The sequence below is a fragment of the Burkholderia sp. BCC0405 genome (assembly GCF_902833075.1).
Taxonomy (GTDB): Bacteria; Pseudomonadota; Gammaproteobacteria; order Burkholderiales; family Burkholderiaceae; genus Burkholderia.
In genome coordinates this window covers 53,598-167,655 of the sequence record NZ_CADFEO010000008.1, presented here as the reverse complement: position 1 = coordinate 167,655, position 114,058 = coordinate 53,598, and the positions used below count along the sequence as shown (strand labels likewise).

103 protein-coding genes, 6 tRNA genes and 4 pseudogenes (2 of these 113 only partly in view) are annotated in these 114,058 nt (G+C 64.9%); 73 read left to right on the top strand and 40 right to left on the bottom strand.

From position 1 onward, the window contains the following. Positions 1-1,553, bottom strand: the 5' portion of a protein-coding gene (locus HWX36_RS15760) for an electron transfer flavoprotein-ubiquinone oxidoreductase (RefSeq protein WP_175952971.1). 121 nt of this gene lie to the left of the window's left edge; 1,553 of the gene's 1,674 nt are visible here — the first part of the coding sequence; it begins with the start codon at positions 1,551-1,553; the stop codon falls past the left edge of the window. 178 nt (positions 1,554-1,731) lie between these two features. Here HWX36_RS15760 and HWX36_RS15755 point away from each other — a divergent pair, with 178 nt between their 5' ends. Then, positions 1,732-2,514 (top strand): SDR family oxidoreductase, encoded by a 783-nt coding sequence (locus HWX36_RS15755; protein ID WP_011351770.1) that lies wholly within the window; start codon positions 1,732-1,734, stop codon positions 2,512-2,514. 32 nt (positions 2,515-2,546) lie between these two features. Continuing rightward, positions 2,547-2,978: a thioesterase family protein gene (locus HWX36_RS15750; RefSeq protein WP_011351771.1), complete on the top strand. Its 432-nt coding sequence runs from the start codon at positions 2,547-2,549 to the stop codon at positions 2,976-2,978. Positions 2,979-3,088: 110 nt separating this feature from the next. Here HWX36_RS15750 and HWX36_RS15745 read toward each other — a convergent pair whose 3' ends face one another. Beyond that, positions 3,089-3,634 (bottom strand): LuxR C-terminal-related transcriptional regulator, encoded by a 546-nt coding sequence (locus HWX36_RS15745; RefSeq protein ID WP_175952970.1) that lies wholly within the window; start codon positions 3,632-3,634, stop codon positions 3,089-3,091. 223 nt (positions 3,635-3,857) lie between these two features. Here HWX36_RS15745 and HWX36_RS15740 point away from each other — a divergent pair, with 223 nt between their 5' ends. Next, positions 3,858-4,562 carry a CoA transferase subunit A gene (locus HWX36_RS15740; RefSeq protein ID WP_175952969.1) on the top strand — a complete coding sequence of 235 codons (705 nt, stop codon included), beginning with the start codon at positions 3,858-3,860 and terminating at the stop codon, positions 4,560-4,562. Position 4,563: 1 nt separating this feature from the next. After that, the gene (locus tag HWX36_RS15735) at positions 4,564-5,205 is read left to right on the top strand and encodes a CoA transferase subunit B (RefSeq protein WP_047900502.1); all 642 of its coding nucleotides are present in this window, start codon (positions 4,564-4,566) and stop codon (positions 5,203-5,205) included. A gap of 82 nt (positions 5,206-5,287) precedes the next feature. On the opposite strand, the gene HWX36_RS37775 is transcribed toward HWX36_RS15735, so the two are convergent. Beyond that, complete coding sequence (locus tag HWX36_RS37775) at positions 5,288-6,193, bottom strand: SDR family oxidoreductase (protein WP_347879217.1); 906 nt, start codon at positions 6,191-6,193, stop codon at positions 5,288-5,290. Positions 6,194-6,308: 115 nt separating this feature from the next. Here HWX36_RS37775 and HWX36_RS15720 point away from each other — a divergent pair, with 115 nt between their 5' ends. The 12 genes from HWX36_RS15720 (at position 6,309) to HWX36_RS15665 (ending at position 18,226) form a co-directional block, all read left to right on the top strand. Then, positions 6,309-7,205, top strand: coding sequence for an alpha/beta hydrolase (locus tag HWX36_RS15720; RefSeq protein WP_175952968.1), 897 nt, complete (start codon positions 6,309-6,311; stop codon positions 7,203-7,205). Positions 7,206-7,284: 79 nt separating this feature from the next. Next, positions 7,285-7,638: a RidA family protein gene (locus tag HWX36_RS15715; RefSeq protein WP_175952967.1), complete on the top strand. Its 354-nt coding sequence runs from the start codon at positions 7,285-7,287 to the stop codon at positions 7,636-7,638. A gap of 39 nt (positions 7,639-7,677) precedes the next feature. Next, the gene (locus tag HWX36_RS15710) at positions 7,678-9,912 is read left to right on the top strand and encodes a bifunctional (p)ppGpp synthetase/guanosine-3',5'-bis(diphosphate) 3'-pyrophosphohydrolase (protein WP_175952966.1); all 2,235 of its coding nucleotides are present in this window, start codon (positions 7,678-7,680) and stop codon (positions 9,910-9,912) included. 87 nt (positions 9,913-9,999) lie between these two features. Further along, positions 10,000-10,076 (top strand) — tRNA-Val (locus HWX36_RS15705). A gap of 272 nt (positions 10,077-10,348) precedes the next feature. Further along, positions 10,349-12,256, top strand: a complete 1,908-nt coding sequence (thrS, locus tag HWX36_RS15700; RefSeq protein WP_175952965.1) for a threonine--tRNA ligase — start codon at positions 10,349-10,351, stop codon at positions 12,254-12,256. A 49-nt stretch (positions 12,257-12,305) separates the two neighbouring features. Next, positions 12,306-12,830 carry a translation initiation factor IF-3 gene (gene infC, locus HWX36_RS15695; RefSeq protein WP_071734130.1) on the top strand — a complete coding sequence of 175 codons (525 nt, stop codon included), beginning with the start codon at positions 12,306-12,308 and terminating at the stop codon, positions 12,828-12,830. A gap of 188 nt (positions 12,831-13,018) precedes the next feature. After that, the gene (gene rpmI, locus HWX36_RS15690) at positions 13,019-13,216 is read left to right on the top strand and encodes a 50S ribosomal protein L35 (RefSeq protein ID WP_004191477.1); all 198 of its coding nucleotides are present in this window, start codon (positions 13,019-13,021) and stop codon (positions 13,214-13,216) included. 29 nt (positions 13,217-13,245) lie between these two features. Further along, positions 13,246-13,605: a 50S ribosomal protein L20 gene (rplT, locus tag HWX36_RS15685; protein WP_004192938.1), complete on the top strand. Its 360-nt coding sequence runs from the start codon at positions 13,246-13,248 to the stop codon at positions 13,603-13,605. 148 nt (positions 13,606-13,753) lie between these two features. Next, complete coding sequence (pheS, locus tag HWX36_RS15680) at positions 13,754-14,767, top strand: phenylalanine--tRNA ligase subunit alpha (protein WP_048244063.1); 1,014 nt, start codon at positions 13,754-13,756, stop codon at positions 14,765-14,767. Between the two features lie 96 nt (positions 14,768-14,863). After that, the gene (gene pheT, locus HWX36_RS15675) at positions 14,864-17,293 is read left to right on the top strand and encodes a phenylalanine--tRNA ligase subunit beta (RefSeq protein ID WP_175952964.1); all 2,430 of its coding nucleotides are present in this window, start codon (positions 14,864-14,866) and stop codon (positions 17,291-17,293) included. A 71-nt stretch (positions 17,294-17,364) separates the two neighbouring features. Then, the gene (locus HWX36_RS15670) at positions 17,365-17,751 is read left to right on the top strand and encodes an integration host factor subunit alpha (protein WP_006486093.1); all 387 of its coding nucleotides are present in this window, start codon (positions 17,365-17,367) and stop codon (positions 17,749-17,751) included. A 61-nt stretch (positions 17,752-17,812) separates the two neighbouring features. After that, positions 17,813-18,226, top strand: coding sequence for a MerR family transcriptional regulator (locus tag HWX36_RS15665; protein WP_175952963.1), 414 nt, complete (start codon positions 17,813-17,815; stop codon positions 18,224-18,226). Between the two features lie 79 nt (positions 18,227-18,305). Here the strand turns inward: HWX36_RS15665 and HWX36_RS15660 are convergent, their stop codons facing one another. Next, on the bottom strand, positions 18,306-20,516 hold the full coding sequence (locus tag HWX36_RS15660) for a hypothetical protein (RefSeq protein WP_175952962.1): 2,211 nt from the start codon (positions 20,514-20,516) through the stop codon (positions 18,306-18,308). 336 nt (positions 20,517-20,852) lie between these two features. Beyond that, positions 20,853-21,636, bottom strand: a pseudogene (locus HWX36_RS37770) (tyrosine-protein phosphatase). Between the two features lie 139 nt (positions 21,637-21,775). Between HWX36_RS37770 and HWX36_RS15650 the strand changes: the two are divergent. The 5 genes from HWX36_RS15650 (at position 21,776) to HWX36_RS15630 (ending at position 25,182) form a co-directional block, all read left to right on the top strand. Further along, complete coding sequence (locus tag HWX36_RS15650) at positions 21,776-21,940, top strand: hypothetical protein (RefSeq protein ID WP_175952961.1); 165 nt, start codon at positions 21,776-21,778, stop codon at positions 21,938-21,940. A gap of 125 nt (positions 21,941-22,065) precedes the next feature. Next, the gene (locus HWX36_RS15645; protein WP_175952960.1) at positions 22,066-22,779 is read left to right on the top strand and encodes a methyltransferase domain-containing protein; all 714 of its coding nucleotides are present in this window, start codon (positions 22,066-22,068) and stop codon (positions 22,777-22,779) included. A gap of 153 nt (positions 22,780-22,932) precedes the next feature. Next, positions 22,933-23,009: transfer RNA gene (locus tag HWX36_RS15640), tRNA-Pro, on the top strand. 140 nt (positions 23,010-23,149) lie between these two features. After that, entirely contained in the window at positions 23,150-24,364 is a 1,215-nt protein-coding gene (gene bamC / locus HWX36_RS15635; protein WP_175952959.1) for an outer membrane protein assembly factor BamC, read from the top strand. A 527-nt stretch (positions 24,365-24,891) separates the two neighbouring features. After that, positions 24,892-25,182 carry a putative quinol monooxygenase gene (locus tag HWX36_RS15630; RefSeq protein ID WP_175953102.1) on the top strand — a complete coding sequence of 97 codons (291 nt, stop codon included), beginning with the start codon at positions 24,892-24,894 and terminating at the stop codon, positions 25,180-25,182. A 40-nt stretch (positions 25,183-25,222) separates the two neighbouring features. Here HWX36_RS15630 and HWX36_RS15625 read toward each other — a convergent pair whose 3' ends face one another. The 3 genes from HWX36_RS15625 to HWX36_RS15615 form a co-directional block, all read right to left on the bottom strand. Continuing rightward, positions 25,223-25,480 carry a hypothetical protein gene (locus HWX36_RS15625; RefSeq protein WP_021162409.1) on the bottom strand — a complete coding sequence of 86 codons (258 nt, stop codon included), beginning with the start codon at positions 25,478-25,480 and terminating at the stop codon, positions 25,223-25,225. A 136-nt stretch (positions 25,481-25,616) separates the two neighbouring features. Then, positions 25,617-25,889, bottom strand: coding sequence for a hypothetical protein (locus HWX36_RS15620; RefSeq protein WP_175952958.1), 273 nt, complete (start codon positions 25,887-25,889; stop codon positions 25,617-25,619). Between the two features lie 217 nt (positions 25,890-26,106). Beyond that, complete coding sequence (locus HWX36_RS15615) at positions 26,107-26,823, bottom strand: YdcF family protein (RefSeq protein WP_175952957.1); 717 nt, start codon at positions 26,821-26,823, stop codon at positions 26,107-26,109. 157 nt (positions 26,824-26,980) lie between these two features. On the opposite strand from HWX36_RS15615, the gene HWX36_RS15610 reads away from it, so the two are divergent. Beyond that, positions 26,981-27,298 carry a hypothetical protein gene (locus tag HWX36_RS15610; RefSeq protein ID WP_011351791.1) on the top strand — a complete coding sequence of 106 codons (318 nt, stop codon included), beginning with the start codon at positions 26,981-26,983 and terminating at the stop codon, positions 27,296-27,298. A gap of 195 nt (positions 27,299-27,493) precedes the next feature. On the opposite strand, the gene HWX36_RS37170 is transcribed toward HWX36_RS15610, so the two are convergent. Next, on the bottom strand, positions 27,494-27,745 hold the full coding sequence (locus HWX36_RS37170) for a hypothetical protein (RefSeq protein ID WP_244136432.1): 252 nt from the start codon (positions 27,743-27,745) through the stop codon (positions 27,494-27,496). A gap of 210 nt (positions 27,746-27,955) precedes the next feature. Next, positions 27,956-28,342 (bottom strand): annotated as a pseudogene (locus HWX36_RS15600) (transposase); the annotation flags it as partial. A gap of 431 nt (positions 28,343-28,773) precedes the next feature. On the opposite strand from HWX36_RS15600, the gene HWX36_RS15595 reads away from it, so the two are divergent. The 9 genes from HWX36_RS15595 to truB all read left to right on the top strand — a co-directional run bounded on the left by HWX36_RS15595 (position 28,774) and on the right by truB (position 40,936). After that, the gene (locus HWX36_RS15595) at positions 28,774-29,676 is read left to right on the top strand and encodes a LysR family transcriptional regulator (protein WP_046545490.1); all 903 of its coding nucleotides are present in this window, start codon (positions 28,774-28,776) and stop codon (positions 29,674-29,676) included. Between the two features lie 75 nt (positions 29,677-29,751). After that, on the top strand, positions 29,752-30,954 hold the full coding sequence (locus tag HWX36_RS15590; RefSeq protein ID WP_175953101.1) for a pyridoxal phosphate-dependent aminotransferase: 1,203 nt from the start codon (positions 29,752-29,754) through the stop codon (positions 30,952-30,954). Between the two features lie 272 nt (positions 30,955-31,226). Then, positions 31,227-32,258 carry an SMC-Scp complex subunit ScpB gene (gene scpB / locus HWX36_RS15585; protein ID WP_175952955.1) on the top strand — a complete coding sequence of 344 codons (1,032 nt, stop codon included), beginning with the start codon at positions 31,227-31,229 and terminating at the stop codon, positions 32,256-32,258. A gap of 60 nt (positions 32,259-32,318) precedes the next feature. Continuing rightward, complete coding sequence (gene rluB, locus HWX36_RS15580) at positions 32,319-34,082, top strand: 23S rRNA pseudouridine(2605) synthase RluB (protein WP_175952954.1); 1,764 nt, start codon at positions 32,319-32,321, stop codon at positions 34,080-34,082. A gap of 451 nt (positions 34,083-34,533) precedes the next feature. After that, on the top strand, positions 34,534-34,992 hold the full coding sequence (rimP, locus tag HWX36_RS15575) for a ribosome maturation factor RimP (RefSeq protein WP_014897219.1): 459 nt from the start codon (positions 34,534-34,536) through the stop codon (positions 34,990-34,992). Further along, entirely contained in the window at positions 34,992-36,467 is a 1,476-nt protein-coding gene (gene nusA, locus HWX36_RS15570; RefSeq protein WP_006476166.1) for a transcription termination factor NusA, read from the top strand. Before rimP ends, nusA begins: the two co-directional genes overlap by 1 nt. Positions 36,468-36,558: 91 nt before the next feature. After that, positions 36,559-39,477 carry a translation initiation factor IF-2 gene (gene infB, locus HWX36_RS15565; RefSeq protein ID WP_175952953.1) on the top strand — a complete coding sequence of 973 codons (2,919 nt, stop codon included), beginning with the start codon at positions 36,559-36,561 and terminating at the stop codon, positions 39,475-39,477. Positions 39,478-39,591: 114 nt separating this feature from the next. Beyond that, positions 39,592-39,990, top strand: coding sequence for a 30S ribosome-binding factor RbfA (gene rbfA, locus HWX36_RS15560; protein ID WP_060372654.1), 399 nt, complete (start codon positions 39,592-39,594; stop codon positions 39,988-39,990). 13 nt (positions 39,991-40,003) lie between these two features. Further along, a complete protein-coding gene (truB, locus tag HWX36_RS15555; protein WP_175952952.1) occupies positions 40,004-40,936 on the top strand; it encodes a tRNA pseudouridine(55) synthase TruB in 933 nt (310 codons plus the stop codon). Between the two features lie 85 nt (positions 40,937-41,021). On the opposite strand, the gene HWX36_RS15550 is transcribed toward truB, so the two are convergent. The 4 genes from HWX36_RS15550 to HWX36_RS15535 form a co-directional block, all read right to left on the bottom strand. Next, positions 41,022-42,581: a DHA2 family efflux MFS transporter permease subunit gene (locus HWX36_RS15550; protein WP_175952951.1), complete on the bottom strand. Its 1,560-nt coding sequence runs from the start codon at positions 42,579-42,581 to the stop codon at positions 41,022-41,024. A 28-nt stretch (positions 42,582-42,609) separates the two neighbouring features. Beyond that, a complete protein-coding gene (locus HWX36_RS15545) occupies positions 42,610-43,824 on the bottom strand; it encodes an HlyD family efflux transporter periplasmic adaptor subunit (protein WP_175952950.1) in 1,215 nt (404 codons plus the stop codon). 52 nt (positions 43,825-43,876) lie between these two features. Beyond that, entirely contained in the window at positions 43,877-45,373 is a 1,497-nt protein-coding gene (locus HWX36_RS15540) for an efflux transporter outer membrane subunit (RefSeq protein WP_175952949.1), read from the bottom strand. An 87-nt stretch (positions 45,374-45,460) separates the two neighbouring features. Then, positions 45,461-45,952: a MarR family transcriptional regulator gene (locus HWX36_RS15535; protein ID WP_175952948.1), complete on the bottom strand. Its 492-nt coding sequence runs from the start codon at positions 45,950-45,952 to the stop codon at positions 45,461-45,463. A gap of 328 nt (positions 45,953-46,280) precedes the next feature. Between HWX36_RS15535 and typA the strand changes: the two genes are divergently transcribed. The 6 genes from typA to HWX36_RS15505 all read left to right on the top strand — a co-directional run bounded on the left by typA (position 46,281) and on the right by HWX36_RS15505 (position 55,965). After that, positions 46,281-48,107 (top strand): translational GTPase TypA, encoded by a 1,827-nt coding sequence (gene typA / locus HWX36_RS15530; protein ID WP_175952947.1) that lies wholly within the window; start codon positions 46,281-46,283, stop codon positions 48,105-48,107. 318 nt (positions 48,108-48,425) lie between these two features. Continuing rightward, positions 48,426-51,290, top strand: a complete 2,865-nt coding sequence (locus HWX36_RS15525; protein ID WP_175952946.1) for a 2-oxoglutarate dehydrogenase E1 component — start codon at positions 48,426-48,428, stop codon at positions 51,288-51,290. A 135-nt stretch (positions 51,291-51,425) separates the two neighbouring features. Then, positions 51,426-52,700 carry a 2-oxoglutarate dehydrogenase complex dihydrolipoyllysine-residue succinyltransferase gene (odhB, locus tag HWX36_RS15520; protein WP_175952945.1) on the top strand — a complete coding sequence of 425 codons (1,275 nt, stop codon included), beginning with the start codon at positions 51,426-51,428 and terminating at the stop codon, positions 52,698-52,700. Positions 52,701-52,783: 83 nt separating this feature from the next. Continuing rightward, positions 52,784-54,214: a dihydrolipoyl dehydrogenase gene (gene lpdA, locus HWX36_RS15515; protein WP_085038893.1), complete on the top strand. Its 1,431-nt coding sequence runs from the start codon at positions 52,784-52,786 to the stop codon at positions 54,212-54,214. Positions 54,215-54,312: 98 nt separating this feature from the next. Next, positions 54,313-55,410: a cell division protein ZapE gene (zapE, locus tag HWX36_RS15510; RefSeq protein ID WP_175952944.1), complete on the top strand. Its 1,098-nt coding sequence runs from the start codon at positions 54,313-54,315 to the stop codon at positions 55,408-55,410. Positions 55,411-55,554: 144 nt separating this feature from the next. After that, positions 55,555-55,965 (top strand): transposase, encoded by a 411-nt coding sequence (locus tag HWX36_RS15505; protein WP_175952943.1) that lies wholly within the window; start codon positions 55,555-55,557, stop codon positions 55,963-55,965. A gap of 103 nt (positions 55,966-56,068) precedes the next feature. On the opposite strand, the gene HWX36_RS15500 is transcribed toward HWX36_RS15505, so the two are convergent. The 4 genes from HWX36_RS15500 to HWX36_RS15485 all read right to left on the bottom strand — a co-directional run bounded on the left by HWX36_RS15500 (position 56,069) and on the right by HWX36_RS15485 (position 61,509). After that, on the bottom strand, positions 56,069-56,530 hold the full coding sequence (locus HWX36_RS15500; RefSeq protein ID WP_175952942.1) for a DUF2147 domain-containing protein: 462 nt from the start codon (positions 56,528-56,530) through the stop codon (positions 56,069-56,071). A 166-nt stretch (positions 56,531-56,696) separates the two neighbouring features. Continuing rightward, entirely contained in the window at positions 56,697-58,382 is a 1,686-nt protein-coding gene (locus tag HWX36_RS15495) for a ShlB/FhaC/HecB family hemolysin secretion/activation protein (RefSeq protein ID WP_175952941.1), read from the bottom strand. Between the two features lie 144 nt (positions 58,383-58,526). Beyond that, the gene (locus HWX36_RS15490) at positions 58,527-59,873 is read right to left on the bottom strand and encodes a collagen-like triple helix repeat-containing protein (protein WP_175952940.1); all 1,347 of its coding nucleotides are present in this window, start codon (positions 59,871-59,873) and stop codon (positions 58,527-58,529) included. 40 nt (positions 59,874-59,913) lie between these two features. After that, positions 59,914-61,509: a collagen-like triple helix repeat-containing protein gene (locus HWX36_RS15485; RefSeq protein ID WP_175952939.1), complete on the bottom strand. Its 1,596-nt coding sequence runs from the start codon at positions 61,507-61,509 to the stop codon at positions 59,914-59,916. A 678-nt stretch (positions 61,510-62,187) separates the two neighbouring features. On the opposite strand from HWX36_RS15485, the gene HWX36_RS15480 reads away from it, so the two are divergent. The 14 genes from HWX36_RS15480 (at position 62,188) to HWX36_RS15415 (ending at position 75,819) form a co-directional block, all read left to right on the top strand. Further along, positions 62,188-62,358, top strand: coding sequence for a Flp family type IVb pilin (locus HWX36_RS15480; protein ID WP_175952938.1), 171 nt, complete (start codon positions 62,188-62,190; stop codon positions 62,356-62,358). Positions 62,359-62,442: 84 nt separating this feature from the next. After that, a complete protein-coding gene (locus HWX36_RS15475; protein WP_175952937.1) occupies positions 62,443-62,943 on the top strand; it encodes a prepilin peptidase in 501 nt (166 codons plus the stop codon). Further along, complete coding sequence (locus tag HWX36_RS15470) at positions 62,940-63,410, top strand: TadE/TadG family type IV pilus assembly protein (protein WP_175952936.1); 471 nt, start codon at positions 62,940-62,942, stop codon at positions 63,408-63,410. Before HWX36_RS15475 ends, HWX36_RS15470 begins: the two co-directional genes overlap by 4 nt. 85 nt (positions 63,411-63,495) lie before the next feature. Continuing rightward, positions 63,496-64,407 (top strand): Flp pilus assembly protein CpaB, encoded by a 912-nt coding sequence (cpaB, locus tag HWX36_RS15465; RefSeq protein ID WP_175952935.1) that lies wholly within the window; start codon positions 63,496-63,498, stop codon positions 64,405-64,407. Positions 64,408-64,515: 108 nt separating this feature from the next. Next, positions 64,516-65,808 carry a type II and III secretion system protein family protein gene (locus HWX36_RS15460; protein ID WP_244136431.1) on the top strand — a complete coding sequence of 431 codons (1,293 nt, stop codon included), beginning with the start codon at positions 64,516-64,518 and terminating at the stop codon, positions 65,806-65,808. Positions 65,809-65,853: 45 nt separating this feature from the next. Then, the gene (locus tag HWX36_RS15455; RefSeq protein WP_175952933.1) at positions 65,854-67,134 is read left to right on the top strand and encodes a fimbrial protein; all 1,281 of its coding nucleotides are present in this window, start codon (positions 65,854-65,856) and stop codon (positions 67,132-67,134) included. A gap of 3 nt (positions 67,135-67,137) precedes the next feature. Further along, positions 67,138-68,508 carry a CpaF family protein gene (locus HWX36_RS15450; RefSeq protein ID WP_175952932.1) on the top strand — a complete coding sequence of 457 codons (1,371 nt, stop codon included), beginning with the start codon at positions 67,138-67,140 and terminating at the stop codon, positions 68,506-68,508. Further along, positions 68,501-69,496, top strand: a complete 996-nt coding sequence (locus tag HWX36_RS15445) for a type II secretion system F family protein (protein ID WP_175953100.1) — start codon at positions 68,501-68,503, stop codon at positions 69,494-69,496. The genes HWX36_RS15450 and HWX36_RS15445 overlap by 8 nt, the downstream gene beginning before the upstream one ends. 4 nt (positions 69,497-69,500) lie before the next feature. Next, positions 69,501-70,511 carry a type II secretion system F family protein gene (locus HWX36_RS15440; RefSeq protein ID WP_175952931.1) on the top strand — a complete coding sequence of 337 codons (1,011 nt, stop codon included), beginning with the start codon at positions 69,501-69,503 and terminating at the stop codon, positions 70,509-70,511. 23 nt (positions 70,512-70,534) lie between these two features. Then, the gene (locus tag HWX36_RS15435; protein ID WP_175952930.1) at positions 70,535-71,416 is read left to right on the top strand and encodes a pilus assembly protein; all 882 of its coding nucleotides are present in this window, start codon (positions 70,535-70,537) and stop codon (positions 71,414-71,416) included. A gap of 22 nt (positions 71,417-71,438) precedes the next feature. Continuing rightward, entirely contained in the window at positions 71,439-71,768 is a 330-nt protein-coding gene (locus tag HWX36_RS15430; RefSeq protein WP_175952929.1) for a DUF3613 domain-containing protein, read from the top strand. An 11-nt stretch (positions 71,769-71,779) separates the two neighbouring features. Beyond that, positions 71,780-73,654, top strand: a complete 1,875-nt coding sequence (locus HWX36_RS15425) for a TadG family pilus assembly protein (protein ID WP_175952928.1) — start codon at positions 71,780-71,782, stop codon at positions 73,652-73,654. A gap of 17 nt (positions 73,655-73,671) precedes the next feature. Further along, a complete protein-coding gene (locus tag HWX36_RS15420; RefSeq protein WP_175952927.1) occupies positions 73,672-75,063 on the top strand; it encodes a sigma-54 dependent transcriptional regulator in 1,392 nt (463 codons plus the stop codon). A gap of 54 nt (positions 75,064-75,117) precedes the next feature. Beyond that, positions 75,118-75,819 (top strand): DUF2968 domain-containing protein, encoded by a 702-nt coding sequence (locus tag HWX36_RS15415; RefSeq protein ID WP_175952926.1) that lies wholly within the window; start codon positions 75,118-75,120, stop codon positions 75,817-75,819. A gap of 77 nt (positions 75,820-75,896) precedes the next feature. On the opposite strand, the gene hfq is transcribed toward HWX36_RS15415, so the two are convergent. After that, a complete protein-coding gene (gene hfq / locus HWX36_RS15410) occupies positions 75,897-76,475 on the bottom strand; it encodes an RNA chaperone Hfq (protein WP_175952925.1) in 579 nt (192 codons plus the stop codon). Between the two features lie 338 nt (positions 76,476-76,813). Between hfq and HWX36_RS15405 the strand changes: the two genes are divergently transcribed. Then, entirely contained in the window at positions 76,814-77,095 is a 282-nt protein-coding gene (locus HWX36_RS15405; RefSeq protein ID WP_244136430.1) for a hypothetical protein, read from the top strand. On the opposite strand, the gene HWX36_RS15400 is transcribed toward HWX36_RS15405, so the two are convergent. The 4 genes from HWX36_RS15400 to HWX36_RS15385 form a co-directional block, all read right to left on the bottom strand. Then, a complete protein-coding gene (locus HWX36_RS15400; RefSeq protein WP_175952924.1) occupies positions 77,022-77,939 on the bottom strand; it encodes a DUF1571 domain-containing protein in 918 nt (305 codons plus the stop codon). The two genes, HWX36_RS15405 and HWX36_RS15400, sit on opposite strands and share 74 nt — an antisense overlap. A 29-nt stretch (positions 77,940-77,968) precedes the next feature. Further along, on the bottom strand, positions 77,969-79,723 hold the full coding sequence (locus HWX36_RS15395; RefSeq protein WP_175952923.1) for an AMP-binding protein: 1,755 nt from the start codon (positions 79,721-79,723) through the stop codon (positions 77,969-77,971). Positions 79,724-79,879: 156 nt separating this feature from the next. Next, positions 79,880-80,701: a TetR/AcrR family transcriptional regulator gene (locus tag HWX36_RS15390; protein WP_175952922.1), complete on the bottom strand. Its 822-nt coding sequence runs from the start codon at positions 80,699-80,701 to the stop codon at positions 79,880-79,882. Between the two features lie 215 nt (positions 80,702-80,916). Further along, complete coding sequence (locus tag HWX36_RS15385; protein WP_175952921.1) at positions 80,917-82,137, bottom strand: MFS transporter; 1,221 nt, start codon at positions 82,135-82,137, stop codon at positions 80,917-80,919. A gap of 281 nt (positions 82,138-82,418) precedes the next feature. On the opposite strand from HWX36_RS15385, the gene HWX36_RS15380 reads away from it, so the two are divergent. From HWX36_RS15380 to HWX36_RS15370, 3 genes are all read left to right on the top strand, one after another. Further along, a complete protein-coding gene (locus HWX36_RS15380) occupies positions 82,419-82,961 on the top strand; it encodes a GNAT family N-acetyltransferase (protein WP_175952920.1) in 543 nt (180 codons plus the stop codon). Positions 82,962-83,089: 128 nt separating this feature from the next. After that, the gene (locus HWX36_RS15375) at positions 83,090-83,716 is read left to right on the top strand and encodes a ParB-like protein (RefSeq protein WP_175952919.1); all 627 of its coding nucleotides are present in this window, start codon (positions 83,090-83,092) and stop codon (positions 83,714-83,716) included. 5 nt (positions 83,717-83,721) lie between these two features. Further along, positions 83,722-85,452 (top strand): SulP family inorganic anion transporter, encoded by a 1,731-nt coding sequence (locus tag HWX36_RS15370; RefSeq protein ID WP_175952918.1) that lies wholly within the window; start codon positions 83,722-83,724, stop codon positions 85,450-85,452. Positions 85,453-85,474: 22 nt separating this feature from the next. Here HWX36_RS15370 and HWX36_RS15365 read toward each other — a convergent pair whose 3' ends face one another. The 8 genes and pseudogenes from HWX36_RS15365 to HWX36_RS37165 all read right to left on the bottom strand — a co-directional run. Continuing rightward, positions 85,475-86,410 (bottom strand): carbohydrate kinase, encoded by a 936-nt coding sequence (locus HWX36_RS15365; protein WP_175953098.1) that lies wholly within the window; start codon positions 86,408-86,410, stop codon positions 85,475-85,477. Positions 86,411-86,541: 131 nt separating this feature from the next. Next, positions 86,542-87,486 carry an ABC transporter substrate-binding protein gene (locus HWX36_RS15360; protein ID WP_175952917.1) on the bottom strand — a complete coding sequence of 315 codons (945 nt, stop codon included), beginning with the start codon at positions 87,484-87,486 and terminating at the stop codon, positions 86,542-86,544. 82 nt (positions 87,487-87,568) lie between these two features. Further along, positions 87,569-88,606 carry a ribose ABC transporter permease gene (locus HWX36_RS15355; protein WP_175952916.1) on the bottom strand — a complete coding sequence of 346 codons (1,038 nt, stop codon included), beginning with the start codon at positions 88,604-88,606 and terminating at the stop codon, positions 87,569-87,571. 37 nt (positions 88,607-88,643) lie between these two features. Beyond that, on the bottom strand, positions 88,644-90,197 hold the full coding sequence (locus HWX36_RS15350) for a sugar ABC transporter ATP-binding protein (protein WP_175952915.1): 1,554 nt from the start codon (positions 90,195-90,197) through the stop codon (positions 88,644-88,646). Further along, complete coding sequence (locus HWX36_RS15345; RefSeq protein ID WP_175952914.1) at positions 90,184-91,431, bottom strand: ROK family protein; 1,248 nt, start codon at positions 91,429-91,431, stop codon at positions 90,184-90,186. The genes HWX36_RS15350 and HWX36_RS15345 overlap by 14 nt, the downstream gene beginning before the upstream one ends. Before the next feature lie 357 nt (positions 91,432-91,788). Then, positions 91,789-91,875, bottom strand: a tRNA-Leu gene (locus HWX36_RS15340). Between the two features lie 562 nt (positions 91,876-92,437). Next, positions 92,438-92,524: transfer RNA gene (locus HWX36_RS15335), tRNA-Leu, on the bottom strand. A 112-nt stretch (positions 92,525-92,636) separates the two neighbouring features. Next, positions 92,637-92,899, bottom strand: a pseudogene (locus HWX36_RS37165) (aliphatic sulfonate ABC transporter substrate-binding protein); the annotation flags it as partial. Here HWX36_RS37165 and HWX36_RS15330 point away from each other — a divergent pair. Further along, positions 92,861-93,366 (top strand): annotated as a pseudogene (locus HWX36_RS15330) (MarR family transcriptional regulator). The pseudogenes HWX36_RS37165 and HWX36_RS15330 sit on opposite strands and share 39 nt — an antisense overlap. Positions 93,367-93,544: 178 nt before the next feature. On the opposite strand, the gene HWX36_RS15325 reads toward HWX36_RS15330, so the two are convergent. After that, positions 93,545-93,631 (bottom strand) — tRNA-Leu (locus tag HWX36_RS15325). 249 nt (positions 93,632-93,880) lie between these two features. On the opposite strand from HWX36_RS15325, the gene rnr reads away from it, so the two are divergent. The 6 genes from rnr (at position 93,881) to HWX36_RS15295 (ending at position 101,103) form a co-directional block, all read left to right on the top strand. Beyond that, a complete protein-coding gene (rnr, locus tag HWX36_RS15320; protein WP_175952913.1) occupies positions 93,881-96,370 on the top strand; it encodes a ribonuclease R in 2,490 nt (829 codons plus the stop codon). 148 nt (positions 96,371-96,518) lie between these two features. Then, positions 96,519-97,262: a 23S rRNA (guanosine(2251)-2'-O)-methyltransferase RlmB gene (gene rlmB / locus HWX36_RS15315; protein WP_039358863.1), complete on the top strand. Its 744-nt coding sequence runs from the start codon at positions 96,519-96,521 to the stop codon at positions 97,260-97,262. 97 nt (positions 97,263-97,359) lie between these two features. Continuing rightward, on the top strand, positions 97,360-98,232 hold the full coding sequence (locus HWX36_RS15310) for an N-acetylmuramoyl-L-alanine amidase (RefSeq protein WP_175952912.1): 873 nt from the start codon (positions 97,360-97,362) through the stop codon (positions 98,230-98,232). Positions 98,233-98,324: 92 nt separating this feature from the next. After that, entirely contained in the window at positions 98,325-99,020 is a 696-nt protein-coding gene (gene rpiA, locus HWX36_RS15305; protein ID WP_175952911.1) for a ribose-5-phosphate isomerase RpiA, read from the top strand. Between the two features lie 279 nt (positions 99,021-99,299). Beyond that, the gene (locus HWX36_RS15300) at positions 99,300-100,016 is read left to right on the top strand and encodes an FCD domain-containing protein (RefSeq protein ID WP_046545537.1); all 717 of its coding nucleotides are present in this window, start codon (positions 99,300-99,302) and stop codon (positions 100,014-100,016) included. A gap of 100 nt (positions 100,017-100,116) precedes the next feature. Then, positions 100,117-101,103: a Gfo/Idh/MocA family oxidoreductase gene (locus HWX36_RS15295; protein WP_175952910.1), complete on the top strand. Its 987-nt coding sequence runs from the start codon at positions 100,117-100,119 to the stop codon at positions 101,101-101,103. A gap of 52 nt (positions 101,104-101,155) precedes the next feature. Here the strand turns inward: HWX36_RS15295 and HWX36_RS15290 are convergent, their stop codons facing one another. The 7 genes from HWX36_RS15290 to HWX36_RS15260 all read right to left on the bottom strand — a co-directional run bounded on the left by HWX36_RS15290 (position 101,156) and on the right by HWX36_RS15260 (position 106,447). Next, positions 101,156-101,848, bottom strand: a complete 693-nt coding sequence (locus HWX36_RS15290) for an amino acid ABC transporter permease (RefSeq protein ID WP_006484207.1) — start codon at positions 101,846-101,848, stop codon at positions 101,156-101,158. Between the two features lie 122 nt (positions 101,849-101,970). Continuing rightward, positions 101,971-102,765, bottom strand: coding sequence for a cystine ABC transporter substrate-binding protein (locus HWX36_RS15285; RefSeq protein WP_011351851.1), 795 nt, complete (start codon positions 102,763-102,765; stop codon positions 101,971-101,973). A gap of 100 nt (positions 102,766-102,865) precedes the next feature. Next, a complete protein-coding gene (locus HWX36_RS15280) occupies positions 102,866-103,903 on the bottom strand; it encodes a quinone-dependent dihydroorotate dehydrogenase (RefSeq protein WP_175952909.1) in 1,038 nt (345 codons plus the stop codon). Positions 103,904-104,001: 98 nt separating this feature from the next. Next, a complete protein-coding gene (locus HWX36_RS15275; RefSeq protein ID WP_175952908.1) occupies positions 104,002-104,832 on the bottom strand; it encodes an arginyltransferase in 831 nt (276 codons plus the stop codon). Positions 104,833-104,865: 33 nt separating this feature from the next. Then, positions 104,866-105,630 (bottom strand): leucyl/phenylalanyl-tRNA--protein transferase, encoded by a 765-nt coding sequence (aat, locus tag HWX36_RS15270; RefSeq protein ID WP_175952907.1) that lies wholly within the window; start codon positions 105,628-105,630, stop codon positions 104,866-104,868. A gap of 11 nt (positions 105,631-105,641) precedes the next feature. Beyond that, on the bottom strand, positions 105,642-106,187 hold the full coding sequence (locus HWX36_RS15265) for an NUDIX hydrolase (RefSeq protein ID WP_021161562.1): 546 nt from the start codon (positions 106,185-106,187) through the stop codon (positions 105,642-105,644). 183 nt (positions 106,188-106,370) lie between these two features. Beyond that, positions 106,371-106,447 (bottom strand) — tRNA-Met (locus HWX36_RS15260). Between the two features lie 197 nt (positions 106,448-106,644). Between HWX36_RS15260 and HWX36_RS15255 the strand changes: the two genes are divergently transcribed. From HWX36_RS15255 to HWX36_RS15245, 3 genes are read left to right on the top strand one after another with little or no spacing between them, the layout of a single operon-like run. Continuing rightward, positions 106,645-107,142 carry a heme-degrading domain-containing protein gene (locus HWX36_RS15255; protein ID WP_011351856.1) on the top strand — a complete coding sequence of 166 codons (498 nt, stop codon included), beginning with the start codon at positions 106,645-106,647 and terminating at the stop codon, positions 107,140-107,142. Positions 107,143-107,145: 3 nt separating this feature from the next. Next, the gene (locus HWX36_RS15250; RefSeq protein WP_011351857.1) at positions 107,146-107,484 is read left to right on the top strand and encodes a multidrug efflux SMR transporter; all 339 of its coding nucleotides are present in this window, start codon (positions 107,146-107,148) and stop codon (positions 107,482-107,484) included. 28 nt (positions 107,485-107,512) lie between these two features. Continuing rightward, the gene (locus HWX36_RS15245) at positions 107,513-108,667 is read left to right on the top strand and encodes an enoyl-CoA hydratase/isomerase family protein (RefSeq protein WP_175952906.1); all 1,155 of its coding nucleotides are present in this window, start codon (positions 107,513-107,515) and stop codon (positions 108,665-108,667) included. Between the two features lie 104 nt (positions 108,668-108,771). Here HWX36_RS15245 and HWX36_RS15240 read toward each other — a convergent pair whose 3' ends face one another. Then, positions 108,772-109,200 (bottom strand): hypothetical protein, encoded by a 429-nt coding sequence (locus HWX36_RS15240; RefSeq protein ID WP_006484223.1) that lies wholly within the window; start codon positions 109,198-109,200, stop codon positions 108,772-108,774. Between the two features lie 340 nt (positions 109,201-109,540). On the opposite strand from HWX36_RS15240, the gene ssuD reads away from it, so the two are divergent. The 8 genes from ssuD to HWX36_RS15200 form a co-directional block, all read left to right on the top strand. Next, entirely contained in the window at positions 109,541-110,698 is a 1,158-nt protein-coding gene (ssuD, locus tag HWX36_RS15235; RefSeq protein WP_175952905.1) for an FMNH2-dependent alkanesulfonate monooxygenase, read from the top strand. A gap of 17 nt (positions 110,699-110,715) precedes the next feature. After that, the gene (gene ssuC / locus HWX36_RS15230) at positions 110,716-111,528 is read left to right on the top strand and encodes an aliphatic sulfonate ABC transporter permease SsuC (protein ID WP_175952904.1); all 813 of its coding nucleotides are present in this window, start codon (positions 110,716-110,718) and stop codon (positions 111,526-111,528) included. Then, positions 111,525-112,484 carry an ATP-binding cassette domain-containing protein gene (locus HWX36_RS15225; protein ID WP_175952903.1) on the top strand — a complete coding sequence of 320 codons (960 nt, stop codon included), beginning with the start codon at positions 111,525-111,527 and terminating at the stop codon, positions 112,482-112,484. Before ssuC ends, HWX36_RS15225 begins: the two co-directional genes overlap by 4 nt. A gap of 57 nt (positions 112,485-112,541) precedes the next feature. After that, positions 112,542-112,757, top strand: coding sequence for a TOBE domain-containing protein (locus HWX36_RS15220; protein WP_006476104.1), 216 nt, complete (start codon positions 112,542-112,544; stop codon positions 112,755-112,757). A gap of 142 nt (positions 112,758-112,899) precedes the next feature. Further along, positions 112,900-113,097 (top strand): hypothetical protein, encoded by a 198-nt coding sequence (locus HWX36_RS15215; protein WP_175952902.1) that lies wholly within the window; start codon positions 112,900-112,902, stop codon positions 113,095-113,097. Between the two features lie 55 nt (positions 113,098-113,152). Next, positions 113,153-113,398, top strand: coding sequence for a hypothetical protein (locus tag HWX36_RS15210; protein ID WP_175952901.1), 246 nt, complete (start codon positions 113,153-113,155; stop codon positions 113,396-113,398). A 292-nt stretch (positions 113,399-113,690) separates the two neighbouring features. After that, the gene (locus tag HWX36_RS15205; protein WP_175952900.1) at positions 113,691-114,008 is read left to right on the top strand and encodes an H-NS histone family protein; all 318 of its coding nucleotides are present in this window, start codon (positions 113,691-113,693) and stop codon (positions 114,006-114,008) included. After that, positions 114,005-114,058 carry the 5' portion of a hypothetical protein gene (locus HWX36_RS15200; RefSeq protein WP_175952899.1) on the top strand. It continues 123 nt past the right edge of the window, so the window shows 54 of its 177 coding nt (coding positions 1-54); its start codon is at positions 114,005-114,007; its stop codon lies off the right edge, out of view. Before HWX36_RS15205 ends, HWX36_RS15200 begins: the two co-directional genes overlap by 4 nt.

Below are 114,058 nucleotides of genomic sequence, written 5' to 3'. Positions count from 1 at the left end.
CGGTCGCTGCCGTCGTCGTTCTTCATGAACTCGTACACGGCCGCCGGGCAGAAACGACCCTCCGGGCCCGCGTACGTGTGCAGGTTCACGTTCACCGGCACGCTCGCATCCTTCAGCGTCAGGTGCGCCGGCTGGTTCTCCTCGTGGTTCGTGTTCGAGATGAACACCGACGACAGCCGGTCGAACGTCAGCTTGCCGTCCGGCTTCGGATACTCGATCGGCTGGCATTGCGACGCCGGCTTCAGCATCTCGTGGTCCGCGTGCTTGTGGTGCAGCGTCCACGGCACGTTGCCGCCCATCACCTTCTGCTCGAGCCCCACCATCAGCGTGCCGAGGTACAGGCCCTTGGCCATCCACTGCTTGAAGTTGCGCGCGCGGTACAGCTCCGTGTACAGCCACGATTGCTTGAAGGCATCCGGGTACGCGTTCAGCTCGTCGCTCTGACGGCCGGCCTGCACCGCGTCGAACGCGGCATCGGCCGCCAGCATGCCGGTCTTGATCGCCGCGTGGCTGCCCTTGATCCGCGATGCGTTCAGGAAGCCTGCGTCGTCGCCGATCAGCGCGCCGCCCGGGAACACCGTCTTCGGCAGCGACAGCAGCCCGCCGGCCGTGATCGCGCGCGCGCCGTACGACACGCGCTTGCCGCCTTCCAGGAACGCGCGGATCGACGGGTGCGTCTTGTAGCGCTGGAATTCCTCGAACGGCGACAGGTACGGGTTCGTGTAGCCGAGGCCCACCACGAAGCCGACCACGACCTGGTTGTTGTCCATGTGATACAGGAACGAGCCGCCGTAGGTATCGGACTTCAGCGGCCAGCCGGCCGTGTGGATCACGAGGCCCGGCTTGTGTTTGGCCGGATCGATTTCCCACAGCTCCTTGATGCCGATCCCGTACGCCTGCGGATCGGCGTTCGCGTCGAGCTTGAACTTCGCGATCAGCTGGCGGCCGAGGTGGCCGCGGCAGCCTTCGGCGAACAGCGTGTACTTCGCGTGCAGCTCCATGCCGAGCTGGAAGTTCTCGGTCGGCTCGCCGTCCTTGCCCACGCCCATGTTGCCGGTCGCGACGCCCTTCACGGAGCCGTCGTCGTTGTAGAGGATCTCGGCGGCCGGGAAGCCGGGGAAGATCTCGACGCCCAGCGCCTCGGCCTGCGCCCCCAGCCAGCGCGTGACGTTGCCCAGCGAAATCACGTAGTTGCCGTGGTTCTGGAAATTGGCGGGCAGCGCCCAGTTCGGCGTGGTGACCGCACTTTTCTCAGACAGGAACAGGAAGCGGTCTTCCGTCACCTCGACGTCGAGCGGCGCGCCGCGTTCCTTCCAGTCGGGGAACAGCTCGGTGATCGCGCGCGGGTCCATCACCGCACCCGACAGGATGTGCGCGCCGATCTCGGAACCCTTCTCGAGCACGCACACGCCGATCTCGGCGCCTTTCTCGGCGGCCAGCTGCTTGAGCCGGATCGCCGCCGACAGCCCGGCGGGGCCGCCGCCGACGATCACGACGTCGTATTCCATCGATTCGCGCGGGCCGTATTGCTCGATGAGGCTTGCGGGGGTCATTGGCGTTCCTCTAACCGTTAGAATGCTTTTATTCGGGAGCGTATTGTCTGCGAAACGAAACGCTTGCCGCAACAGCATGCGGCTAGATTAGCACGATCGTTCTATTTTTGTGCTAGGGTAATGCCGTTCGGGCCGTACTGCCCGCGGCGGCGAAACGACATCGAAAGGGGAAGTGCAAATGGGTCGGTCGATCAATCTGGAAGGCAAGGTTGCGCTGGTCACGGGTGCGTCGAGCGGCCTCGGGCAGCGCTTTGCGCAGGTGCTGTCGCAGGCCGGTGCGAAGGTCGTGCTTGCGAGCCGTCGCGTCGAGCGCCTGAAGGAGCTGCGTGCCGAGATCGAGGCGGCGGGCGGTGCCGCGCATGTCGTGTCGCTCGACGTCACCGACGTCCAGAGCATCAAGGCGGCGGTCGCGCACGCGGAGACGGAAGCCGGTACGATCGACATCCTCGTGAACAATTCGGGCGTCTCGACGATGCAGAAGCTCGTCGACGTGACGCCGGCCGATTTCGAGTTCGTATTCGACACCAACACGCGCGGCGCATTTTTCGTCGCGCAGGAGGTCGCGAAGCGGATGATCATGCGCGCGAACGGAAGCGGCAACGGCAAGCCGCCGTGCCGGATCATCAACATCGCGTCGGTGGCCGGGCTGCGCGTGTTTCCGCAGATCGGCCTGTACGCGATGAGCAAGGCGGCGGTCGTGCAGATGACGCGTGCGATGGCGCTCGAGTGGGGGCGCCACGGGATCAACGTCAATGCGATATGTCCGGGCTATATCGATACCGAAATCAATCATTACCTGTGGGAAACCGAGCAGGGCCAGAAGCTGCAGTCGATGCTGCCGCGCCGGCGCGTCGGCAAGCCTCAGGATCTCGACGGGCTGTTGTTGCTGCTCGCGGCCGACGAGTCGCAGTTCATCAATGGCTCGATTATCTCCGCCGACGACGGCTTCGGCCTCGCCTGAGCGGATGACATTCAGCAACACAGAAGACTGCAATGAGTGATTATTCCCCCGTTTTTGAGATGTCGATGCCGATCCGCTGGGGCGACATGGACGCGTTCGGCCATGTGAACAACACGGTCTATTTCCGCTACATGGAACAGGCGCGGATCTCATGGTTCGAGGAACTCGGCATCGCCGGCGGCAACGGCGAGGGGCAGGGGCCCGTCATCGTCACGGCGTCGATGGAGTTCCTCAAGCAACTGCACTATCCGGGTGACGTGATCGCGAGGATGTCGGCTGCGAAGCCTGGCCGCAGCAGCTTCGACACGGGTTTCGAGCTGACGCGCGCCGACGATCCGCAGCACGTCTATGCGCGCGGCAACGCGCGCTGCGTGTGGGTCGACTACGCGCTCGGCAAGTCGGTGCCGCTGCCCCAGTTGCTGCGCGACACGATCGAGCGCGCGCTCGCGGCGAAGGTCGGCTGAGCGCCGATACGGCGTAGCCGGCCCGGTACAAGGTCGCCGGCGGCACGCCATACCCGTTATTTCCCGAATCGGCTGCCATATGCGGCCGATTGTCGTCAGGGAGCCGCCATTCACTGCCCGAGCAGGCGCTGCAGCAGCTCCGGGGTATTGTTGGTCCCGTACTTGCGCATCAGCCGTGCGCGGTAGATGTCGACCGTGCGCGAACTGATGTCGAGCACGCGCCCGATCTGTTTGCTGGTCTTGCCGGTCGCGAGCTGCGCGGCGATCTCGCGCTCGCGCGGGGTCAGTTCGACGGCGACCCGGCGCGTCGCGCTCAAATCCTCGAAGGTCCACACGCCCGCCGCAAGTGGCGCGGTGCGGTCGATCGCGCGGCCGGTGACGTGGCACCAGAACAGTTCGCCGTCCGCCCGTTTCATGATTCTGTCATCCGAGTAGATGCCGTTCGCGGCCATCACGCGCGAGATCCGTTCGCCGATTCGCTGGAATTCGTCCGTCGACGGGTAGAGCACCTCGTACGACTTTCCGATGAGGTCGGCCCGCACGCAGCGGAAGATCGACGCGAGCGCGTCGTTGCAGTCCTCGATCACGCGGTCGCGCGACATCACGAGGCCGAGCGGCGCGAGGTGGAAGGCAGTCTGGTAATCGAGAGCGGGCATGGCGCGGGCAACCGGAGGCAAACGCTTATGTATTTTTGCGTATTGTGCCGCATCCGCGCCGCATCGTACCCTTTCAGGCATCTCACGGCGGTTTGCCGCGACATAAAAACAGCGCGCCTCGACGCAGGCATCGCCGCGCATGCATAGAATGATGCGGCGGGCTTGCGGGCCAGGTGGGCGCGTGAACCGGTTTTGCTGGTTTCCATAAAGGAAGGGACAACAGATGAACAAAGTCTATCCAAGCGCGGCTGCCGCGCTGGAAGGGATCGTCCACGACGGACAGACCTTCGCGGTGGGCGGCTTCGGCCTGTGCGGGATTCCGGAGGCGCTGATCGCGGCGTTGCGCGATTCGGCCGTCAAGGGCATCACCTGCATCAGCAACAACGCGGGCGTCGACGGTTTCGGCCTCGGCCTGCTGCTGGAAACGCGCCAGATCAAGAAAATGATCTCGTCGTACGTCGGCGAGAACAAGGAGTTCGAACGCCAGTATCTGGCCGGTGAACTCGAGCTCGAATTCACGCCGCAAGGCACGCTCGCCGAAAAGCTGCGGGCGGGTGGCGCGGGCATTCCGGCGTTCTTCACGAACACGGGCTACGGCACCGTGATCGCGGAGGGCAAGGAAACGCGCCAGTTCGGCGATCGCCACTACGTGCTCGAGCCGTCGCTGACGGCCGATGTCGCGCTCGTGAAGGCCTGGAAGGCCGACAAGTCCGGCAACCTGATTTTTCGCCGCACCGCGCGCAACTTCAACCCGATGTGTGCGATGGCCGGCAAGATCACCGTCGCGGAGGTCGAGGAGATCGTCGAGAACGGCGAGCTCGATCCGGACCACATCCATACGCCGGGGATTTTCGTGCAGCGCATCGTGCTGAACGCGACGCCCGAAAAACGCATCGAACAACGCGTCGTACGCGCGAAAGGAGACTGACATGGCCTGGAATCGTGACCAGATGGCCGCGCGCGCGGCGAAGGAACTGCAGGACGGCTTCTACGTGAACCTCGGCATCGGCCTGCCGACGCTCGTTGCGAACCACGTGCCGGAAGGCGTCGAGGTGTGGCTGCAGTCGGAGAACGGCCTGCTCGGCATCGGCCCGTCGCCGACCGAAGACGAAGTCGACGCCGATCTCATCAACGCCGGCAAGCAGACCGTCACGACGCTGCCGGGCTCGTCGATCTTCTCGTCGGCCGATTCGTTCGCGATGATTCGCGGCGGCCATATCAACCTCGCGATCCTCGGCGCGATGCAGGTCAGCAAGCAGGGCGATCTCGCGAACTGGATGATCCCGGGCAAGATGATCAAGGGGATGGGCGGCGCGATGGATCTCGTCGCCGGTGTGAAGCGCGTCGTCGTGCTGATGGAGCACGTCGCGAAGGGCGATCAACACAAGATCCTCGACGAATGCAACCTGCCGCTGACGGGTGTCGGCGTGGTCGACCTGATCATCACCGATCTCGGCGTGATCGAAGTCACCCCGGCCGGGCTGAAGGTCCTCGAGCTCGCCGACGGCGTGAGCGCCGACGAGATCCAGGCGAAGACGGGCGCACCGCTCGACGTCAGCGCGGTGGCCTGAGCGTCACCTTGTTGCGTCATTCTCGACGCCCCGCGCGCCTGACGGAACGCGGGGCGTTTTGGTTTTGTCGTGAATGCATGCATCACGCGATCGCGCCGCCGCCGTCGATCAGTGCCGTCGAACCGGTGGCATAAGGCGTCGCCGCCAGATACAGGATCGCATGCGCGACATCCTCCGGCTGGCCGACTCTGCGTTCCGGAAGCCGCTGTGCGGCGCCGGCGTACATCGCGTCGCTTGCGTAGGGGGCGAGCTTGTCCCACAGCGGCGTCGCGATCAGGCCCGGCGACACGGTATTCACGCGAACCGGCGCCAGCTCGAGTGCCAGGCCGCAAGCGAGCGCCTCGAGCGCCGCGTTGATCGCGCCTTGCAGGACCGACGACGCGTTCAGCCGCACACTGAGGTAGGCCGACACGAACGTCAGCGAACCGCCGGGCGCGATATCGATTGCGCGGGCGATGCGGTATGCGCCCCAGAACTTGCTGTCCATCGCCACTTGCGCGTCGGCAAGCGGCCATGCACGGACGGGGCCAGTGGCAGTATTCGCGGCGGAAATCACGACGTGGTCGAACTGGCCGGCGCGCGCAGAATTCATCGAAGTCCGCGGTATTCGTGATGTTGAGCGTTTCGGTCCGCACGTGCGCGCCTGGCACATCGTCGGCGAGTAGTTGCGACCTTCGATCAGCAGGATGTCGTTGTTGCGCAGCGTGTACGGGACCACCACGAAATCGCGACCGCCGACGGTCTCGGTGAACGGCTCGTCGCGACCGCCGTCGTCGATGTGATACGCGCAGCCGAGTTTCTTCAGTAGCGACAGCGTATGCGGTCCGCGCCGCAGCCAGTTGCAGTTGTACCCGGTCGGCCGCAGGCCCGTCGCCGCTTCGACCATGTCGCGTGTTTCGGCCGGGACGCGGCGCTCGTCGTCGCGGCACATCGCGAATTGCGCGAGCAGTTGCGGGACGCGTGGCGCCGCGGCGATTGAACCCGCCACGGTCGATGGGCCAGGCGCGTGACGCCTCGTCATTCCGAAGCGGTTTACAATCGTTTGCATCAGGCGCCGCAAGCGTTGTCCCGCGCGTCGCCCCCCGTTCGACAGGATGCCAACGATGCCAACGACTCCAGCGAATCCCCCGGTTCCCCGCCAGCGGCGCGTGCAGTGTGCGAGCGCGGCCGGCCTGCACCACGTCGCCTATACCGAATGGGGCGATCCCGCGAATCCGCGCGTGCTTGTCTGCGTGCACGGCCTGACCCGCTCCGGGCGCGATTTCGACAGGCTCGCCTCCGCGCTGTCCGATACGTATCGCGTCGTCTGCCCCGATGTCGTCGGGCGTGGCCGGTCGGACCGGCTCTCCGATCCGCGGCTCTATGCGATTCCGCAGTACGTGGCCGACGCGGTGACGCTGATCGCGCGGCTCGACGTCGAATCGGTCGACTGGTTCGGCACGTCGATGGGTGGCCTGATCGGCTTGGCGCTCGCGGGGCTGCCCGGTTCGCCGCTGCGCCGGATGATCGTCAACGACGTCGGTCCGCGTATCGAACCCGATTCGCTTACGCGCATCGGCGAATACCTCGGCGTACAGCCGCGGTTTGCGACGGAGCAGGAGGGGATCGACTATCTGACGTCGCTGTCGCTGCCGTTTGGTGCGCTGAGTGCCGACGAGTGGCGCGAGATCAACGGGCCATTGCTGCAAGAGCTGCCCGAAGGCGGCTGGACGATGCGCTACGATCCGCGCATCGCCGAGCCGTTCAAGGCGACGACGCCCGAACTGGCCGCACTCGGCGAGGCCGCGCTATGGCGCGCGATCGAGACGACGGACGCGTCGCTGCTGGTCGTGCGCGGCGAGACGTCCGACTTGCTGTCGCGCGAGACGGCGGCCGAAATGGTAGGTCGCGGCCGGCATGTGACGCACGTCGAAATTCCGGGTGCGGGCCACGCGCCGGCGTTCGTCAGCGCCGATCAGATTGCGCTCGCGCGGCGGTTTTTCGTCGAAGGCAGCGCATAAACGCGTCATAATATGCGGTTCGGCGGCACGCGGGCCGTGTTGCCGCCCGATTCCTTACCCATCACGACCGGAACATTTCATGGCAGTCATTCGTCACCACGTCGGGGCCCGACTCTCCGAAACCGCGATCCACAACGGTACCGTGTATCTGGCCGGCCAGATCGCCGAAGACACCACGCAGGACATCAGGGGCCAGACGCGCGAAGTGCTCGGCCACATCGACCGCCTGCTCGCCGAAGCGGGCAGCGACAAGGCGCATCTGCTGTCGGTGCAGATCTACATCTCGGATCTGGCGAACTTCGAGGGCATGAATGCGGAGTGGGACGCATGGGTCGCGCAGGGCAACACGCCGCCGCGCGCAACCGTCGAGGCGAAGCTCGCGGATCCGGCGCTGCTCGTCGAGATCGTCGTCGTCGCCGCGCAACGGAGCTGAGCGTTATCCGACGATGACCGTAATTCGCCAGACCGTGCAATGACCGAATCCGCTTCCGCCTCTTCCATCGCGGCGCCGTCGTTCGACGACGTGCTCGCGTTCGTGCGCGAGCGGGCCGGAGACGCGCGCCTGTCGTCCGGCGAATTGCTGGCCGATCACTCGGCGGGCACGGCGGCGATCATGCGCACGCTGAACGTCGATCCGTCTGCGATGCAGGCCGCTGCGCTGTTTGTGCTGACGCCGCACCTGAGCGATCCCGAGCGCGAGCTGACCGAGCGTTTCGGCGAGGAAGTGGCGCGGCTCGTGTCCGACGTGCGCAAGCTGCTGCGGCTCGGCACCGTCAGCCTGCGCGCCGCGCAGAACGCGAAACCCGACTCCGGGCGCGACGCGGCGGAAGAGCGGCGCACGCAGATCGAGGCGCTGCGCAAGATGCTGCTTGCATTCGCGCAGGACATCCGCGTGGTGCTGATCCGGCTCGCGTCGCGGTTGCAGTCGCTGCGCTACTACGCGGCTGCGAAGATCGACCCGCCGCCCGACGTTGCGCGCGAGACGCTCGAGATTTATGCCCCGCTCGCGAACCGGCTCGGTATCTGGCAACTGAAGTGGGAGCTCGAGGATCTCGCGTTCCGCTTCGAGGATCCCGTGACCTACAAGCGGATCGCGAAGCTGCTCGACGAGAAGCGCATCGAGCGCGAGGCGTACGTCACGCAGGCGATCGCGCGGCTGCAGCACGAGCTGGCGGACGCGAACATCCAGGCCGAAGTGAGCGGCCGGCCGAAGCATATCTACAGCATCTGGCGCAAGATGCGCGGCAAGGAGCTCGATTTTTCCGAGTTGTACGACGTGCGCGCATTTCGCGTGATCGTGCCGGACATCAAGGATTGCTACGCGGTGCTCGGCATCGTGCATCACCTGTGGCAGCCGGTGCCGAAGGAATTCGACGACTACATCTCGCGACCGAAGCCGAACGGCTACAAGTCGCTGCATACGGTGGTGATCGGCGACGACGGCCGCGCATTCGAAGTGCAGATCCGCACGCAGGAGATGCACCGTTTCGCCGAGTACGGCGTTGCCGCGCACTGGCGCTACAAGGAAGCCGGCGCGCGCGGCTATGGAGGCCAGTTCTCGGCGAGCGACAAGTACGACGAGAAGATTGCATGGCTGCGCCAGTTGCTCGCATGGAAGGATGACGTCGAGGACGGCGCGGAAAAGTCGGGCGACAAGGCGTGGGCGCAATTGCGCGAGACGTCGCTCGACGACGACCACATCTACGTGCTGACGCCGCAGGCGCGTGTGATCGCGTTGCCGCAGGGTGCGACGCCGGTCGATTTCGCGTACCACCTGCACAGCGAACTTGGCCATCGCTGCCGTGGCGCGCGTGTTGACGGCGCGATGGTGCCGCTCAACACGCCGCTCGCAAACGGCCAGACGGTCGAGATCGTCGCGGTGAAGGAGGGCGGGCCGTCGCGCGACTGGCTGAACCTGCAGCTCGGCTATTTGAAGAGCTCGCGCGCGCGTCAGAAGGTGCGGGCGTGGTTCAACTCGATCGAGCAGGAAGAAAACGTCTCGCATGGCCGCGCGCTCGTCGAAAAGACGCTGCAACGCGAGGGCAAGACGTCGGTCAACCTGGACAACCTCGCCGCGAAGCTCGGCTTCAAGTCGCCCGAGGAGCTGTTCTCGGTCGTCGGCAAGGAAGAGTTCAGCCTGCGCAATGTCGAGCACGCGCTGTCCGATGCGCCGCCACCCGAACCGGCGCCCGAGGCGCCTGCCGATTTCGAGAAGCGCAGCAGCGGTGCGAGCGTGGCGCACGGCGCGTCGACCGGCGTGCTGGTCGTGGGTGTCGACGCGCTGCTGACCCAGCTCGCGCGCTGCTGCCGTCCGGCGCCGCCCGATCCGATCAGTGGTTTCGTCACGCGCGGCAAGGGGATGTCGATCCATCGCACCGATTGCCCGACCTTCCGCCGGATGGTCGAGCGCGCGCCGGAGCGCGTGCTGCAGACGACCTGGTCGGCCGACGTGCTCGGCGGGCGAGGCGCGTCCGTCTATCCGGTCGACCTGATGATCGAGGCGAGCGACCGGCAAGGGTTGCTGCGCGACATCTCCGAAGTGTTCGCGCGCGAGAAGATGAACGTCGTGGGCGTGAAGACGCAGAGCCGCCGCAACGCGGCATTCATGCAGTTCACGGTCGAGGTGTCGAACTCGGCGCAGGTGCAGCGCGCGTGCACGCTGCTCGGCGAGGTGCAGGGCGTCGTGCGGGCCGGTCGGAAGTCCTGATATGGGGTTCGAACACCGTTATTTTGCTGCGACTGCATAAAAATACTTGCCAAACGGGTAACGGCTCCATATAATCTTAGCTTCACTAGGCTCGTAGCTCAGCTGGTTAGAGCACCACCTTGACATGGTGGGGGTCGTTGGTTCGAGTCCAATCGAGCCTACCAACGAATTGAGAATGCCCGGTCCTCCGGGTGTTCGATGCAGCAAATAACTCAACGCAAACAAGGCGAATACGGTTATGACACCGCGAACGTTGACCGAAACCTTTTCGGAGCGACGCTAGTCGAGGAACCCTTTCGCCCTTTCAGTTTGAGTGAAGTATCGAATGCGGCCCCTCGAAAGCGGGGCCGCATTTTTTTTGTCGCGAAATTTTCCCGCGTGATTTTTAAATCGCGTACCTGGTCTGCCGCCCACTGTCGGCATCACGGAGATTGCTATGGTTTCGATACGCTTGCCTGACGGCTCAGTTCGACAATACGAGCATCCGGTGACAGTTGCCGAGGTTGCAGCCTCGATCGGTCCCGGCCTTGCGAAGGCTGCGCTTGGTGGCAAGCTCGATGGCGAGCTCGTCGATACGTCGGCCGTGATCGACCGCGACGCGTCGCTCGCGATCGTGACCGACAAGGACGCCGACGGCCTCGACATCATCCGTCACTCGACGGCGCACTTGCTCGCGTACGCGGTGAAGGAACTGTATCCGGACGCGCAGGTGACGATCGGCCCGGTGATCGACAACGGTTTCTATTACGACTTCTCGTACAACCGTCCGTTTACGCCGGAAGATCTGGAAAAGATCGAAAAGCGCATGCAGGAACTCGTGAAGAAGGACGAGCCCGTCACGCGCCGTGTCGTGTCGCGCGACGAAGCGGCGGGCTACTTCCGCAGCATCGGCGAGAAGTACAAGGCCGAGATCATCGAATCGATTCCGCAAAGCGATGAAATCAAGCTGTATTCGCACGGCGGCTTTACCGATCTGTGTCGCGGCCCGCACGTGCCGTCCACCGGCAAGCTGAAGGTCTTCAAGCTGATGAAGGTCGCGGGCGCGTACTGGCGCGGCGATTCGAAGAACGAGCAGCTGCAGCGCATCTATGGCACGGCCTGGACGAAGAAGGAAGACCAGGATCAGTACCTGCACATGCTCGAGGAAGCGGAAAAGCGCGACCACCGCAAGCTCGGCAAGCAGCTCGACCTGTTCCACATGCAGGAAGAGTCGCCCGGCATGGTGTTCTGGCATCCGAAGGGCTGGGCGCTGTGGCAGCAGGTCGAGCAGTACATGCGCCGCCGCGTGAGCGAAGCCGGTTACCTCGAGATCAAGACGCCGATGATCATGGACCGCTCGCTGTGGGAGGCGTCGGGCCACTGGCAGAACTACCGCGAGAACATGTTCACGACGGAGTCGGAGAAGCGCGACTACGCGATCAAGCCGATGAACTGCCCGGGCCACGTCCAGGTGTTCAAGCACGGCCTGCGTTCGTACCGCGACCTGCCGCTGCGTTACGCGGAATTCGGTTCGTGCCACCGCAACGAGGCATCGGGCGCGCTGCACGGCCTGATGCGCGTGCGCGGCTTCGTGCAGGACGATGCGCACATCTTCTGTACGGAAGACCAGTTCATCTCCGAATCGATCGCGTTCAACACGCTGGCAATGAGCGTGTACAAGGACTTCGGCTTCGATCACATCGACATCAAGCTGTCGCTTCGCCCGGAGCAACGTGCGGGTACGGACGAAACCTGGGATCGCGCCGAGCAGGGCCTGCGCGATGCGCTGACGGCCTGCGGCCTCACGTGGGAAGAACTGCCGGGTGAGGGTGCGTTCTACGGTCCGAAGATCGAGTATCACATCAAGGATGCGCTCGGCCGTTCGTGGCAGTGCGGCACGCTGCAGCTCGACATGGTGCTGCCGGAGCGTCTCGGCGCCGAGTATGTCGCGGATGACAGCAGCCGCCGTCGTCCGGTGATGCTGCACCGTGCAATCGTCGGTTCGATGGAGCGTTTCCTCGGCATTTTGATCGAGCACCACGCTGGTGCGATGCCGGCCTGGCTCGCGCCGTTCCAGGCAGTTGTGCTCAATATCGCCGAAAGTCAGGCCGAATATGCGCAATCTCTGGCCCAATCGTTGCAAAAACAAGGGGTTAGAGTGACGGCCGATTTGCGCAATGAGAAGATTAGCTATAAAATACGCGAGCACACGCTGGAAAAGGTGCCTTATCTCCTCGTCGTGGGGGATAAGGAGCGTGATGCGCAAACGGTAGCCGTGCGTGCCCGTGGCGGCGTCGATCTTGGCGTGATGCCGGTCGAAGCCTTCGTTGAGCGTTTGCAGGAAGACCTGCGGTCGTTCAAGTAACCGCCCTGGCAGCGCGGCTCGTTTTTTTAATTTTTAGAGGAAACGTAACATCGCTACTGATAAGTCGTCGCACCGCATCAACGGTGAAATCACTGCGCCGGAAGTGCGCCTGGTCGGGATCGAGAACGAGCCGCTCGGTATCGTAAAACTCGCTGATGCTTTCCGTAAATCGGAAGAACTGGATGTTGACCTGGTGGAAATCGCGCCGCAAGCGGTTCCCCCGGTTTGCCGTCTGATGGATTACGGCAAGTTCAAGTACCAGGAATCGAAAAAGCAACACGAAGCGAAGCTGAAGCAGAAGGTCATCCAGGTCAAGGAAGTCAAGTTCCGCCCGGGTACCGATGACGGTGACTACAACGTCAAGCTCCGCAATCTCGTGCGCTTCCTCGAAGAAGGCGACAAGACGAAGATCACGTTGCGTTTCCGCGGCCGCGAAATGGCTCACCAGGAAATCGGTATGCGGATGCTTGAGCGTCTGCGCACGGATCTCGAGGAAGTCGGCCAGGTCGAGCAGATGCCGAAGATGGAAGGGCGCCAGATGATCATGGTGCTTTCGCCGAAGAAAAAGAAGTAACGGGCCCGCGCGCTTCGCGCGCAGGTTCGCAGTGGTTCGGCGCGTTGCCCGTCAGGGCGGCGTGCCAACAATGACGGCGGCTGCGCAAGCGGTTCGCCGTACACAAGTGGACTGGGTTTCGAAGGGCGGGTCAAGGGCGCAAGCCAACCGCACACCCATCGCCATCTAATAAACTGGAGTTGTTCGTCATGCCTAAGATGAAGACCAAGAAGAGTGCTGCAAAGCGCTTCGTGGTGCGGCCGGGCGGTACCGTCAAGCGCGGTCAAGCCTTCAAGCGTCACATCCTGACCAAGAAAACCACGAAGAACAAGCGTCACCTGCGCGGCGCAACGGCAGTTCATGATTCCGATCTGAACTCCGTCCGCGCGATGCTGCCGTTCGCGTAACCCCTAACTGATACTCTAAGGAGAGAAACATGCCTCGAGTCAAACGTGGGGTAACCGCACGGGCCCGCCACAAGAAGATCATCAACCTGGCCAAGGGTTATCGCGGCCGCCGCAATAACGTCTACCGCATCGCCAAGCAGGCGGTGATGCGCGCTGGTCAGTACGCGTACCGCGATCGCCGCAACAAGAAGCGTGTGTTCCGCGCACTGTGGATCACGCGTATCAACGCGGCAGTTCGCCAGCACGACATGACCTACAGCGTGTTCATCAACGGCCTGAAGAAGGCGTCGATCGAACTCGACCGTAAGGTGCTGGCCGATATGGCGGTGTTCGACAAGGCTGCTTTTGCTGCGATCGTCAAGCAGGTGAAAGCCGCCGTTGCAGCCTAATTGCGAAATTAGCACTGCGTGGTTAGTTGCAGCGATGTTCCGGTAGTCTCGGCCGCTGCAGCGAAAACGGGGCTCTTCCGAGCCCCTTTTTTGTTTGGTGGGCGATTTCGCTCGCCAAGACCGAATGACGTTGGAAATGATGGGATCTATGGATCTGGACCAGATTGTCGCCGACGCGCAGCAGTCCTTCGAACAGGCTGCCGACATCACCACGCTCGAAAACGAGAAAGCACGATTTCTCGGCAAGTCGGGCGCGCTGACCGAGTTGCTGAAGGGTCTCGGCAAGCTCGATCCCGAAGCACGCAAGACCGAAGGCGCACGCATCAACGTCGCGAAGCAGCAGGTTGAAGCCGCGCTGACCGCACGTCGTCAGGCACTGGCCGACGCGCTGCTGAATCAGCGCCTCGCCGCCGAAGCGATCGACGTGACGTTGCCGGGCCGCGGCGCCGGAGCCGGCAGCCTGCACCCCGTGATGCGCACGTGGGAGCGTGTCGAACAGATTTTCGGCTCGATCGGCTTCGATGTGGCCGACGGCCCCGAAATCGAGACCGACTGGTACAACTTCACGTCGCTGAACAGCCCGGAGAACCATCCGGCGCGTTCGATGCAGGACACCTTCTACGTCGAAGGCAAGGATGCCGACGGCCGCCAGCTGCTGCTGCGCACGCACACGAGCCCGATGCAGGTGCGTTACGCGCGCATGAACCGTCCGCCGATCAAGGTGATCGCGCCGGGCCGCACGTATCGCGTCGACAGCGATGCGACCCACTCGCCGATGTTCAATCAGGTCGAGGGGCTGTGGATCGACGAAAACATCAGCTTCGCCGACCTCAAGGGCGTCTATACCGACTTCCTGAAAAAATTCTTCGAGCGCGACGACATCCTCGTGCGCTTCCGTCCGTCGTATTTCCCGTTCACGGAACCGTCGGCCGAGATCGACATGATGTTCGAGCAAGGCAAGAACGCCGGCAAGTGGCTTGAGATCTCCGGTTCGGGGCAGGTGCATCCGACCGTGATTCGCAACATGGGCCTCGATCCCGAGCGCTACATCGGCTTTGCGTTCGGCAGCGGCCTCGAGCGCCTGACGATGCTGCGCTACGGCGTCCAGGATCTCCGGCTGTTCTTCGAGAACGACCTGCGTTTCCTGCGCCAGTTCGCGTAACGCCGCGCGCCGCGCCGACCTGTGCCCGCGCACGCCCCGACGGCCGATCCGACGGGGCCCGGGCGTCGATCTAACCTGTTTCGAACGTAGACATCCATGCAATTCCCTGAATCCTGGTTGAGAACCTTTGTCGACCCGCAGCTGACGACCGACGAACTGTCGCACGCGCTGACGATGGCGGGGCTCGAAGTCGAATCGCTGAGCAAGGCTGCGCCGCCGACGTCGAAGATCGTCGTCGGCCGCGTGCTCGAAGTCGTCAAGCATCCGGATGCGGACAAGCTCAATGTCTGCCAGGTCGACGCCGGCACCGGCGCGACGCTGAATATCGTCTGCGGCGCACCGAACGTCGCGCCCGGCATCAAGGTGCCGGTCGCGCTGGTCGGCGCGGAACTGCCGCCGGCAGAAGAGGGCGGCAAGCCGTTCGCGATCAAGCTGTCGAAGCTGCGCGGCGTGGAGAGCCAGGGGATGCTGTGCTCGGCGCGCGAGTTGAAGCTGTCCGAGGATCACAGCGGCCTGCTGGTGCTGCCGGAAGACACGCCGGTCGGCCAGGACATCCGCGAGACGCTCAATCTCGACGACACGATCTTCGAAATCAAGCTGACGCCGAACAAGGCCGACTGCCTGTCCGTGTTCGGCATCGCACGCGAGACGGCCGCGATCACCGGCGCGCCGCTGACGCCGGTCGACATCCGCCCGGTGCGCGTCGAGCTCGACGAGACGCTGCCGGTGCATATTGCCGCGCCCGATCTGTGCGGCCGTTTCTCGGGGCGCGTGATCCGCGGCGTGAACGCGCATGCGAAGACCCCGCAGTGGATGGTCGAGCGCCTCGAGCGGTCCGGCCAGCGCAGCGTGTCGGCGCTCGTCGACATCTCGAACTACGTGATGTTCGAGCTCGGCCGTCCGTCGCACGTGTTCGATCTCGACAAGATCCACGGCGGCATCGAGGTGCGTTGGGGCAAGCGCGGCGAATCGCTGAAGCTGCTCAACGGCAACACGGTCGAACTCGATGAAACGGTCGGCGTGATTTCGGACGACCGCCAGGTCGAAAGCCTGGCCGGCATCATGGGTGGCGACAGCACGGCCGTTACGCTCGATACGACCAACATCTACCTGGAAGCCGCATTCTGGTGGCCGGACAGCATCCGCGGCCGTGCGCGCAAGTACAACTTCTCGACCGATGCGGCGCATCGCTTCGAGCGCGGCGTCGATTACGCGACGACCGTCGAGCACGTCGAGCGCATCACGCAACTGATTCTCGAGATCTGCGGCGGCAAGGCCGGGCCGGTCGACGATCAGTCCGTGAACCTGCCGCAGCGTGCGCCGGTGAAGATGCGCGTATCGCGCGCGAACCGCATCATCGGCGTGCAGATCGGCGCCGACGAGATCGCCAGCATCTTCACGCGCCTCGGCCTGCCGTTCGAGCGTGAAGACGACGCGTTCCTCGTCACGCCGCCGTCGCATCGCTTCGACATCGAGATCGAGGAAGACCTGATCGAGGAAGTGGCGCGCATCTACGGCTTCGAAAAGATCCCGGCGCGTCCGCCGGTCGCGACGAGCGAAATGCGCGCGACCAACGAGACGCGGCGCTCGATCCACGACATCCGTCACGCGCTTGCCGCGCGCGACTACGCGGAAACCGTCAACTTCAGCTTCGTCGATGCGGAGTGGGAGCGCGATTTCGCCGGCAACGACAACCCGATCCGGCTGCTGAACCCGATCGCGAGCCAATTGTCGGTGATGCGCACGACGCTGTTCGGCAGCCTGATTTCCGTGTTGCGCCACAACCTGAACCGCCGCGCGGATCGCGTGCGGGTGTTCGAGGCTGGCCGCGTGTTCCTCGCCGATGCGGCGGCGAAGGCCGGTGAGCTGACGGTCGAGGGTTATGTGCAGCCGAAGCGCGTCGGTGCGCTTGCCTATGGTCCGGCGCTCGATGAGCAGTGGGGCGTGGCGACCCGCGCGGTCGATTTCTTCGACGTGAAGGGCGATCTCGAGGCGCTGCTCGCGCCCGCGGCCGCACGCTTCGTGAAGGCAGAGCATCCGGCCCTCCATCCGGGCCGCAGCGCGCGCATCGAAGTCGATGGCCGTGCGGTCGGCTGGATCGGCGAACTGCACCCGCGCCTGATGCAGAAGTACGAGCTGCCGCACGCGCCGGTGATGTTCGAGATCGATGCGGACGCGCTGATTGCGCGTGCGTTGCCCGCGCCGACCGACGTGTCGAAATTCCCGCCGGTTCGTCGCGATATCGCCGTTGTCGTCGATCAGGCGGTCGAGGTTCAGGCACTTTTCGACGAAATGAAGAAGGCGCTTGCGGAAGAGGCCTGCCGATTCGTTCAGAAGGTTGTACTCTTCGACGAATTTCGTGCAAAATCAAATACTTCCGGTGGTCTTGCCGAGCACGAGAAGAGCCTTGCCTTCCGCGTGACGCTGCAGGACGCGGCTGGCACGCTGCAGGACGAGGTCGTCGATCAGGCGATCCAGACGCTGGTCGAGCGGATAGCTCGTGCCGGTGCGCGCCTGCGCGGCTAAGGAGAAGGTCCGCCCGCTCGCGGGCGGCCTTTTCCATCGTAAGTTTTGATTTAACGCGCTGTATGGCAGATATGAACGACATGACCTCGAGTGAATTCGAAGCCCTCCTGACGGCGCAACGCAGCGCCATGAACCGCGACGCTTCGGCGCCGGCGTCCACCGAGACGCCCACGCTGACGAAGGCGGAACTGGCGGAGCTGCTGTTCGACAGCGTCGGGCTGAACAAGCGTGAAGCGAAGGACATGGTCGAGGCGTTTTTCGAGGTGATTCGCGACGCGCTCGAAAACGGCGAAAGCGTCAAGCTGTCGGGGTTCGGCAATTTCCAGTTGCGCGACAAGCCGCAGCGTCCGGGCCGCAACCCGAAGACGGGCGAGGCGATTCCGATCGCGGCCCGCCGGGTGGTAACCTTCCACGCGAGCCAGAAGCTCAAGGCGCTGGTCGAAAACGGCGCGGAGTAAGCCCCGCGCGCTGACGCCCCCGCGCGGCCGCCGCGCACCCTTTACCGACGGTTAACCGACGATGACCACTACGGTTGAGAAAGTCGTCTTGCCTCCGATTCCCGCGAAGCGCTACTTCACGATCGGTGAAGTCAGCGAACTGTGCGGGGTCAAGCCGCATGTGCTGCGTTATTGGGAACAGGAATTTACTCAACTGCGGCCGGTGAAGCGGCGTGGCAATCGTCGGTATTACCAGCACCACGAAGTGCTGCTGATCCGGCGGATTCGCGAATTGCTGTACGAGCAGGGATTCACGATCAACGGTGCGCGCAACCGGCTCGATTCGCCGGCTGCCGAGCGGACCGCGGCCACACCCGTCGAGCCGGAGGCGCAGGCTGCCGATGCACGCGCGCCGGGCAAGCCGGGTGCAACCGTCGACGTCATTGCATTGCGGCAGGCGCTGCTCGACGTGATCGACGGACTGAAGCACGGCTGAGCGCGAAGCGCGAAGGATGAAATGAAAAGCCCGGTTGGCGACGTGCTACCGGGCTTCTTTCATGCGTGTCGTGTGCGCTTCAGCGTGATGCGAGCGGGTTTTTCTGCCCCATGTCGACGACCAGCGTGCCGTCCGGCAGCATCCGCACCGAGCCTTGCGCGACCTGGCTGCGGTAGCCGTACAGGTCGAAACGCATCGGGCCGGCCTCGGCCGAATTCCGGATCAGCGCGCGCACGTTCAGTTCGAGCACGTTGAACATCTTCATGTCGCCGCCTTCTATCCACATGTAGCTCGGTGCATCGATCTGCGGCCGTTGCGGCGCGGGCGCGCCTGCCATGCGCCTGAACGTGAGGCGCAGCCCGTCGCGCTCGACCGTCGCCTGTCCGAGCTTGCCGTTCAGTACGGGTGGCGGGAACACGGTGTACTGGTCGAGCACGAGCGTGTCGCCACGTAGTTCCGCGCCGCGCCGCTGCAACGGCGTCAGCGAAGCGAGCTCGATGCCGAGCGAGCGCAGCAGCTTCGCCTGCGGAATGCCGAGCACCGACACCTGGGACGGCTTGAACGCGAGGTGCCGGTCGTCGAGCACGGACAGCGTGCCCTTCATGTCGGTCGGCAGCCAGACACCCGGCACGTGATTCCACAGCTTGATGCCGCCCTGGACACGCAGGTTCGTGCCGTCCGCGCTCAGTTGCAAGTCGTTGAGCGAGCGCGGCGAGTAGTCGAGCAGGTAGTTGTTGAAGAGCGCGGACATCGCCTTCCACGACTCGACGACGGTGCCGCCGAGAATGCGGATGTCGTACTGGTTCGGGTCGTCGAGATCGACGGGGTCGCCGGGCCGCTTCGATACGAGTTCCACGTCGAGATCCTCGACGTGAAAGCCGATATCGCCGGACAGGTTGAAGTCGACGTTGCGCAAGTGGATCGTCGGGTTGCGGTTCGACACGTGCCGTTCGTTGAACGGCGTGGTCGACGTGCGGCGCATCGCGACCTTCTGCATGCGGGGGGAGGCGGTGTTTGCCGCGAGCGCATAGGCTTCCCAGTGCTGTCGTATGTCGCGCAGCGCGTTTTGCTGCGCGGCGAGGAAGCTGTCGTTCAGGCGCGCGGCCGCGTTGCCGAGCGGCGCGCCGCTGGCCGGGCCCGCATACGAGGGCATCCGGATTGCCATCGCCCCACTTTCGTCGAAGTTGAAGTAGCCGGCCGACACCTGGTCGCGGTAGTGATACAGGTCGAACACGAAAGTCTGGCCGGGCTTCGTGGAATCGACCGGGCCGATCAGGATGTCCGCGTTCATCGGCATCGAGCGCATGAACTTCACGTCGCCGCCGCGAATGACCATCGCCTGCTGCGGTGCGTTCGCGGGCATCGCGAAGCCGGCGTGCGTGCCGTCGTCGAGCTTCAGGTCGAGGCCGGCCGGCGTCACGCGCAACGCGGTGATCGTGAGCTTCAGGCGTGGCGGCGGCATCAGCTTGTCGACCGACATCACGAGATCGTCGCCGGCGAGCTGCGCGATCGGCGTCTGGACTTTCAGCAGGTCGGCCATCTTCACGTTGGCCGCGCGCATCACGGGCTGCGCGTCGATGCCTGATACGTGCACACCCGTCGGATGGAACACGAGCTGGCTGCCGTCGCGGATCGCGAGCGTGCCGGTCAGCGAGAACGGCACCCAGCCGTCGCGCTGCATCTCGCCTTGCAGGTGAATCACGCCGTCGCCGGCCGATACGGCGAGCTTGCGCAGCGGCGCGTTGCGGTAGCCGAAGATGTAGGTGTTGAAGAGGGCGGTCAGCTTCGCGTTGTCGAGCGTGACCGTGCCTTCATGCACGTCGATCTCGAAACTTGTCGGATCGTCGAATACGATCGGCGCGCCGGCCTGCGTCGGCACGAGCGTCGCTGACAGCTGGTGGATGAAGAAGCCGAGGTTGTTGACGATACGGAAATCGACGTCGCGCAGGAACGTCATCGCGCCGTTCTGGCCCGAGTCGCGCAGCGTGAACGGGCGCGATTGCGTGAGGCTCATTGATGCGAGCGACGGCACGGTGCGGGCGACCTGCTGCTCGCGGGCGAGGCGTTCCGCCTTGGTGCGTTCGATCTTCGTCGACGCGGCCGACGTGTTGCTGTCGCGCTGTGCGGACGATTCCGCGCAACCGGCACACAGCATGGCGAGCGCCAGCACGCCGCAGCCGAACGCGCGGGATGTCCTGGGCGAGATGGGGCGGACCGCGCGTGGCGGACCGGAAAACCAGTCGAAAATTGCCAAAGGCGAGCGATGGCCGCGCCGGACCGCATTCCGCATCGTCTGTCTCCATGTCTTGTCGTGATCGACGGCTGCGCGCGCCACTGCACGGTGCGAGCGTCGATGCGGTGCAGTGTGGCATAGCGCGGTAGAGCGGCGTTACCAAACAACCGGCGCTCGGACGGGGCCGGCCGGCGGGCTGCGGGACAACGGATTCGGGGTGGTTGGACGGCTGGATCAAACGGTCGTTTGGTTGACGCGACCCATCATCGGCGGCTCTTGCTGCGCCTGGGCAAACCCGCTCCAGCCTTGGCCGGTGCGGGTTTCGTCGGATTTGATTTGCGGCGGTCGAGGCGCGGATGCGATCCGGCCCCTTCGCAGCGACCTGCGGGTCGGTCAGACCAGCATGTGCTGCCGGATTGCGTTCAGCGTCGTCTGGTCGAGTTGCAGGCCGTTCGCGATATACGACGCCATCGAGCCGTACGACGCGGTGACCTGATCGAATGCCGCCTGCAGATAGTCGGTGTGTGCGTCTTGTAGCGCGGTCATCATGTCTGCCGAATTTTGCCCGCCGGCATTTTGTGCCTGAGCGACCGAAGCGGCGATTTCCGATGCGCTATAGACGTTCGTTAGCAGATAGTCGGAGAATATCGTCTGCTCGGACGCACCGAGGATCGTGTGCAGGATCGCGGTTGCCCAGCCCGTGCGATCCTTGCCGGCGGTGCAGTGGAACACCAGGTTTTCGCCGGAGACGGCGAAACCGGTGAAGAGCGCGTGATAGCTGGCATGCGCGGTGTCCGACGTGACGAACGCACGGGTACATGCTCAACATGAAAGCCGTCGCGGTGGCGCCGGTGGTCGGGATCGGATCGATGCTAGCGGCCTCGGGCACGTTGAGGTTTTGCCAGGTGGCGCCGGCCAGCGGCACATCCGGTTGCGTCTTGATCTCGGCGGGCGTGCGCAGGTCGCAAACTTGCCTGATCCCGAGCGTGCCGACGGCGGCGACATCCGCGGCGACAACGCGAGCGCGGATGAGCGATAGATTACGCCTTTCTTGATCTCGGCGCCGCTCGTTGTCACGTAGCCGGTTCCGTCCGGGCCGGCCGTGTCGCGAAAATTCGATGCGGAACTCAGCTGCGGTGTCGTGACGGGCGCGACCGAAATCGAGTCGCCTCCGCATGCCGACAGAAGCGATGCGCTTCCCGGCGCCACGCCTATCGTGCCGATGCCCAGCCGGAGAAAATGTCGACGGGAAATTTCGTTTTTCCGATGCATTCAATGCCCTGTGTCGGAGACGGTTACAAGAGGTCGCGACTTCGGTGGTGACCGAAGCCGCCGCCCGTATCACGCGCGGCGCGGCAAAGCCGGGGGCGTCCGGATCGATCGGCATGCAGTCGGACGGTTCGCCCGCACGCATCGATCTCGCGCCGGGTAACCGCACGGTAGTGATTTGCGGCGAACCGGCCATCGTCCTTTTCGACTAGATTGGAAAGCGGGTTGCCACTGTCGGTTGCGCGTTGGGGCAGGTAGGATCGGTGGCAGCAGCGAGGTAAGATCGGTAGCAGTGACTATATCGACCAAAGCACGGTAGCCATCACGGGGAAGCGTCATGGATCTCAAGGAAGTCGACGTATTGGGTGCGGGCGTGGGCGATCACTGGTACTACGCGTCGAAGGCGAGTGCGATCCGTCGGTTCCTGGGGGCGCCAGCCGCGAACCGGATACTCGATGTCGGTGCAGGCTCCGGCTTCTTCTCGAAGCACTTGCTGGAGCGTACGCAGGCGACGGAAGCATGGTGTGTCGATACGAGCTACGCCGACGATACCGATGGCGAGGCGGCCGGCAAGCCCATCCACTTTCGGCGATCCGTTGATCGATTCGATGCCGATCTCGTGTTGCTGATGGACGTGCTCGAGCATGTCGATGACGATGTCGGTCTGCTCACGCAGTATGTAGAGGGTGCGCCTTCGGGCAGCCGCTTCCTGATCACGGTTCCCGCGTTCCAGTTCCTCTGGAGCGGTCATGATGATTTTCTGGAGCACAAGCGCCGATATACGCTCGGCAGTCTCGAGGACGTGGTCCGTCGGGCGGGGCTCGACGTCGAGCACGGCGCCTATTATTTCGGCCTCACGTTTCCGCTCGCGGCAGCGTTGCGGCTCGGTGAGCGCGTGCGGCGGCAACCGAGCGCGCCGGCGTCGCAATTGCGTCGTCATCATCCGTTCGTGAACGGCCTGCTCAAGACGGTCTGCCGGATCGAGTTGCCGATGTTCCGTTTCAACCGCGTCGCCGGGCTGACGGTCATCTGTGTCGCGCGCAAGCGGTGAATGCGAGGTCGTGTGGCCGGTGCGCAGGGCGCCATGCCATGCGCGTCGTTGCTTGCATCGGAACCGTCACGCCAAAAAAATTCACAAGAATACGCACAAAATGCATGCGACCCGTTCTAAATCGGAAAACTGTCTGTTATAATTTTTTTCTTTCGGGGCGTAGCGCAGCCTGGTAGCGTACCTGCATGGGGTGCAGGTGGTCGGAGGTTCAAATCCTCTCGCCCCGACCAGACAAGAACCCGCGTCAGCTTACGCTGACGCGGGTTTTTTCTTGCCCGTCGCTTTTTTGCACATCGTGGCGCGGCCCCGGTAAAATGCAAGGTTGATCCACGGAAAGCGCCGTGATTTAGCGGAAGAGGATTCCCCGAACATGACTGATCTTCGTCTTACCATGCGGTTCGCTGCAGTGCTCGCCACCGGCGCGCTCGTTGCCGGTTGCGGTACGTCGTCGCCCACGAAAGTGGACTACAAGAGCGATTCGAAATCGAAGGAAGCGTCGCTCGCAGTGCCGCCCAATATGCTCGACGAGACGGCCGATCAGCGTTCGCTGCCGCCCCAGGGCGGCGCGACTTCCCTGTCCGCGCTTCAGCAGGTCCAACAGGCAGCGCCTGCGCTGGACACTGTCGCTCCGGCCGTGACCGGCATGCATATCCAGCGCGATGGCACCGAGAGCTGGCTCGTGATCGACGGCAAGCAGCCGGCCGACATCTGGCCGCAGGTTCGCCGGTTTTGGCAGGAGCAGGGCTTCCTGCTCGTCGTCGACCAGCGCGACAAGGGCGTGATGGAAACCGACTGGAACGAAACTCATCCGCAGATCAACGACGGCCTGATCCGTAGCGTGATCTCGAAGGCGATGGGCAACTCGTACGTGACGGCCGAGCGCAACAAGTACCGCACGCGTCTCGATTCGGCGCCGAATGGGGGCACCTATGTCTTCATCAGCCAGAAGGGGATGCGCGAAGCGATCACGGGCTCGAACAACGATTCGAGCAAGTGGGAACCGAAGCCGAATGATCCGGCACTCGAGACCGAATACCTGAAGCGATTGATGGCGGTGCTCGCACAGAACGAGCAGCGCGCGAAGAACGGCGAGCCGCCAATCGCGAACATCAAGGACAACACGATACCGAAGGACAAGGACAAGAAGGCCGACGCCGACGCATCGTCGAAGGCTGCTGCAGCGATTGCCGCGCAAAACGTCTCGCGCACGTCGGCGCAAGGCAACGATGCGGCTGAAGCTGCCGTCCCGTCGGAAGTCACGCTTGGCGAGCCGTACGACCGGTCGTGGCTGCACGTCGGTCTCGCGCTCGATCGTGCGAACTTCACGGTCGACGATCGCGATCGCACGAAGGGCCTGTATTTCGTGCGCTATGTCGATCCGAAGGATCTGACTTCGGCCGAGCAGGGCTTCTGGAGCCAGTTGTTCCACGGCAAGAAGGAAAAGCAGGCGAAGCAATACCGTGTCAACGTGAAGGCACTCACGGCCGACCAGACGCGTGTCGCGGTCGTCGACGATTCGGGCGCAATTGACACCTCGTCACCGGCTCGTCAGATCATGGGGTTGCTCGTGAATCAGCTCCGCTGATTTCGGCGTTGCTCCGCCACTGCAAAGCCCGCCACATGGCGGGCTTTTTTATGGCCGCTCGCCGGCGCGCACATGTGCGGGAGGGTTCCGTCCCTCCTCGTGACGTTACGTAACATCCGCGTGTTACGGCTGAAAAACGTATGCGACATTGTCGATGGTAAAAAATTTTCCTTATAAATCAATAAGGTAGTCGATTATGCGTGGCTGGCACGCAACCTGCTTTATATGTTGAAATTGTTGAAACAGGGAGGATGGCGTCAGATACCGGGGGGGGTGCCGCGAGCGCCCGATCAACGGTATCGACGTCCTCGAATGTCGACGCGACAAGCGTCGGCGCAACTGATGACGATCCGCGCCAGCGTGCGGATCTCGATGGCCCCGTCGCCTATCCTCGTAGGGCGACGGTTTCGCCCGCGCTTCTCTGAAGCGCGGGCTATTTTTTTTGGGGGCTTTCGTGCGAACCCGTGCTGGCGCAGCCGATGCACGATTCGCGTATTCTCGGACTTCTCAAGATGAAGGAGGCGGGAATGGCGGAAATTGCAGTCGTGGCGCTGATCGTGGCGAAGCCGGGCGCCGAGGAGAAGTTGCGTGCCCAGCTCGAAGGGATCGTCGAGCCGACCCGCAACGAAGCAGGGGCATTGCAGTACGACCTGCACCGGGACTTGAACGAGCCCGCGCGGTTCGTATTCGTTGAGCGGTGGGCAAGCGAGGAGGCGCTTGCTGCTCATGCGCGCTCCGCGCACATTCTCGCTTATCGCGAAGCGGCCGCGAACTGGATCGAGCGTTCCGAAATCCGCGTGCTGTCGAAGCTCGCCTGAGCCGGGTGGGGCGACCGGACGCGTCCGGTCGCGGGGTGCGTCAGTGCGACGTGTTGGGTACGTCGAGGATCAGGATGATCGTCCAGTCGGCGTCGCCGTCGTGATGGTACTGGCGCTCTGCGACGATGAACGGTTGCTGCTTGCCTTGCGGGCCGAGGAAAAGCACGTCGCCCTCCATCGGCAGGCACTCGATCGGCGGCAGCGCGAGGAACGCGTCAGCCGAGCCGCGGGGCATCAGTTGCTTGATCTGGCGAGTGGCGGCTTCGGTCCACTCGATGTCGAGTTGAATGTTGCTCATGCTGTCCTCCGCACCGGGGTGCGCACGGGTGGAAAATTTCGGTGCGCGACTTTAGCACAGCGCACGGGCACCGCAACCAAAAAAGCCGAACCCGGTTGCCCGGATTCGGCTTTTCGCTTGTGCGGTACCGCCGAACTTACTGGCTGGCAGCGTCTGCGGCCTTGGCAGCCTTCTTCGCAGCAGCCTTGTGGTGAGCAGCCTTCTTGCCGTGGTGATGATGATGCTCTTCCTGCATCGCCGGCTGTGCGGCTTCAGCCGCTTGCTGCTGTTGCAGTGCCTGTGCGCGCTGCTCGATCTCGGAGATCTTGGCCGGATCGGTAATCGTCTTGATTTCCGTGCTCTCTTGCGCATACGCTGCGCCAGTCAGCGCCGACATCGCTACCAGGATAGCCAGGGACGTCTTCTTCATTGCTTTACCTCCGCTAAGTGGTGATGAACCCGAGTGTTGCCGTTTTGTCTGGCGACTGCAATCGAGTGCGTGTCGAGTGTAACAAAAGTGACGGATCAATGTGCATTGGATCGTGGCGCGACGCAAGGCCCCGTTGAAGTCGCGCAACACTTCGCACGTTTCGTCACGCGCTTGCCATCGCCGCCGTAGTCATTTCGGCCCGGTTTCCCCGCAGCCGTCAGAACCATCCAAGCCATCGATAGACATGGAACTGAGCGATGCCGACCAGTTCGTGCAGCGCCTGCTCGGCGTTGACCACATTGAGCCAGCGCGGCAGCCAACCCGTTTGCGCGCGTCGGCGATTCGCATAAACGGGCTGCGGATCGATCCCGAAACGGTGGAAATCGAGCAATGCGCGGCGCATCTGGTATGACGAAGTGACGAGAATGCGTGCGTCGTCATGCTGTGAGCGTAGTATAGATGCAGTGAATTTCGCATTTTCGTAGGTCGTGCGGCTATCCGGTTCCAGAACGAGATCCGCAGGCGCGACGCCTTCGGCGACGAGTTCGCGCCCGTATACGGCAGCCTCGGTTTCGCCGTGATTCTCCGGGTCGCCGCCCGACATCACCACGGTGCAGCGCTCTGCTTGCTGTCGGCAGGTGCGGTAGAGCGCCGCGATCTTGTGGATGCGAGCGGCCCCGTCAGATGGCGGCCGCAGCCCGGAGTCGGTGCGCTTCGTGCCGGCGCCGATGAGAATCAGTGTGGTCCGCCCGTGCATGTCCGGGTGCTCGACGGGTACGACGCCTGCCTCGCTCCAGGCGATCAGCGGCGCGGCGAGCCAGCCCGTTGCGAGCAGCCAGAACAGCGCAGCGGCGGCGATCGAGATGATTCGTCGCCGCTTGCGGCAGAGCATGAAACAGATGAAGAGAAGTGCAAATGAATCGAACAGAATCAATTTGATTGGGGTATGGTGTCTTTTTATGGACGGCTGACGATCCGGCCCTGACGCGACGCCGAACGTCGGCCTCCAGAATCGGTGGCGGTATCGGCGGGCGGACACGCCGCCCGGCGCGCCGCTTCGCATTGTCGCTGCACTTTAAGAAAGAATCGAGATGGCCACGTATTCCAACGAAGCGGTGCTCGACGCATTGAGACGAGTGCAGTACCGCCAGGTACCGTGGGCACGCCGCCCGGGCGTGTTCGAGTATCTCCGTTCGCTCGGGCTGATGGACACGGTCAGGCAGAAAACCGTTGCCCCCGCGCCGGGCTTCCATGCACCGGTCGACATTGCCGTGCTGACCGAAAGCGGTCGAGCCGAATTCTCGCGCCTCGAGCGCGACGAGAAATTACTTTCCTGGACAGATCGCCGCATGGCCGACTACGCATTGAGCGAAGCGAGTGCCGTGGCGATTCTCGAAAGCCGCCTGTAGCGGCCGATCCTCCCGCCGCCCGCATCGGCGTGGGGCTGGCGACGCCCAAAAAAAAGCCCGTATCGCGAGGATACGGGCGTACCGGATACTTTTGCTGTTGCCACGCTGTGCTCATGGCAACAATGTGACTCGTTGTGTGCTACGCAGTTCCCGACCGCAGGTATTTTCTTTGGCGAAATCCCGAAATTGGCAGGACTACGGATGACGCGGCACATCGGACGGCTGCGAGCCGATGCGCGCTCGCGCATTGCTGGCGATGTCGCCGCGCAGGTCGCCACGCGGCACGGTCTGCCGGTTGGGCGGGTTGGCGGGCGGTGGCTGGCGGAGGGTGTTCCGGTGATCCTGCTGGCGATGGGGCGGCTTCGCGCGATCGTCGGCATGGGCTGGGGCGGACAACGCCACGGAAATGACAATGCCGAATGCGACGAGCAGTGACATTGGTTTCATGGCGGGGCTCCCTTCAAGCCGTCGGCGCGGCCTGTTGATATGTCGCTAAGGTAAGCGTGGGAGTGCAGGCTTGCTGTAAATATTGGTAAATAGATGTATCGCGGCACGACAAAGGTAATCGACGGCAACGCAGGCGTCGCGAACAAGTCGCGTCGCAGAAAGAAACCGGGCGGCCGAGGCCGCCCGATCGAGCATTCGTTACGCCATCTTGACGGGGGCGCGCCAGGATTCCGGGTTGGTCCAGAAGGCGCCGCGCAGCCGGTCGCGGCTCGGCGGTGCAGGCGGCTTCGCAGCGCTTGCGCCGATGCGCCCGCGCAGGGAGATCTGCCGGCCGCTCGTGCCGAGTCGCTTCACGATTTCGGCGAGTGTGCCGTCGGCCTGCCATTCATCGAAGCGACGGCGGCAAGTCGGCGGCGACGGATAGCGGCCCGGCAGCTTCGACCAGCCTTCTCCGGTCGACAGCACCCACAGCACGGCGTTCACCACCGAGCGGGCTTCCACGCGGGGGCGGCCGCGCCGCTCACTCCGTGCGGGTTCCGAGCAAAACAGACCCTCGACCAGCGCCCACTCGTTATCTCTCAAATCGTCGAACAGCATCATGTCCTCACCTCAGCGAAGCTAACTCCGGTGCGCTGCCCTGCGCCGCGCACTCTTCAAGCACTCGATCGTCGAGTGCCGGGTGGGGGCGTCCGGTTGGCCGGCAGCGGCGTTTCTGCTCTTCCGTCCGACGAAACCTGCGCCCTGTGCGTCAGGTAATGCACGAAGCGTGCCATGTCGGAGGTAATTCCCTCGAGAGCCGCTTGGCAGCGAGCTAACGGCTAAGTCAGCTAGGGGCGTATAAGACGCCAAAATAACCCACCAGCAAATCGGGACAATCACCAATCTTGTGCAGTTCGCCCGCGTCACGTGCGTTCGCGGATGTATTGCACCGCAGCGAAACATGTGGGGCAGGTGCCTGATTCGCCCCTCGACGCCGGATTCACGCATTAAAATCGCGCATCGATATCGACGATTGATGAGGTCGGGAAATGAACGTCACGCTGCGCCAGCTTCGCGTCTTCATCGAGGTCGCGCGGCTCAAGAGCTTCAGTCGCGCGGGTGACGAGATCGGGCTCACGCAGTCCGCGGTCAGCCGCTGCGTGCGCGAGCTCGAGGCCGAGCTCGGATTAAAGCTGATCGACCGCACGACGCGCGACGTGCAACTGACCGATGTCGGCGCGAACCTGATCGCGAGCGTGTCGCGTCTGCTCGACGATCTCGACGACACGCTGCGAGAGATTCGCGAGATCGGCGAGCAGCGCCGCGGGCGCGTGATCGTCGCAGCAAGCCCGACGATCGCATGCCGGCTGATGCCGCGCGTGGTTGCGTCGTGCGAGCGCCAGTTTCCGTTCGTGACGCTTGGTTTGCGCGACGATGTGCAGAGCGACGTGTTGCGCAAGGTGAAGTCGAGCGAGGTCGATTTCGGTGTCGTGATCGGGCCGCTCACGGTGGCCGATCTGGTCTGCGAATCGCTGATGACCGATTCGTTCTGCCTGGTCGCACGCGCCGACCATCCGCTCGCGGCGCGTGCCGAGGTGCCCTGGACGGCGCTGGACGGCGAGCGCCTCGTGCTCCTCGATCATGCGTCGGGAAGCCGGCCGCTGATCGATGCCGCGCTGGCTGCCCATCGCGTCAACGCGACGGTCATGCAAGAGCTTGGGCATTCGGCGACCGTGTTCGGACTTGTCGAGGCCGGCGTCGGCGTGAGCGTGCAGCCGTGGCTGTCGCTGCCGCTCCCGGCCGGCTCGACGCTTGTCGCGCGGCCGCTCACGCCACGCACCGAGCGCACGGTCGAACTCGTGCGCCGCCGCGACCGGTCGTTGTCGCCCGCTGCACAGGCCATCTGGGAACTCGTGCGGCAGATGCCGGCGAGGGCGGAGGATCTCGACTGACCCGCACCGATGCGCACCAGTCCGGCTTGCGGGCCGGTACACTGCGCGAATCGTGTTCCTCGAAGGTGGTTGTCGATGGCGCATTTCGCAGAGTCTCTTCCGGTGGCTGGCGCGCCTGCGGCGCGCGACGCAGTGCACGCGTTGCGTCCGTCGCTGATCCGGGAGGTGGCAAATGCCGGCTTTGGCGTGCCGGACATGCTGCCGTTCTGGTTCGGCGAATCCGATCGCGTGACGCCCGACTTCATCCGCGACGCCGCAGCGGCGGCGCTGCGCGACGGCGCGACCTTCTACACGCACAACCTCGGCACCGCGCCGCTGCGCGACGCGATCGCGACCTACGTCAGCGCTCGTCACGGTGTGACGACGGCCGACACCGTGGCCGTGACGAGTTCGGGCGTGAGCGCGCTGATGCTGGCCGCGCAGATGCTCGTCGGTGCGGGCGAACGCGTCGTCGCGGTCACGCCGCTGTGGCCGAATCTCGTCGAGATCCCGAAGATCCTGGGGGCTCGGATGGAATGCGTCCCGCTCGACTATGACGCTGCGGGCTGGCGGCTCGATGTCGGGCGGCTGCTCGCGGCGCTGACGCCCGAGACGCGGATGCTGCTGATCAACTCGCCGAATAATCCGACCGGCTGGACGATGTCGCGCGACGACCAGCAAGCCGTGCTCGCCCATTGTCGCCGCCACGGCATCTGGCTGGTTGCCGACGAGGTGTACGAGCGGCTCGCTTTCGACGCATTCGGCGCGCCATCGTTCCTCGACATCGCGTCGCGCGACGAGCGGGTCGTAGTCGTGAATTCGTTTTCGAAAGCGTGGGCGATGACGGGCTGGCGCCTGGGGTGGCTCATCGCGCCCGCGGCGGTGATGGCTGACCTGGCGAAGCTCGTCGAATACAACACGTCATGTGCGCCGGGCTTCGTGCAGGCAGCGGGTGAAGTCGCACTGCGCGATGGCGAGCCGTTCGTACGGTCGTTCGTCGCGGCGCTGCGCGATGCGCGCGATCACCTGGTTGCCGCGCTGCATACCCTGCCGGGTGTCGAGGTGCCGCCTCCGTCGGGCGCGATGTACCTGTTTCTGCGCCTCCCGGGCGCGTCAGACAGTCTTGCGTTCTGCAAGAGGCTGGTGCGCGAGGCGGGGCTCGGTCTTGCGCCAGGGCGGGCGTTCGGCCCCGAGGGGGAAGGGTTCGTGCGCTGGTGCTACGCATGCGATCCGGCACGACTCGACGCGGGAGTCGAGCGGTTGCGCCGGTTCCTCGCACTCGGCGCAGCTGTCCGTTGAAGCGGGGCCGGAGCGCACGTGGCGCGCTGGCGGCGGCGCGTTCGGCTCATCTTTACGCACCGGACAATTTTGCGTAATATGGCGCTCAGTCACGCGGTTCCGTCGTTGAGCCGTGCTGTTCCGTCCGGTTTGGGCCTGGCCTGAAGTTGGTTCGCCGCCCCCGGTTCGTGCTCCCATCAATATGACCGATCAGAATCGGGCGAGCGCGTCTTCCGTTCCTTTCGTCTGTTTGTTGATCCGGTTCGTTTGACCACAGGGTCTGGCCTAGCTGCATGAATACCCAAGAGGCGAAGATCGTCCTCGAGACTGCTTTGATCTGCGCGCAGGAACCGCTGAAACTCGGCGATTTGCGCAAGCTCTTTGCCGACGGCGTGTCGGCTGACACGGTCCGCACGTTGCTCGAAGATCTGAAACAGGATTGGTCCGGCCGCGGCGTCGAACTGGTGGCGCTCGCAACCGGATGGCGCTTCCAGAGCAAGCCGGCGATGCGTCACTATCTGGATCGCCTGCATCCCGAGAAGCCGCCGAAGTATTCGCGTGCGGTGCTCGAAACGCTCGCGATCATCGCGTACCGGCAGCCCGTCACGCGCGGCGACATCGAAGAGATTCGCGGCGTGACGGTCAATACGCAGGTGGTCAAGCAACTCGAGGATCGCGGCTGGATCGAAGTGATCGGTCATCGTGACGTGCCGGGGCGTCCGGCGCTGTATGCGACGACCAAGCAGTTCCTCGACGACCTCGGCCTGAAGGCGCTCGATGACCTGCCTGCGCTCGAAGAGCCGGCCGCGAACATCGAGGCCGCGCTGCTTGCGCAGCAGGCGATGGATTTCGACGAGGGTATGGCGGTCGCAGGCGACGCAGCGGGCGACGCGCCGCAAACGGACGAGGCAATCGCCGGTCAATCGGCAGGATTGCCGGATGACCCCGCGGCGGACGTCGCGTCGATGCATGAAATCGCGCGCCGCGATACGCTCGATACTGATCGCGGACAAGCGGAACAAATTGAACAGGCTGGCGCCGAAGCAGTGCCAGCCGGTGTGCAGCCCGAGCCGCTGCGCGCGGATTGGAACGAGGAAGATCGCAAGCCGGCTGCCGAAGCGGTTGCCGGAGACGGAGCGGAAGCGGCCGGCGGCATGCCCGGCGAGGCTGGCCAGGCCGACGCCCCCCGTTCCCGTCCTGCGGACGACGAGATGCTGGACGACACGTCCGACAGTCTCGCCGATGCCGTACGAAGCGCCAGTGCACCCATCGGTGCCGACGCGCTGCCGGACGACGAAGCAGAACCCGAACAGCGTCGCGCCTGATCGCGGCCAACTTCTTGCCGCGCCCGCGCCGGGCGCGAGACCTGACATTTTGAGGTTGTTTTGACAGATATCCACGATATTGAATCGTCCGCGCCTGCCGTGCAGGCGGCGCGTGCCGACGATGCACCGGAGCAGGGCGCTTCGGCCGAGGGTGGCGACGAGCGTCCTCGCCGCGGTCTGCGGCGAGGCCCGCGCAGCCTGATCGCGCGGCGTCGCGCGGCGGCCAAGTCGAAGGGCGCCGAAGGCGAGCCGGAAGGCGGAGAAGGCGCTGACGCGCAGCCGGCCGAAGCCGCCGAAGCGCAGCAGCCGGCGCGTGCACCGCGTAAGGAAGGTGCGGCCAAGGGCGCTCGCAAGCCGGCCGCCAAGCGCGAAGGTGCTGCGGCCAAGTCCCAGGGCGGTCAGGGCCGTCGCGGTGGCGCATCGAAGGCTGAAAGCGGTGCGGCGAAGGTGGAAGGCGGCGATGCGTCCCAGGACGAACTGTTCGCCTACGTAACGTCGCCGGCATTCGACGCTGACAACTCCGCGGGCGGTAGCGGCGTGCGCGCGCCGATGCTGCGTCGCGGCCGCAACCAGCCGGCGAACAAGCGCGTGCTGTCGCCTGACGACGACGCGCCGAAGCTTCACAAGGTGCTGGCGGAGGCGGGCATGGGCTCGCGCCGCGAAATGGAAGAACTGATCGTCGCCGGCCGTGTGTCGGTGAACGGTGAGCCGGCGCACATCGGCCAGCGCATCATGCCAACCGACCAGGTGCGGATCAACGGCAAGCCGGTCAAGCGCAAGCTGCCGAACAAGCCGCCGCGCGTGCTGCTGTACCACAAGCCGACGGGCGAGATCGTCAGCCATGCGGATCCGGAAGGCCGTCCGTCGGTGTTCGACCGCCTGCCGCCGATGAAGACGGCGAAATGGCTCGCGGTGGGCCGCCTCGACTTCAATACCGAAGGTCTGCTGATGCTGACGACTTCGGGCGATCTCGCAAACCGCTTCATGCACCCGCGTTACAGCGTCGAGCGCGAGTACGCGGTGCGCGTCGTCGGCGAACTGGCCGAAGGCATGCGGCAAAAGCTGCTGCACGGCGTCGAGCTCGATGACGGCCCGGCGAACTTCCTGCGCATCCGCGACGGCGGTGGCGAAGGCACGAACCACTGGTATCACGTTGCGTTGGCCGAAGGCCGCAACCGCGAAGTGCGCCGGATGTTCGAGGCGGTCGGCCTGATGGTGAGCCGCCTGATCCGTACGCGTCACGGCCCGATTCCGCTGCCGCGCGGCCTGAAGCGCGGTCGCTGGGAAGAGCTCGACGACACGCAGGTGCGCAAGCTGATGGCGACCGTCGGCCTGAAGGCGCCGTCCGAAGAGAAGGGCAAGCGCGGCGCTGCCGGCCAGCCCGAGCGACGCCAGCCCGATCCGATGCAGACGTCGATGGGCTTCATCAGCCGTGAGCCGGTCCTGACGACGCACGGGCAGCTGGATCAGCCGCGTCGTGGCGGTGGTCGCCGTGGCGGGCCGGGCCTGCCGGGTCTGAGCGGCTACGGCAGCCTGCCGGTCGCGCCGTCGGGCTACGGCAATCGCACCGGCGGCGGTCGAGATGGCAACCGTGCAGGCGGGGGCGGACGCGATGGCAATCGCGCTGGCGGTGGTCGTGGCGATGTCGACGGCAACCGCGCGTCGTATGGTGCAGGCCCCAAGCGCGACGGCGCGGGCCCGAAGCGCGGCGGCAGCAAGGGCGGTAATCGCAACCCGAACGCCAATCGTGCCGAGGGCGCCGGCAACGGTGGCGGCCCGCGCGGCGGTCAGCGTCCGCAGCGCAGCCGCACGCGCAGCCGCTGAGCATTCGGCATGCGCTGCAAGGCCGTCGGCGTGCCGGCCTGATCGGCATCCGGCCGGTCTTGTCGGCGTGGGGCATTGCGTTGATTACTTTCGACTGTATATATATCGCGCGGCGCTGGATGGCCGCCGGCATGATCGATTACCGGCATGCCGCGATGGCCCCGGTTGATCGAGCAGCCCGATTTCGCTTTTTGGGCCCGTAAAGGCAGCCGACACGCTGCTTTTACCGGCTGGCTTGGCGTTTGCGCCAAAAATCGCTATAATCGCGGAGTCGCTGGGCGTACGGATTCAATGTGCGGCTCAGGTGCGACCACCAGTAAGAAGATGGGCGTTCCGCCCATTTTTTTTTGCTGAAACGGTTAGGCATCTCGGGTAGCGCTTCCTGCGCCGGCTAAGGCGCGCGCCCGCGGGTGAATCGCGAGCGGCGGGCGCGAACACCTGAGAGGACACAGTGCAACTGACGGAACTGATAGAAACCACGGTCACCGGGCTCGGCTACGAGCTGGTGGATCTCGAGCGCACCGGGCGCGGCATGCTTTGCATCTATATTGATCAGCCTGCCGGCATCTCGCTTGAAGATTGCGAAAAGGTCACGCGTCAGCTCCAGCACGTCTTGACGGTCGAAAACATCGATTACGAACGGCTCGAAGTCTCGTCCCCGGGGCTCGACCGCCCGTTGAAGAAGCTGGCCGACTTCGAGCGCTTCGCCGGCAGCGAAGTTTCCGTGACCTTGAAAAAGCCGCTGGACGGGCGCAAGACGTACCGGGGCATTCTGCACGCGCCGAATGGCGAAACGATCGGTTTGGAATTTGAGAGGAAGAAGGGCGAGGCGGCCATGCTGGATTTCACGCTGGCCGATATCGACAAAGCCCGCCTGATTCCGCAAGTTGACTTTAGGAGCCGCAAATAATGAGTCGCGAAGTGTTGATGCTGGTGGATGCGCTGGCGCGCGAGAAAAACGTCGACAAGGATGTGGTGCTGGGCGCCCTCGAGGCTGCGCTCGCGTCCGCTTCCAAGAAGCTGTTCGACGAAGGCGCCGAAATCCGCGTCCATATCGATCGCGAAAGCGGCGAGCACGAAACCTTCCGTCGCTGGCTCGTCGTGCCCGACGAGGCAGGCTTGCAGGAGCCGGATCGCGAGATCCTGCTGTTCGAGGCACGTGAGCAGAAGCCCGACGTCGAAGTCGGCGAGTATGTCGAGGAACCCGTTCCGTCGATCGAGTTCGGTCGCATCGGCGCGCAGGCCGCGAAGCAGGTGATCCTGCAGAAGGTGCGCGACGCCGAGCGCGAGCAGATCCTGAACGACTACCTCGAGCGTGGTGAAAAGATCATGACGGGTACGGTGAAGCGCCTCGACAAGGGCAACTTCATCGTCGAATCGGGCCGTGTCGAGGCGCTGCTGCGCCGCGATCAGCTGATCCCGAAGGAAAACCTGCGCGTGGGCGACCGCGTGCGCGCGTACATCGCGAAGGTCGACCGCACCGCGCGCGGCCCGCAGATCGAGCTGTCGCGTACGGCGCCCGAGTTCCTGATGAAGCTGTTCGAGATGGAAGTGCCGGAAATCGAGCAGGGTCTGCTCGAGATCAAGGCGGCTGCCCGCGACCCGGGCGTGCGCGCGAAGATCGGCGTCATCGCATACGACAAGCGGATCGATCCGATCGGCACCTGCGTCGGCATCCGCGGTTCCCGCGTGCAGGCCGTGCGCAACGAGCTCGGTGGCGAAAACATCGACATCGTGCTATGGTCGGAGGATCCCGCCCAGTTCGTGATCGGCGCGCTCGCGCCGGCAGCTGTCCAGTCGATTGTCGTCGATGAAGAAAAGCACTCGATGGACGTCGTCGTCGACGAGAACGAGCTGGCTGTCGCGATTGGCCGCAGCGGTCAGAACGTTCGCCTTGCAGGCGAACTGACCGGCTGGCAGATCAACATCATGACGCCGGACGAATCCGCCCTGAAGCAGGGTGAAGAGCGCGACCGGCTGCGTGCGCTGTTCATGGCGCGTCTCGACGTCGACGAAGAAGTTGCCGACATCCTGATCGACGAAGGCTTCACGAGCCTGGAAGAAATCGCGTACGTGCCGCTCAACGAAATGCTCGAAATCGAGGCGTTCGACGAGGACACCGTGCACGAACTGCGCAACCGCGCACGCGACGCGCTGTTGACGATGGCCATCGCGAACGAAGAAAAGGTCGAGAACGCAGCGCTGGATCTCAAGAGCCTCGACGGCATTACGCCGGAGCTGCTCGCGAAGCTGGCCGAACACGGCGTGCAGACGCGCGACGATCTCGCCGAGCTGGCTGTAGATGAACTGGTCGACATGACTGGAATGGAAGAGGATGCCGCTAAGGCGTTGATCATGAAAGCACGTGAACACTGGTTCCAGTGAGAAATGACCATGGCGCACTGATTTGATGGCGGCCGTATGGCCTGACCCGATGCTAACCGCAAGGAATCGGTCCTTGCACTAAGAGGAATGAATGGCGAGTAACAACGTAGCCCAATTTGCCGCGGAACTGAAAATGCCTGCTGGTGTGCTGCTCGAACAGCTGCAGGCAGCGGGCGTCCAGAAAGCGAGTGAAGACGATGCGCTGTCCGAAACGGACAAGGCGCGTCTGCTCGATCATTTGCGCAAGTCGCACGGCGCAACCGACGGCGACAAGCGCAAGATCACGCTGACCCGCAAGCATACGTCGGAGATCAAGCAATCTGACGCGACGGGCAAGGCTCGCACCATTCAGGTCGAGGTCCGCAAGAAGCGTACGTTTGTCAAGCGCGACGACGTGAGCGAGGGTGCGGAACAGGGTCAGGCGCAGGTCGCCGAAGCGGACGACGATGCAGAACTGAAGCGTCGCGAGGAAGAGGCGCGCCGCGAGGCCGAGCTGCTCGAGAAGCAGGCGCAGGAACTCCGCGAGCGTCAGGAACGCCTCGAGCGCGAGGAAGCGGAACGCCGCGCCCGCGAGGAGGCGGCCGAAGCCGAGCGCCGTCGCGCCGAGGAAGAGGCGGCGGCGAAGCGTGCCGCGGCCGAAGCTGCGGCGGCACAGCAGCAGGCGGTCGCGCAGCAGGTCGCTGCAGCCGAGCAGGAAGCGGCGCCTACGCAGTCCGCGCAGGACGAAGCACGCGCAGCCGCCGAACGTGCGGCGCAGCGCGAAGCGGCGAAGAAGGCTGAAGACGCTGCCCGCGAGGCGGCGGACAAGGCGCGCGCCGAGCAGGAAGAGATCAGCAAGCGCCGTGCGGCGGCGGAAGCCGAAGCGCGCGCGATTCGCGAAATGATGAACACGCCGCGCAAGGCCGTGGTCAAGGCAGTCGAGCCGCCGAAGCCGGTCGAGCCGCCGAAGCCGGCCGAGGCGAAGGGCACGCTGCACAAGCCGGCAAAGCCGGAAGGAGCGCAGGCGCGTCCGGCCGTGAAGAAGCCGGCCGGTGCAGCACCGGCAACGACGCAGGCGCCGGCAGGCGCGGGCGACCGCAACAAGAAGCCGGGCGCAGGCAAGGGCGGCTGGCAGGACGACGCGTCGAAGCGTCGCGGCATCAAGACGCGCGGCGATTCGAGCGGCGGCGTCGACCGCGGCTGGCGCGGCGGCCCGAAGGGTCGCGGCCGTCACCAGGACAGCGCATCGTCGTTCCAGGCGCCGACCGAGCCGATCGTCCGTGAAGTGCATGTGCCGGAAACCGTTTCGGTTGCCGATCTCGCGCACAAGATGTCGATCAAGGCCTCCGAAGTCATCAAGGTGATGATGAAGATGGGCCAGATGGTCACGATCAACCAGGTGCTGGACCAGGAAACGGCGATGATCGTCGTCGAGGAACTGGGCCACCGCGCGGTTGCCGCGAAGCTGGACGATCCGGAAGCGCTGCTCGTCGAAGGCGAAACCGGTACTGACGCAGAGCAGTTGCCGCGTCCGCCGGTCGTCACGGTGATGGGCCACGTCGACCACGGCAAGACCTCGCTGCTCGACCACATTCGTCGCGCGAAGGTTGCCGCGGGCGAAGCGGGCGGCATTACGCAGCACATCGGCGCTTACCACGTCGAAACGCCGCGTGGCGTCATCACGTTCCTCGATACGCCGGGTCACGAAGCGTTTACGGCAATGCGTGCACGCGGCGCGAAGGCGACCGACATCGTGGTGCTGGTGGTCGCAGCTGACGACGGCGTGATGCCGCAGACGAAGGAGGCAATCGCCCACGCGAAGGCGGGTGGCGTGCCGATCGTCGTCGCGATCAACAAGATCGACAAGCCGGAAGCGAACCCCGATCGCGTCAAGCAGGAGCTGGTCGCGGAAGGCGTCGTGCCGGAAGAATACGGTGGCGATTCGCCGTTCGTGCCGGTGTCGGCAAAGACGGGCGCAGGCATCGACGATCTGCTCGAGAACGTGCTGCTGCAAGCCGAAGTGCTGGAACTGAAGGCACCGGTCGAGGCGCCGGCCAAGGGCATCGTGATCGAAGCGAAGCTCGACAAGGGCAAGGGCCCGGTCGCGACGATCCTCGTTCAGTCCGGTACGCTGAACCGCGGCGACATCGTGCTGGCGGGTACGGCCTACGGCCGCGTGCGTGCGATGCTCGACGAGAACGGCAAGCCGACGAAGGAAGCCGGCCCGTCGATCCCGGTCGAAATCCAGGGTCTGTCGGAAGTGCCGGGTGCGGGCGAGGAAGTGATCGTGCTGCCGGACGAGCGCAAGGCGCGTGAAATCGCACTGTTCCGTCAGGGCAAGTTCCGCGACGTCAAGCTTGCGAAGCAGCAGGCCGCGAAGCTGGAAAGCATGCTCGAGCAGATGGGCGAAGGCGAAGTGCAGAACCTGCCGCTCATCATCAAGGCGGACGTGCAGGGCTCGCAGGAAGCGCTCGTACAGTCGCTGCTCAAGCTGTCGACCGACGAAGTGCGCGTGCAGATCGTGCACAGCGCGGTGGGTGGCATCAGCGAAAACGACGTCAACCTCGCAACGGCATCGAAGGCTGTCATCATCGGCTTCAACACGCGTGCAGATGCACAGGCGCGCAAGTTGGCCGAGTCGAACGGCATCGACATCCGCTACTACAACATCATCTACGACGCAGTGGATGAAGTGAAGGCGGCAATGTCGGGCATGCTGGCGCCGGAGAAGCGCGAAGTCATCACCGGCATGGTCGAGGTGCGCCAGGTGTTCAAGGTGCCGAAGGTCGGTACGGTCGCTGGCTGTATGGTCACGGACGGTATCGTCAAGCGCTCGTCGTCGGTTCGCGTGCTGCGCAACAACGTCGTGATCTTCACGGGCGAACTCGAATCGCTGAAGCGCTTCAAGGACGACGTGAAGGAAGTGAAGCAAGGCTTCGAGTGCGGTATGTCGGTGAAGAATTTCAACGACGTCATCGAAGGCGACCAGTTCGAAGTCTTCGAAGTGACCGAAGTCGCGCGTACGCTGTAATCGTCGCGCATCGGCTCATGGGCGGGGCAGGCTTGGGCCTGTCCCGCCCATTTTCATGGTGGCGTGCCCGACAATGGGCCACCGCTTCATCCTGATAAAGGATACGGATCGATCATGTCCAGGAAACGGACTTCCCCCAATCGCAACGTTCAGATCGCCGACCAGATTCAGCGCGATCTGTCCGAACTCATCATGCGCGAGGTCAAAGACCCGCGCATCGGCATCGTGACCATCCAGAGCGTGGAGCTTACGCCGGATTACGCACACGCGAAGGTCTACTTCACCGCGTTGACCGGCGATCCGGCCAAGACGCAGGAAGCGCTGAACCACGCGTCGGGTCACTTGCACAACCTGCTGTTCAAGCGCCTGCACATTCATACGGTGCCGACGCTGCATTTCCACTACGACCAGACGATCGAGAAGGCCGTGGAAATGTCGCGCCTGATCAAGGAAGCGAACTCGACGCGCGCGAAGGACGACGACGAGGCCGACACGGCCACCAAGGACGACTGAGCTCGACCGGCCTATGACGACTGCAGCATCCCAACGTCCGCGCGTGCCCCGGCGCGTGCTGGACGGCGTCCTCCTGCTCGACAAGCCGGTCGGCCTGTCGAGCAACGACGCGCTGATTCGCGCGAAGCGCCTGCTGCTCGCGAAGAAAGCCGGGCACACCGGCACGCTCGATCCGCTGGCTTCGGGCTTGCTGCCGCTGTGCTTCGGCGAGGCGACGAAGTTCTCGCAGGATCTGCTCGAAGCGGACAAGACCTACGAAGCGACGATGCGCCTCGGCCAGCGTACGGCCACTGGCGACGCGGAAGGCGAGGTGATCGACACGCGGCCCGTCGAATGCGATCGCGCGGCGGTGGAAGCCGCGCTCGTGCGCTTCACCGGCGAGATCGTGCAGGTGCCGCCGATGTATTCGGCGCTCAAGCGCGACGGCAAGCCGCTGTACGAATATGCGCGCGCGGGGCAAACCGTCGAGCGCGAGGGCCGCAACGTGACGATCCTCGCACTCGAGTTGCTCGCGTGCGACTTGCCTGACGCGACGTTTCGTGTGACCTGCAGCAAGGGCACGTACGTGCGCACGCTGGCGGAGGATATCGGCGAGGCGCTCGGTTGCGGTGCGCATCTGACGATGCTGCGTCGCACGGGCGTCGGTGCGCTGACGCTCGAGCATGCGGTGACGCTCGATGCGCTGTCCGATGCCGATGACGCGTCGCGCGATGCGTGGCTCCAGCCGGTCGACGCGTTGTTGTCGACGTTTCCGCTGGTTCGTCTCGATGAAACCAGCGCGAAGCGATTCCTGCACGGCCAGCGTTTGCCGCTGTCGGCGCTCGACCCGATCGATGCGGCCGAAGGTGAGCGTGTACGTGTGTACGACGCGACTCGGCTGCTCGGTGTGGCTCGCAAGGCGAGCGGCGTACTGGCGCCGGAGCGGCTCGTCGTCACGGCGGCCTGAGGCAGCCGAGCGGACGCGCTCCCGTCGAAATGAAAAAGCCCGGTCGATGTCGGCCGGGCTTTTTGTTTGCGTTCAGGCTACGTGTTCAGTGTGCAGCCGATGCCGCGGCACCTGCATCGCCACCACCGGAGCGCTCGGGCTTCGTGATCCAGATCAGCCCGATCAGCAGCACGAAGATCGCTGCCGAGATGTAGAACAGGTCGTTCACGCCGAGCTGCGCGGCCTGCTGCGTGGCCATGTTGTTGATCAGCCCGTGCGCCTGGTCTTGCGTCAGCCCGAGGTTGCCCATCTGCGTGACGGCCTGGTTGAACGTCGGGTTGTAGACGTTCGCCTGCTCGACCAGTTGTGCGTGATGGAAGTTGTTGCGATGGTCCCAGGCCGTCTGGAAGATCGATGTGCCGATACCGCCGCACATGATCCGCACGAAGTTCGACAGGCCCGATGCCGCAGGGATACGATGGCCGGGCAGGCCGGACAACGTGATCGACACCAGCGGGATGAAGAAGCCGGCCATCGCGATGCCCTGCACGAGCGTCGGCAGCGTCAGCGACCATTCGTCGACGCCCGTCGTGTAGCGCGACCGCATCCAGAAGCACAGCGCAAACGTCAGGAACGACGCCGTCGAGATAAAGCGCGGATCGGTGCGCGGCAGATACTTCCCGGTGAGCGGAGACAGCAGGATGGCGAACAGCCCGACCGGCGCCATCACGAGACCGGCGTCGGTCGCGGTGTAGCCGATCTGCGTCTGCAGCCACAGCGGCAACAGCACGAGGTTGCCGAAGTACAGGCCGTACCCGATCGACAACGCAACCGTGCCGCCGGTGAAGTTCCGCATGCGGAACAGCGACAGGTCGACAACCGGATGCTCGGCGGTCAATTCCCAGATGACGAAGAACGCGAACGCAATGACGGCAGTCAGCGCGAGCACGATGATGGTCGTCGACGCGAACCAGTCGAGATCCTTGCCCTTGTCGAGCATGATCTGCAGCGAGCCGACCCAGACGACCAGCAGCGCGAGGCCTACGCCGTCGATCGGCGCGCGGCGCACGGCCGACTCCCGATTGCGGTAGATCGCCCACGTCGCGCCGGCGGCAGCGATGCCGACCGGGATGTTGACGTAGAAGATCCACGGCCACGAGTAGTTGTCCGAGATCCAGCCGCCGAGGATCGGGCCGGCAACGGGCGCGATCAGCGTCGTCATCGCCCATAGCGCGAGCGCCATCGGCGCCTTGGCGCGCGGATAGCTCGACAGCAGGAGCGCCTGCGACAGCGGAATCATCGGGCCTGCGACCGCGCCTTGCAGCACGCGCGACGCAAGCAGGAACGGCAGGGTGGGCGAGAGCCCGCACATCCACGACGAGATCACGAACAGGATGATCGACGCGAGGAACAGGCGCACCTGCCCGAAGCGGTCGGTCAGCCAGCCGGTCAGCGGCACCGAGATTGCGTTCGCGACCGCGAACGACGTGATGACCCACGTGCCCTGGTCGGACGACACGCCGAGGTCGCCCGAGATGGTCGGGATCGCGACGTTCGCGATGGACGTGTCGAGGACGTTCATGAACACCGCGAGCGATACCGCGATCGTCCCGATCACGAGTTGCCCGCCCTGCAAGGGCGGGTGAGAGACAGGAGCCTGTGCCATGTCGGTTGTTTTTCCGGAGTCGGAACGGTTACATCATCTTCGCGACGGCATTCGACTTCGACGCAGTCGGCGCCGATGCGTTGCCGCCTGTGTTCTCGGCGATGATGCGGGCGATTTCGGCATCAGCTTCGTCGCCGTACTTCGCGAACACGTTGGTCTCGTAGACGGTGTTCGGCGCGTTGACGAGCTGGTCGCCGCGTTCGTCCTTGATGTCCACGTCGACCTGCATCGACAGGCCGATGCGCAGCGGGTGCTTGTCGAGATCCTTCGGATCGAGTTCGATCCGTACCGGCAGGCGCTGCACGACCTTGATCCAGTTACCCGTCGCGTTCTGCGCCGGCAGCAGCGAGAACGCCGAGCCCGTACCGGCAGAGAAGCCGACCACCTTGCCGTGGTAGACCGCCGACGAGCCATAGATGTCGGCCGTCAGTTCGACCGGCTGGCCAATGCGCATATGCTTGAGCTGGACTTCCTTGAAGTTCGCATCGACCCACACTGCGTTCAGCGGCACCACCGACATCAGCGGCGTGCCCGGCGACACGCGCTGGCCGACCTGCACCGAGCGCTTCGCGACATAGCCGGTCACCGGCGCGGGCAGCACGTTGCGGGCGTTCGCAAGATACGCGTCGCGCACCTTCGCGGCCGCGGCGAGCACGTTCGGGTGCGAGGCGATCGTCGTGTTCGCGGTCAGCGCGCGATTCGACGCGAGCTGCTGTTGCGCGGCGTCGAGCGATGCCTGAGCGGCCTTCACGGCGTCGCGTGCGTGCGAGATTTCTTCCTGCGACACGGCGCCCGTCTGCGCGACGGCCTGGCGGCGACGCAGGTCGTCCTCGGCCTTCGACAGGTCGGACTGGCGCAGCGCGACTTGCGCGCGGTACTGGTCGTCGTTGACGAACAGGCCGCGCACCTGGCGCACCGTTTGCGCGAGATTGGCTTCGGCCTGCTGCAGCGCGACCTGCGAATCGGCCGGGTCGAGCACGACGAGCGGATCGCCTGCCTTGACCGTCTGCGTGTCGTCTGCTTTCACCGCGATCACGGTGCCGGTGACCTGCGGCGTGATCTGCACGACGTTGCCGTTCACGTACGCGTCGTCGGTCCCTTCATGGAAGCGGGCGACGAGGAAGTAGTACAGGCCATACGCGATGGCCGCGATTACGATGACCGCGACGAGCAGCGTCATCATCCGTTTGCGCTTGCCGTTGTTCTGCGGCTGCACGCTGGCGGCGTTTTGTTGGTCGCTCATGGCGATTTTCTCCGTCCGTTATTTCGAGTGTCTGCGTAGTGGTGGCGCCGGATCAGTTGGCGGCCTGTTTTGTCGGCTTGTCGGCGTCGGGTGCGGCGAGCGGCGTGCCGGTCGCGTCGAACCCGCCGCCCAGCGCCTTGATCAGCGCGAGCTGCATGTCGCGGCGGCGCATCTTCAGGTTGGTCACCGTCTGCTCCGATGCGAGGCGGTTGCTGTCCGCGCTCAGCACCTGCAACTGCGGCGACAGGCCGGCCTTGTAGCGGATGACTGCGAGGTCGTAGGCGCGCGTCGATGCGTCGAGTGCGCGTTGCGCATCGCCCATCTGGCGATCGATCGCGCGGATCGATGCGACCTGCGTCGCGACGTCGTTCAGTGCATTGATCAGCGTCTGGTTGTAGTTCGCCACCGACAGGTCGAAGTCCGCATAGCGGCCCTTGAGCTGCGCGCGCAGCGCGCCGGCATCGAAGATCGGCAGGTGGATCGCCGGGCCGAACTGCGCCTGGCGGCTCGCGAAGTTCAGGAATTTGCCCCAGCCGAACGCATCGAAGCCGAAGCCGGCCGCGAGGTTCACGTCGGGATAGAACTCGGCCTTCGCTTCCTTCACGTCGTGCATCGCGGCTTCGACCTGCCAACGCGCGGCGACGATGTCGGGGCGGCGCGAGACGAGATCGGCCGGCAGGTTGCCGGGCAGCGCAACTTCGCCGCTCGGGTTCAGCACGGGCGCCGCGATCTGCAGCCCGCGATCCGGGCCCTTGCCGAGCAGCGCGGCGAGCTGGTAGCGCACCGTCGTGATCTGGCCGTCGAGATCCGACAGCGAAGCCTGGGTCGTGGCGATATTGCCGCGAGCCGTCTGGCGTTCGACGTTGGTGTCGAGACCGGCCGACACACGGCCGTCGGTGATCTTGCCGACCGTCTCGCGGTTGGTGATCTCGCGTTGTGCGATATCGCGCAGCGCATAGAGTTGCGCGAGCGAGTTGTAGGTGCGTGCGACCGACGACGCGAGCGTGATGCGTGCCTGCTGCATGTCTGCTTCGGCCGCTTTCTCCTGCGATACGGCGGTATGCAGGCGTTCGCGGTTTTTGCCCCACAGGTCGAGTTCCCACGACGCGCTCGCGAGCGCATTGTTCTCGCTGTACCACTGGCCGCCGTACGGGGGCGGGAACAGCGCGTTCGACGAATACAGCTCGCGCGTCCACGAATAGCTGGCTTCCGCCTTCGGCATCAGGCTCGAACGCGACGATTCAATGTATGACGACGCCTTTGCGATGCGCGCCTGTGCCTGCGCGATCGACGGATTGCCCTGCAGGGCCTCGTCGATCAGCTTCGGCAACTGCGGATCGCCGAACTGGCTGGCCCAGTCGAGCGCCGGCCACTGGCCGCCCTGGGCCGGCAGGCTCTGGGCGGATTCGAATTGCGACGCGGGGGCGATCTGCTTGTCGCTCTTGATGCCGATGTAGTTCGCGCAGCCCGCCAGCGCCAGTGCGGCGACCGCGACGGCGACGGCGGTGCGGCACGACCCGGCGCGCACGGACAACGGGGAGGATTTCATCGCGCTGATCCCTGACTCGGAATGAATGATGGACACTGCAAGGATTTCCTTACATTAATCTGTCAAAAGTAATTGTTATGGCAACTATTACGTGATGCTGCCGCCGGTGGTCTCGCAGTAGTTGCTGAGAATGCGGCGCAGCATGCTCTTCAGGAACCCGACTTCTTCCGGCGTAAACCCGTCCAGCACCTGATCGAGCACACCGCGGAAAATCGGCGGCAGCCGTTCGGCGAGCGCACGGCCTTCGTCGGTCAGCTCGAGGCGCACGACACGCCGATCCTCGATGCTGCGGACGCGGGACAGCAGGCCACGTTTCTCGACCCGGTCGAGCAGGCGCGTGACCGCGCTCGCGTCGATCCCGTATTCGCGCGCGAGCTCGGCGGCCGTCGAGCACTTGCCGACCGCGATCATGAACAGCATGCTCGCCTGTGTGCCCGTGATGCCGAGCTCTTCCTGCGTGCGTTGCGTGACGAGGTTGGTCATCACCGACTTCACGCGCGACATCAGATAACCGACGCTGTCGTTCATCTGATACGAGGACAGCGGCGAAACAGGTGGTTGGGTAGAAGAATCCGGCATAAAACCCTGAAGCTGCAATAGTTGACTAGGCAGCATTATAGGCACAGTTGCTTGCCGCGGCAAATGTTAATCGAACGGCAAAGGGCGCGCTTTGTGTCACACAAATCCCTTGTCTTCGTAAGGTTTTTGGGCTCGCCGGTGACGCGGGCTTCGATTGACGGGCGTGTCCGAGGGGAGGGCGAGCCGGCCGGCTTTTGTTGCGCTGCAACGCGCCCGTCAGCTCTCGACATCCGCACGTGCTATAATTTGTGGCTTTCCAAGCTGCAATGCGCGCGCCCGTGAAAAACGAGCGGGCGCTTTTGCGCGTTCAAACGATTTCCAGGTTTCTATGACCCGCGCCCTTCGCAATATCGCCATCATCGCCCACGTCGACCACGGCAAGACTACGCTCGTCGACCAACTGCTTCGCCAGTCCGGCACCTTCCGCGAGAACCAGCAGATTGCGGAGCGGGTGATGGATTCGAACGACATCGAAAAAGAGCGCGGGATCACGATTCTCGCGAAGAACTGCGCGGTCGAGTACGAAGGCACGCACATCAACATCGTCGACACGCCGGGGCACGCGGACTTCGGTGGCGAGGTGGAGCGCGTGCTGTCGATGGTCGACTCGGTGCTGCTGCTGGTCGACGCAGTCGAGGGCCCGATGCCGCAGACGCGCTTCGTCACGAAGAAGGCACTCGCGCTCGGCCTGAAGCCGATCGTCATCATCAACAAGATCGACCGTCCGGGTGCGCGGATCGACTGGGTCATCAACCAGACCTTCGACCTGTTCGACAAGCTCGGTGCAACCGAAGAGCAGCTCGACTTCCCGATCGTCTATGCATCGGGCCTGAACGGCTATGCGTCGCTCGACCCGGCTGCGCGCGAAGGCGACATGCGCCCGCTGTTCGAGGCGATCCTCGAGCACGTGCCGGTCCGTCCGGCGGATCCGGATGCGCCGCTGCAGCTGCAGATCACGTCGCTCGACTATTCGACGTATGTCGGCCGGATCGGCGTCGGCCGGATCACGCGCGGTCGCATCAAGCCGGGCCAGCCGGTCGCGATGCGCTTCGGCCCGGAAGGCGACGTGCTGAACCGCAAGATCAACCAGGTGCTGTCGTTCACGGGCCTCGAGCGCGTACAGGTCGAGTCGGCCGAAGCGGGCGACATCGTGCTGATCAACGGTATTGAAGACGTCGGCATCGGCGCAACGATCTGCGCGGTGGATACGCCGGAAGCGTTGCCGATGATTACCGTCGACGAGCCGACGCTGACGATGAACTTCCTCGTCAACTCGTCGCCGCTCGCCGGCCGCGAAGGCAAGTTCGTCACGAGCCGCCAGATCCGCGACCGCCTGATGAAGGAACTGAACCACAACGTTGCGCTGCGCGTGAAAGACACCGGCGACGAAACGGTGTTCGAAGTGTCGGGCCGTGGCGAACTGCACCTGACGATTCTCGTCGAGAACATGCGTCGTGAAGGCTACGAGCTTGCCGTGTCGCGTCCGCGCGTCGTGATGCAGGAAATCGACGGTGTGCGGCACGAGCCGTACGAGCTGCTGACCGTCGACGTCGAGGACGAGCATCAGGGTGGCGTGATGGAAGAGCTCGGTCGCCGCAAGGGCGAGATGCTCGACATGGCGTCGGATGGCCGCGGCCGCACGCGTCTGGAGTACAAGATCTCGGCGCGTGGCCTGATCGGCTTCCAGAGCGAATTCCTGACGCTCACGCGCGGCACGGGCCTGATGAGCCACATCTTCGACTCGTATGCACCGGTCAAGGACGGTTCGGTCTTCGAGCGCCGCAACGGTGTGCTGATCTCGCAGGACGACGGTGCTGCCGTGGCCTACGCGCTGTGGAAGCTGCAGGATCGTGGCCGCATGTTCGTGAAGCCGGGTGACGCGCTCTATGAGGGCATGATCATCGGTATCCACAGCCGCGACAACGACCTCGTCGTGAACCCGATCAAGGGCAAGCAGCTGACCAACGTGCGTGCATCGGGTACCGACGAAGCCGTGCGCCTCGTGCCGCCGGTCCAGATGTCGCTCGAGTACGCAGTCGAATTCATCGACGACGACGAACTCGTCGAAGTGACGCCGCAGTCGATCCGCCTGCGCAAGCGCTTCCTGAAGGAGCACGAGCGTCGCCGCGCGAGCCGCGAAGGCGCGGTCGACTAAGCGTTTCGTGCGTTCGCTGCATCACGGAAAAGGCTGCCTGCGGGCAGCCTTTTTTGCATCTGCGCGATGCGCAATCGGGGTGTCTGCAAAACACTGTTCCTGCGGGTCGCGGCAATCCGGCAAAACCCCGTCGCGCGGTGCTTTCAGGCACATTTCACCGTGAACTTCGGTATCGGTTCTGTGATATGCTGCGCGCACGCAAGTTTTAGGTCCTTCCAAGCAAGACTTGATTCGCAATCCGCTAAACGGTCAGGCCGTGTCGCGGAAGGTTGAGCAACCCGCTATTTCTCGAGAAGCTCGAAGAAAGGTGAGCGTAAAATGTCAGATGTAATGAAGCAGTTTCAGCTGAACTCCTATCTGTTCGGCGGCAATGCTTCGTACGTTGAAGAACTGTACGATGCATACCTCAACAATCCGGCATCGGTGCCGGAGAACTGGCGAGAGTATTTCGACGCGCTGCAGAATGTGCCTGCAACGGACGGTTCGAATGCCAATGACGTCGCCCATTTCCCGATCGTCGAATCGTTCGCCGAGCGTGCGAAGGCCAATGCCTTCATCCCGCGCGAAAGCACCACCAATCTGGCTGCGGCACGCAAGCAAGTGCACGTCCAGTCCCTCATCAGCGCCTATCGCTTCCTCGGCTCGCAATGGGCCAATCTGGATCCCCTGAAGCGTCGCGAACGTCCCGCCATTCCCGAGCTCGAACCCGCGTTCTACGATTTCTCCGAAGGCGACCTCGACCAGACGTACAGCGCAAGCAACCTGTACTTCGGTTTCGACCAGGCTTCGCTGCGTGACATCGTCAAGGGCTTGCGCGACACGTACTGCGGCACGATCGGCGCCGAATACATGTACATCAGCGACCCGGAACAGAAGCGCTGGTGGCAGGAGCGCCTGGAGTCGATCCGCGCGACGCCGAACTTCTCGGCGGACGAGAAGAAGCACATCCTGAATCGCCTGACGGCCGCTGAAGGCCTCGAGCGCTACCTGCATACCAAGTACGTCGGCCAGAAGCGCTTCTCGCTCGAAGGCGGCGAAAGCTTCATCGCGGCGATGGACGAAGTCGTCCAGCACTCGGGCAAGCGCGGCGTGCAGGAAATCATCATCGGCATGGCCCACCGTGGCCGTCTGAACGTGCTGGTCAATACGCTGGGCAAGATGCCGGCCGACCTGTTCGCCGAATTCGAAGGCAAGCACGTCGACGACCTGCCGGCCGGTGACGTGAAGTACCACAAGGGCTTCTCGTCGGACGTGTCGACGGAAGGCGGCCCGGTCCACCTGTCGCTCGCGTTCAACCCGTCGCACCTCGAAATCGTGAACCCGGTGGTCGAAGGTTCGGCGAAGGCGCGGATGGATCGTCGCGGCGACGAAGACGGCCTGCAAGTGCTGCCGGTGCAGATCCACGGCGACGCGGCCTTCGCTGGCCAGGGCGTCGTGATGGAAACGCTGAACCTCGCGCAGACGCGCGGCTACGGCACGCACGGCACGCTGCATATCGTCATCAACAACCAGATCGGCTTCACGACGTCCGACCCGCGCGATGCGCGCTCGACGCTGTACTGTACCGACGTCGTCAAGATGATCGAGGCGCCGGTGCTGCACGTGAACGGCGACGATCCGGAAGCCGTCGTGCTCGCGATCCAGATCGCGATCGACTACCGGATGCAGTTCCACAAGGATGTCGTGATCGACATCGTCTGCTTCCGCAAGCTGGGCCACAACGAGCAGGACACGCCGGCGGTCACGCAGCCGCTGATGTACAAGAAGATCGCGCAGCACCCGGGCACCCGTGCGCTGTACGCCGAGAAGCTCGTGCAGCAGGGCGTGATCACCGCGGAAGACGCCGACAACTACGTGAAGGCGTACCGCAAGGCGATGGACGACGGCCACCACACGGTCGATCCGGTCCTGTCGAACTACAAGAGCAAGTACGCAGTTGACTGGGTTCCGTTCCTGAACCGCAAGTGGACGGATGCAGCCGATACGGCCGTGCCGCTCGCTGAGCTGAAGCGCCTCGGCGAACGCATCACGACGGTCCCGGAAAACTTCAAGGTCCACCCGCTCGTCGAGCGCGTGATCAACGACCGTCGCAACATGGCGCGTGGCGACCAGCCGCTCGACTGGGGCATGGGCGAACACCTCGCGTTCGCGTCGCTCGTCGCATCGGGTTACTCGGTGCGCCTGACGGGCCAGGACTCGGGCCGCGGCACGTTCACGCACCGTCACGCGGTGCTGCACGACCAGAACCGCGAGCGCTGGAATGACGGCACGTACGTGCCGCTGCAGAACATCGCCGATGGCCAGGCGAAGTTCACGGTGATCGACTCGGTGCTGTCGGAAGAAGCGGTGCTGGGCTTCGAATACGGTTACTCGACCGCCGAGCCGAACACGCTCGTGCTGTGGGAGGCGCAGTTCGGCGACTTCGTCAACGGCGCGCAGGTCGTGATCGACCAGTTCATCTCGTCGGGCGAAGTGAAGTGGGGCCGCGTGTCGGGCCTGACGATGCTGCTGCCGCACGGCTACGAAGGCCAGGGTCCGGAACACTCGTCGACGCGTATCGAGCGTTTCCTGCAACTGTGCGCGGATCACAACATGCAGGTCGTTCAACCGACGACGCCGGCGCAGATTTTCCACCTGCTGCGTCGCCAGATGATCCGCCTGTTCCGCAAGCCGCTGATCGTCGCTACGCCGAAGTCGCTGCTGCGTCACAAGGAAGCTGTGTCGGACCTGTCGGAACTCGCGAAGGGTTCGTTCCAGCCGGTGCTGGGCGAAACCGACGGCGGCATCGACGCGAAGAAGGTCAAGCGCGTGCTGGTGTGCTCGGGCCGCGTGTATTACGACCTCGTCGCACATCGCCGCGAAACGAAGGCGAACGACGTCGCGATCATCCGTATCGAGCAGCTGTATCCGTTCGCGCACAAGCAGTTCGAAGCCGAAATGAAGAAGTACGAGAACGCGACTGAAGTGGTCTGGGTGCAGGACGAGCCGCAGAACCAGGGCCCCTGGTTCTACGTCGAGCACCATCTGAAGGAAGGCATGAAGGAAGGGCAGAAGCTGGCATACAGCGGCCGTCCGGCTTCGGCCTCGCCGGCGGTTGGCTACTACGCGAAGCACTACGAGCAGCAGAAGGCCCTCATCGAAGGTGCTTTCGGCCGCCTGAAGAGCGCATCGATCGCGAAATAACCGACGGAAGCGAAACGGGAAGGCGCCATGCGCTTTCCCGTCTCTTTTGGCCTGCCGGGCGCGTGGCGCGCCGCACTGGCCGAAGGAGTCGCACGAACCTCGTCATACCCCAGATTAAGCATCCAGGAAAATCACATGGCTATCGTAGAAGTCAAAGTCCCCCAGCTTTCGGAGTCGGTTTCGGAAGCCACCATGCTGCAGTGGAAGAAGAAGCCGGGCGAAGCAGTTGCTCAAGACGAAATCCTGATCGAACTCGAGACCGACAAGGTCGTGCTCGAAGTGCCGGCACCGGCCGCGGGCGTGCTCGCGCAAGTGCTGCAGAACGACGGTGACACGGTGGTTGCCGATCAACTGATCGCAACGATCGACACCGAAGCGAAGGCAGGTGCAGCCGAAGCTGCGGCGGGCGCCGCCGAAGTCAAGCCGGCGGCAGCACCTGCTGCAGCCGCACCGGCAGCGCAGCCGGTCGCCGCTGCGGCATCGTCGGCGACCGCATCGCCGGCCGCATCGAAGCTGCTGGCCGAGAAGGGCCTGTCGGCGGGCGACGTCGCAGGTTCGGGCCGCGACGGCCGCGTCACGAAGGGCGACGCGCTGGCAGCAGGCAGCGCACCGAAGGCCGCTCCGGCTGCCGCACCGGCCAAGACGGCCGCTGCGAAGCCGTCGCTGCCGGAAGTGAAGGTGCCGGCATCGGCTGCGACCTGGCTGAACGACCGTCCGGAACAACGCGTGCCGATGTCGCGCCTGCGTGCGCGTATTGCCGAGCGTCTGCTCGAGTCGCAGCAGACCAACGCGATCCTGACGACGTTCAACGAAGTGAACATGGCCCCGGTCATGGAGCTGCGTAACAAGTACAAGGACAAGTTCGAGAAAGAGCATGGCGTGAAGCTCGGTTTCATGTCGTTCTTCGTGAAGGCGGCTGTCCACGCACTGAAGAAGTTCCCGCTCGTGAACGCGTCGATCGACGGTAACGACATCGTCTACCACGGCTACTTCGACATCGGTATCGCAGTCGGCTCGCCGCGCGGCCTCGTCGTGCCGATCCTGCGCAATGCGGATCAACTGAGCCTCGCCGAAATCGAAAAGAAGATCGCCGAGTTCGGCCAGAAGGCGAAGGACGGCAAGCTGTCGATCGAGGAAATGACGGGTGGTACGTTCTCGATCTCGAACGGCGGCGTGTTCGGCTCGATGCTGTCGACCCCGATCATCAACCCGCCGCAGTCGGCAATCCTCGGCGTGCACGCGACGAAGGAGCGTCCGGTCGTCGAAAACGGCCAGATCGTGATCCGTCCGATCAACTACCTCGCGCTGTCGTACGACCACCGCATCATCGACGGCCGCGAAGCCGTGCTGTCGCTTGTCGCGATGAAGGATGCGCTGGAAGATCCGGCACGCCTGCTGCTCGACCTGTAAGCCGAGTTTCACCGCATTGACCCGCACCGCACGGGCGCGCGACACGCGCGGCCCGTGCGGTTGCACAAGAAGAAAGGATTGTCATGTCCAAGGAATTTGACGTCGTCGTGATCGGCGCCGGCCCCGGCGGCTACATCGCCGCGATCCGCGCCGCGCAGCTCGGCAAGACCGTTGCTTGTATCGAGAAGTGGAAGAACCCGGCCGGCGCGCTGAAGCTCGGCGGCACGTGCCTGAACGTCGGCTGCATCCCGTCGAAGGCGCTGCTCGCGTCGTCGGAAGAGTTCGAGAACACGTCGCACCACCTGGCCGACCACGGCATCACGGTTGACGGCGTGAAGATCGACGTTGCGAAGATGCTCGGCCGCAAGGACGCGATCGTCGAGAAGATGACGAGCGGGATCGAGTTCCTGTTCAAGAAGAACAAGATCACCTGGCTGAAGGGCCATGGCAAGTTCACCGGCAAGACCGACGCCGGCGTGCAGATCGAAGTGAGCGGCGAGGGTGAAACCGAAGTCGTCACCGCGAAGAACGTGATCATCGCGACGGGCTCGAAGGCGCGTCACCTGCCGGGCATCCCGGTCGACAACAAGATCGTGTCGGACAACGAAGGTGCGCTGACGTTCGACGCGGTGCCGAAGAAGCTCGCCGTGATCGGTGCAGGCGTGATCGGCCTCGAACTCGGTTCGGTGTGGCGTCGCCTGGGTGCCGAAGTGACGGTGCTCGAAGCGCTGCCGGCATTCCTCGGCGCTGCTGACGAAGCGCTCGCGAAGGAAGCGGCCAAACTGTTCAAGAAGCAGGGCCTCGACATCCATCTCGGCGTGAAGATCGGCGAAGTGAAGACGACCGCGAACGGCGTGTCGATCGCCTACACCGACAAGGACGGTAACGCGCAGACGCTCGACGCCGACCGCCTGATCGTGTCGGTCGGCCGCGTGCCGAACACCGACAACCTCGGCCTCGAGGCGATCGGCCTGAAGGCGAACGAACGCGGCTTCATCGACGTGGACGACCACTGCCGCACGGCGGTGCCGAACGTGTACGCGATCGGCGACGTGGTGCGTGGCCCGATGCTCGCGCACAAGGCGGAAGACGAAGGCGTGCTGGTCGCGGAAGTGATCGACGGCCAGAAGCCGCACATCGACTACAACTGCATTCCGTGGGTGATCTACACGTACCCGGAAATCGCATGGGTCGGCAAGACGGAGCAGCAGCTGAAGGCGGAAGGCCGCGAGATCAAGTCGGGCAAGTTCCCGTTCTCGATCAACGGCCGTGCGCTCGGCATGAACGCGCCGGACGGCTTCGTGAAGATGATCGCGGACGCGAAGACCGACGAACTGCTCGGCGTGCACGTGATCGCGGCGAACGCGTCTGACCTGATCGCGGAAGCCGTGGTGGCGATGGAATTCAAGGCGGCGTCGGAAGACATCGCCCGTATCTGCCATCCGCACCCGTCGATGTCGGAAGTGATGCGCGAAGCGGCGCTCGCCGTCGACAAGCGCTCGCTGAACAGCTGAGCGCGGTATAGCGCCGGCCGGCCATCGGCCGGCGCAGCCGTCTCATGACGAGGGCGGGCGGGGTTACCCGTCCGCCTTCGTTTTTCCCGGTTTGCCCGATGAACGTCACCGAATACTACACGCGCGAACTGACCACGCGCGGCTATCAGTCCGATCCCGCGCAGCGCGCGGCCGTCGATCGCCTGCAGCGCTGTTTCGACGAGTGGGTCGAGTACAAGGCCCGCCGCTCGAACGCATTCAAGAAGCTCATCAATCATCCCGACCTCCCGCGCGGCGTCTACATGTGGGGCGGCGTCGGTCGCGGCAAGAGCTTCCTGATGGACAGTTTCTACGCGGTCGTGCCCGTGCAGCGCAAGACGCGCCTGCATTTCCACGAATTCATGCGGGAGGTGCACCGCGAGCTCGAGGAATTGAAAGGGCAGGCCGATCCGCTCGACGAACTCGCACGGCGCATCGCGAAGCGCTACCGGCTGATCTGCTTCGACGAGTTCCACGTGTCGGATATTGCCGATGCGATGATCCTGTATCGTCTGCTCGACCGCCTGTTCAACAACGGCGTGCAGTTCGTGATGACGTCCAACTACGATCCCGATGACCTGTATCCGGACGGCCTGCATCGTGACCGCATGCTGCCGGCGATCGCGCTGATCAAGTCCAAGCTCGACGTGCTCAACGTCGATGCGGGCGTCGATTATCGCCAGCGCACGCTTGCGCAGGTGAAGATGTATCACACGCCGCTCGGCGCCGACGCCGATCGCGAATTGCGGCATGCGTTCCAGAAGCTCGCTGCCGTTCCCGACGAAAGCCCGCTCCTGCATATCGAGAAGCGCGAGCTGAAGGCGCTGCGCAAGGCGGACGGCGTCGTATGGTTCGATTTCGCGACGCTATGCGGCGGCCCGCGCTCGCAGAACGACTATCTCGAGCTCGCGAGCCGCTTCCACGCGATCGTGCTGTCCGAGGTGCCGCAGATGTCGCCGCGGATGGCGTCCGAGGCGCGCCGCTTCACGTGGCTCATCGACGTGCTGTACGACCACAAGGTCAAGCTGCTGATGTCCGCGGCGGTGCCGGCGGAGCAGTTGTACGTCGAAGGCCCGATGGCCAACGAGTTTGCACGGACGGTGTCGCGAATCGTCGAGATGCAGTCGAAGGAATATATCGAAACGCCGCGCCGCATCGTCGATACGTCGCTGACCTGAGGGCGATTCCCGGCAACGGGCGGGATTTAAACGTCAATTCCGGTCAAATCAACGCAATCTCGGGGTATTTTCGGATTTGTCTTATATTCATTGTTGAGGTGAGCCGATATCGTTGTGTCATGGTTACTAAGGCTGGAGGGATCCATGACACCGTATCGCGATCTGACCGAACACGAGTGGCGCTGCGTCGTGCCGCTTCTGCCCGAAATGCAGCCGCGCACCGAGTTGCGCGGCCGTCCGTTGGCCAATACGCGTGCCGTCCTGAACGGCGTGCTCTGGGTGATCTACAGTGGCGCAACGTGGTCGGCCATGCCGCGCCGTTACCCTTCGTACCAAACTTGCCATCGACGCTTCAAGGTCTGGCACGAGACGGGTACGTTGATGAGTATCATGCGCGAGCTCTATGGCGACGCAGGCGTCAATCTGTGCAATGAATTGTCCACGCGAATGCGCAAGCACACGCAATCGAAAGCGGCGGAAGCGCGCAGCAATGTGGCGCCCGTGTATCGCGCACCTGGCAGCTATGCGTCGGACACGCTGAAACATGCAGCGTGATGTTCGCGGGTTCCCGTTACGCGCGCACCAAAACAAAATCGGCCTGACGACTTCGTCGCAGGCCGATTTTTTCATTGAGCCGCGCGTTTAAGCGCGAGTCGCATTATTGCTGGCGAACCCAGGTCTGCGAACGACCGAGCAGCGACACGCCGATGTAACCGCGCACGATGAGTTTCTGGCCGCCGTCTTCAAGCGTCATCTTGCACTTGTAGACCTTGCCGTTCTCCGGGTCGAGAATGTTGCCGCCGTCCCAGTGGTCGCCTTCCTTCTTCATTGCCTTGATGATCGTCATGCCCTTGATGAGCTGATCCTTGCGCTCGTCCGTGCAGGCGGTGCAGCGGTGATCAGGCGTATCGTTCGCACCGAGGCCCTTGACGACCTTGCCGGTCAGCGCACCGTCGCCGTCCTCGGCGATCTGCACGAGTGCCTTCGGCTGATGCGTGTTGTCGTCGATCGTCTGCCACATGCCGATGGGGCTGTCTGCTTGTGCGAACGTGGGGGCAGCGCAAGCGAGCAGTACGCCGGCGACGGCGATTGCACGAAACGGGCGGGTCAGTTGAATCATTGTCGTCCTCCTTGTTTTGCATGTCGTGTTCGATTTGCCCGCACGACCGTCTGCATGGGGCGGGCATGTTGCGAGCTTCGCCAGAATACGTGAAACAGCGCGCCACGTTTGATAGAGGGGACTCTAATCGAAACAGCCCGCGTGGCGCGGGCTGTTTGGTGACCGATCAGTTGAGCTGATACGAGAATGCGGCGTTGACGCGCGGGCTGCGTGATGCGCTTTCGACGGGCGCGTCACCCACCGGCTTCGCGACGTTCAGGTCGAGGCTGTAGAAGCGGCTGTCGGTGAAGCGCACGCCGATGCCGACCGACGACATGCGATTCGGCGACGGTGTGCCGGCGTGCAGGTACACACGCGCCATGTCGTAGGCGATGTACGGCGTAACGGACTTCATATACGTCCACCCCGGCGTGAAGCCGCGGTTGACCTCCAGCGACATCCCCCATCCCGAGTCACCCGACGCTTCGCCCGGTTGATAACCAAGCGCGTAACGCGTCGAGCCGAACGAGATCTGCTCGGACGTTGGCAGCGAGTCGGGGCTGTATTGCCCGGTTAGCGAGACCGACGTGCCGATCCGGAACGGCCATTCGTTGGTTTGCGTGAAGGTCGCGCCGGTGCGGACGAAGGTCAGCGATGTCGGGTCGGCGTACGTAATCGTCGAGCCGTTCACCTGGGCGACCTGCGATTTCGACGCGCCGAGAATGTCGAACGCCTTGGCGACGTTGACGCTCAACTTTTGCACCTGTTTCGGCTGGACGTTCGTGTAGTCGAGCTGCAGTTGCAGCACGCGAACCTGCGACCGGTTGTCGAGCGTCGCGCCGTTGATCTGGTTCTGGTAATTGTCCTCGTTGTGCGCTGCGTAGCCCGACACCGTGCCGAGCAGGCTGCGCTGGTTGTTCAGCAGTATCGGATAGGATGCCGAAAGACCCAGCTTCTCGTTCTTGACCGTACGCTGCACGTATGACGGCAGCCCCGGGTTGTCGGTCGGCTTGCCGCGATAGGTGCTCGCGTCGAGGCGCGTGATCAGGCCGCTGCTGCCCACGGGTACCGCGCCGCTGAATGCGAAATAAGTCTGCTTGTCGCGCCCCGGCGGCGCCAGCGCGGAAATGCTCAGTTGCTCGCCGAACGACGTGAGGCCGTTCTCGGTGGCGGTGATGAGGCCCTGGACGCCCGGGTGGTTGAAGTCGATACCGGTGCTGACGTTGAACGGCTTGCGGTCGACCGCGAGTTCGAGCGTCGTGGCGCCGTCGGTGGTTTGCGGCGGCGGTACGTTCGCCTTTACCGTGAGGCCGGGCAACAGGCCGAACGTGTTCACGTAGCGTTCGAACGTCGCGCGGCGCAACGGCCGATCGGCAGTGATATGTGCGGCGATCGCACGAATCTTCGATTCCATCGCACCGGGCTTGCCGGTGACCTTGACGTCCGATACATAACCTTCGACAACCGTGATGCGCACGACGCCGTTCTCGAACGTCTGCGCGGGAACGAACGCGAACGACAGCGCGTAGCCGCGATCCTGGTACAGCTTCGTCACGCCGTTGGCGGTTTCGATCAATTCGCCGATCGTGATGTCCTTGCCGACGAGAGGGGTGAAGCGACGCGAGATTTCCTCGAACGGAACTGACTTCACGCCTTCGACCTGGAACGTCGTCGGCGTCAGGTGGCGCGACAGCAACTCCTGCAATTGCGGCGCTTGCGGCGCGACTTGCACGGTCACGCTCGGGCCGGTTTTCGGCGCGTTGATCTGCGGTAGGGAGTCGAGCGGGTTACCTCCGACGCGCGTTTGTGCATGTGCCGTGCCTGCTGCCGCGATGGCGAGCAGCATCATCCATCTGTCGAGTCTGGATTTCATTGTTCTTCCTCGTAGGCCTTGCTCTTCGTCTTCTTTGTCATGCCGGCGCGCGACACCAGGGTGCCGCGCGCCGCGTGCCGCAATGCCGGTTGTGTTTGTACGGTCGCGCCATCCGCTCCGGCTGCGAAGGTGCGACCGTCCTCCTTACTTGCCAACGCTGCCCAGCGTACCCAGCAATCCCGTTACCGGTGCCAGCAGGCCCGTCGAGCCGCCGCCCGACGTCGCCGTACCCGTGACGCTGCCGACCAGCGACGTGACCGGCGCGAGCGGGCTCGCGCCACCGGATCCTGCTGCGCCGCCAACTGCTCCGGTGACAGTATTCAGCAAACCGGTGACAGGCGCGAGAGGGTTTGCACTGCCTGCACCACCCGTTGCGCCGCCGAGCGCGCCCGTGACCGTCGACACGAGATTCGTGACGGGGGCGAGCGGGCTGCTGCCCGAACCGCCGGTTGCGCCGCCGAGTGCGCCCGTGAGCGAGCCGAGCGGCGTCGAGCCGAGACCCGACAGCAGGCCGCCGAGCGGATTCGTCGAGCCGGAACCCGACGACGTGCCGTTCTGTACGGTCGCCGTCGAGCCGCCGACGAGGCTCGTGATCAGGCCGGGGATCGGGGCCGCGCCGTTCGGGCCGTTCGGGTTGACGAGGCCCCCCGTGTTGGTCACGGTATTGCCGACCGCAGTGACGAGCTGACCGACGTCGCCGACGAGCGGCTGGCTCGAGGTGCCGCCAACCTGCTTGCCGGCCGAGCTGATCGCGCCGCCGACCTGGCCGAGCAGGCCCGAGACGGGTTGGCCGAGGCCGGTCGTCGTGCCGACCTGTTGCGTGACCTGGCCGGCGGTGATCACGAGCGGCGTGATCGCCGAGCTGAGCGGCTGCGTCACCTGCTGCACGGCGCCCGACGACAGCGTCGAGCCAATCGTCGTGCCGGCGGCCGTCAAGCCGTTGGCCACCGTGTCGAGCACGGTGCCGACCGGAGTCGTGACGGGCGCGAGCGGCGCAAGCTGGCCCGTGCCGAGTGCTTTGACCGTCGAGCTCAGCCCGGACACCGTGTTGCTCGTCGCACCGACCACATTGCCGAGGCCAGCGACGGTTGTGCCGACCGGATCCTTAGTCGTGCCGATCTGTCCCAGCCCGTTGCTCACGGCATCGGCGGCTGCACCGACGATCGTGCCGGTGCTGGAGAGCGTGCTGCCGACGCCCTTCGTCACGCCGTCGCCGAGGCCTGGCACGCTGATGTTGCCGACCGTGCTGCCGAGGTCGGTGGCCGTCTGGCCAACCGTGCTGACGACACCCTTGGTGCCGGTTGACGTGCCGCTGGTGCCGCTCGTGCTCGGCGTGCCGCTCGTGCTGCTGGGGTTGTTGTTGCTGCTGGTCGGCGGCGAGCTCACGCCGCCGCCGCCGCATGCGGCCAGCAGGCAGGCGGCGGCGAAGGCGGTGAGGGGCACGCGCCACTGGCTCAGGGCGGCTGTCGTGAGTGAACGTTGCTGGGACATGATTGACTCCTCGCTGTCTTGTCGATTGATGGATGTTGGTTTACTTGCCGTGCGTGCCGCCGAGCAGGCCGCCGATCAGCGACGTGACGGGCGCGAGCGGATTCGACGACGAGCCCGAGTTCGTCACTGCGCCGGTACCGCCGGTCAATGCCGGTGCGCCGACCGTGCTGGTCACCGTGGACACGACGTTCGTCACCGGCGCGAGCGGGCTGCCGCCGCCTGCACCGCCTGTCGCGCTGCCGAGCGCACCCGTCACAGCGCCGAGGAGACCCGTGACCGGGGCGAGCGGGCTGCTGCCGCCACCCGTTGCGCCGCCGAGTGCGCCCGTGACCGTGGAGACGAGGCCGGTGACCGGGGCGAGCGGGCTGCTGCTGCCGCCTGCCGCGCCGCCGAGTGCGCCCGTGACCGTGGAGACGAGGCTGGTGACCGGGGCGAGCGGGCCGCTGCCGCCGCCTGCTGCGCCGCCGAGTGCGCCCGTCACCGTCGAAACGAGACCGGTGACCGGGGCGAGCGGGCCGCTGCCGCCGCCCGTTGCGCCGCCGAGTGCGCCTGTGACCGTCGAGACGAGGCCAGTGAGCGGTGCGAGCGGGTTGGTCACACCACCGGTGCCACCCGTGAGCAGGCCGCCGACGGCCTTCACGGTATTGCCCGTTGACGAGACCGTGTTGCCAAGGCCGGTCGTGACGGGGTTGCCGCCCGCCGACGCGAGGAGGGCGCCGGCCTGGTTCAGGCCGTTGCCGACCGTGCCGAGCAGCGTGTTGACGGGCGCGCCGAGGCCGGTCGCCGTGCCGATCGTCTGGGTCGTCTGGCCGACCATCGTCGTGATCGGCGTGATGGCAGAGCTGACCGTCTGCGTGACTTGCTGGATCGGGCCGGTCGACAGTGCGTTGGTGAGCGTGTTGCCCCCGTTCGAAACGGCGCCGCCGAGGGTCGATACGAGGCCGCCGACGGCGCCCGTGACCGGTGCGAGCGGCGACAGCGGTCCGCTGCCGAGGCTCGTGACAAGAGTGCCCGTCTGCGTGACCGCGCCGCCGAGTTGATTGACCACGTTACCCGTGCTGGCGAGCGTGGTGCCGAGCGGATCCTTCGTTGCGCCGAGCTGGCCGAGACCGTTGCCGAGGCCATTGCCGAGTGCGGTCACAGCGCCACCGACGCTTTGCACGATGCCGCCCGCGGCTTGCGTCGTGGCCGGGTTGACGCCCGGCAGCGACTGGCTGCCGATGACCGAGCCGAGACCCGAGACGGTTCCGCCGACACCCGTGACGATGTTGCTGCTGCTTGCGAGGACAGTTCCCACTGGGTTCGACGACACACCCGAGGTGCCTGAGGTACCGCTCGTGCCCGACGTACCGCTGGTGCCGCTCGTACCCGAGGTTCCGCTGGTGCCGGACGTGCCGCTCGTGCCTGAGGTCCCGCTGGTGCCTGAGGTGCCGCTCGTACCCGAGGTTCCGCTCGAGCCGGACGTGCCGCCGCCCGAAGTCGAGATCGAATCGCCGCCGCCGGAGCTCGAGCCGCCGCCAAGACCCTGGCTGATGGAGCCGGAGCCGCCGCACGCGGAGAGGGAAAGCATGGCTGCAACGGTGGCCGCGATCAGAGTCGTCCGGAACACGCCATGGGGGATAACCTTAATGTCCATTTTGTCCTCGCATTAAAAATGTGTTGTGAACTGCGTTGTGTTGGGTGGTGCGAGGACTACTCTGCAACTGTCGTGCCATTTCGATGGCCGACGGTTCGACAACAGGTTTTAAACGGGGCAATTCCTTGTCGGAAAAGGAAGTTATGGAAATTGAAAGATTGTTGAATCTGTTTAAGGGCAGCCGAATGAGAACGATTTCGAGCGTTGCGTAACGTAACGTCACAACATTGGCGTTACGCGCACGACGTAACGTGGGGGCTGCGCAGGCTTGGTGGAGGAGGCAATTGTTTTACTGGTGGATTAGGTGTGCACATCTAACCTATCGTAAATCCTATGTGTAAGCCGTACCGAAACGCCGTACAAATACGTTGTGCTTCCGGTCATTTTTTTCCATCCAAGTCATTGAAAGAGGTTGGAAATTAAATGGGATCGGATATAGAATCGGGAGCAGATGTAAGGAAATGTACGGTTCGGTACACAGCGTTCGAGGAGGATCACTATCGCGAATGTTAACTTGCATCAAATGTTGGGCCATGCCCCTCGGGGCAATCTATAAAGAAAGCGCACCCGGTTGTCGTTGCAGCAGATGTGGCGAACAGCGTGGGGCAACCGGCCGGATATGCGGGGACGTATACGTATAAAAGGCCAAAGAATGTACATCCAGGCACGAGGAATAAAATGAAAGCAATGTTGATTCGCTTCCTTCGGGAAGAAGACGGGGTTACCGCGATCGAGTACGGTCTGATTGCGGGTCTGATTGCGGCCTTGATCATCGGTAGTGTCACCACTATCGGCACCAAGATCTCGGCATTGTTCTCCACGATTGCCAGTTCGTTGCCGGCCAGCTGATCCTCTCCGTAGTTCGGTGGGTGGCGAGCGGTCCGTTTTCGCGGCCCGCTCGCCCTTACTTCGACTTGGTCGGTCGATCACGATATGGCACATCTTCTCTGCACCAGCATCTTTTTTGCTTGGGCGACGCTCGTTGCCGCCGGTGATATTCGATTTCGGCTTGTTCGGAATTCGCTTGTCGTCGTCGGACTCTTGGCGGCGCTTGCCAGTGCATTGGTCAATGCAAATCCGTTTGGTATTTCAATCGTGCAGGCATTGATCGGTATGCTCGTCGGATTCGTGAGTTTTTTCCCTCTTTTTGCATTTCGCGTAATGGGTGCGGCGGACGTGAAGGTGTTTGCGGTTCTCGGCGCGTGGTGCGGTTTGTCGGTATTGCCGTGGCTGTGGGTTGTCGCCAGTCTTGCGGCTGGTATACATGTCCTCGCGCTGATGACGCTGACTCACACGCCGCTGGGCGTACTGTGGTCGCGCGGTTCGCCGACGTTCGCGCTCGGCGCACGGCGGGCGACGCCATACGCGGCCTGTCTCGTCGCCCCTGCCGCGATATGGCTGGCTTATCTTGTCGGTACCGGGGGCGGGCAATGAAGCGACAGTGCCAGCCACCGTCAAGGCGGCGCCAGCAGGGGGCGACGGCGGTCGAATTCGCGCTGGTGTTTCCGTTGTTCTTCCTGATCATGTACGCGATCGTGACGTTCGGGCTGATCTTCGCTGTTCAGCAAGGTTTGACGCTTGCTGCGACCGAAGGCGCGCGCACGGCGCTGAATTACGTGTACGAGTCCAACGGGTCGGGGACGCAGGCGTTGACGGACCGGGCGAAGGCGGCGCAGTCGACGGCGATCGGGCTGACGTCGTGGCTGGCCAACGTTCAGATTCCGACACCCGTGTCGGGGGCATGCAGCTACGACGCAACCATGTATTGCGTGACGGTCACGGTGACGTATCCGTACAAGACCAATCCACTGGTTCCGTCGCTGCCCTTACTCGGACTCGTTACGCCGACACAGTTGACTGGCACGGCAACCGTGCAGATCAACCCGGCAACCATCTTATGAAACGGACACCGGGTAGCGCGCGGTAGCAGGCGCAAGCGGCGTTCACATATCGACATAACAACATTTACGGCACTCAACATTCACCATGGGCAACAACTTGACGAAGATCATCGCCGGGCTGCTGATTGCGCTCGCCGTGCTGCTCGGGATCTATGCGTGGATGCTCGGTCGCGCACCGGCTCATCCGCCGGCCGCGGTGCCGGCCGTGGCGGTGGTGCAGACAGTGCCGGTGGTCGTTGCGACGCGCCTGTTGCCGGCCGGTCAACCGATTCCGGCCGATGCCCTGAAGCTGGCGTCGGCACCCATGATGCCGACGGGCGGCTTCAGTGATCCGTCGCTGCTCGTCGGTCGTGTACCTGCGAACGACATTCTTGCCGCTGCGCCGGTCGTCGAGGGGGGCTTGACGTCGGGGCTGGCGAACCAGGTGGCGCCCGGCGAACGGGCGGTGGCCATCAAGGTCGACGAGACGAATGCAGTCGGAAACCGGTTGCGTCCCGGCAACTTTGTCGACGTGTTCCTGAATTTGCGGCGCGACAGCTCGGGGATGGCGCAAACCGGATCGGAAATTCCCAATTCACAGGCGCGATTGCTGATGTCGAAGCTGCGGATCCTGTCGTTCGGCGACGCGACGCCTGACCGTGATGGCAGCGGCGGCCCGGGCGGCGCGGTACGGACCGCCGTGCTCGCCGTGCCGACGGCACAGGTCGATGCGTTGACGCTCGCGGAAGCAAGCGGCCGACTGACGCTTGCGCTGCGCAATCCGCGCGATGACGAAGTCGCGACGCAGACGGTCGCGATCCGCACGGCCGGTGACCTGACGCCTTCCGGGCAGGCGGCCGCCGGCGTGTGGCTCGATGAACTGTCGGGCGGTCGGGCACGCAATGAGCCTCGTGTGCAGGCGCCGGCGCGCGCGCCACGTGCACCGATCGTCGCGCGCGAAAGCGGAAGCAGCATTGAAGTGATTCGGGGTGGGCGAACCGAAACGGTCGCTTATTGACAACCTAAACACGGTCATCGACAGCAGTAACGGAAGGGAGAAGGCCGTACGACGGTCTCCGACACAATGACAAAAAAACTGATTGCATACGCGATTGGCATCTGTGCCATGACCTTCGCCGTGTTGGCCGGGGCTGCTGGCGCAAACGGGTCGATCGATCTGGCGGTTGGCTCGCAGCGACAGGTTGCTACCGGCCGCACGCTGCAGCGGATCGCTGTGGGCGATCCGTCGGTCGTCGACGTGCTGGTCATGAAGGGCAGTCGCGCCGGCAATGTGCTGCTGGTTGCAAAGGCACCGGGTTCGACAAATGTGATGCTGTGGGAGCGCGGCCGCGACGAGCCGACGGTGTGGAACGTCAATGTCGTCGATGCGGCCGCACAGGCCGTGCTGGACGGTGCGGGGCCGTCTGTGAGGGCGTATGGCGGTACGGCAGTCGTGTCGGGCTCGGCAGCATCGCTTGACGCGCACGAGCGGGCAGTTGCCGTCGGCAAGCGGATGGGCGGCAAGGATGCGGCGGTGATCGACACCTCGACGGTCGGTAACCGGAGCGTCGTGCAAGTCGACGTACGGGTCGTCGAATTCAGCCGTTCGGTGCTGAAGGAAGCCGGGCTGAATTTCTTCAAGCAGAGCAACGGCTTCGGATTCGGCGCATTTTCGCCGGGCGGTCTCCAGTCGGTGACCGGCGGAGCGACGTCCGGATTCACCGCGACGGCCGGTATTCCGATCGCGTCCGCGTTCAACCTGGTGGTGGATTCGGCGGGTCGCGGCATCTTCGGCAATATTTCGATTCTTGAGGCGAACAATCTTGCCCGCGTGCTCGCGCAGCCGACCCTGGTGGCGTTGTCCGGGCAAAGCGCCAGCTTTCTCGCCGGCGGCGAAATCCCGGTGCCGGTGCCGCAGGCGCTCGGCTCGACGGCGATCGACTGGAAGCAATACGGCGTTGGCCTGACCCTGACGCCGACTGTGCTGAGCCAGCGCCGCATCGCACTCAAGGTGGCGCCCGAATCGAGCCAGCTCGACTTCCAGCATGGCGTCACGATCAACAGTGTCTCGGTCCCGGCGATCACGACTCGCCGCGCCGACACCACGGTCGAGCTCGGCGACGGGGAGAGCTTCGTGATCGGCGGCCTGATCGACCGCGAAACGATGTCGAACATCAACAAGGTGCCGGTTCTTGGCGACCTGCCGATCATCGGCGCCTTCTTCAAGTCGCTGAACTATCAGCAGAACGACAAGGAACTGGTGATCATCGTGACGCCGCATCTCGTTGCGCCGATCGCGAAGGGCGCGCCGTTGCCCACCACGCCGGGTGAACTGTCCGAACAGCGCGATGGACCGGTGTGGCGGTCGTATCTTGGCGGTATCGCATCACCCGATGCAGCGCCCGGATTTTCGAAATGAATGCGGGACGAGATGTCGCGCGATATGTAACCGGGGGTGTTCACCATGAACGCGAGAACCCTATCGTTGGCTGAGCCTGCCGTGACCGATTATTTCGTGTGCGCATCGCAGCAGGACGAACATGCCCGCTGGCTGGGCGAGACACTCGTGTCGGCCGGCACGGTGGAAGCCTTGTCACTCGAACCGGGCGCGTTGAGCCAGCGCATCACGGGGCTCAATCCTGCGATCGTATTCATCGATTTTTCCCGTGCGCACAGCGCGGCGAGCGCTGCCGCAGCTGCCGTACGGCTCGCCCATCCGGGCCTGCCGGTCGTCGCGCTCGGCACCCTCTCGGAGCCGGAAAGCGCGCTTGCCGCACTGCGCGCCGGAGTACGCGATTTCATCGACGTATCCGGGAGTGCAGAGGATGCGTTGCGGATCACCCGTGGGTTGCTGGAGCACACCGGCACCGAGCCGGCCAACCGGCACGGCAAACTCGTCACGTTGCTTGGCGCTCGTGCGGGGATGGGCGTCAGCACGCTCGCCGCGAATCTGTCCGTGTGGCTGCACAAGCGAGCGGGCTCGGGCGACCTGGATGGAGGCACGCCTGCGTTCGGAGTTGCCGCGCCTCACGCGCGGCAGACGGCACTTGTCGATCTCGGGCTTCCGGCGGGAGACAGTGCGCTATTCCTCAACACACGCTGCGATTTCCATTTCGTCGAAGCCGTGCGCAACCTGCGGCGCATCGACCGGACGTTCGTCAACACCGCGCTGACGCGCCACGCGAGCGGCGTCGCGCTGACCACGTTGCCGCCCAATCTCGCCGATCTGCGCGACGTGTCGTACGCCGCGTGCGTTGGCCTGTTGAACCGGCTGCGAGCGTTCTTCGATCAGCAGATCATCGATCTCGGCGGATTCACGAATCATGAGTTCGTCGCGCAGATCACTGCGGTGGCCGACGAAGCGTGGCTCGTGTGCGACCAGGGCGTCGCGTCGATCGTCTCGGCGGTCGACCTGCTGGAAGGGCTGCGCGATGCGGGCGTCGACATCGGCAAGATTCGTCTCGTCGTCAACCAGTACGACGCGACGCTGAGCCTGACGCCAGCCCAGATTGCAGAGCGGCTCGGCATTTCGCATCTGGCGACGCTGCCGGCGCGTCGCGTTGCAATCGGCCAAGCGGCCAACCAGGGGCGGCTGATCGTCGACACGGCCGAACGCGATCCGTATGTGCGTGCCCTCGAGCCGCTCGCAGATCGACTGGCCGGCCCGGCCTCCGCGGGCCAGCGCAGCGCATTGGGCCTGTCCGCCCTGAAGCGTTTTATTCAACCTTCGTCCAGGCGATCGTAAGCGATGGCACACGACATCCAATTTGCCGACGGCGCAGCGCCGTTCTCCCAGTCGCAGCAGTTTCACGACATCAAGAATGCCGCGCACGAGCATCTGCTGACGCGCATCGAGGAACTCGGCGCCGAATTCGGTCGTTGGTCGCGCCAAGCGATCAACCAGTTCGTCGATCTGGAAATCGATAGCTTCGTGCGTCTGAGGCGCATTCCCCTGAACGAGACCGAGGTCAGGGCGATTGCGGAGGCGCTGACGAAAGAGCTCGCCGGGTTCGGTCCGATCGAGGACCTGCTCGCCGATCCGCACGTCGAGGATATCCTGATCAACGGCTACAACGACATCTACGTGTCGCGCCACGGCATCTTGGCGAAGCTGCCGATCCGTTTCACCGACAACGCGCACCTGCTGAGGATCGTGCGCCGTATCCTCGCGCCGATTGGCCGACGTCTCGACGAATCGAATCCGATGGTTGACGCGCGGTTGCCGGACGGCGGGCGCGTCAACGTCGTGATCGAGCCGCTGTCGATCGACGGGCCGGTCGTATCGATCCGGAAATTCCGCAAGGATCCGCTGAAACCGGCCGACCTGCTCGCCAACGGCACGTTCAATACGGAAATCGGTACGTTGCTGGAAGCAGCGGTCGAGGCGCGCTGCAACATCCTCGTGTCCGGTGGCACGAGTTCCGGCAAGACATCGCTGCTCAACGCGCTCGCGTTTCACGTTCCTGAGCACGAGCGGGTCGTGACGATCGAGGACACGGCCGAACTTTCGTTGAATCATCCCCATGTCGTGCGGCTCGAAAGCCGTCCGGGCGGTTTCGACGGCAACGGCGTCGTGACGATCCGCGACCTGCTGCGCAATACGCTGCGGATGCGGCCGGATCGTATCATCGTCGGCGAAGTACGCGGTGGCGAGGTGCTCGAGATGCTGCAGGCGATGAATACAGGGCACGACGGATCGATGGGTACCGTGCACGCCAGTTCGCCGCGCGAGTGCCTGTATCGTCTCGAGATGCTGGCTGGTTTTGCGGGTTTCCAGGGAACGGAATCGAGCCTGCGCCGGCAGATCGCGAATGCCATCGACTTCATCGTGCAGATCGGCCGACTATCGAACGGCCGGCGCCGGATTCTTTCGATCACCGAAGTGACCGGGCTGTCGGACAACATCATCGCGACCCAGGAACTGTATCGCTACGAGGCGCGTGTGACGCCCGAGGGCGAAGAGGTCGACAACTGGGAGTCGCTCGGCATTCATCCGCATTCGCCGAAGCTCGCGCGTTTCCGTCAGTCGCTGCAGGCCGCCGGCTTCGGCGGTGGCGGCGGTGGCGGCGGTGGTTTCGGTGGCGGATTCGGCCGCGGGGGCGGGGGTTTCAATGTCTAGCCTGATGGCAGGCGCGCTTGCAATGGCACTGCTTTGCGTTGCCGCCGCGTTGATGCTGTGGCGGCATGGCGAGGTGAAACGTGGCCGCGCCGACGTGCAGCGCTTCATCGATAGTCGCATCGAGCCGGCTGCGCGGGCGGCGGGTGCGATTCAGCGCGACGCGAGACCGGTTCCGAACGCCGCGTCGGCGCCCGGTGCGGCCCGCGCGCAATCCGCCACGCCGGCTTCGCGCTGGGCACACTGGCGCGAGATCGGTACGGAATACCTCGCCAACGTGGCGAGTCGTGCAGGGATCGAAGATGCACGCGGCAAGGCGCTTCTCGCGCTGCTGGGATTGGTCGCGATCGGGCTCGTCGCGGGCGACCGGGGCGGCTGGCTCGCTTGCGTCGCCGCGCTCGTGTGCGGCGCGTCGCTGCTCGTGTTCTGGCTCGTGTCCCGCATTCAGCGGAGGCGCCTGACCATCGTTCGCCAGTTACCGTCATTCCTCGACGGCATCGTACGTCTCGTGACGCTCGGCAACAGCGTGCCGGCGGCGTTCCAGGCTGCGCTGCTGACGACGGAGGCGCCGTTGCGCGGTTGTCTGGACCACGTATCGCGGATGTTGCGCACGGGGGTCGAGATCGATCGTGCGATGGGGCATATCGCAAGCGTCTATCAGACCAAGGAGTTCGAGTTGGTCGGTTCGGTGCTGCGGCTCTCGGTCCGGTACGGCGGCCGCGCCGACGTCATGCTCGACCGCATGTCGACGTTCATGCGCGACCTCGAGCAAGCCGAGCGGGAGTTGGCGGCGATGTCGTCGGAAACGCGGTTGTCCGCGTGGGTGCTGGTCATGTTGCCGATCGCGATCGGCAGCTTCGTGATCGCGACGAATCCGCTCTATCTCCAGTCGATGTGGAACGACTACACGGGTCGCCAGCTGTTGTTCATCGCCTTCATGCTGCAGTTCGCGGGCGGGATCTGGTTGTACCACATGGCCAAACTCAGGTGACGGCATGACAGCCAATCAACTCGGTTCGCTCGCACTGGCTCTCGGCGCATTCGGCGTCGTGCTGCTGGCACTGCTCGCGGTGCGCCGCGCGAGTGCGCAGACACGCAGCGATCGCACGCTGGCCAGTGCGCTCGAGCGGCGCTCCGCGACGCTGGAGGCAACAGGTGCACGGGCCGCACAGGAGTCCGGTGAATCCCGGCAGCACCCGGTCGGGCGGGATGCGGGTGCCAGGCCGTCGTTCGTCATGCAATGGCTGGACCGCCTGTCGATGATCGGGACGCACTTGCTGGATACGCGCCTGGGCCGGTATCTCGTCGCCGACGAAGATCGGCTCCTGCTGGAGCAGTGCGGCTACGCCGACACGCGCACCCGTGGGCTGTTCCTGAGCGCGCGGCTCGCTTGCGCGATCGCCGTGCCGTTGCTTTTCCTCGTGCTGATGGGCTCGCAACTGACCGGCGCGCAATGGCGGGCCGGCGGGGGCATAGCGCTCGTCACCGGCTTCATGTTGCCGAAGCTCTACCTGCGACGTCGTGCTGCGCGGCGCCGGCAATCGGTGATCGACGAATTGCCGCTGCTGGTCGACATGCTTCGCTTGCTGCAGGGCGTCGGGTTGTCGCTCGACCAGAGCATCCAGGTCCTGACGAACGACTTCAAGGGGATGATGCCCGTACTGTCGCTGGAAATGGAAATCGCCCAGCGGCAATTCGCTGCCGGCCGGACGCGCGAGCAATCGCTGCAGCGGCTGTCGTCCAGTTTCGAGAACGAGGATTTGCGTGCGATCGTGCGTTTGCTGATCCAGGTCGACAAACACGGTGGCGCGGTACAGGAGCCGCTCAAGCAGTTCGGCGACCGGTTGCGCGAGGCCCGCCGCGCGATGTTGCGCGAACGGATCGGCAAGCTGACGGTGAAGATGACGGGCGTGATGATCCTGACTCTGCTGCCGGCGCTGCTGATCGTGACGGCCGGACCGGGGATGATCTCGGTGTTGCGCGCGCTGAGCCAGGCGCAACCCTGATGCCGGGACGTAAAGGAAGCAAGATGAGACGCATCGATGAAATCGTGAAAGTGGCCGGCGTGCTGGCGATGGTGGGCCTGCTTGGCGGATGCTCGGCGTTCAAGGAAAGCGGGTACGGCGTCGGTCCGCAGGCCGAGCGCGCGGCATTGATGGACGCGGCGGCGCAGAAGCAGGCGGCGCCAGATACGCCGGGCATGTATCTTGGCCTGATCGAGCGGATGCAGTCGCAAGGGCTGTATTACGCGTCGCTGGCTCATATCGACGCATACGAAAAACAGTACGGCGCATCGCCGCAAACGATCCTGCTGCGCGCCGATGCATTGCGCATGACGGACCAGCCCGCCGCAAGCACGGCGGTCTATACGCAGTTGCTCAACACGACGCTTGCCGCACGCGGCTATCGTGGGCTCGGGCTGATTGCCGGCGGGGCGGGCGATTTTCCGCGTGCCGCGCAGGCGCTGTCGCAGGCAACCGTGCTGGCGCCGACCGATGCGTCGACGCTTTCCGATCTCGCTTACGCGAAGCTGCGCTGCGGTGATGTCGAGGGGGCGCGCATTCCGCTGATGAAGGCCGCGGAGCTTGACCAGAACAATCCGAAGATCATCAGTAACCTGGTGCTGTACCTGCTCGCATCCGGCCGGACCCGCGATGCGCAGAAGCTGATGGCGCAGCAGAAGCTGTCAATGGACGTTCGCAACGACATCCGCAACGACGCGACGAAGATTGCTGCGGCGGCACACACGTGGCGTCGTGCGACCCAGGCACCGGCTTCGGTATCGACGCCGATCGGTTCGGGGAGCGTGGTCGACGTGTCGGGCTCGGATGTCGCGAAGCGGCCGTCGCCGGTGGCGAACATCCAGGGATTCGATCCGACTGCGCCGCTGCTGCAGCGGTTTGCACAATGAAAAAGGCATTGGGGAAACTGACATGACGAACAACAAGAATCCCGGTCGCGTGGCACGTGTGTGCCAGGGTGTCGTGCTTCTCGTACTCATGGGGGCCGCATCTGCGGCGTATAGCGATCAGGCGGCGCCTAACGCATCGGAAATCGGTCATGCAACGAACGCGCTGCTTGCATTCCAGCGTGACGGACGTGCGGCCGGACCGGCGTTGCCGGTACTGGGCGATACCGCGTCACTCTCCTATCAACGCTATCTCGAATCGTTCAAGCACAAGATTCCGGAATCGATGGGGTCGCCGGTCAACGCGAACGGCAACGGATCATCCGGCGGGCAGAGTTCATCGCAATCGTATTGAGCGGAGCCGCGATGAGCACTGCTCGACATGCATCGAATCGGATGGCCGGACAAGGTCGCGCATCGCCGCGGCGGCAGCGGGGTTCGGTCGTCGTCACGGCGGCAGTGTGGATACTGCTGTCGATGGTGATTCTCGGTTCGATCGATATCGGCAACGTCTTTTTCACGCGCCGCGACATGCAGCGCGTGGCCGATCTTGCCGCGCTCGCCGCGGTTCAGAAGCTGGACGACACGTGTACGAACGTGACCTCCGTGGCCACGAGCAACGCCACGACGAACGGCTTCACGCTAGACGGCAGCGGTGCCGCGTCGCTGTCGGCTGACTGTGGTTATTGGGCGCCTTCGGCAACCGGGACGGCGAGCGCCTTCTATTCATCGAAGGCGACGGTACCGCTTGCAACTCAATTGAATGCGGTGCGCGTGACGGTCACCAAGACGCTGCCGTATTTCTTCTTCGGGCCGACCCGTACCGTGACCGCAACGTCGACCGCGAAGGCAACCAACATCGATACCTTTTCGATCGGCGCGACGCTGGCCGCGGTGGGCGGTGTCGGCTGCTCGGGCGTGCCGAGCGGGAACCCCGGCCTGGTGAACGCGCTGCTGGGCTCGCTGCTGCAGGGGCAAGGCGGCACGCCGCTGAACCTCAATCTCGTGTCCTACCAGGGGCTTGCCTGCGCGAACGTAAAGCTCGGCGACATCGCCGTCGCGCTGCAGTCGCTGTCGGTCGGCAACGGTACGATCGGCGGGCTGGTCAATGCCAACGCGTCGGTCGGCACCTTGCTGAACGCGACGGTGGCGGCTGTCAACAAGACGACCACGCTGGGCGCGACCGTGCAGTCCAGCGCAGCCGGCGCACTGAACACCCTCGCCAATCTGAGCCTGCTCAGCAACACGGCGCTCAAGGTCGCGAGCCTGACCGGACAGGGCACCACGTCGCTGCTGACGCTCGGCCTCGCGAACACGCAGGCGGCAGCCGACGCGACCGTGAACGTGCTCGATCTCGTGATGGCGATGGCGCAGATCTCGCAGGCCGGCAAGCCGGGCGTGGTGATCGGCGCCAATGTCCCGCTGACGCTGCCGAACGGCAACTCGGTGTCGATCGTCCAACTGCAGGCGCAGGTCATCAGCCCGCCGACCATTGCGGTCGGTGAAGGCGGGAAGGATAAGAACGGTGCGTGGCGGACGGTCGCGACGAACGCGCAGGTCGGCCTGTATCTCGTCGTCAACCTGGGCGTGAATCCACTGCCGGTTGTTGTGTCCGCGAACGTGTATCTGCCGCTTTACGTGCAACTGGGTGCCGGCAGCGCGACGCTGCTGTCGACCAACTGCCTGACGTCACCGAATTCCGCGACGATTTCCGCGCAGCCGAGCGTCGCCAATCTCTGCATTGGCCAGCCGCCGCTCACGTCCGGCAATCTGCTGAACCTGCCGGCGAACTACAGCTGCACGTCGCCCGCGAAGGTGCTTGATGTCCTGGTTCTGGCAGGCGCCGTCGAGGTGTCCGCAACCGTTTCCAACGTGTCGGTGAATCTGGCCGGCAGTCCGGCAACCAATACATTCTACGGGCGCGGCGGCAGCGATCCATCGTACTACTGGACGACCAACACGAATGCCCTGGGTTCGGCCGTGAACAACGCGCTTGCGGGCCTGAAAAATGCTCAGATCACGCCAACCGTGAGTCTGCTGTTCGGGCTCGTCTCGGTCACGATCACGCCAGATTTCATTTCGTCGCTGTTGTCGGTCCTGACCACCGTTCTGAGCCCGCTGTTGACCGCGCTTGACGGTATCATCGATCCGCTGCTGGACCTGCTCGGCGTCCAGCTCGGTGCCGCCACGGTGCATCAGATGTCGCTGACCTGCGGCGTCGCGCAAACAGTCAGCAATTAGAGAAGCAAGACCACCCGATGAGAACCACGCCCGCAATCGAAGAGCTCGACCTGTACGTCTGGGAAGGCAAGGCGGACATTGTCGACCGTGTCGCCCGGTGCATGGCGAGCTTCGACGTCGAAGTGATCCGTGCCGACAACGCGGAAGTCTCGCCCGAGCGCGCCACATTGCGGCCATCGCTGGCGATCATCAGCGTGTCGATGATCGAAACCGGCGCGGCGTTCCTGCGCGACTGGCAGGCCAATATCGGCATGCCGGTCGTCTGGGTCGGCGCGGCGCGCGACCACGACGCGTCGCAGTATCCGCCCGAGTATTCGCATATCCTGCCGCTCGATTTCACCTGTGCCGAACTGCGCGGCATGATCGGCAAGCTCGTCACGCAGCTGCGTGCACATACGGCCGAAACGTCGCGACCGTCCGAACTCGTCGCGCACTCGGAATCGATGCAGGCGCTCCTGCACGAAGTCGATACGTTCGCCGACTGCGACACCAACGTGCTGCTGCACGGCGAAACCGGCGTCGGCAAGGAGCGCATCGCGCAACTGCTGCACGAAAAGCACTCGCGCTATCGGCACGGCGAATTCGTGCCGGTGAATTGCGGCGCGATTCCCGACGGCCTGTTCGAATCGCTGTTCTTCGGTCATGCGAAGGGATCGTTCACGGGCGCGGTTGTTGCGCATAAAGGCTATTTCGAGCAGGCGGGCGGCGGCACGCTGTTCCTCGACGAAGTCGGCGACCTGCCGCTGTACCAGCAGGTCAAGCTGCTGCGCGTGCTCGAGGATGGCGCGGTACTGCGCGTCGGTGCGACGACGCCGGTCAAGGTCGATTTCCGCCTGGTTGCTGCAAGCAACAAGAAGCTGCCGCAACTCGTGAAGGATGGCCTGTTCCGCGCCGACCTCTACTACCGGCTCGCGGTGATCGAGCTGAACATCCCGTCGCTGGAAGAGCGCGGCGCCGTCGACAAGATCGCGCTGTTCAAGTCATTCGTCGCGCAGGTCGTCGGCGAGGAGCGGCTCGCTCAGTTGTCCGATCTGCCGTACTGGCTGACGGATTCGGTCGCGGACAGCTATTTTCCCGGCAACGTGCGTGAACTGCGTAACCTCGCCGAGCGTGTCGGCGTGACGGTGCGGCAGACGGGCGGGTGGGATGCCGCGCGGTTGCAGCGGCTGATCGCGCACGCGCGCAATTCGGCGCAGCCGGTACCGGCGGAAAGCGCGGCCGAGGTCTTCGTCGACCGCAGCAAGTGGGACATGAACGAGCGCAACCGCGTCATCGCGGCGCTCGACGCAAACGGCTGGCGGCGTCAGGATACGGCGCAGCAGCTTGGCATCAGCCGCAAGGTGCTGTGGGAAAAAATGCGCAAATACCAGATCTTCGACGAGGAACCCGAGACCCGCGAAAGTGAGTAATTAATGAGATAAAATCGCGCTGAATTACAACGACTCGGGCGGGAATAGAACTTCATGAGCCATATGACGGGGTTGGGAAGGGCGTGCGTGTTGCTCGCCATGGTGGGAGGCATGCAGGGCGCATACGCGCAAAGTCTGGCGGACAGCGGTTCGCCGGCAGTACAGCAGGCGTCGGCACCGGTGGCGGCGATTCCGGTGATCGATTCGCAGACGACGGTGCAGCCGCAGGCGGGCGAATCGACAGGGCCGAGCACGGTCGACGACTTGCAGCGCCAGATCCAGGCGCGCACGCTGACGGAAATGCGCACGAGCTACAACGGCAGCTACGGCGCGAGCCTGCTGTTCAACGTGAAGGACGGTACGTACTTCGTCGCGCTGTTCCAGCAGAAGGCGTTCTGGCGCGTCATCAAGACTTACGACGAAACGCGTGCGGAAGCGATCTATCGCGATTTCTCGCGCCAGGCGGAGCGGCTGGCCGTGAACGAACTGCGGGCAGCGAAGCTGGAATCGCAGAAGGCGCAAATGGACAAGCAGATCGAAGTCACGCAGGATCGCGCGCGGCGTCTGCAGGCCGATATCTCGATCGCACGCCAGCAGCAGGCGGCGGTCGCGGATCGCCAGAAGAGTGTACGCAACGAGACGGCCGCATTGCAGGCGCAGCAGGCCGAGCTTCAATCGCAACTGCGTGCGTTGCAGCAGCAGGTGCGTTCGTTGCAGCGCGAGGCCGATGCGGGCCTGCCGGCGACGGCACGCTGAACCCGGCGGTGGTGCGGCGGCATGCCGCGCCGGCCACACAAGTAAAAAGGGCAAGCCGGTTGGCTTGCCCTTTTTTGTTACTGGCCGTCCGGCACGATTCGCCGGCGGCGTGTCACGATGACCGGCCCGTTGCCGCCGCGGGAATCCGAAGGCGATGCGGTGCCGGATGCGTCGCCGGTGTCGCGCGGCGCGCCGTAGCTCTCGCGCGGTTCACGGGGTTCGCGCGGGGCACCGTAGCCTTCGCGCGGCTCACGCGAGCCGTAACCCTCGCGCGGTTCGCGCGAGCCATAGCCTTCACGCGGTTCGCGGGAGCCGTAGCCGCCGTCGCCGCGCGATTCACGCGAGCCGCCGTGCGAGCCGTACGGGCTGTGACCGCCGCCTTCACGGCCGCCGGGGCGCCCGCCGGTGCGCGGCCCGCGGGGGCCGCTGCCGCCCGGGCGCGAGCCGCCTGTGTCGAGCTGGATCGTGGAAATCGCGCGCTTGTAGATGCCTTGCAGACCCACGGGGGTGCGCAGCATCACCAGGTACTGGTCGAACGACTCGATACACCCCGTCAGACGAATGCCGTTGACGAGATAGATTTCAACGCGCTTACGTTCCTTGCGCGCCGAATTGATGAAGTCGTTTTGCGGATGGGATTCTGCGGGATTGGCCATTGAGGTGCGGCAGGAGCCTGCGTCAGAGAATATGTTGTGCGTGTGTGTGGCGTGTTCGTCCACAAGGTGTTTGGCGGGATTCTACCCTGTTCGATCGGGGAGCGCGAAGTCGTGATTGTGTCGAACCGTAACCCACTATAGACGTTCCCACGCATTTTCGCGATTCGGCCAAACGGCTAATGCCATTTCGTTAGGCCGCGTTACGGCGCTCGCCGTGCCGTATCGCCTTGGTTCGCGCGCGACGCTTACATTGGTTTGGTTGCGCGAGCCGGGCGGGATGGTGCATATCAGGGATTCGGAACATGAACAAGAGGCGATGGACAGGGTGAGTCGGGTGCGTGGCGTTGTCGACCTCCGGCAGTGCGATTGCGGGGCATGTCGACCTGTCGGCCGGCATCGGCGTACCGGCCGCACCGGTCTATGTCAAGCCGGCGCCTGTCTATGTAGCGCCGCAGCCGGCCGTGGTCGCCTATCCGGGCTACGGATACGACTACCACGGCGGCGACGATGACGACCGAGCCCGAGGTTGGCGCCTGCCGGCGCGCATCAGAACGCGTAGTCAGGGTTTTTCGGGTCGAATGCGGTGTCGTCGAGCGTCGCCGGTGCGATTTTCTCGATGACGATCCGCTCGAAGATCTTGCCGTCGTTGTCATAGGACTCGACGGTTCGGAAATAGGGCGCGTGCAGGTCGAGCCCGAGGACTTCCCTCTTCGCGTAGAACTGCGGCCGGCCGGTCGGCGTTTCGTAGGTGAGCGCAACGACCCGCACGCCGTTGATCGTCCTGGCTTCCACATCGGTCGGCCGTTGCACGCCGGCTTCCGCGTATTTTTTCCCTTCGGTCAGGTACAGGTTCGTGATGAACTCGGTGCCGAGATCCTTCACCTGGTGATTCGACTGGGCGCGCGCGAGTGCGCCGTCGATTGCCGTCCACAGCGGAATCTTGCCGAGCAGGCCGCCGAGGTGGCCGTACATCTCGTCCTTGCGCTGCGTCGTGTCGTAGATGGTCTCCTGGCCGGCATGCGCGCCCCCCGGCAGCCATTTCGCATAGACGCGCAGCGGCTCGCGGGTGGTCTTCACGAGCATGCGGTCGGGTGTCTCGGACCATTTTCCGCTGATGCGCTCCTGGCGCACCATCGTGAACTGGTAGGACGGATAGCCGTTTGGGCCGTTACGGATATAGAGCGGCACGGCGAGCGGATCGAGTGCCTTGAAGAGCGCGGTGAGCGTCGCGTCGTCGAGTTGCGCGAGCGTGCCGCGCTGCGCGGCCGTGCGCAGCCAGCGCGCCTGCTGCGCGACCGGCTCGCGCGTGACTTTCGCGAGTTCCACCGGCAGCGTGACGCCCGCTGCCGCACTCGCGGCATCGGCCGTCTCCTGTGCATGCAGGCCTGCCTGTACGAGCGACAACAGGCAGGCGGCTGCCACGGCGGCGGCATGCCGTGCGTGGCGCTTCTTTCCTTCGTTCATCGACGGCGTCTCCGGGGGCGATGGATCGTTCAGCCTTGCTTCGCGGCCTTGATTTTGGCGAGTTCCTCGTCGCGCAACGCGCGGCGCAGGATCTTGCCGACGTTGGTCTGCGGCAACGCGTCGCGGAATTCGACGAATTTCGGCATCTTGTAGCCGGTCAGGTTCTTGCGGCAGTGCGCGAGCACGTCGTCGACCGTCAACGACGGGTCGCGGCGCACGACGAACACCTTGATCCGTTCGCCCTGTACCTCGTCGGGAATGCCGATCGCCGCGGCTTCGCTGATGCCCGGATGCATCACGAGCACTTCCTCGATTTCGTTCGGATACACGTTGAAGCCCGACACGAGGATCATGTCCTTCTTGCGGTCGATCAGGCGAATGAAGCCGCGTTCGTCCATCACGCCGATGTCGCCGGTGCCGAGCCAGCCGTCGGCGTCGATCACCTTGGCCGTTTCGTCGGGGCGCTGCCAGTAGCCGCGCATCACCTGCGGACCCTGCACGCACAGCTCGCCTGGCTCGCCGATGGACGCCCAGGTACCGTCCTCGCGACGAAAGCGCACGACGGTGGACGGCGCGGGCAAGCCGATCGAACCGCTGAACGCGGCCATGTCGTTCAGGTCCACGGGGTTCATCGTGACGATCGGCGAGCATTCGGTCAGGCCGTAGCCTTCGACGACCGGCCGGCCCGTCACCTGCTGGAAGCGCTCCGCGACTGCGCGCTGCATCGCCATCCCGCCGGCCATGGCGAGCTTCAGCTTCGAGAAATCCCGCTTGCGGAATTCTTCGTTGTCGAGGAACGCGTTGTACAGCGTGTTGATGCCGGTGATCCCGGTGAACGTCTCGTTGCGGATGATCTTCATCACCATCGTCATGTCGCGCGGGTTGGCGATCAGGATGTTGCGCCCGCCGAGCCCCATGAAGATGAATGCGTTCACCGTCAGCGAATAGATGTGATACAGCGGCAGCGGCGTGAGCACGGTTTCGACGTCGCCCGATACCTGGTCGGCGATCCAGGCCTTCGCCTGCAGCAGGTTCGCAATCAGGTTGCCGTGCGTGAGCATCGCGCCTTTCGCGACGCCGGTCGTGCCGCCCGTGTATTGCAGGAACGCGAGGTCGTCGCGCGTGATCTGCATGGGCTGCGGCTTGCCGCGCGCGCCGAGCGCGAGGGCGGAGCGCAGCCGGACGGCCTGCGGCAGGTGGTAGGCCGGCACGAGCTTCTTCACGTGCTTCAGCACGAAATTGATCAGGCGTCCCTTCGCATTGAAGCCGTCGGCGAGCAGGTCGCCGAGCGCGGTGACGACGATGTTCTTCACCTGCGTTTCCGGCAGCGCGTCCTGCAGCGTGCGCGCGAAATTCTCGAACACGACGATCGTCTGCGCGCCGCTGTCCTTCAGCTGGTGCGCGAGTTCGCGCACGGTGTAGAGCGGATTGACGTTGACCACGATCGCGCCGGCCTTCAGCGTGCCGAACAGCGCGACCGGGTACTGGAACGTGTTCGGCAGCATGATCGCGACGCGGTCGCCGGGCTTGACGCCGATGCTTTGCAGGTACGACGCGAACGCGTCGACTTTCTGCGCGAGCGTGCGATAGGTCATCGATGCGCCTGCGCTCACGTAGGCGACGCGCTTGGCGAAGCGGCTCGTGCATTCGTCGAAGAACTGCACGAGCGATGCGTATTGCGTGACGTCGATGTCGTGCGGGACGCCGGGCGGGTATGACGCGTACCAGATGCCGTCGGTGTTCGGCGGAACCTGGGCCGCTGCGGTTGCTGCGGAAGATGGCATGACGAGTCTCCGTTCTTTGCTCTCGGCGAGGGCGGACGCTTCGGCGCCGGCCCTTGCCGTATGTCGCACGGTCGATCGACGGGGCGCCTCGACGCCCCGCGCGACCGCGCGTTTCAATCAAATCGTGAACAGGAAGCCGCGCGTGGCCTCGCGCGCTCAGTTCGTGGAATGCAGCGTTGCCGTGTCGACAGTGGTCGCAGCCGACTGCGGCAGCCCGAACGCTTCGCTCGCGCCCGCGTCGTCGAGCACGGCCGCGAAGATCGACAGTTGCGCACTGTCGGGCATCGGCGCTTTCAGCGCGGCGACGATCAGCGACGACAGCCGCGCGATCATCTGCACGTCGTTCATCGTGCGGCCTTGGGAGAACTCGTCGATCAGGCTTTCCGTTTCCGCGCCCGCGAGCGCGCCGGACAGCGCGCCGATCGCGAAGTGCAGACGCCAGCCGAGCTCCGTGCGCGGCAGGTGCGGCAATGCGCGCTGGAACGCATCGAAGAAGCGGCCCGCGACGCTCGCGTAGTGCGCGGTCAGGAAGTTGCGCACGAACGGCGACGGATCGGTGTATGCACGGCCGATCAGCCGCAGGAACCCGGGCCCGCCGCGTTCGGGATCCCTCGATGCCTTCAGCGCGGGAATGAACATCGCGCCGAGCACGTGCTCGCAGGTGATGTGTGTGCCGAGCTGCGCATCGAAGCGGTCGAGGATGCCGAGGCGTTCCTGGTTGAGCTGGTCGAGCCGGCGCGACAGCATCGCGTGGATCAGCGCTTCCTTGCTGCCGAAGTGGTAGTTGACCGCGGCGAGGTTGACCGCCGCGCGCGACGTAATCTGGCGCATCGACATCGCCTCGAAGCCATGCTCGATGAACAGGTCTTCGGCCGCATCGAGGATGCGCGCCTTCGTCCCGCCGGTCTGCCGCGTGCCGGATGACCGTGCTCCGGACGGCCGTCCCGCGGATGGCCGTCCCTCCTGACTTACTGCCATGTCCCGCCTCCCATGCCGGTCGCCCGGCCGCGAACTGGTGATTTGTTTGTCTGATTCAAACAGTCGTTTTTATTAAGATAAAAAATCGCGGACGGAGCGGGCAAGCGGGGAATCTGGACAAATTCCTCTAGTTCGATGTGCGAATGCGGAAAGTATCGCGCGTGCCCTCGACGGGACGGGGCACGCGCGATGATGCGGTGCGGCAATGCGCGGGTTCAGGTGACCGCGCTACGCGTATTGACCGATTGCGTCATGTCGATGCCGCGCCGCTCGCGGCTGAACAGGATCAGCACGGCGATCACGACGGCCACGATGCCGGCCACGAGCGCGAGTGCGAAGCTGTAATTGTTGTGGTTCGAAACGGCGAGCGAGGCCTGCATCGTCGCGTTGCCCGACGCGAGCAGGTTGCCGAGCTGGTAGACGACGCCGGGGAAGGTCGCGCGGATCTCGTCGGGCGAGATCTCGTTCAGGTGAACCGGTATCACGCCCCACGCCCCCTGCACCGAGATCTGCATCAGGAACGCTCCGGCGGCGAGGGCAACCGGGCCGCTCGAGAACGCCCACAGCGGCAGCACGGGCAGGGCGATCAACGCAGCGATGAAGATGGCGCGACGTCGGCCGATCCGCTCCGAGATCGCGCCGAACGACAGGCCGCCGACGATGGCGCCGATGTTCAGCACGATCGTGATCCACGACACGGTATGCGGATCGAAGTGATGCTGTTCGCGCAGGAACGTCGGATAGAGATCCTGCGTGCCGTGCGAGAAGAAGTTGAACGCGGTCATCAGCACGATCGCGTAGATCGTGAGCTTCCAGTTCTGCTGCAACGTGGTGCCAAGGCTCGGGCGCTGGCGCTTCTCCATCTGTTTCCATGCCGGCGATTCGGGCACGTGAGCACGCACGTACAGCACGAGCAGCGCGGGCAGCACGCCGACCATGAACATCCCGCGCCAGCCGATGTACTGGTAGAACAGGCCGAACACGACGGACGCGAGCAGGTAGCCGCTCGGATAGCCGGCCTGCAGCAGCCCCGACACGAAGCCGCGCGCATGGGTCGGTACGGTTTCCATCGTCAGTGCCGAGCCGACACCCCATTCGCCGCCCATCGCGACGCCGAACAACGCGCGCAGCACGAGCAGCGCGGTCAGGCTCGGCGCGAAACCCGATGCGAGTTCGAGCAGCGAGTAGCACGCGATGTTGACCATCAGCGTCGGGCGGCGGCCGAAGCGATCGGCGAGCCGGCCGAAGATCAGTGCGCCGAGCGGGCGCATCGCGAGCGTCAGTGTGAGCGCGAACGCGACGGCGGGAATTGTCGATCCGAATTCGGCGGCGATGTCCTTCAGCACGAAGACCATCAGGAAGAAATCGAACGCATCGAGTGTCCAGCCGAGGTAGGCGGCGATCGTGACGTTGCGTTGTTCGCGGGTCCAGCTCATGTCCGAGGTCTCCTCGTTGGCTTGCGCGCTCATGATGTGCATGCGGATGCCGGCCGGCTTGCGCGCGGTGCGGGGGGCATTGATCGAGTGTAGGCCTCGGCGCCGGACGAGGTGGGGCGCGATAACGTCGAATCAGGAATAATCCCTAGGAAATGGACTGTTTCGGAATGGGAAACGCCGTCGTACGAAACAGGCGGCGGGCGTCTGTATCATTCCGGAAGGCTGTTTGTATCTGTTTTGTAATGCGCCCGCTGCGCATCGTCACCGAATCAGGAGTCCCGATGACCGAACGTTCCGCCGCCACGCTGCCCGTGCTCGAAACTGACCGGCTGTGGCTGCGTCCGCGTGTGCTGGCCGACCTCGATGCGTGCCTTGCGATGGATCGCGATCCCGAGGTCACGCGACACATCGCGGGCCCGTGGCACGATCCCGTCGAGCATCGGCGCTTCGTCACGCACCGGATCACGCGCGACTACCCGCCGGGCCTCGGTTACTGGTCGATCTTCGAGAAGGCCGCGCCCGATGCGTTCATCGGCTGGATCCTGCTGATTCCCGACTATGCGGGCGGCGCACGCGACGTCGAGATCGGCTGGCGGCTGGTGCGGGCGACATGGGGGCGCGGCATCGCGAGCGAAGCGGCGGCGGCGGTCGTGCGTCACGCCTTCGACACCGTGCGCCTGCCGCGCGTGATCGCCGATATCGCGGAGGCCAACGGCGGCTCGCTGAATGTCGCGCGCAAGCTCGGGATGCATCGCGTGAGCGTCGTGCACGATGGCATTCCTTACATTCGACATCGTCTCGAGCGCAACGATCTGCGTGCGTAGCGCGGCGCCGCTCGTGCGCAGGCGGTTGTCAGAGATCGTCAACCGGATGCGTATCGAGGTCATGACGTATTAACGGCTCGCACGATCAGGAGTATCGTTGCCGGAATTTCGCAACATGGGGTACGACCATGGCTCTCGGCAACGATGTTCACCTGATTCCCGTCAAGCTGGAAGAACTGCGTCCCACGCAGATGACGGTCGGCTATCGCGAAGTCAAGGCGAAGCGCAAGCACTGGAAGGCGCTCAGCAAGCGCGCGCGCAAGGCCGCGATCGAATCGCACTGGTTCCCGGCGGTGCTCGGCCCGGATGGGCTGCACTACATCACCGATCACCACCACCTCGGCCTCGCGCTGATCGAGGAAGGCGAGGTGCGCGTGAACGCGATGCTGCTGAAGGATCTGTCGTGGCTCGACCACACGATCTTCTGGCGGATGATGGAGCACAACCAGTGGGTGCATCCGTTCGGCGCGGACGGCACGCGCCGCGACTACGCGAATCTGCCGAAGGCGCTGACGGGGCTCGTGGACGATCCGTACCGCAGCCTCGCCGGCGAGCTGCGCACGGCGGGCGGCTATGCGAAGGATGCGACGCCGTTCAGCGAATTCCTGTGGGCCGACTACCTGCGCCAGCACGTGTCGCTCGACCAGATCCGCAAGAACTTTGCGAAGGCGCTCGATATCGCGCTGCATCGCGCGCATGAGCAGGACGCACGCTATCTGCCCGGCTGGTCGGGCGTCATCGCCGTCAAGCCCTGACCCTCATGACGACCGCCCCGATCCGCCCCGATGCCGGCCCGCAGCATGCCGACCATTTCGCCGCGCTCGACGCGGCCTCGCCGCCGCCCACGCGACGCATCGGCCTCGATGCGCTGGCCGGCCTGTCGATCGCGGGCCTGCTGATCCCCGAGGCGGTCGCGTACGCGGGGCTGGCGAACCTGCCGCCGCAGGCCGGTCTCATCGCATTGCTGTCGGGGCTCGTCGTCTATGCGCTCACCGGCAGCAGCCGCTTCGCGATCGTGTCGTCGACGTCGTCGTCGGCCGCCGTGCTCGCGGCGACCGTGCTGGCGGAGTCGGGGATGGCGCTCGCCGCGCAGCTCGCGCTCGCGGCGGCGCTCGTCGCGATGACGGGCGTGCTGTTCATCCTGGCCGGTGCCGCGCGCCTCGGCGGCATGTCGGACTTCGTCGCGCGGCCGGTGCTGCGCGGCTTCACGTTCGGCCTTGCGCTGACGATCGTCATCAAGCAGTTGCCGAAGATTCTCGCGATCTCCGTGCAGCACAGCGATGCGCCGCATGTCGCGCTCGACCTGATCACCGGTGCGCCGCATGCGAATCTCGCGAGCGTCGTGCTCGGTGCGGTCGCACTGGCGTTGCTGTTCGCGCTTGGGCGGAGCTCGCGCGTGCCCGCGACGCTCGTCGTGATCGTGCTGTCGATCGCGGCCGGCTATGCGATCGACTGGCAGCGATACGGGATCGCGATCGTCGGCCATATCGATTTCAGGCATCTCGAGTTCGGCCTGCCGACCCTCGACCGCAACGCGTGGATGCAGACCATCGAGCTTGCGTTCGCGCTGATGCTGATCCTGTACGCGGAATCGTACGGATCGATCCGCAACTTCGCGCTGAAGCATGGCGACAGCGTATCGCCGAACCGCGACCTCGTCGCGCTCGGCTGCGCGAATCTCGTGTCGGGCCTGCTGCACGGGATGCCGGTCGGCGCCGGCTATTCGGCGACCTCGGCGAACGAAGCGGCCGGCGCGCAATCGCGCTTTGCCGGCCTGTGGGCGGCAGGCGTGGTTGCGCTGATCGTCTGGCTGCTGCTGCCGCAGCTCGCACGCACGCCGGAGCCCGTGCTCGCGGCGATCGTGATCTTCGCGGTCAGCCACTCGCTGCATCCGTCGGTATTCCGGCCGTACTGGGCCTGGCATCGCGACCGGCTCGTCGTGATCGCCGCGCTGCTCGCGGTGCTCGTGCTCGGCGTGCTGCACGGGCTGCTCGCGGCCATCGGCGTGAGCCTGCTGCTGACGCTGCGCAAGCTGTCCGAGCCGAACGTCAGCGTGCTAGGCAGGTTGCGCGACAGTCATGATTTCGTCGACGTGTCGAGCCATGCCGACGCGAAGCCGGTGCCGGGCGTGCTGATCGTTCGCCCCGAGGCGCAACTGTTCTTCGCGAACGCGGACCGGATGCTGAACCGTGTGCGTGCGTTGATGAAGGCCGTGCCGGATGCGCATACCGTGATGCTGAGCCTCGAGGAAACGCCGGATATCGACAGCACGACGATCGAATCGTTGCGCACGTTCGCGGCCGAATGCACGGCGCGCGGGTTGCGGCTCGCGATCGTGCGGCTCAAGGTGCACGCGCTGCATGCGTTGCGCCGCGCGGCCGACGATACGCTGCACGACGACGCAATGTCGGAACTGAGCGTCGACGAGAGCCTGCAACTGCTGCAGGCCGGGATGCCGCCGGACGGCGACGCCGGCGCGACCGCCGCGTGACGGGGCGGCGCGCCGGCGCGTGCTATTGGGAAACGACGACGCCGGCGGAGCGATCGATCATGCCGGTCACTTCGGCTGCCGTCGGCGCATAGGCGCCGGCATGCTCACAGGCGACCGCCGCGCACGCGGCTGCGTAGCGCAGATGGTCGGCGGCTGATGCATCGGGACGCGCGAGCTGGCTGGCGAGCCAGCCGCCGATGCTCGCATCGCCGCAGCCGACGGTGTCGGCCACTTCGGTCGGGAACGCGGGCTGGAACAGCACGGTGTCGCGATGCAGGAGTTGCATGCCGGATGCGCCGCGCGTGACGAGCATCGTTGCGTCGGGCGCCCACGTGCGCAGTTGCGCGAGCGCGGCGGCTTCATCGAGTTCGGGAAACAGCCCGCGCAGATCCTCGTCGGAGACCTTGATCCAGTCGGCGAGCCCGGCCAGCCGGCGCAGCGTGTCGCGATACGACGGCGCGGCCATCGGCGCACGAAAGTTCGGGTCGAACGAGATCCGCTTGCCGGCCGCCCGCGCAGCTTGCGCAACTTCGATCAGGCGCGACGCGAGCGGCTCGCGCACGACACCGAGTGAACCGACGTGCACGATCTCGGTCGCGTCGAGTGCGCCGGCGGGCAGGTCCGCCGGATCGAACGCGAGATCGGCGCTGTTCTCGCCGATGAAAAAGTAGTGGGGCGGCTGCTTCGACACGACCATCGCGAGCAGCGGCGCGCGATCGACCTGCCGCATGAAGCGCAGGTCGAGCCCGGCGTCGGCGCTCTTGCGCATCAGCTCGTCGCCGAAGGTGTCGCGGCTGACCGTGCCGGCGAAGGCCGTCGGCACGCCGAGTCGCGCACCGACGCGCGCGACGTTCCAGCATGAGCCGCCGGCGACGCTGTGCCAGTGCTGCGCGTCGTCGCGGATGAAATCGGTCAATGCTTCGCCGAATACGATCAGGCGGGGAAACGTCGTCGTCATGTCGAAACCTTGTGCCGCGGCGTTGTGCGCGGTCATGCAGCGATTGATCTGAAAAGGCGGACAGTGCGGGCCGTCGCACGTTGCGATGCGGCCCGGCACTGCCCGGTTGCGCGGGTGGACGGGCGGCGCGATCAGCGCGGCGCGCTCCAGCCCTTGTAGGTCTTCACGTTGTCGCGCGTGATGAGCGTCGGTTCGATCAGGATCATCGGGTTGGCCGGCTTCTGGCCGTTCATGATGCCGTAGCCGACGTTGACGGCCTGCTGCGCCATCGCCCACGGATCCTGGCTCGACGACGCCTGCACGAGCGTATTCGACTTGAGCGCGACTTCGATATCGGGCGCACCGTCGACCGACGTGATCACGATGCCCGGGCGGTTCAGCTGTTTCGCGGCGAGATCGCTGCCGATCGCCTGCGGGTCGTTGATCGTGAATACCGCATCGAGCTTCGGAAAACGCGTCAGGTAGCCCTGCATCGCATTCATCCCGCCTTCACGCGAGCCCTTGCCGTCCTGGTCGCTCGACAGCACCTTGATGCCGGCGTTTTTCGCGAGCACGGTCTTGCAGCCGTTGACGCGATCGATCACGGCCGACACTTGCGGGCCGTTCTCGATGATCACGTTGCCCTTGCCGTTGAGTTTCTTCGCGATGTAGTCGCATGCCAGCTCGCCGGCCTTCACGTTGTTGGTCTGCACGGTCGCGTTCGCGCCGGCGGCCGCGACGTCGACCGCAACGACCGTGATGCCGGCTGCCTGCGCCTTCTTCACCGCCGGCTCGATCGCCTTCGGATCGGTTGCGTTGAGCAGGATCATGTCGACGTGCGCGGAGATGAAGTTGTCGATCTGCGTGAACTGCTTGTTCAGGTCGTAGTCGGCCGACACGGCCGTGACTTTCGCATTCGGGTTGATCTGTTTGGCGCGCGCCTCGGCGCCCTTGACGATCGTGACGAAGTACGGGTTGCCGAGCGACCCGACCGTGACGCCGATCGATTTGAGCGGCTTGTCGGCCGCGTGCGCGACGGAAGCGCCGAAGGCGAGTGCGCAGGCGGCGGCGGTGAGGGCGGCTTTGTGCTTGAACATGTCGTTGTGTCTCCGTGAAGTTGCTTGTCGAGCGGGCGCAGGGATCGGCCTGCGCCGCAAGGTTGAATGGACGGGAAGGCGCTCAGGTGCGCGCCGAATCGCGCTGGCGGTAGCGGTCGAGCGCGACGGCGCCGATGATCACGAGCCCCTTGATGATGTACTGCCAGATGTCGGACACGCCGAGCAGCACGAGGCCGTTCGTCAGCACCGCGATGATCAGCGCACCGATCAACGTGCCGACGATCGAGCCGACGCCGCCGACGAAGCTCGTTCCGCCGAGGATCACCGCGGCGATCGCGTCGAGTTCGTACGACTGGCCGAGCTGCAGGCCATTGGCCGCGTAGAGCCGCGCGGCCGACATCACCGCGCCGAGGCCGGCGAGCAGGCCCGACGCCGCATACACGAACATCTGGATCGCACGCACGTTGATGCCCGACAGGCGGGCGGCTTCCGGGTTGCCGCCGACCGAATAGATGCGCATTCCGAGCACCGTGCGACGCAGGATGAACCACGAAATCGCGATCACCGCGCACGCGATCACGACGAGCCACGGCACGCCGAGGATCGTGCCATTGCCGATGAACGCGAACGGCAACTGCGGATTGAACACGGTCGTGTCGTTGCCGATCAGGCGCGCGACGCCGCGCACGGCCGTCATTGCGCCGAGCGTGACGATGAACGGCGGCAGGCGCAGGAACGAGATCAGGCCGCCGTTGATCGCGCCGAACACGAGGCCGACGAAGAGCGCGAACGGCACGCCGAGCCAGCCCCAGCCCGGGATGGTCGACGCGAGCAGCGCCGCGACGGCGGCGGCAGCGAGCACCGAGCCGACCGACAGGTCGATGCCGCCCGTCAGGATCACGAAGGTCATGCCGGCGGCGAGCACGATGTTGATCGACGCCTGCTGCGTGACGATCGACAGGTTCTGCAGCGTGAAGAAACCGTCGGTCAGGAAGCCGAAGCCGATGCACAGCACGAGCAGCACCGGCAGCATGCCGGCGGTGCGGATCAGCGACTGCATGCGGGCGCGATGATCGGCGCCGCGCATCAGGGGCGTACGGTTGGCGACCGGATGGGCCGTCGCGGAAGCGAGGTTCCGCTGCTTGGTCGGGTTGATCATTTCGGTAACCTGAATGTAAGAAAGAAATGAAAAGGGCTCAGTGCGCGTCGGCGAGTTCGGCCTGCGAGCCGGTGGCGAGCGCGATGATGGCTTCCTGCGTGATGGGCGTCTGCGTGTAGCCGCCGAGTTCTCCGGCGATTTCGCCTTCGCGCATCACGAGCACGCGATCGGCCACGCCGATGATCTCCGGCAGTTCGCTCGAGATCACGATCACGCCCACGCCGGCACGGGCCAGTTCGTTGATGATCCGGTAGATCTCGGATTTCGCGCCGATGTCGACGCCGCGCGTCGGTTCGTCGAGGATCAGCACGCGCGGTTTCGTCTCGAGCAGCCGCGACAACAGCACCTTCTGCTGGTTGCCGCCGGACAGCGCGCCGACGTTGACGTTCGCGTGGGGAACGCGGATCGACAGCGACGTGATGGCGTCGCGTGCGCGTTCGGCGCCGCGCGCGAGGTCGAGTGCGCCGAGCCGCGCATCGCGGTTGCAGACCGAGATATTGATGTTGTCGCGCACGCTCATGTCGAGGAACAGGCCCTGGCGCTTGCGGTCTTCGGTCAGGTAGACGAGGCCGGCATCGATCGCGTCGCGCGGCGAGTGCGCGCCGAACGTGCGCTCGCCCACCTTCACATCGCCGCGCACGCGCGGTTCGGCGCCGAAGATCAGACGCGCGAGTTCAGTGCGGCCTGCGCCCACGAGCCCCGCGATGCCAAGCACTTCGCCGGCGTGCAGGTCGAGGCTGCAGCCGCGCACGCGCGAGCCGTCGGCGATGTCGCGTACCGACAGCAGCAGGTGGCCGGGGTCGTACGGCGCGTGTTCCTTCTTGTAGAAGCCGGAGATGTCGCGGCCGACCATCATGGCGACGAGACGCTCGGCTGACAGCGATGCGCGTTCGAGCGTGCCGACGTACGTGCCGTCGCGCAGCACCGACACCCGGTCGGACAGTTCGTAGATCTCCGCCATCCGGTGGCTGATGTAGATGATCGCGAGACCCTCCTCGCGCAACTGGCGGATCAGCCGGAACAGGTGCTCGGTTTCGCGCGACGACAGCGGCGTGGTCGGTTCGTCCATCACGAGGATGCGCGCACGGGTGTGCACGGCGCGCGCGATCTCGACGAGCTGTTGCTCCGCGATCGACAGCGTATCGACGAGCGTGTCGGGCCCGAACGATGCGCCCAGGCGCGCGAGCACGTCCTCGCAGCCGCGCGCCATCGCCGCGCGGTCGATCGTGCCCCAGCGCCGGTTGCCGCGCCGCAGTTCGCGGCCAATATAGATGTTTTCCGCGACGGTCAGATTCGGCGACAGGCACAGCTCCTGGTAGATCACCGCGACGCCCGCATCGCGCGCGGCAAGCGGGCCGTCGATGTCGATGCGGGCGCCGTCGATCAGGATCTCGCCGCCGGCGTCGGCGCGGTATGCGCCCGACAGGATTTTCATCAGCGTCGATTTGCCCGCGCCGTTTTCGCCCATCAGCGAATGGATCTCGCCGGGATAGACGGTCAGGCTGACGTTGTCGAGCGCGCGCACGGCCGGGAACGTCTTGCTGATCCCGCGCATCTCGAGCAGCGGGCGGGGCGACTCAGATCGCGACATGGTTGACCTCCTGCGAGTCGGTGCGGGCGCCCTTGAGAATGCCGGCCCGCGGAGAGAAGTTGAAGAACATCGGCAGCGTGGCCGCGCCGATCGCACCGGCGTCGGCGCCGAACGTGCCGCGTACGAGTACCGGCGTGCCGCGCGCTTCGGGCGCGGTGGCCACGAGCGCTGCGCGCAGGCGCGTCGTGACCGCGTCGAGCAGGCCCGCGTCGGTATCGGCGTCGAGCACGACCACCGGCGCATCGATCACGCACAGCATCGCGCGCAGTGCCGGTGCCAGGGCGTCGACGCAATCGTCGATCCATTCGTCGACGGCCGGCAGGCCGCGGGCGATGCAGGCTTCGAGATCGGCCCGGTTGTCGACCGTCTCGCCGTGATGGCGCAGGTGGCGCACCAGCGCATGCAGCGATGCGCGCGCGAGCAGGATGTCCCACGGGCCGCGCGGCGGCGGCGCGGAAGCCAGCCGGCTCGGCGGCACGGGAATCACGGCGACGTCGCCCGCATTGCCGGTCACGCCGCGCAGGCAGTCGCCATCGATCGCGATGCCGCCGCCGATTGCCGGCCCGATGAACAGGTAGACGAAGTCGTCGCACTGCCGGCCGTATCCGTAGAACAGTTCGGCGATCGCGGCCGCGTTGCCGTCGTTTTCGCCGAAGACGGGTAGCGATTGCGTGCGACCGAGGTCGGCCGCGAAATCGACGTCTTCCCACGCGCGGAACGTGTCGGGTGCGAGGCCGAGTTCGCGCATCCACGCGCCGAGGTTGTAGGGCTGCGCGACGCCGATGCCGGTCAGGCGTGCGCGCTCGTGGTCGGGGAGCAGGGCCTGCATGGCGTCGATGTCATGGCGGACGATCTCGAGCACGTCGGCGGGCGGCGGAAGCAGCGTGTCGTGCGAGCGTCGGCCGAGCACGTCGCCCGCGAAATTGACGAGTGCCGTTTCGATGCGCATGCGGTCGAGATGGACGCCGATGCCGAACGCGCCGCGCGGATCGAGGCGGATCAGCGAGGCGGGCTGGCCGCGCTGGCCTTCCGTGCGGCCAGCGAATTCGATCAGCTTCGCGCCGGCGAGCGACGTGATGATGCTGCCGACTGCCGTTCCCGTCATGTTCGCAAGGCGGGCGAGGTCAGCCTTCGACGCGCTGCCCGCGCGCCGCAGCGTCTTCAGCAGCAGGCGCTCGTTGTAACGGCGCACGTTGGCCGAATTGCTTCCCTGGCCGAAGTGCGGGCTTCTCATGGCGTCTCCTTCCATGGTGCGCCGTTCGGCGGCGCATTAAATAAATCACGTTGATTTATTTAACTGCGTGAGCGGCGGAATGTCAGCCTAGGGAAATCCCGGCTTGGGGTGGGGGCGGGGATGCTGGTGCGGGGTGTCCGGAATCGGGGATGGAGCGCGGAGATCGAGAAGATCAGGCCCAGGGTGGCTTGTGGGGTGGTCAGAACCCGGGGCAATGGGTTGTCGCCGGGTTGGCCGCGTGCCGTTACGGCTCGCTGGTGCTGGCCACGCAAACCGAAGTGACTGGTTTGCTCTCGGGACAGGGGGCGTCGGAAATAAAAAAAGGCCGGCTAAAAGCCGACCTTTTTAGAAAACAGATGGTGCCCAGGAGAGGACTCGAACCTCCACGATGTTGCCACCGCTAGGACCTGAACCTAGTGCGTCTACCAATTCCGCCACCTGGGCACGTTTTGCAGTAGCTGCTTGCTGCAAAGAAGCAAAATTATAGCGCGTATTGCTTGGCTGTCAACAGAATTTGAGGTCGCGAACGAAAATAATTTAGCGGGCTTGTTCGGGGCATCGGGCGGGGTGCGCAAACGTCGCGGCCGCCGACGTGCATCGCCGAATTTGCGATTCCGGTCGCGCACGTGGGCACATCAATTCCGCAGTCGGGAATGACGCGAGATCAGCTGGAGGTAGGCAACTCTTGAAAGCGGATGGCGGTCGGGAGGGCAGGTTTCGGTCACGCACGCGCGACGCCGGCTTCACTTGCCGACGCAGCCTTTCGAATCCTCGCGCGAAGCGAGCAGGCGTTGCTTCCTGGACCGGAAATGAAAAAAGGCCGGCTAGAAGCCGACCTTTTCAGAAAACAGATGGTGCCCAGGAGAGGACTCGGTCACACATGCGCGACCCCGGCTGCGCTTGCAAGCGCAGCCTTTCGAGTCCTCGCGCAAAGCGCGCAGGCGCTTTGCTTCCTGGGCCGGAAATGAAAAAAGGCCGGCTAGAAGCCGACCTTTTTGAATACAGATGGTGCCCAGGAGAGGACTCGAACCTCCACGATGTTGCCACCGCTAGGACCTGAACCTAGTGCGTCTACCAATTCCGCCACCTGGGCACGTTTCGCTTATTGCTGCAGTGCGAAGACCGCTATTCTAGCGTGTTGGCGGAGTCTGTCAACACAATTTCACTCAAGGCGGTAAAAATATTGCCTCTTGCGCGACGGATTCTCACGTGCCGGCCGGATGAGCGTGTTTCGCGGCGAAATTCCAGTGCTGGGTCTGGCTCGTGTCGACGCGGGCCGGCAGCAGTCCGGCCGTGAGGAATATGTTGGCGTCTTCTGCTGTTCGCCGAAGTTTCGCGCGACCGCTGCGCGGACGACATAGCTGCGGCGCGCGTTCGTTGCCGCGTCGAGCCCGCAGATCGGCGCGAGTGTATTCGCGGCTTCCTGCGGGTGGTCGCGCAGCCGTGTGTCCGCCGGCGACAACGGGTCGAGCGGAAAACCGAAAGCGTGGGGTTCGTGCTCGTGAAGGCGCGCAATCTGATCGCGTCCGAGATGGATGCGGCGTTGAAGGATCTCGATATCACGGCGCGGTAAATGGGCGTCCTGCTGTTCCTGCGTCCCTGCGCACCGGCAGTGCGGCGACGCCTTTCGAATTGTCGAAGCGGCTCGGTGTCGACACCGGGCTGATGACGCGCGTGCTCGACAAGCTGGAGTGTAAGGGGCTCGTCGAGCGGTCGCGCAGCGTGAGCGATCGGCGGGTGGTGAACCTCGCGCTGACCGAAGCGGGGCAGCCGGTTGCCGTGCGGATTCCGGAGATTGCGCCGAAGGTGCTCAACGCCCGCTTGCGGAAATTTTCGAAGACCGAGTTTGACGAACTGTCACGGCTGCTGCACAAGTTCGTCGGCGAGCAAGCCGAGCGCCGTTCCTTGGCGCCGGAAATGAAAAAGGCCGGCTAGAAGCCGACCTTTTCAGAAAACAGATGGTGCCCAGGAGAGGACTCGGTCACGCATGCGCGACCCCGGCTGCGCTTGCAAGCGCAGCCTTTCGAGTCCTCGCGCAAAGCGCGCAGGCGCTTTGCTTCCTGGGCCGGAAATGAAAAAAGGCCGGCTAGAAGCCGACCTTTTTGAATACAGATGGTGCCCAGGAGAGGACTCGAACCTCCACGATGTTGCCACCGCTAGGACCTGAACCTAGTGCGTCTACCAATTCCGCCACCTGGGCACGTTTTGCAGTAGCTGCTTGCTGCAAAGAAGCGAAATTATAGCGCCCCAATTATTCGTGTCAACACTTTTTTACGATGCATCGCAAACCGGGCTCCGCCGCGCCTGCTCGCGGCATTCCGGTCTTTTGGCGACACAGGCGGGTGATAGAATGACCCGCCGCCGTCAATATAGAACTGTCTGAAGGACACCTCTATGTTGATGCCGTGCACCATCAATCAACGCAACGAGAACAACCATCGACAAACCCTTGAGCAAATATCCGTACCCCATTCCGAGCCGTGAAGAAATTCTCGGCGTGCTGCGTACGAGCGACGCGCCGCTGGCCGCCAACGACATCGCGGAAGCACTGTCGATCAAGCGTCAGGAGCGCGAGGGGTTCTTCCGACGTGTCGCCGCGATGGAACGCGACGGCCAGATTCGCCTCGACAAGCGCGGCCATTACCAGTTGACCCATCCGTCGAATTTCGTCGCCGGGCGCGTGCAGGGGCATCGCGACGGCTACGGGTTCGTCATCCGCGACGACGGCCAGGACGACCTGTTCCTGCCGAACGGCGAAATGCAGAAGGTGATGCACAACGATCGCGTGCTCGCACGGATCGTCGGCTACGATCGCCGCGGCCGCCCGGAAGGGCATGTCGTCGAAGTCACCGAGCGCGCGAACAAGCGCGTGATCGGCCGCCTGCTCAACGAGAACGGCGCGCTGATCGTCGCACCGGAAGACAAGCGCATCGGCCATGACATCCTGATCACGCAGAACGTGAAGAAGGCGAAGGTCGGGCAGGTCGTCGTCGTCGAGCTGACCGATTTCCCGAGCCGCCATTCGCAGCCGCTCGGCCGTGTCGTCGAGGTGCTCGGCGACATCGACGATCCGGGCATGGAAATCGAAATCGCGGTGCGCAAGTACGGCGTGCCGCACGAGTTCAGCCAGCCGGCGCTCGACGAAGCTGCCGCGCTGCCCGACAAGGTGCGGCCGACCGACCTGCGTTTCCGCGTCGACCTGCGCGATGTGCCGCTCGTGACGATCGACGGCGAGGACGCCCGCGACTTCGACGACGCCGTCTACTGCGAGCCGGTCAAGGTCGGCCGTGGCGACGGCTACCGGCTGATCGTCGCGATCGCCGACGTATCGCACTACGTACAGCCGGGCAGCGGGCTCGACGCCGACGCGCTCGAGCGCAGCACGTCGGTCTACTTCCCGCGCCGCGTGATTCCGATGCTGCCGGAGAAGCTGTCGAACGGCCTGTGCTCGCTGAATCCGCATGTCGACCGCTGCGTGCTGGCGTGCGACATGGTGATCACCGCGCGCGGCGAGATCAAGGCGTACCAGTTCTATCCGGCCGTCATCCATTCGGCTGCGCGCCTCACGTATACCGAAGTCGCCGCCGTGCTGTCGAACACGAAGGGACCGGAGGCTGCGCGTCGAGCGGACCTGCTGCCGCACCTGCAGGACCTGTACGGCGTCTACAAGTCGCTGTTCACCGCGCGGCAGAAGCGTGGCGCGATCGACTTCGACACGACCGAGACCTACATCGTCTGCAACTCGCAGGGCAAGATCGAGCAGATCGTGCCGCGCCAGCGTAACGATGCGCACAAGCTGATCGAGGAATGCATGCTGGCCGCGAACGTCTGCGCGGCCGACTTCCTGAAGCGTAACAAGCATCCGGGCCTGTACCGCGTGCACGCGGGACCGACGCCGGAGAAGCTCGAGAACCTGCGCGCGTTCCTGCGCGGCATGGGCCTGTCGCTCGGCGGCGGCGACAAGCCGCATGCGAGCGACTATGCGGCGCTGATGGCGCAGATCCGCGACCGGCCCGATGCGCAGATGCTGCAGCCGATGCTGCTGCGCTCGATGCAGCAGGCCGTCTACAGCCCGGACAACATCGGTCACTTCGGTCTGGCTTACGAGGCGTACGCGCACTTCACGAGCCCGATCCGCCGCTATCCCGACCTGCTCACGCACCGCGCGATCTACGCGATCCTGTCGGGCAAGAAGTATGTGCCGAAGGCACCGGATGGCTTCGAGCTGAACACCGCGCTGTCGCCGCGTGCCCGTGCGATGCAGCAGGCCGACGACGAAGCGCGCGGCCGCTCGCGCTCGAACAACACGGCGATCTGGGAAGAACTCGGACTGCACTGCTCGGCAAACGAGCGACGTGCGGACGAAGCGTCGCGCGATGTCGAGGCATGGCTCAAGTGCTATTTCATGCGCGACAAGCTCGGCGAGGAGTACGGCGGGATGGTGAACGGCGTCACGTCGTTCGGCATCTTCGTGCAGCTCGACACGCTCTTCATCGAAGGGCTCGTGCACGTCACGGAACTTGGCTCGGACTACTTCCAGTACGACGAGATCAAGAACGAGCTGCGCGGTGAACGCACGGGCATCCGCTATCGCCTGTCGGATCGCGTGCGCGTGCAGGTGAGCCGCGTCGATCTCGATGCACGCAAGATCGACTTCCGTCTTGTGCGCGATACGCCGGTGAAGGCGCCGCGTCCTTCGCCCGCGCCGGCTTCGGCTGGCGGCGCTGTCGAGCGCGGCAACGGCAACGGCCCGCGCGTACGCGCGCTGCCCCAGGCAGAGGAGCCTGCGCTGCGTCGCAAGAAGGCCGCGAGCGCGCCGAGCGTCGCGGTGAATGAAGCGCGCGCCGCGCGTGCCGCCGCGAAGAAGAAGGGCGCCAGCGGCAGCGGCGCGGCGGCGAAGCCGGCCGCGAAGAAGACGCGCGCCCGCAAGAAGTATTGAGCATTCGGGGCGGCGTCAGCGCCCGCCCTGCAGTATCGAGAGACGCCGCGTTACCGGCCATCAGCCGGCAACGCGGCGCTTTCCTTTTCCATGGATCGCGGCTGCGCGCGTCGCGCGGCCGCACGTTTGATCGAAGGTTGTTCCAGTCATGTCACGTCTGAAGGTTCTTTACGGTTTTCATGCGGTGACCGCACGTTTGCGGCACGATGCATCGACGGTTGCGGAGGTGCTGTACGACCAGACGCGCCGCGACCGCCGCATGCAGGACTTCCTGCACACCGCGAAGGAAGCGGGCGTGCGGCTGATCGCGGCCGACGAAACGCGCCTGTGGGGCCTCGCCCATACCGAGCGTCACCAGGGCGTCGTCGCGCGTGTCGAGGACATCCCGCTCGCGCAGAACCTGTCGGAGCTGCTCGACGGCATCCAGGGCCCGGCGCTGCTGCTGGTGCTCGACGGTGTCACCGATCCGCACAACCTCGGCGCGTGCCTGCGTGTCGCCGATTCGGCTGGTGCGCACGCGGTGATCGCGCCGCGCGACCGTGCAGTCGGCCTGAACGCAACCGCGGCCAAGGTCGCGAGCGGCGCGGCCGATACGGTGCCATACATCACGGTGACGAACCTCGCCCGCGCCCTGCGCGAGCTGAAGGACGCCGGCGTGTGGATCATCGGCACGTCGGACGAGGCATCGGCAACGCTCTACGAAACGAAGCTCGACGGCCCCGTCGCGCTCGTGATGGGCGCGGAAGGCGAAGGCATGCGCCGGCTTACGCGCGACACCTGCGACGAAGTGATGAGCATTCCGATGGCCGGCAGCGTGGAAAGCCTGAATGTGTCGGTCGCAAGCGGCGTGTGCCTGTACGAAGCCGTGCGCCAGCGGCGCGTGAAGGGCTGACGCAGCCCGTCCCGCGTGCCCTGCGCGGGCCTCAAATGACCCGAACGACGCGTGCCGCGATCCGATGCGGCACGCGGCTCTCCGGAGCTCGCAACCGATGACCCTGTTTCGCGTTGGTGCATCCTGCGTCGTACTGTGCCTGCTGGCCGCCTGCACGTCGCCGTCGCTCGTCGAACGCGGCACCTACTACGCCGACACGAGCTTGCACGCGCGCGGCGCCGATTCGCGGATCCGCTTCCTCGTGATGCATTACACCGAAAGCGACGAGGCGAAATCGCTGCGCACGCTGACGGGCGATTCGGTCAGCGTGCATTACGTCATCCCGCCGCAACCGCGCATCGAGCGCGGGATGCCGGTCGTCTACCAGCTCGTTCCGGAATCGGAACGTGCATGGCACGCGGGCGTCAGCGAGTGGCAGGGCACGACCGAGCTGAACGCGGTGTCGATCGGCATCGAGAACGTGAACCGCGGGCCGCTCGATCCGCAGAACCGCACCTGGCAGCCCTATCCGCCCGAACAGGTCGCGGCGCTGACCCGGCTGTCGAAGGACATCGTCGCGCGCTACGGGATTCCGCCGACGCGCGTGGTCGGGCACAGCGACATCGCGCCGCAACGCAAGATCGATCCGGGGCCGCTGTTTCCCTGGCATGCGCTGGCCCAGGCCGGTGTCGGCGCGTGGCCGGACGACGCGACCGTGACCGCGCGGCTCGGCGGTCGTGATCCGCATGCGCCGGCCGACGTGCGCGAACTGCAGAGCAAGCTCGCGCGCTACGGCTACGACGTGGCCACCGATGGGGTGCTCGACGCACGCACGCGACGCGTGTTCGCGGCGTTCCAGATGCATTTTCGGCCGGCCGATTATTCGGGCAATCCGGACGCCGAAACCGACGCGATCGCGCAGGCGCTGCTCGACAAGTATTTCCCCGACACGCAACCGGCTGACGCCGCGCCTGCCGCGGGCGCGCCCTGAATGCGCGGCACGCGGTGCGCCGAAAAAGGGCGGCCCGTCATCCGAGTCCGGTAAACTGGCGGTTTTCCGCAATCCCGCAGCATTACCACTCCATGACTCAAGACGAACTCAAACGCCTCGTCGGCCAGGCCGCCGCTGATTACGTGATCCAGAACGTGCCGGAAGGCGCCGTGATCGGCGTCGGCACCGGCTCGACCGCCAACTGCTTCATCGACGCGCTCGCCGTCGTCAAGGCGCGCTATCGCGGCGCCGTGTCGAGCTCCGTCGCCACGACCGAACGCCTGAAGTCGCACGGCATCAAGGTGTTCGACCTGAACGAGGTCGACTCGCTGCAGGTGTACGTCGATGGCGCCGACGAGATCGACGCGAGCGGCGCGATGATCAAGGGTGGCGGCGGTGCGCTGACGCGCGAGAAGATCGTCGCGTCGGTGGCCGATACGTTCGTCTGCATTGCCGACGCCAGCAAGCGCGTGCCGGTGCTCGGCGCGTTCCCGCTGCCGATCGAGGTCGTGCCGATGGCGCGCACGGCGATCGGCCGGCGCGTGACGGCCCTCGGTGGCGTGCCCGTGCTGCGCGTGACGAAGGACGGCGCGCCGTACATCACCGACAACGGCAACGAGATCATCGACGTGAAGGGGCTGCAGATCGCCGATCCGCGCGGCTTCGAAGCGCAGGTGAACGCATGGCCGGGCGTCGTGACGGTCGGCCTGTTCGCCGAGCGCGGCGCGAATCTGTGCTTGCTCGGCACCGATAACGGCGTCGAAACGATCGTCTATTCGGTTAATTGAAAGATATGACAAGCAGTCCGTAATGACGTGTCATATACCGTAATGGACTGAATGTTTAAATCTTGTGGAAATCGGGGCCCGGCAGGCGCAATGCGCTTCCCGGGCTTTATTTTTAGCCGTATAAATCACCCCGACAAAAAGAGGGATAACCCTGTCAGGTGTTTACCAGATAGCGAAATGTCCTCGAACTCATCAACTTATAGATCATAAGAACAGTCGTAACCAGGGCCGGCGGAACTGCGGAGCAGGTGTTCGCAAATCGACGCACGGGGAGGTGTCATGGAGCAGGGCAAAGACCGGTCACTGGTCGCCAAAGTGATGGATGGGCTTGTCTCGGGTATCGTCGAGGACAAGTACGGCGGCATCTTGCCGCCGCAGGACGTGCTGTCGAAAGAGTTCGATGTGAGTCGCACCGTGATGCGGGAAGCGTTGTCGATGTTGCTTGCGCGCGACATGCTCGACGTGCGTCCGAAAGTCGGCACGCGCGTGCGGCCGATGCGTGACTGGCGGATGATCGACGAAGACGTGGTGAGCTGGCGATTCCGGGCGAAACCCGATCCGCAGTTCATGCGCGATGTCATCGAATTCCGGATGCTGATCGAACCGCGCGCGACCGCGCAGGCGGCGGTGCGTGCAACGGCTGCCGACATCGCGGGTATTCGCGAAGCGTTCGATGCGTTCAAGGTGCTGCAGCCGGGAGACCCCGGCTACGACACCGCGGACGAGTTGCTGCACACGCGGATCGTCCAGGCGAGCGGCAACCAGTTCTTCCAGCAGATGGCGGCGATCGTGCGCGGTGCGGTGCGTCTCGTGAATCCGCGTGTCGTGCAGAAGGAAGGTGCGCACGACATCGTGGTGAAGGCGCATGCGCGTGTGGTCGACGCGATCGAGCGGCGCGACCCGCGCGAAGCCGAAGCCGCTTCGCTCGCGCTGATCGATTTCAGCGCCGACGAGATATCGCGCGATTTCTCCGTCGACGTACCGATGCGCGCCTGACGCTGCGCGCGTCGCTCATCCGTGTGCCGCCGGGCCGGTTATCATGACGGTGGCCGGCAGCGTGCCGGCCACCGTCATACGACCGACACGGAAGATCAGGATGAACGACAACGACCCTCACCCGGTGCGCTTCGGCATCGTCGGTGCAGGCAGCATCGCGCGCCGTTTCGCGCAAAGCCTCGCGCACGTGCCGGGCGCCACGCTCTCCGGTGCCTGGGCCCGCCGCGCCGATGCTGCGGCAGACTTTTGCGGCGCATACGGCGGTACGCCTGCCGCAAGCCTCGAAGCACTCCTCGCGAGCGATATCGACGCGGTCTACATCGCGACGCTCCATGACAGTCATGTGCAGTACACGCTGGCCGCGCTTGCTGCCGGCAAGGCCGTGCTGTGCGAAAAGCCCGCGACGCTGAACGCGGCGCAGCTCGACGCCGTGCTGCGTGCGGTACGCGACGCCGGGCGGCTTTTCATGGAGGCGATGAAGCCTCCGTTCTTTCCGCTGTACCGTCAGTTGCGCGCGCATCTGCATGACGATCCGATCGGCGAGATCCGGCTCGTGCGGGCAGGGTGTGCATCGTCGTCGGTCCCGGACGACCATTCCGTCTATCGCCTCGATCGCGCAGGCGGCGCGCTGCTCGATATCGGGATCTACGAGGCCTTTCTCGCGGTCGACTGGCTCGGCGCGGCGCTCGACGTGCAGACGCTCGGCCGCGTCGGCGCAACGGGTGTCGACCTGTTCGCGAGCCTGAACAGCGTGCATGCGAACGGCGGGATCGCGCAGCTCTTTTGCGGGCTCGACGTGATGGGGCGCGGCGACGCGCTGATCGCCGCGGCCGGCGGCCACGTGACGATTCACGAGAAGTGGTGGAACCCCGCGCGTGCGACGATCCGCTACGCGGACGGGCGCACCGTCGAACTCGATGCGCCGGTCGACGGCGGCGGGCTGAACTACGAGACCGCGCATTTCTGCGACCTGCTGCGTGCGGGCAAGACCGAAAGTCCGATCATGACGCACGACCATTCGCGGCAGATGATCGCGATGACCGATGCCGCGCGAGCGGCGCTGGGCGTGCGCTATTCGGGGGAATAAGCGGGAAGAAGGATGCCGGGCGCGCGCGTGCGGCCCGGCGGACGGCGTGCGCTCAGTGCCGCGACGGCAGCGACAGGCGTTTTTCGTACCAGCGCTGCACCCATTCGAGGATCTGGCACAGGATCCAGTACACGGCCGCGGCGGCAAGATAGAGCGGCAGCGGTTGATAGGTCGCCGCGATCACTTCCTGCGCGCTGCGCAGCAGTTCGGTCACGGTGATCACGGACACGAGCGACGTGTCCTTGATCAGGCTGATCAGGCTGTTCGACAGGCTCGGTACCGCGATGCGCAGCGCCTGCGGGCCGATCACGTAGCGCAGCGTCTGTCCCCACGACAGCCCGAGGCTGTACGCGGCGAGCCATTGGCCGCGCGCGATCCCGTTGATCGCGCCGCGCATGCTTTCCGACATGTAAGCCGCGACGTTCGCGGACAGCGCGATGACGCCGGCGGGCGTCGGGTCGAGCGAGATGCCGAGGCTAGGCAACCCGTAGTAGATGACGAAGATCTGCACGAGCAGCGGCGTGCCGCGCATCAGGCTCACGTACGCGCGTGCCAGCCACGCGAGCGCATTGACCCAGATGCGTTCGAAGCCGTCGAGCGCTTCGCTTTGCCGGATGCCCATCATCGCGAGCACGACGGCGCCAAGCAGGCCGAACACCATCGACAGCACGGCGAACTTGACGGTCAGAACGGCGCCCTGGGCGAGCACCGGCAGCGATTGGACGAGCAGGGACGTTGTCGACATGGAATGCGAATCGAAGGCGTGCGCGAAAGCGCAATCATAAACCGGACGAACAAAACAAAGGGCGGCATCGTGACGGATGCCGCCCTTTCCGGCCCGCCGTCAGGCGGGAAATGCAGGCGTGCTTACTTGATCGGCTTCGTCACGTCGATGCCGAACCACTTGTCCGAGATCTTCGTGAAGGTGCCGTCTGCTTCGAGTTGTGCCATCGCGTCGTCGATTGCCTTCTGGAACTTCGGGTTGCCCTTCTTGAACGGGATGCCCGACGGGTTCGCCGAGCCGACGTTCGCACCCGGGCGCAGCGGCAACTGCGAGTTCTTGGTCAGGTACGCGAGCATCAGGCGGTCGTTGAGCGCCGCGTCGAGACGGCCGGCCGCGAGGTCGCGCAGGTACTCGGGCGCGCCCGGGTACGTCTTCACGTCGATGCCGGGCACCGACTTCGCCATGTCCATGTAGTTCGTGCCGAGCGCGACGCCGAGCTTCTTGCCTTTCAGGTCTTCAAGCGACTTGAACTGGCGCGTGTCGTCGTTGCGCTGGATCAGTTGCGCGGACGAGTACGTGTACGCGGGCGAGAAGTCGAGCGTTTCCTTGCGCTTGTCGGTGATGCCGACCTGGTTGGCGATCACATCGAACTTGCCGGCCTGCAGGCCCGCGATGATGCCGCTCCATTCGGTCGTCACGAATTCGGCCTTCACGCCGAGCTTCGCGGCCACGGCCTTCGCAATGTCGACGTCGAAGCCGACGAGTTCGCCTTGCGGATTCTTCGAGTTGAACGGCGGGAACGTGCCTTCGAGGCCGACCCGCAGCGTGCCGCGTTGTTTCACCTGGTCGAGGAGGTCGGCCGCATGCGCGGTGGCGGCAGCGAACGACGTGCCGATCAGGCCGGCAACCAGCAGCTTCTTCAGCAGCGCAATCTTCATCGTGTGTTTCCTTGCCCTGTCCGGGTCATTGATTCTGATAACGGGGCCGATGATAGCAAAAATGCAATCGACCGCTAAATACCGTTTGTTTATGCCTATATTACGCGGTGCGTTCGCGGGCGACGGCCTTCACGCATTCCGCGACGAGCGAAGGGCCGCGGTAGATGAACCCCGTATAGAGCTGCACGAGCGCCGCGCCGGCCGCAAGCTTTTCACGGGCATCCTCGCCCGAGAAAATGCCGCCGACGCCGATGATCGGCACTTCGCTGCCGACTTCGGCGTGCAGCTTGCGGATCACTTCGTTCGACGCCTTGAACACGGGGCGGCCCGACAGGCCGCCGGCTTCGTCCGCATGCGGCAGGCCCTGGACGGCCGCGCGCGACAGCGTCGTGTTGGTCGCGATGACTGCCTCGATCTTGTGGCGCAGCAGCGTATCGCCGATTTCCTTGACCTGTTCGTCGTCGAGATCGGGCGCGATCTTCAGGGCGAGCGGCACGAGCTTGCCGTGCAGGTCGGCGAGGCGCTGCTGCTTGTCCTTCAGCGCCGCGAGCAGCGCGTCGAGCTCGCCCGCACCCTGCAACTGGCGCAGGTTCTTCGTGTTCGGCGACGAGATGTTGATCGTCACGTAGCTCGCGAACGGGTACACGCGTTCGAGGCAGTACAGGTAGTCCTCGGCGGCGCGCTCGATCGGCGTATCGGCGTTCTTGCCGATGTTCAGGCCGAGGATGCCGCGATAGCGGGCGGCCTGGACGTTCTTCACGAACTGGTCGACGCCGTGGTTGTTGAAGCCCATCCGGTTGATCAGCGCGTCGGCCTGCGGCAGACGGAACATCCGCGGGCGCGGGTTGCCGGGCTGCGGGCGCGGCGTGACCGTACCGACCTCGATGAAGCCGAAACCGAGCGCCGCAAGGCCGTCGATGGCCGCGCCGTCCTTGTCGAGGCCGGCCGCGAGGCCGACCGGGTTGCGGAACGTGAGCCCCATCACGGTGCGCGGCGCGTCGGGCACGCGGGCCGACAGCGCGCAGGCAAGGCCCGTGCGGCCGGCCGCGCCGAGCGCGCGCAGCGTGAGGTGGTGAGCGTCTTCCGCATCCATCTTGAACAGGGATGCGCGGGCCAGCGGATAGAGGGAACTGAACACGGGAATTGGGAGGGCAGCCGGAATGAATGACAACCCGCTATTTTACCGGGAGTTGAGCGGCAGGGGCGCGCTTCGCTTCGTCGCCCCCGCGGCGCGCGTCAACCCGAGCCGGAATGTCCGCCCGGCAACGGCGCACGGGCCAGCGCCGCGTCGACGGGCGGCAGGTCGATCCGTTCCGGATCGAGTATCTTCCAGCGGCCATCGATCAGCCCTTCGAGCGGGTGGAAGTTTGCCTTGTACGCCATCTTCGGGCTCTCGCGGATCCAGTAGCCGAGGTACACGTAGGGCAGGCCGAGGCTCTTCGCCTGCTCGATCTGCCACAGAATGTTGTAGGTGCCGTAGCTCGTGTGCTGGTCGTCGGGCTCGAAGAATGTGTAGACGGACGACAGCCCGTCGCCGAGGATGTCGATCATGCTGACCATGCGCAGCTTTCCGGGCTCGCCGCCCGGGGCGTCGAGGTCGCGGAATTCGACGAGGCGCGAATTGATCCGGCTCTGCAGCAGGAATTGCTCGTACTGGTCGCGGCTGTCGCGATCCATGCCGCCGCCCGCGTGGCGCGCGGACTGATAGCGCATGTACAGCGCGTAGTGCTCTTCGTCGTAGTGCAGCGGCGAAACCGTCGCGACGAGCGCGCGGTGCCGCTTCCACATCCGGCGCTGCGTGCGCGACGGCGCGAACGCGTCGACGGGCACACGCACCGGCACGCAGGCACGGCAGCCGTCGCAGTACGGGCGATATGTGAAGACGCCCGAGCGCCGGAAGCCGGCCTTGACGAGCTCGGTGTAGATGTCGGAATTGATCAGGTGGCTCGGCGTCGCGACTTGCGAGCGCGCAACGCGGCCGTCCAGATAGCTGCACGGATAGGGCGCCGTTGCATAGAATTGCAACGCCGAAAGCGGTGAAAGCGGCAGCTCAGTCGGGTGAGTCATGGGCAGCTCTCGATGCAGGGGAGGAGTGCCGCGCTAGCGTTCGATTCCGGAGGGGGCCGCCGGTTCGGTGCGGGCCGTCAGCGCGGCGAGCACGCGCTTGTCGAATTCCCACGGAATCGGCGGTTCGGCTACCGCGCTGCGCACGTGAGCGACAAAGGCCTTGCGTGCGATCTCGCGGCCGCCGAGCGACGCTAGATGCGACGTATTCTGCTGGCAGTCTATCATTTCCAGCCCCTGCTCGCGAAGGTGTGCGACGAGCGTGGCCAGCGCGATTTTCGATGCGTCGGTCGCGTCCGCATACATCGACTCGCCGAAAAACATCCGCCCGAACGACACGCCATACAGGCCGCCGACGCGTCGCCCGCCGTGCCACGTCTCGATGCTGTGCGCGTTGCCGGAGCGGTAGAGCGACGTGTACGCGTCGATGATCTCGGCCGTGATCCAAGTGCCGCGCTGCCCGCGGCGCGGCGCCTGTGCGCACGCGCGCATCACGCCCGGAAAGTCGTGGTCGACGCGCACCTCCCATTCGGGCTCGCGCAACACGCGCTTCAGCGTCTTGCGCAGCGAAGGCGACACCTTGAATTCGGCCGGCACGAGGATCATGCGCGGGTCGGGGCTCCACCACAGCACGGGCTGGCCGTCGGAATACCACGGGAAGATGCCGCGCAGGTACGCGTCGATGAGGCGCGACGGCAGCAGGTCGGCGCTCGCGGCGAGCAGCCCAGGCGCGCCGGTCGCGGGACCGAGCGCGCGTTCGATGGGCGGAAACGGATCGTCCGGGCCGAGCCAGGGGACCATGGGGCGGGGGCTCAGCCGTTGCGCAGCGAGCGGAAGATGTCGCCAGTGTGCACGCCGTAGTCGCCCGCGGCGCGATCGGCGAAGAAGAATCGCAGGGTCTGGCTGACGGTCGGGAACGCGATCTCGTCCCACGGGATGTCGGCTTCGTCGAACAGCTTCACTTCGAGGCTTTCCTCGCCGGCCTCGAACCCCGGATCGGTGAGCCGCGCGAGGTAGAACAGGTGGACCTGATGCACGTGCGGCACGTTGAGCAGCGTGAACAGGTTCTGCACCTCGACGCGCGCGCCGGCTTCCTCGAGCGTTTCGCGTGCGGCGGCTTCAGCCGTCGTCTCGCCCATTTCCATGAAGCCCGCGGGCAGCGTCCAGAACCCGTAGCGCGGCTCGATCGCGCGGCGGCACAGCAGGATCTGATCGCCCCAGACCGGGACCGTGCCGACGACGTTGCGCGGATTCTGGTAGTGGATCGTGCCGCAGTGATCGCAGACGAAGCGTTCGCGGTTGTCGCCCGGGGGAATGCGCGCGATGACTTCGTGACCGCAGACGGAGCAGAATTTCATGTCGAGTGGAAGGGACGAGGTGATGCGAGTGTATCACCGGGGCGCGGCATTCTTGAACGCCTGCGCGTGCAGGCCGCGTGCCGCGCGAAGTGGAGGGCTCGGGTGCGCGAGGCGGGACGGCGGGTGCGACGGGAAAACAAAAAGCCCGGCGCTGGGCCGGGCTTTTTGCATCATTCTGGACGTTGGTTGCGGGGGTAGGATTTGAACCTACGACCTTCGGGTTATGAGCCCGACGAGCTGCCAGACTGCTCCACCCCGCGTCCGTCGAAGAAATGAATTATAAGGAGTAACCCGAGTGCGTGCAAGCGCTTTCTGACAATTTCTTGTCGCCGCTTGTAGGGACGGTACGGCATGGGCGTGCGCTAGAATCGAGCGGTTTGTTTCGTTTCTTCGGCAGCGGGGCCGTGCGCGATCGCAGTGGCGCCGTTGCGACTCTCATTACGGTATCGACGGATTCATGGACATCGCTCACGATCTGCAATCGATCGGCGCGCAGGAACAGGCGCTCGTGTTTCCCCATTTCGACCCGGCCCGCGCGTGGGCGCTCGGCAACCGGATGCACGCGCTCGCGACGTCGCGCGGCCATGCGATCGCGATCGACATCGTCACGTTCGGCCAGCCGCTGTTCTACGCGGCGCTCGCCGGCGCCACGCCCGACAATGCCGACTGGGTGCGCCGCAAGCGCAACGTCGTTGCGCATTTCCGCCGCAGCTCGTATGCGATCGGCCTGCGCATGCAGCAGGCCGGCGCGACGCTCGCCGACAAGCACGGGCTGCCGATCGCCGAATATTCGCCGCACGGCGGCTCGTTCCCGTTGACCGTCGCCGGCGCCGGCGTGATCGGTTCGATCACTGCGTCGGGGCTGCCGCAGCGCGCCGATCACGAATTCGTCGTCGAGGCGCTGTGTGCCGAGCTCGGCCACGACTACGCCGTGCTGGCCCTCGCAAGGAGCTGAGCGATGCAGCTGCCCGGTTACGCATGGCTCGCGATCGCGATCGTCGCGGAAGTGATCGGCACGTCGGCGCTGCGCGCGGCGGACGGCTTCACGCGCCTCTGGCCGTCGTTGCTGGTCGTCGCCGGCTACGGCATCGCGTTCTACTGCCTGTCGCTCACGCTGCGCACGATGCCTGTCGGCATCATCTATGCAGTCTGGTCGGGCGCCGGCATCGTGCTGATCACGCTCGTCGCGATGCTGCTCTATCGCCAGGTGCCGGACCTGCCGGCCGTGATCGGCCTCGGCCTGATCGTCGCCGGCGTCGTGGTGTTGAACCTGTTTTCGAAGATGCAGGCGCACTGAGCATGCGACTGCCATTTGCCTGACCCTCATGACCGATTCCACTTCCGCTGCCGTTTCCGCCGAATCCGCTCAGCCCGACGTGCGCACGTATGTCGTGAACCGCATCGGCTTTCTCGAACTGAACCGGCCGAAGGCGCTGAACGCGCTGTCGGTCGGCATGATCCGGCTGATGCAGCAGGCGCTCGACGCGTGGCGCGACGATTCCGAAGTCGTCGCGGTCGTCGTGCACAGCCCGCATCCGCGCGCGTTCTGCGCGGGCGGCGACGTGCGTTTCTTCCACGATGCGTGGCAGCGCGGCGACCGCGATGCGGTCGACACGTTCTTCATCGAGGAATACACGCTCAACCACACGATCTTCACGTATCCGAAGCCCTATATCGCGCTGATGCACGGTGTCGTGATGGGCGGCGGCATGGGTATTTCGCAGGCGGCGCGGCATACGGGCGGCCTGCGTGTCGTGACCGACTCGACGAAGATGGCGATGCCGGAAACGCGTATCGGCCTGTTCCCGGACGTCGGGATGAGTTGGTTCCTCGCGCGCACGCCCGGCGCGATCGGCCGCTATCTCGCCGTGACCGGCGCGACGCTCGACGCGGCCGGCGCGCTGTACGCGCAGCTCGCTGACGTCTATCTGCCCGATGCCGCACTGCCGGCGCTGCTCGATACGCTGCACGGCGCGCGCATCGACAGCGGCGAGCAGGCGGTCGCGTGCGTGGCCGCCGCGGCCGCCGCGCACAAGGTCGTGCCGACGCCCGACACGTCGGCGCTGGCCGACGCGCGTGCCGGGATCGATCGGCATTTCGCGCAACCGGACATCGGCGCGATCCTCGCGTCGCTCGACGCCGAGCAGGATTGCGCGGCCGTCGACGGATGGGTCGAGAAGGCGACCCATGCGATGCGCGAGCAGTTGTCGCCGCTGTCGATGGCCGTGTCGCTGGAAGTCGTCGAACGCGCACGCGGCGCGACGATGGCCGACTGCTTGCGCCGCGATCTCGATCTCACGCGCTCGACGTTCGCGCGCGGCGACGTGATCGAAGGCGTGCGCGCGCTGATCGTCGACAAGGATCACCAGCCGGCCTGGCGCTTCAAGTCGTCCGCCGATATCGATCGCGCGGACCTGCTGGCGATGTTCGACAGCCCGTGGGCGCCTGACACGCATCCGCTGCGGAAGCTCCACGACTGACCGAAGCGCGAGCTGGAAACAAAATGGCCGCCTGCATCTGCAGGCGGCCATTTTCATGGGTATCGACCGGTTGGCGGTCGAAGGGTGTGGCGCTTGCGTCCGCGTTATTCGTCGCCAGCATCGTCCGACATGAACGCGCGCATGAACACGAGGGCACCGAAGCCCCATACCGCGTTCGCCGCGAAGCCGGCTGCGAGCACGGGCATCATGTTGCCCGACGGCCAGATGCCGCGCAGCGGATCGATCGCGAACACGCGGGCAGCCGTCAGCACGATGCCGCCGAACACCAGTGCGCCGATCCACGATGCCTCGCGCTCCGGCGAGACGCGCAGCAGCCATGCCATCGGAATCGCACAGCACGCGCTGATCAGCGCATTCGCGACAAATTCAGGAATGCCGAGCGGCGCGAACGGCTGCGTGGAGAAGCCGGTTGCGGCGATCAGGTCGGCCGTATGAAGGAGAGCGAGCGTGGCTTCGCGGAAAAACAGGGCGGCCAGGAAGCCGGACAGGAATGGCAGGATGACTTTCTGCATCGATGAGTGCACCGCAGGCGCGCACAGCCGGGGCCGTCCGCGCGGAGTTATTCGGATAGGTGCGTCATTATAGGGCGCGCCCGCCGCGATATTCGCTCCAGCGTCGTGCTAATCACGAAAGCGGAAAACCTAAGCTCAAAAAAATCGTTCCAAAGCCCTGCACCGATCCCTAGACTGATTTCCCAGAAACAGCCGTGCAATCGCGTCCTCGCCCGCTGCACGGCCTGACCGGCGAGCCATCCCGATTCGAACGCACACCATGCATGCGCCGCTCATCCGCGACGCGAGCAGGGCGGTGTTTTTTCAAATTCCGGCAAGGACAGTCAAGCAGGAGCAGCAGATGAATGTGTTCTGGTTTATCCCCACGCACGGCGACAGCCGCTATCTCGGCACGGCCGAAGGTGCGCGCGCCGCGGATTACGATTACTTCAAGCAGGTCGCGGTGGCGGCCGATACGCTCGGCTACGAGGGCGTGCTGCTGCCGACCGGCCGTTCCTGCGAGGATGCGTGGGTCGTTGCATCGAGCCTCATCCCGGCAACGCAGCGCCTGAAGTTCCTGGTCGCGATCCGTCCCGGCATTGCATCACCGGGGCTGTCGGCGCGGATGGCCGCAACGTTCGACCGCCTGTCGGGCGGCCGCCTGCTGATCAACGTCGTGACCGGCGGCGATGCTGCCGAGCTCGAAGGCGACGGCCTGTTCGCGGATCACGACACGCGCTACGAAATCACCGACGACTTCCTGAACATCTGGCGCGGGCTGCTGTCCGCGTCGCACGACAACGGCGGGTTCGACTACATCGGCAAGCATCTGCAGTCGAAGGGCGGCAAGGCGCTTTATCCGCCCGTGCAGCGTCCGCATCCGCCGCTGTGGTTCGGCGGCTCGTCGCCGGCCGCGCATGAGATCGCGGCCGATCACATCGACACCTACCTGACCTGGGGCGAGCCTCCCGAGGCCGTCGCGAAGAAGATCGCCGATATTCGCGCCCGCGCGGAGGCACGCGGCCGCAAGATCCGGTTCGGTATTCGTCTGCACGTGATCGTGCGCGAGACCGAGGACGAAGCATGGCGTGACGCCGAACGCCTGATCAGCCGCCTCGACGACGAAACCATCGCACGTGCGCAGAAGGCGTTCGCGAACATGGATTCGGAAGGCCAGCGCCGGATGGCCGCGCTGCACGGCGGCAAGCGCGGCGGCCGCGAGGCGCTCGAGGTGTATCCGAACCTGTGGGCCGGCGTCGGTCTCGTGCGCGGCGGCGCGGGCACTGCGCTCGTCGGCAATCCGGAGCAGGTCGCGGAGCGCATGCGCGAATACGCGAATCTCGGCATCGAGACCTTCATCCTGTCCGGCTATCCGCACCTGGAGGAGTCATACCGTTTCGCGGAACTCGTATTCCCGCTGATCAAGGGCAACGGTGCGGCGAAGGCGACCGGCCCGCTGTCGGGCCCGTTCGGCGAGATCGTCGGCAACAGCTATCTGCCGAAAGCGGCGCAGAGCTGAGCGACAGGAGGCCTGCGATGACAACGAAAACGTCGACGACGGGCGCGGCCGTGGCCGCCCGCGCATGGCGCGGCGTGGCGCCGTGGCTCGTGCCGCTTGCGCTGCTGGTGGCATGGGAAGTCGGTGCGGGCATCGGCTGGCTGTCGACCCGCGTTCTGCCGGAACCCGTGGCGGTCGTGCGAGCGGCCTGGTCGCTCGTGGCGTCGGGTGAAATGTGGGCGAACGTGAAGGTCAGCACCTGGCGCGCGCTGTTCGGTTTCGCGATCGGCGGCGGCGTCGGCCTCGCGCTGGGGCTCGCGACCGGCTTGTCGAAGGCGGCCGAGGTCGCACTCGATTCGACGATCCAGATGATCCGCAACATCCCGGCGCTCGCGATGATTCCGCTCGTGATCCTGTGGTTCGGCATCGACGAGAAGGCGAAGCTGTTCCTCGTTGCGCTCGGCGTGTTCTTTCCGGTCTACATCAACACGTACCATGGGATTCGTTCGGTCGATGCAAACCTGATCGAGATGGCGAAGAGCTATGGTGTGCGTGGTTTCGCGCTATACCGCGACGTGATCCTGCCCGGAGCGCTGCCGTCGATTCTCGTTGGCGTGCGCTTTGCGCTCGGGCTGATGTGGGTGATGCTGATCGTCGCGGAAACGATCTCCGCCCAGTCGGGCATCGGCTACATGACGATGAACGCCCGCGAATTCCTGCAAACCGACATCGTGGTGGTCGGCATCCTGCTGTACGCGGTGCTCGGCAAGCTGGCCGACGTGCTGGCGAAATGGCTCGAGCGTGTGACGCTGCGCTGGCACCCCGCTTATCAATCAGGAGCAAAGGCATGAATGCGACGACTTCGGCGGCCGCCTACGGCCCGCTCGCCGGCGCAGACCTCGAGGCCGAACTTGCGCAGGCGCGTGTCGCGGACAGCGACGCGCGGGATGCGGCGGTTCTCGAACGTGACGGCAGCGCATCCGTCGTTCCGCTCGCGCGGCGACGGCCAGGAAGCCCGGCACCCGACGATGCCGTGACACTGTCGGGCGTCAGCAAGCGCTTCGGGGCGCGCACGGTGCTCGACCACGTCGAGCTTGGCGTCGCGCGCGGCAGTTTCGTCGCGATCGTCGGACGCAGCGGCTGCGGGAAATCGACGCTGCTGCGTCTCGTTGCCGGGCTCGAGCAGCCGAGCAGCGGCGCGCTCGAGACGCGCGGCGAGGGCGGCGGCGAACTCGATACGCGGATCATGTACCAGGATGCGCGCCTGCTGCCGTGGAAAACCGTGCTGCAGAACGTGATGCTGGGCCTCGGGCGCGGCGCGCGCGACCGGGCACGCGCGGTGCTCGATGAAGTCGGCCTGCTGGAACGCGCGAACGACTGGCCCGCGCAACTGTCGGGCGGACAGCGGCAGCGTGTCGCACTGGCCCGTGCGCTCGTGCACCGGCCTCAACTGCTGTTGCTCGACGAGCCGCTCGGCGCGCTCGACGCGCTGACCCGCATCGAGATGCATGCGCTGATCGAGCGGCTGTGGCGCGAGCATCGATTCACCGCGCTCCTCGTCACACACGACGTGCAGGAGGCCGTCGCGCTCGGCGATCGCATCCTGCTCATCGAGCAGGGGCGGGTGGCGCTCGATCAGCCGGTGCCGCTCGACCGGCCGCGCGCCCGTGCGTCGGCGGCGTTTGCGGCGCTGGAGGATCGCGTGCTGAAACGCGTGCTCGCCGGTGGGCCCGGTGCGGCCGACCAGGGCGCGGTGCATGAGACAGACAACGTTCGACCGGTCGGGCAGATCCGCTGGGCCGTTTAAATCCGGGCGGCAGCGGCCGCCCGTTCTGAGATCTTTTTCTTCGGAGCGATCAACCTGATGAGCATCACTGCAATCAACGTACGTAACCAGTTCAAGGGCAAGGTCAAGGAGATCATCCGCGGATCGGTGGTCTCCGAGGTCGACGTCGAGACGCCGTTTGGCATCGTCACGTCGGTGATCACGACCCGTTCGGTTGACGAACTCGAACTGAAGGTGGGCGCGGAAGTCGTTGCGCTCGTGAAATCGACGGAAGTATCGATCGCGCGCCTCTGAGCCCGCGTGTCCTGCGCCGGCGCGGCGCCGCGGGCAACCTGTCCGTCGGCGCCGCCCGGCATTGGCGCAGCGCGTTTGCCTTGGTATTCGACGTCCGGACGAAGTGCTAGGATGGAGCGACACCGATGCCGGAGGGCAACGCATGACCCCCATCCTTTCCCCCGAAGCCATCGAGGCGCTGAAGTGGATCGACCAGTTCGGCGAAAGCCGGCCGGTTCCCGCTGCGTTCGACGACGTCGTCTACGCGTTGCTGAGCGAGGGGCTGATCTACCAGGCGACGGCCGACCGGGTCGACCTGACGGCCGATGGCAAGTCCTTTTTATCCGACGAATACGATTGAGCGCACGGCGCCGGCCGCGCGGGCGGTCGGGCGCTGCGTCGCCACGGAGCGTGCGATGGAACCGAGAGGCAGCGACCTCGGCGATTTCAGCGAGCCGTACCGCGGTTTCGAGATCGAGGTGAAGACCGAGCAGGTCTGGGACGGCGAGCATGCGCATTACCGCGTGCTGCAGGGTGAGGCCGTGCGGATCGACTGGCGGCTCGTCAAGGTCGACGGGATGCTGCTGACCGAACGGCGCGTGATCGAGCGCGTGCTCGACGAGGCGCGGCGGGCGGTCGATGCGGAGCTGGGCGAGGGGTAGCCTGCGTGCCGGGCCGGCACGGCCCGTCTTGCGGTAAAATGCTCGGTTGTTCCCGCGCCGTCTGGCCTGTTGCCCGAAATCCATGTCCGTACCGTCCCCGCTTCCCCCCCGCCGCGTATCCGTCGCGCCTATGCTCGACTGGACCGAAGTAAAATAAAGAATCTAAGCGCGACAAGGGTTTGACGGTCATTTCTACGTATGCTGTAGCAATTTGATAGCAACCAAAATTGGTCTAAAATGGCCGTCACGGCTACGAACGAGACCCATTCCAGCCACACAACCAGATTCCAACATGGAACTCAAAGAACTACAGGCCCAGCTCAGGGAAGTGAATGCCCAGATCGCCGAAGCGCGATCGCAGGAACGGCGAGCATGGCTCGCGACGGTTAGGGATCAGGTTCAGGCGTTCGGCATCAGCCAAGACGAACTGCTCCGTGCGGCAGGCTTCCTGAAGATCCACAAACGCGCCGCAGCGAAGTATTACGATCCAACGTCGGGGAAATCGTGGTCAGGGAAAGGCCCGCGCCCGAAGTGGCTGGTGGGCAAGAACCTGGACGACTATCTGATTGATCGCCAGCCTAAGGCTTGGTGGCCGGGAGAAGATGGATGAATGTCAGAGAATTGCGTGAAATCATCAAGGATCTTCCGGACGATATGACG

Coding starts and splice junctions, on each gene's coding strand:
- HWX36_RS15755 (WP_011351770.1), top strand. CDS start 1,732: ATGGGTCGGTCGATCAATCTGGAAGGCAAGGTTGCGCTGGTCACGGGT.
- HWX36_RS15750 (WP_011351771.1), top strand. CDS start 2,547: ATGAGTGATTATTCCCCCGTTTTTGAGATGTCGATGCCGATCCGCTGG.
- HWX36_RS15745 (WP_175952970.1), bottom strand. CDS start 3,634: ATGCCCGCTCTCGATTACCAGACTGCCTTCCACCTCGCGCCGCTCGGC.
- HWX36_RS15740 (WP_175952969.1), top strand. CDS start 3,858: ATGAACAAAGTCTATCCAAGCGCGGCTGCCGCGCTGGAAGGGATCGTC.
- HWX36_RS15735 (WP_047900502.1), top strand. CDS start 4,564: ATGGCCTGGAATCGTGACCAGATGGCCGCGCGCGCGGCGAAGGAACTG.
- HWX36_RS15720 (WP_175952968.1), top strand. CDS start 6,309: ATGCCAACGACTCCAGCGAATCCCCCGGTTCCCCGCCAGCGGCGCGTG.
- HWX36_RS15715 (WP_175952967.1), top strand. CDS start 7,285: ATGGCAGTCATTCGTCACCACGTCGGGGCCCGACTCTCCGAAACCGCG.
- HWX36_RS15710 (WP_175952966.1), top strand. CDS start 7,678: ATGACCGAATCCGCTTCCGCCTCTTCCATCGCGGCGCCGTCGTTCGAC.
- thrS (WP_175952965.1), top strand. CDS start 10,349: ATGGTTTCGATACGCTTGCCTGACGGCTCAGTTCGACAATACGAGCAT.
- rpmI (WP_004191477.1), top strand. CDS start 13,019: ATGCCTAAGATGAAGACCAAGAAGAGTGCTGCAAAGCGCTTCGTGGTG.
- rplT (WP_004192938.1), top strand. CDS start 13,246: ATGCCTCGAGTCAAACGTGGGGTAACCGCACGGGCCCGCCACAAGAAG.
- pheS (WP_048244063.1), top strand. CDS start 13,754: ATGGATCTGGACCAGATTGTCGCCGACGCGCAGCAGTCCTTCGAACAG.
- pheT (WP_175952964.1), top strand. CDS start 14,864: ATGCAATTCCCTGAATCCTGGTTGAGAACCTTTGTCGACCCGCAGCTG.
- HWX36_RS15670 (WP_006486093.1), top strand. CDS start 17,365: ATGAACGACATGACCTCGAGTGAATTCGAAGCCCTCCTGACGGCGCAA.
- HWX36_RS15665 (WP_175952963.1), top strand. CDS start 17,813: ATGACCACTACGGTTGAGAAAGTCGTCTTGCCTCCGATTCCCGCGAAG.
- HWX36_RS15660 (WP_175952962.1), bottom strand. CDS start 20,516: ATGCGGAATGCGGTCCGGCGCGGCCATCGCTCGCCTTTGGCAATTTTC.
- HWX36_RS15645 (WP_175952960.1), top strand. CDS start 22,066: ATGGATCTCAAGGAAGTCGACGTATTGGGTGCGGGCGTGGGCGATCAC.
- bamC (WP_175952959.1), top strand. CDS start 23,150: ATGACTGATCTTCGTCTTACCATGCGGTTCGCTGCAGTGCTCGCCACC.
- HWX36_RS15630 (WP_175953102.1), top strand. CDS start 24,892: ATGGCGGAAATTGCAGTCGTGGCGCTGATCGTGGCGAAGCCGGGCGCC.
- HWX36_RS15625 (WP_021162409.1), bottom strand. CDS start 25,480: ATGAGCAACATTCAACTCGACATCGAGTGGACCGAAGCCGCCACTCGC.
- HWX36_RS15620 (WP_175952958.1), bottom strand. CDS start 25,889: ATGAAGAAGACGTCCCTGGCTATCCTGGTAGCGATGTCGGCGCTGACT.
- HWX36_RS15610 (WP_011351791.1), top strand. CDS start 26,981: ATGGCCACGTATTCCAACGAAGCGGTGCTCGACGCATTGAGACGAGTG.
- HWX36_RS37170 (WP_244136432.1), bottom strand. CDS start 27,745: ATGAAACCAATGTCACTGCTCGTCGCATTCGGCATTGTCATTTCCGTG.
- HWX36_RS15595 (WP_046545490.1), top strand. CDS start 28,774: ATGAACGTCACGCTGCGCCAGCTTCGCGTCTTCATCGAGGTCGCGCGG.
- HWX36_RS15590 (WP_175953101.1), top strand. CDS start 29,752: ATGGCGCATTTCGCAGAGTCTCTTCCGGTGGCTGGCGCGCCTGCGGCG.
- scpB (WP_175952955.1), top strand. CDS start 31,227: ATGAATACCCAAGAGGCGAAGATCGTCCTCGAGACTGCTTTGATCTGC.
- nusA (WP_006476166.1), top strand. CDS start 34,992: ATGAGTCGCGAAGTGTTGATGCTGGTGGATGCGCTGGCGCGCGAGAAA.
- infB (WP_175952953.1), top strand. CDS start 36,559: ATGGCGAGTAACAACGTAGCCCAATTTGCCGCGGAACTGAAAATGCCT.
- rbfA (WP_060372654.1), top strand. CDS start 39,592: ATGTCCAGGAAACGGACTTCCCCCAATCGCAACGTTCAGATCGCCGAC.
- truB (WP_175952952.1), top strand. CDS start 40,004: ATGACGACTGCAGCATCCCAACGTCCGCGCGTGCCCCGGCGCGTGCTG.
- HWX36_RS15550 (WP_175952951.1), bottom strand. CDS start 42,581: ATGGCACAGGCTCCTGTCTCTCACCCGCCCTTGCAGGGCGGGCAACTC.
- HWX36_RS15545 (WP_175952950.1), bottom strand. CDS start 43,824: ATGAGCGACCAACAAAACGCCGCCAGCGTGCAGCCGCAGAACAACGGC.
- HWX36_RS15540 (WP_175952949.1), bottom strand. CDS start 45,373: ATGAAATCCTCCCCGTTGTCCGTGCGCGCCGGGTCGTGCCGCACCGCC.
- HWX36_RS15535 (WP_175952948.1), bottom strand. CDS start 45,952: ATGCCGGATTCTTCTACCCAACCACCTGTTTCGCCGCTGTCCTCGTAT.
- typA (WP_175952947.1), top strand. CDS start 46,281: ATGACCCGCGCCCTTCGCAATATCGCCATCATCGCCCACGTCGACCAC.
- HWX36_RS15525 (WP_175952946.1), top strand. CDS start 48,426: ATGTCAGATGTAATGAAGCAGTTTCAGCTGAACTCCTATCTGTTCGGC.
- odhB (WP_175952945.1), top strand. CDS start 51,426: ATGGCTATCGTAGAAGTCAAAGTCCCCCAGCTTTCGGAGTCGGTTTCG.
- lpdA (WP_085038893.1), top strand. CDS start 52,784: ATGTCCAAGGAATTTGACGTCGTCGTGATCGGCGCCGGCCCCGGCGGC.
- zapE (WP_175952944.1), top strand. CDS start 54,313: ATGAACGTCACCGAATACTACACGCGCGAACTGACCACGCGCGGCTAT.
- HWX36_RS15505 (WP_175952943.1), top strand. CDS start 55,555: ATGACACCGTATCGCGATCTGACCGAACACGAGTGGCGCTGCGTCGTG.
- HWX36_RS15500 (WP_175952942.1), bottom strand. CDS start 56,530: ATGATTCAACTGACCCGCCCGTTTCGTGCAATCGCCGTCGCCGGCGTA.
- HWX36_RS15495 (WP_175952941.1), bottom strand. CDS start 58,382: ATGAAATCCAGACTCGACAGATGGATGATGCTGCTCGCCATCGCGGCA.
- HWX36_RS15490 (WP_175952940.1), bottom strand. CDS start 59,873: ATGTCCCAGCAACGTTCACTCACGACAGCCGCCCTGAGCCAGTGGCGC.
- HWX36_RS15485 (WP_175952939.1), bottom strand. CDS start 61,509: ATGGACATTAAGGTTATCCCCCATGGCGTGTTCCGGACGACTCTGATC.
- HWX36_RS15480 (WP_175952938.1), top strand. CDS start 62,188: ATGAAAGCAATGTTGATTCGCTTCCTTCGGGAAGAAGACGGGGTTACC.
- HWX36_RS15475 (WP_175952937.1), top strand. CDS start 62,443: ATGGCACATCTTCTCTGCACCAGCATCTTTTTTGCTTGGGCGACGCTC.
- HWX36_RS15470 (WP_175952936.1), top strand. CDS start 62,940: ATGAAGCGACAGTGCCAGCCACCGTCAAGGCGGCGCCAGCAGGGGGCG.
- cpaB (WP_175952935.1), top strand. CDS start 63,496: ATGGGCAACAACTTGACGAAGATCATCGCCGGGCTGCTGATTGCGCTC.
- HWX36_RS15460 (WP_244136431.1), top strand. CDS start 64,516: ATGACCTTCGCCGTGTTGGCCGGGGCTGCTGGCGCAAACGGGTCGATC.
- HWX36_RS15455 (WP_175952933.1), top strand. CDS start 65,854: ATGAACGCGAGAACCCTATCGTTGGCTGAGCCTGCCGTGACCGATTAT.
- HWX36_RS15450 (WP_175952932.1), top strand. CDS start 67,138: ATGGCACACGACATCCAATTTGCCGACGGCGCAGCGCCGTTCTCCCAG.
- HWX36_RS15445 (WP_175953100.1), top strand. CDS start 68,501: ATGTCTAGCCTGATGGCAGGCGCGCTTGCAATGGCACTGCTTTGCGTT.
- HWX36_RS15440 (WP_175952931.1), top strand. CDS start 69,501: ATGACAGCCAATCAACTCGGTTCGCTCGCACTGGCTCTCGGCGCATTC.
- HWX36_RS15435 (WP_175952930.1), top strand. CDS start 70,535: ATGAGACGCATCGATGAAATCGTGAAAGTGGCCGGCGTGCTGGCGATG.
- HWX36_RS15430 (WP_175952929.1), top strand. CDS start 71,439: ATGACGAACAACAAGAATCCCGGTCGCGTGGCACGTGTGTGCCAGGGT.
- HWX36_RS15425 (WP_175952928.1), top strand. CDS start 71,780: ATGAGCACTGCTCGACATGCATCGAATCGGATGGCCGGACAAGGTCGC.
- HWX36_RS15420 (WP_175952927.1), top strand. CDS start 73,672: ATGAGAACCACGCCCGCAATCGAAGAGCTCGACCTGTACGTCTGGGAA.
- HWX36_RS15415 (WP_175952926.1), top strand. CDS start 75,118: ATGAGCCATATGACGGGGTTGGGAAGGGCGTGCGTGTTGCTCGCCATG.
- hfq (WP_175952925.1), bottom strand. CDS start 76,475: ATGGCCAATCCCGCAGAATCCCATCCGCAAAACGACTTCATCAATTCG.
- HWX36_RS15400 (WP_175952924.1), bottom strand. CDS start 77,939: ATGAACGAAGGAAAGAAGCGCCACGCACGGCATGCCGCCGCCGTGGCA.
- HWX36_RS15395 (WP_175952923.1), bottom strand. CDS start 79,723: ATGCCATCTTCCGCAGCAACCGCAGCGGCCCAGGTTCCGCCGAACACC.
- HWX36_RS15390 (WP_175952922.1), bottom strand. CDS start 80,701: ATGGCAGTAAGTCAGGAGGGACGGCCATCCGCGGGACGGCCGTCCGGA.
- HWX36_RS15385 (WP_175952921.1), bottom strand. CDS start 82,137: ATGAGCTGGACCCGCGAACAACGCAACGTCACGATCGCCGCCTACCTC.
- HWX36_RS15380 (WP_175952920.1), top strand. CDS start 82,419: ATGACCGAACGTTCCGCCGCCACGCTGCCCGTGCTCGAAACTGACCGG.
- HWX36_RS15375 (WP_175952919.1), top strand. CDS start 83,090: ATGGCTCTCGGCAACGATGTTCACCTGATTCCCGTCAAGCTGGAAGAA.
- HWX36_RS15370 (WP_175952918.1), top strand. CDS start 83,722: ATGACGACCGCCCCGATCCGCCCCGATGCCGGCCCGCAGCATGCCGAC.
- HWX36_RS15365 (WP_175953098.1), bottom strand. CDS start 86,410: ATGACGACGACGTTTCCCCGCCTGATCGTATTCGGCGAAGCATTGACC.
- HWX36_RS15360 (WP_175952917.1), bottom strand. CDS start 87,486: ATGTTCAAGCACAAAGCCGCCCTCACCGCCGCCGCCTGCGCACTCGCC.
- HWX36_RS15355 (WP_175952916.1), bottom strand. CDS start 88,606: ATGATCAACCCGACCAAGCAGCGGAACCTCGCTTCCGCGACGGCCCAT.
- HWX36_RS15350 (WP_175952915.1), bottom strand. CDS start 90,197: ATGTCGCGATCTGAGTCGCCCCGCCCGCTGCTCGAGATGCGCGGGATC.
- HWX36_RS15345 (WP_175952914.1), bottom strand. CDS start 91,431: ATGAGAAGCCCGCACTTCGGCCAGGGAAGCAATTCGGCCAACGTGCGC.
- rlmB (WP_039358863.1), top strand. CDS start 96,519: ATGTCACGTCTGAAGGTTCTTTACGGTTTTCATGCGGTGACCGCACGT.
- HWX36_RS15310 (WP_175952912.1), top strand. CDS start 97,360: ATGACCCTGTTTCGCGTTGGTGCATCCTGCGTCGTACTGTGCCTGCTG.
- rpiA (WP_175952911.1), top strand. CDS start 98,325: ATGACTCAAGACGAACTCAAACGCCTCGTCGGCCAGGCCGCCGCTGAT.
- HWX36_RS15300 (WP_046545537.1), top strand. CDS start 99,300: ATGGAGCAGGGCAAAGACCGGTCACTGGTCGCCAAAGTGATGGATGGG.
- HWX36_RS15295 (WP_175952910.1), top strand. CDS start 100,117: ATGAACGACAACGACCCTCACCCGGTGCGCTTCGGCATCGTCGGTGCA.
- HWX36_RS15290 (WP_006484207.1), bottom strand. CDS start 101,848: ATGTCGACAACGTCCCTGCTCGTCCAATCGCTGCCGGTGCTCGCCCAG.
- HWX36_RS15285 (WP_011351851.1), bottom strand. CDS start 102,765: ATGAAGATTGCGCTGCTGAAGAAGCTGCTGGTTGCCGGCCTGATCGGC.
- HWX36_RS15275 (WP_175952908.1), bottom strand. CDS start 104,832: ATGACTCACCCGACTGAGCTGCCGCTTTCACCGCTTTCGGCGTTGCAA.
- aat (WP_175952907.1), bottom strand. CDS start 105,630: ATGGTCCCCTGGCTCGGCCCGGACGATCCGTTTCCGCCCATCGAACGC.
- HWX36_RS15265 (WP_021161562.1), bottom strand. CDS start 106,187: ATGAAATTCTGCTCCGTCTGCGGTCACGAAGTCATCGCGCGCATTCCC.
- HWX36_RS15255 (WP_011351856.1), top strand. CDS start 106,645: ATGGACATCGCTCACGATCTGCAATCGATCGGCGCGCAGGAACAGGCG.
- HWX36_RS15250 (WP_011351857.1), top strand. CDS start 107,146: ATGCAGCTGCCCGGTTACGCATGGCTCGCGATCGCGATCGTCGCGGAA.
- HWX36_RS15245 (WP_175952906.1), top strand. CDS start 107,513: ATGACCGATTCCACTTCCGCTGCCGTTTCCGCCGAATCCGCTCAGCCC.
- HWX36_RS15240 (WP_006484223.1), bottom strand. CDS start 109,200: ATGCAGAAAGTCATCCTGCCATTCCTGTCCGGCTTCCTGGCCGCCCTG.
- ssuD (WP_175952905.1), top strand. CDS start 109,541: ATGAATGTGTTCTGGTTTATCCCCACGCACGGCGACAGCCGCTATCTC.
- ssuC (WP_175952904.1), top strand. CDS start 110,716: ATGACAACGAAAACGTCGACGACGGGCGCGGCCGTGGCCGCCCGCGCA.
- HWX36_RS15225 (WP_175952903.1), top strand. CDS start 111,525: ATGAATGCGACGACTTCGGCGGCCGCCTACGGCCCGCTCGCCGGCGCA.
- HWX36_RS15220 (WP_006476104.1), top strand. CDS start 112,542: ATGAGCATCACTGCAATCAACGTACGTAACCAGTTCAAGGGCAAGGTC.
- HWX36_RS15215 (WP_175952902.1), top strand. CDS start 112,900: ATGACCCCCATCCTTTCCCCCGAAGCCATCGAGGCGCTGAAGTGGATC.
- HWX36_RS15210 (WP_175952901.1), top strand. CDS start 113,153: ATGGAACCGAGAGGCAGCGACCTCGGCGATTTCAGCGAGCCGTACCGC.
- HWX36_RS15205 (WP_175952900.1), top strand. CDS start 113,691: ATGGAACTCAAAGAACTACAGGCCCAGCTCAGGGAAGTGAATGCCCAG.